This is a genomic window from Niallia sp. FSL R7-0648, assembly GCF_038007005.1.
In the GTDB taxonomy this organism is placed as follows: domain Bacteria; phylum Bacillota; class Bacilli; order Bacillales; family Cytobacillaceae; genus Niallia; species Niallia circulans.
Window position 1 is genome coordinate 2825442 of sequence record NZ_JBBOWE010000001.1, and the last position, 115343, is coordinate 2940784.

Below are 115343 nucleotides of genomic sequence, written 5' to 3' on the forward strand. Positions count from 1 at the left end.
GGATTCTTCTATTCCTTTTGTATTCACATGCCATTTCTTTGTATCAGCATCAAATAACACATCGTCTGTCCCGTAGAGCAGCATTTCAAAAGTCTGCATCGATACGGATTCCCCGTTTGCTTTAGCTACTCCCATAGAAAGAGGAATAACATCCTTAGCTGAATCTTTTATTTTTTCAGCAGCTTCTATAATCTCATCCCAGTTTTTAGGCTGCCAGTCTTCCGGCAGACCAGCTTTTTTGAAAACATTTTTGTTATACCATAACCCGCGAGAATCAGATGTTCCTGGAATGGCATATAATTTCCCATCTTCTCCAATCGAACCTGACTTTAAATTTTCTGTATAATATTGCCATTGATCCCAATCACGCACATAATCATCAAGTGGTAAGAGATAGCCTGCATTCGCATCTGAATTTAACATAAAGGAGTCTTCTGCAACCACATCAGGTGCTGTACTTTCTGATTGCATCGATAAAGCCACTTTAGAAAAATAATCCCCCTCACTAGCTGTAATCGGCGATAAAACTATTTTTATATCTGGGTTTTCTTTTTCAAATTCTGGGATAAACGTGTTTGTTAAATATTTTTTTAATTTATCATGCTCTCCTACATCTCTCCATGTAATTTTAATCTGGGTTTTTCCATCAACCTTCCCATCATCAGATGTTGAATTACTTTCGCTTGAACAACCAATTAATAAAAACGGAATACATAAAAGAAGCAAAAATACTTTTTTAATCGACTTTTTCATTTTTTCAACCCCTTGTTTTTAATTATTCGTTAGTGAAATAACCGCTCACTAAAATGTAAGCACTTTCAATTTAATCTTTAGACGCCTCTTTTTCAATCTATAAAATAAAGGAAAGTCAGTATTTTTCTTAGATAATTGAAAAAATGAAGATTATAACAAAAAATATAGATTGGCGGAAACGATATTTATCTGCCATCTCTTAAAAATGTTTGTTTAGAAATTTTAAAAAAACCTTAAAAAAGAAGCCTAGTTAAATGACTGCCTTACCATTCGTGCGTGTCATTTAACTAGACTCCATTATATAAGTCTATGCTTATTTATTTTTTTTAAATCCTTTAAGCTTATCATATATTGCCCCCAGCTTCTTCTCCTCACCAGCTTCAGTTGGATGATAATACTGAGTTCCTTTAAGTTTTTCCGGGAAATATTCTTGATCAACCCATCCACCAAACGTTCCAATTGGATAGTCATGCGGATAAATATACCCAACATGTCCTAACTTCTTGCTTCCTTCATAATGACCATCCCTTAAATGCATAGGGATATCCCCGACTCTGCCATTGCGGACATCTGCTATGGCGGCATCTAATGCTTTATAGGCTGCGTTCGATTTAGAGGATAAACACATTTCCACTACCGCTACAGATAAAGGAATTCGCGCTTCTGGTAAACCAAGTCGCTCACTCGCCGTCACTGCTGCTAAAACATTATTGCCGACAGATGTATTGGCAAGGCCAACATCTTCATAGGCAATGACTAACAATCTCCTATTTACGGCAACTAAATCTCCTGTTTCTAATAAATGAGCGAGATAATATAAGGCGGCATCTACATCACTACCTCGGATACTTTTCTGCAGACTAGATAATAAATTATAGAAATGCGAGCCTTTTTTATCCCCAAAAACACCGACCTTTTCAATCATTTGGTCAATGGTATCATCCTTGATAATAAAAACGTCGTCCTCTTTATCAGATGAATAGACAATAGACTCTAGAAGAGTTAATGATTTTCTTGCATCTCCATTAGTGCCTTTTGCAATTTTTGCAATTTGTTCCTTTGAAATTTGAATGGACAGATTCGCAAGCCCTTTTTCATCTTGTAATGCTCGATGCAATAATTCTTCAATATCATCATCCGTTAATCTTTTTAACTGCTTGATTTGTCCACATCTACTGCGAATCGCAGGATTTACATCATGGTAGGGATTTTCCGTCGTAGCACCTATTAAAACAATATCCCCTCTCTCCACATGAGGAAGTAAATAATCCTGCTGCGCTTTATTAAAACGATGAATTTCATCTAAAAAAAGAATGACTTTCCCTGTCAATCTTGCTTCATCCACTACCGCTTCCACATCCTTCTTTCCTGATGTAGTCGCATTTAGTGCAATAAAAGGTAATTTTGTTGTACCAGCAATAGCAAAGGCAATCGAGGTTTTCCCAATGCCAGGCTCTCCATACAATAACATCGATGGAACATGACCATTTTTAATCATTTTATATAAACTGGTTGTTTTTCCGATAATATCCTTTTGCCCGACTACTTCATCAAGATTCGTCGGGCGCATTCGATAAGCAAGTGGTTCCCCGTTCATTTATACACCTTCTTGTTTAACTTCTTACATCCATTATAACGTAAAGATAGGAAAGAAGAAAAATAGAATGAAGTCCATAAAAGACCTCATTCTATGATTACGCCGCAACATCTCTCTTCCTAAACACCCAAAAAGCTAAGCCGATGAATACGACAAAATAAATAACGAGCATAGTAATCGAGAAAGACAAAGTCATGCCGCTCACTAAAGGAGTTCCTTCCAAATATTGCGTTAAATCAGTGTTGGCAAATAATAAATATTTCGCCCAATCAAACCAGTTCGCTAATAATAAAGTGACTGTATTACCCATAAACATTAAGAAAATCGATATCCCAATTGCGAGTGAACTATTCCGAAAAACGGAAGAAATCATAAATGCCATTGTAGTGAGCATAAATAAACTGATCGAATTTAATCCATAATAGCTTATTAAATGCATGAGAATGCTTTGTTCCTTCACTACCCCATTGGAATAAAATAAATATGGATACACTTCTTTCGGCAGTCCAAACAGAATGGCACCTAATATAAAAGAAAAGGCAAAGATGATAAAAATAGTTAAAAACCCGAAAAGTAATACCGTTAAATATTTTGATAATAGAATCTTTATTCTGCTTAATGGACGAATAAGGAGAAGTTTTATCGTTCCCCAATTAAACTCGTTTGCTACGATTCCAGCTGCAATAATAATTGTAAATAAGCCTGCAAGACTAAGAAGTTGGATACTATCAGCAACAAAATCCCATGCAGAGTATTCTACATTTGTACTAAAATTATGTGTAATTCTATACTCGTTTATAGCTATTTCTTTTGTATAATAATTCCTTGTTTCTTCAGGAAGGTGTTCATCTTCCAGCTGTTCATTATAGCGCTTATTTTCTAATTCAAGTCCATGTTTCCAGTTCTCATTATCAGGGACAGAAAATCCACTTGATTGATATTTATTAAAAGCACCAAGCAATAAAACAGCAATTAATAAGAGCACGATCATTACTAATGTTGCTGGACGTTTCCATATCTTCATCCATTCATTTCTTATTAGCTGCATTAATTCAGATCCTCCCTGTGGTTAGTCAATTCTAAAAATCGATCTTCTAATGTTTTCGATACTTCTTTTATGCCAAAAATCTGAACGTCCTGTAAAGCAAGTGCTTTTATTATTCCAGGTATTTGTTCTTTTGTTACCGTAATATGAATTCCCTGCTCTTTTGGCATAACTTGCACTTCCGGCATCATTCCATGTATATGACTTATGGCTTTATCAACAGGATGAAGCTCCATTTCAAATACTTGCTCTACTGCTACAAAGTCCTTTACTAACTGGACATCGACCAGTTTACCTTCTTGAATAATGCCGATGCGATCACACATCATTTCCATCTCTGATAACAAGTGACTAGAAACAATAACTGCCATGTTTCTCTCTCTAGCTAGCATTCTTAAATGGTCTCTTATCTCTCTTATCCCTGCAGGATCTAATCCATTCGTTGGCTCATCTAAGATTAATACTTTAGGATCATGCAAAAGGCTTTGCGCAAGGCCTAAACGTTGTCGCATTCCAAGTGAATAAGTGCGAACTTTATCATGAATTCGATCTTTTAAACCAACTAATTCAACTGTCTCCATTATTTTTTGCTTTGATATACCTTTCACCATTCGAGCATAGTGCAGAAGATTTTCATACCCACTCAAAAATTTGTACATTTCCGGGTTCTCTACAATGGCTCCAACATGCTGGATTGCTTTCTCAAACTGATCGCGAACACTCTCCTTGCAAATTATGATATCCCCATCACTCATATTAATGAGACCAACAATCATCCGGATCGTTGTTGTTTTCCCTGCACCATTTGGACCAAGAAAACCAAATACTTCTCCTGCTTCTACTTGGAAACTCAACGAATCAATTATTTTTCTTCCTTTGATTATTTTTGAGACATTTTTTAATTCCACTACGGATGTCACTATTTTTTACCAGCCTTTCATTTGTTTATATTTGCCTTCATCCACTCGATAATGGATTGACCTTTTTCTTCCCTTAAATCCTCTACTGAAAGATTGGCGATTACATTCCCATTATTTAAAACAACTATATTATCTAAAATGGATTCAACCTCTACTATCTCATGTGTTGCTATCACAACGGTCTGTTTTTCAAAATCAATATAGTTTAATAATCCTTTAACGATTGATTCCCGCACCAGTGGATCTAAACCTGAAAAAGGTTCATCGAGTAATAAAATTGGCGCTGACCGAGCTAAACAAAGAACAAGCTTCAGTCTTCCTCTGTTTCCCTTCGAAAGATTCTTTATTTTTTTATGTTGCTCTAACTGCATAAATTCTAGTAATTCTTGCGCTTTGCCAAGCTGAAAATCATGAAACTGCGAGGCTGTAAATCGTATCATTTCTTGAATAGTAAAAGATTCATAAAAACGGTCTAGCTCCGTTAAATATGAAACATCCTCTGCAATTCTACGCGTAGCATTTTTTCCATTGACTAACACCTTGCCATTAGTCGGCTGGACAAGACCAGCAATCATTTTCAACGTGGTTGATTTTCCACTTCCATTTGTACCAAGAAGACCATAAATTTTTCCCTCTTCTAAGGTTAAATTTACATTTTCCACTGCATACTCTCTACCATATCTTTTGGTTACATTGCGAAATTGTATCATTTACTTTTCACCCTTCTTCTCTTGAAGATAGATTTCTAATAACTGAACCATTTCTTCTTTTTTGATTCCTAGCTCTTGCATATTACGAATAAACTGTTCCAGTAAATCATGTTGAAGCTTTGTTCTTAGCTCCTCTATAATATCTTCTGATTCGGTTATAAATGTACCCTGACCTCTTCTCGTTTCCACAATCTTCATCCTTTCCAATTCACCGTACGTCCGTTGAATCGTATTTGGATTTACTCCAGATGCAATAGCCATTTCTCGAACAGATGGCAACTTATCTCCTGGCATCCGTTCATAGCGTGCAATTTGCTGTGTAATTTTTTCTACGATCTGCATGTAAATTGGTCTGGATGATTCAAATTCATCTGCCATGGTAATCTACACCTCCACTTTCTTTTCCAATAACCAAGAAGCTATTAGAAATAAGAAGAAGAGTGTTAGAATATATCCGCATAATGAAAAAATAGATATCTCTGTTGTTTCTATAGAAGCCTTAAAAAAATCCCGACGTGCTTCAAAAGCAAGTGTATTGTCTACAGAAATAACTGATTTCCTTTTAAGAGCATCAATAACCGGGATTCTATTAAACCAGTAGACAGCAATATTCCAAATATTCCAAAGAAGGATTAAAACGACCCAGCGTATTTTATTCAACCATACGATTTTTTTCATGCTGTGATAAAGTGTCCATGAGAAAAAGACCCAGCTGCTGAGGTATATGGATATTCCTAATAGGATTAAACACATAAAAAATAAATTTGTTTGATTGAAAGCTAGTTTCAATTCTCCAACATACATACTAATCACTGCCACACTAAACATTAAAAACAATGATATTATCGAATACAGGATTCCTGTAATCCATTTTGATAAAAGAAGTTTTATGCTGCTGTTTGGATTATGAAGCCATAATTGTGTTTTCCCTTCTATATTCAAAGAAGTTAATAAAAAAGATGGAAGATAAAACACATGCGCAAAACAGAAAGTGATGGCAAAAATTGCGACCAACATAATTGTTTTGTAATAACTAGATAGTACAATAGACGTTATCAATCCCAAACTGACAATAATAATACTCGTGTACAGAAAAGGAAGACCAAGCTTTAAATCTTTTTTTAATAGCCCATTAAACGAATTCACTTAAACCACCTCATTGTATTAGTGTATTATCTACATAGTACACTAATACTCCGATACTAGTCAATAGGCTTCGGCTCTTTTTCTCACCATTTAGATGAACGAAAAGTCACCATAATCTCCATGTAAAAAACCAAAACAATTATACGTAGCTTTTCATAGCATTTTCGTATAATTGTTTTGGTTTAAAGGAAGCTAGACACTTATGTTCCAATCTCTTTTCAATCAAGAAACATTTACCGCCATTTTATGGTATTATTTCTCATCTTTTACACGTGTGATTTTTATCTCTTTTAGCAACTCTTTTACGACATGGCTAGCCATTATTAACCCAGCCACTGAAGGAACAAACGCATTAGAAGAAGGAGGCATTTTCGCCTTTCGAATTGGCGCATTATCTTTTCCGACCACTTTACGAACATCTTCACGAATTACAATGGGACTTTCATCTGAAAATACGACGTTAATCCCTTTTCTAATTCCTTCTTTACGAAGTCTTGTACGAATAACTTTTGCAATTGGATCTGTGTGTGTTTTACTAATATCTGCAATTTGGAAACGAGTAGGATCCATTTTATTTGCAGCGCCCATGCTTGAAATGATTGGAATATTTCGGTTTAAACACTCTTTCATTAAGTGAATTTTATAAGCAATCGTATCAGATGCATCTATGACAAAATCTAAGCCATAAGCAAAAATTTCTTCATACGTTTCTTCGGTATAGAACATTTTCAATGCAATTACTTCACAGTCTGGATTAATATCTGCAATACGTTCTTTCATAATATCTACTTTAGGACGGCCAACTGTAGATAATAATGCAATTACCTGTCTATTGACATTCGTAATATCCACATCATCCTTATCAATTAAGATTAATTTTCCTACGCCTGAACGAGCTAACGCTTCTGCAGCAAAGGAACCAACGCCTCCGATTCCTAGAACAGCAACCGTACTGTTTTTCATTGTCTCTAGCCCTTCTTTGCCAATGGCTAGCTCATTTCTCGAAAATTGATGCAACATCTGTTTTCAACTCCATTTAATTTTTCCTACCAGCTAATTATGTTTACATATTCCCTTATCAGGAATTCTCATTCTGAAAGAATAAAATTATTACTTAAGAAATATAACATAAATTTTTATCAGCTACCACTACCCTTTCCTTGTTTCCCGATAAGAATTAAGTTTTTTCTATTGAATGATAGGTATAAATTTTGCAAGTACTAAAAGAGAGAGTTGGAACAAAATATGTAATAAGTAAAGAGAATCAATCTCATAGCTAAACCTCATGGGCTAGCCAGTTGGAAAGCGATGCGTATTTAGCTCCAGAAAAAAATCACAAAACGTCTTTTTCGACATAAAAAAACGAACAATCATACGAAATATTGTTGATATCTCCGCATAATTGTTCGGGTCTATATTTGGTGGAATACTTCTATTCCAGTCTCTTAATCATTATTTATTCAGTTTCAAAGATAAATGTAAATCTGTTAATTGGTTTTCACTTACTTCACTTGGAGCATTTGTCAAAAGACAGCTTGCACTTGCTGTTTTAGGAAATGCAATCGTATCACGAAGATTCGTGCGCCCAGATAGCAGCATAATTAAGCGATCTAAACCAATTGCAATTCCTCCATGTGGTGGAGTTCCATATTCAAACGCTTCTAATAAGAAACCAAATTGAGCATAAGCCTCTTCCTTAGTAAATCCTAATAAGCTAAACATTTTTTCTTGGATTTCTTTTTCAAATATACGTAGAGAACCACCGCCTAGCTCATAACCATTTAACACAATGTCATAAGCTTGTGCTTTCACTGCTTCAGGATTCGTATCCAATAATTCTAAATCCGCTCTTTGAGGCATTGTGAATGGATGATGTGCTGCATAAAAACGGCCTTCTTCTTCGTCATATTCAAATAACGGCCAATCTGTCACCCATAAGAAATTGAATTTACTTTGATCAATTAAATCTAGCTCTTTTGCTAATTTTAAACGCAGTGCTCCTAATGCATCGGCAACGACATTCTTTTTATCAGCTACGAATAAAAGCAGGTCTCCTGCTTCAATATTTAACGCTTGCTCAAAGTCTTTTTGCTCTGTCTCGGAAATAAACTTAGAAATAGGCCCTTTTAAGCCGTCTTCTTCAGCTTTTAACCAAGCAAGACCTTTTGCTCCATACACTTTTACAAACTCTGTCAATGCATCAATATCTTTACGAGAATAGTTTCCACTTGCATTCTTTACATTTATTGCTTTTACTTGACCGCCTGTTTCAACTGCTGAAGCAAATACTTTAAAGCTAGATTCTTTCACTATTTCAGAAAGGTCAACTAATTCCATCTCAAAACGAGTATCTGGTTTGTCTGATCCATATCTACTCATTGCTTCATCATAAGGCATTCTTGGAAATGGGAGCGTCACATCGATATTCTTAACTTCTTTCATGATTTTTGCCATCATTGCTTCCATCATGTTCATAATATCTTCCTGACTCATAAAGCTTGTTTCCAAATCAAGCTGTGTGAATTCTGGCTGTCGATCTGCACGTAAATCTTCATCACGGAAACAACGAGCAATCTGATAGTATCTCTCTACTCCACCGACCATTAATAATTGCTTGAAAATTTGTGGTGACTGAGGCAATGCATAGAATTCACCTGGATGAACTCGGCTAGGTACTAAATAATCTCTTGCCCCTTCTGGCGTACTTTTTGTTAAGATTGGTGTTTCAATATCCAAAAACCCTTCACTATCAAGAAAATCTCTCATCACTTTTGTGACTTGATGACGCATTTTTAAGGTTTCAAACATAACAGGTCTTCTAACATCTAAATAGCGATATTTTAAACGTACATCTTCTGTAACATCCGTTTGATCAGAAATAACGAATGGAGGAGTTTTTGCTTCATTAATGATTTTAATTTCATCGGCGATTATTTCAATTTTTCCTGTTTTAAGGTTTTCATTGACTGTACCTTCTTGGCGCGCAACTACTTTTCCTTTTATATCTAATACAAATTCATTTCTTACCTTATCAGCGATTTCGATGGCCTCTTTATTTATCTCTGGATTAAATACTACCTGAACGATACCTGTACGGTCACGTAAATCAATGAAAATCAGCCCGCCTAGATCACGTCTTTTTTGCACCCATCCTTTTAAAACAATACTCTCACCAATCGATTTTTCTGTTACTTCACCACAAAAATATGTTCTTCCAAACATGAAGTATCCTCCCTATAATCAACATTTGTGTATTCACATTTTTATCTTCCTAACGACTCATTCAGATGCTTTCTTTGCTTTCCTATTAAAAACAAAGAAAACATCCTTGCTTAGAATGAGCCAAAGTCTTTTAGCGCACTTACAAGCTCTGTAAGCGGAATTTCTTTTTGTTCTCCTGTTTCTAACTGTTTTAAATTAATTTTGTTGTTTTGCAATTCATTTTCTCCTAAAACAGCGACATATTTAGCGTGAAGACGATCAGCTGCTTTAAATTGGGCCTTTACTTTGCGATCAAGATAATCTCTTTCAGCAGAGAAACCAGCCTGTCTAAGTTCATTTACTAATCCTACCGTGTAATCCTTTGCTTCTTCTCCTAATGAAACTAAATAGCAATCCACCTTCTTTTCAATAGGTAGTTCGATTTTTTCCGCTTCAAGGGCAGAAAGTAATCGTTCTAAACTCATAGCAAAGCCGATTCCAGGAGCTTCAGGGCCGCCTAATTCTTCTGTTAAGCCATTGTATCTGCCTCCACCACATAATGTAGTAATGGCGCCAAATCCTTCAGCTTCACTCATTATTTCAAAAGCTGTGTGGTTATAGTAATCCAAACCTCTAACTAAATTAGAGTCAACAACAAAGGGAATGTTTAAAGCCGTTAAATATTTTTGTACCTTTTCAAAGTATGCTTTTGACTCTTCGTTTAAGTACTCTAGGATGGATGGTGCAGACTTCATTAATGGATGTTCATGATCCTTTTTGCAATCTAAGATTCTCATTGGGTTTTTCTCTAATCTTGTTTGGCAATCATGACAAAATTCCCCGATGCTCGGTTTAAAGTGTGCAATTAGCGCTTCACGATGAGCTTGTCTACTTTCTTTATCACCTAAACTGTTAACAACTACCTTTAACTTTGATAATCCCATTGTTTGATAAACGGAATAAGCAAGTGCAATCACTTCCGCATCAATAGCAGGATCTTTACTCCCAATTGCTTCCACACCAAACTGGACAAATTGACGAAAACGTCCAGCTTGTGGTCTCTCATACCGGAACATTTGCCCTAAATAAAAGAGCTTAATTGGCTGAGATGCATATCCATGCATTTTATTCTCCACAAATGAACGAACAACCGCCGCTGTTCCCTCTGGTCTTAATGTTAAGCTTCTTTTTCCTCGATCCTCAAAAGTATACATTTCCTTTGTAACAATATCCGTTGTGTCCCCAACACTTCGTAAAAATAGTTCTGTATGTTCAAATATAGGAGTGCGGATTTCGCTATATTGATATCGATCACAAAGTTGTTTAATTTTCCCTTCAATATACTGCCACTTTTCTACAGTCCCTGGCAAAATATCTTGGGTTCCTCTTGGAATATTAATATGCATTTTATGTATCCTCCCTGCTATTAGAAAAGCGTCTGATATCCGCGCTTTATTTGTAATATTTCAAATAAAAAAATCTCGTCCCTTGCATCCATCTGAATACAAGGGACGAGATTTTTCCCGTGGTACCACCCTAATTGAAGATTTTCTTAAATCTTCCACTTTGCAGTTAACGCCTGCGCACGTTTCTACCTACTAATGAAGAATATTTTCAGAAGAAAGCCTCCCTGAGTGTTCTTTCTCTAAGTCATCATGTAGAAATGCTTGCAGCCTTTATGACATTTCCTCTCTGTTCATGTGTCTCTTAGATACTCTTCTCGATCAATGGCTTTACTAGATTATTTATTATTATTTAATTAATAATAAATAGGAAAGATTGTATTGTCAATAGGATATGAAAATGATTTCCCGCTCTATTATAATTTTCCTAGTTGTTTCTTTAGCTTTTTTACTTCCCCTAATGAAAGTCCGAATTCAGAAGCTAGCTCAATCGCATTTGAATTTCCTTCTCTTTGAATAAAATCGTGAAAATCGACGCCTAGTAATTTGGAATCAATTTCACTAGTTGATGAACTTTTTTCACCAAATCTCATGCATTTCACCCTTTTTTCTGTTATTTTTTTATAGTATTACCATGAGAGGCTAAAAAATTTCATCAAAAAATAGTTTCTTGTCTAAATTTGATTACAAAAAATAAGAATAGCATAAAGGAATATACCTTCAAAAAGTAGAATCTTATTGTATGTGAAATTATACTAGTCAGCTTTAGACAATTACGGAAGGAGTGCAGCTTGTTTGAAGAATATAAGATGGATGCTATTACTTTTAGTCAGCATCTTCTTCATTCCTACACAGTATCAACTTGTATCAGCAGAAAATCAATCAACTGTTCAAGCTAATATGGTCATAAACGTTAGAGAAAATCCAGGGCTTGATCAAAATGTTATTGGGAAAATGGAGATAGGAAAAGCATATCCTTTAATAAAGGAAGAAAATGATTGGATTGAAATTCAATATACTCCCTCTTCTACTGGATGGGTAGCCGCCTATTTAGTAACAAAAAACGGACAAAGTACAAATGAAGGCCCAATGGAAAAAGAAGAAGAAACAATTACTTCCCATTCAAACAAAGCCACGATTACAGAGAATGGTCTTCGCTTAAGAAAAGGACCAGGTACAAATTATCAAGTGATTACCACTTTAGGTGAAGGAATTGAAGTCACCATCCTTTCCACAAATAACGATTGGTATCAAATCAGTACAGATTTAGGGTCTGGATGGGTTCACAATGATTATCTCCTGTTTGAAGATTCTTCTATTCATACAGAAACAGGAGTACAAGAAAAGCCTAAACAGGAAATAGCTACTGTTACAGAAGATCAGATTAATCTTCGCAGTAATCCATCTACTAGTGCAGAAATCATCGGAAAAATCAGCATTGGCACTGTAATTACTATAATAGCAGAAGAATCTAATTGGGCAAAAATTCAATACTCTGGTAATATCGGCTGGGTTCATAAAGATCTTTTAAAGAGCAGCGATATAGAAAGCAGAAAAGGAAAAACAATCGATAAGAAAGTTAAACTTCTCTACGATAGAACAAATATTAGAAGCGATGCAACCGTCAATTCAAAAATCTTGCTTGTCGCAGATAGCGGCGAAACCTTTCAAGCAGTAGAAATAATTGATGATTGGTATAAAATTAAACTTGCAGACGGCGAATTTGGATATATTGCGGAATGGCTAGTTGAAGATTCAGCATCAAATGATCCCCAAATTACCAATACTACAGCTACAAATGATTTAAAGGGAAAAACAATCGTTTTGGATCCTGGGCACGGCGGAAAGGATAGTGGCACAATAGGCTTTGTCGGAACACTTGAAAAGACATTAAATCTTCGTACCGCTAAGTTACTTGCTAATAAACTAGAAGCCTCTGGAGCAAAGGTAATCCTAACTAGAAAAAACGATCTATTTATTCCGTTACAAACAAGGGTCGATATAAGCCATTTCTATCATGCAGATGCTTTTATCAGCCTCCATTATGACAGCATCAGTGATCGTTCCGTAAATGGTGTTACAAGCTATTACTACACATCAAATCAGAAAAAATTAGCTACCAGCATACATAAAAGTATCATTGAAGCAACAGATCGAAAGGATAGAGGCGTTAGACAAAATTCATATGTCGTCCTTAAACAAAATAGACAACCTGCCTCTCTGTTAGAATTGGGATATCTAAGTAGTCCTGCTGAAGAACAAACGTTACTTTCTAACAAGTATCAAGAGACCATTACTACAGCTATCTATAATGGCTTAGAGAATTATTTTAGTTATTAAGCCTGTTCATTGAATGGTCATATAAGAAGCAAATAAAAGCCAAACAATCATCTGAGCTTTCGTGATTGTTTGGCTTTATTTCTATCCAGATTACTTATGGTCTAACCTTTTTTAATTGTATAGGAAGCATTCATTTAACATTATTTACTATCTAATATCAATGTTACCGGTCCATCGTTTATTAGCTGGACATCCATCATCGCACCAAAAATACCTGTTTCAACAGTTAGACCATGGCTGCGTAAAAGTGTATTGAATTGATCATATAACACCTTTGCCTGCTCTGGTTTAGCGGCATCCATAAAGTTAGGTCTTCTTCCTTTACGTGTATCTCCATATAGGGTAAACTGGGAAATCGATAAAACGGCTCCCTCCCTATCTAAAATACTTTGATTCATTTTCCCATTCTCGTCTTCAAAAACACGAAGATGGGCAATTTTATCTGCAAGGTATTTAGCCTCTTCCAATGTATCGCTATGTGTAATACCTACAAGAAGAACGAATCCTTTCTCAATAGCGCCAACTATCTCTCCGTCTACTTCTACTTTTGCTTCTCTTGATCTTTGTAATACTACACGCACATTTAAGACTCCTTAGTTCATTATTCTTCGTACAGAATAGACATCTGGAATTTGTTTGATTCGATCAACAACTTTTTGAAGATGATTGACATTTAGAATCATAATACTCATGTTAATCGTCGCAACTTTATTACGGTCAGACTTACCAGATACGGCCGATATATTTGTTTTCGATTCATTAACTGCCTGGAGAACCTCATTTAATAAACCTCTTCTGTCATAGCCGCTTATTTCAATTTCAACATTATATTCTTTGCGGTTATTTAAATTCGTTTCCCATTCAACAGGAATTAGTCGTGCCTTCGCATCATCTGTGTCAATATTTGTACAGTCTGCCCGATGAACGGAAACGCCTCTTCCTTTTGTAATAAAGCCAACTATGTCATCACCTGGAACAGGATTACAGCAGCGAGATAAACGGATTAATAGGTTATCAATTCCCGTTACTCGAACACCAGAAGCGCTCCTTTTATTATTGGAAAAAGACTTTAATTCCGCAACTGCATTTGAAATAGTTGAAATCTGTTCTGCATCTCTTTTCTTCCGCCATTTTTCTGTTAACCTATTGGCCACTTGGAGTGCTGTAATTCCATTGTAGCCTACAGCCGCATACATATCTTCTTCTGTCATAAAATTAAATTTTTCAATTACTGCCTTCACATTTTCGGGTGTAAGAATTTCTTTCAAATCAAATTCCATATTACGAATTTCTTTTTCAACTAATTCTTTCCCTTTTTCGACATTTTCTTCTCTACGTTGTTTTTTGAAAAATTGTCTAATTTTATTTTTTGCTTGGGATGTTTGAGCTATTTTTAACCAATCTTGACTTGGTCCATACGAATGTTTACTCGTATGAATTTCAACAATATCGCCTGTTTTTAACTTGTAATCAAGGGTGACCATCTTGCCATTCACTTTTGCTCCAATCGTTTTGTTTCCGATTTCTGAATGGATACGATAAGCAAAATCAATTGGTACAGAGCCAGAAGGTAACTCAAACACATCTCCCTTTGGTGTAAAAACAAAAACCATATCTGAAAATAAATCAATTTTCAGACTTTCCATAAACTCTTCGGCATTCACGATATCATCTTGGAATTCTAATATTTCTCTAAACCATGTTAATTTTTCTTCCAATGAGGATCCTTCATTTACAGATTTTCCTTCTTTGTATGCCCAATGAGCTGCAATCCCGTATTCAGCAATTCGATGCATGTCTTGTGTACGAATTTGCACTTCTAAAGGATCACCCTTAGGACCGATAACAGTTGTATGGAGAGACTGATACATATTAGCCTTTGGCATCGCAATATAGTCTTTAAAGCGCCCAGGCATTGGTTTCCATCTTGTGTGTATAATCCCTAGTATGGCATAGCAATCTTTAATACTGTTGACGACAATTCTTACTGCTAATAAGTCATATATTTCATTAAACTGTTTATTCTGTAAAACCATTTTGCGATATATGCTGTATATATGCTTTGGTCTTCCGGAAATATCTGCTTGAATTTTTACTTCTGCCGTTCCTTCACGAATTTCAGTAACTACTTCATCTAGGTATTGTTCTCTTTCTGCTCTTTTCTTTTTCATTAAATTTACGATACGATAATATTGCTGTGGATTCATATAGCGTAATGCAGTATCTTCTAGTTCCCATTTAATAGTAGAGATTCCTAGACGATGAGCAAGTGGGGCAAAAATCTCCAATGTTTCATTTGAAATACGACGCTGCTTTTCTGCAGGTAAATGCTTCAATGTTCTCATATTATGAAGTCTGTCTGCTAATTTAATTAGGATAACACGAATGTCCTGCGCCATCGCTACAAACATTTTACGATGATTTTCTGCTTGTTGTTCTTCATGTGATTTATATTTAATTTTACCGAGCTTCGTTACACCGTCAACGAGCATGGCCACTTCACTGTTAAATGCTTTACTTATATCTTGTAAAGTAATTTCCGTGTCTTCAACAACGTCATGGAGAAAACCTGCTGCTACTGTTGCTGGATCCATTTCTAAATCAGCCAAAATTCCTGCTACTTGGATTGGATGAATAATATATGGTTCCCCAGATTTTCTATATTGTTCACGATGAGCCTCTCTTGCATAGTCATAAGCTTTTTCAATAAAAGCTACGTGCTCTTCGTTTAAATATCCTCTAGTCTTATCGATGACTTGTTCGGCGGTTAATACTTGATCGTTCGCCATGTAATCACCTTTCATATTACAATTATATTATTAAAATTTAGCATATTTTAGACATTCTTTCTATCCTACTACTTTTATGCAAGATTACAAAAAAGAATAAAATTTATTTTAGAATGATTATTACTATTATCGAAAAAAAAAGGGAGATTGTAAAGGGATTGGAAGTAAATTTTATACGGAAAGAAAGAAAAATGTCGAATGAAGGCGATTTCTACCTATTCCTAGTAATTTTTTCTTTCTTTTCTTTTCGATTATGAAAAAGAGCGCTTAATCAGCGCCCTTTTTTCATGTATGTGGATTAATATTCCATTAAAGTTAAAATATCATATCCGTCTAAATTTTTACGTCCTTCAAGATAAGACAATTCAATTAAAAATGCAATACCAGCAACAATCCCGCCAAGTTCTTCGACTAATTTAATTGTCGCCTCAATTGTACCGCCTGTCGCTAATAAATCATCTGTGATTAAAACACGTTGACCTGGTTTAATCGCATCTTTATGGATTGTTAATACGTCTTTTCCATATTCCAATCCATATTCTACTTTAATCGTTTCTCTCGGTAATTTTCCTTCTTTACGAACTGGAGCAAAGCCAACTCCAAGCGAATAAGCAACAGGACAGCCAATGATAAAGCCTCTTGCTTCTGGTCCTACAACAAGATCAATTTCTTTTTCTTTTGCATACGTTACAATTTGATCTGTTGCATATCTATATGCATCACCATTATCCATTAATGTTGTTATATCCTTGAATCTGATCCCTTCTTTTGGCCAATCTTCAACGATCGTAACATATTGTTTTAAATCCATTCTTTTACTTCCTCCTCATTATTGACGGATTTCTTTAGAATAAGATCAAACCAATTTTTAAGTTGTTCATAAGATGAATAAATTAATTCATTTTCCAGCTCAAATTGCGCTTGTTTTTGTTGAAAAGAGATAGATTCTGTTAAATCTCTTTTTGGAACATTCTTATTCAGTGAAATAAATCCATCCTTCATTGTAACAAAATTTAATTCAAAAAACACCTTTGACATAAAATCTACCGTTTCTTTACTCCAGCCTTTTCTTCTAGCAAGCTCTCCACCGAATTTTTGGAGGTGAAAATTCCCCTGTTTTGCTAAAAAAGCATAGAACCATTTAAAGTGATCACGAGTTGGCATTGTACTAAAGAAGTCACTTTGTTGTTTATAAAAAACAGCATATATTCTTTCAGGGGCATTGTTAGTTAACAATGTTTTTAGCATATCCAAACTAGGGGGATAATCTGCCAGTACCATAGCATTATTCATTGATTCTAGGAATGCTGCTTGCTCTATTGATTCAATTACCTGATAAGAGACTTGTTCATCCATATCCTTAGGAACAGAATCTTGATGAAAAAAAATCCACTGGGCATTTTTAGGCACTACTTCGTATAATTGATTTACTTTTCTTAAACTGCGATAGTCAAACAGCTGCCAATGAGCAACCTCCATATCTTGAATAAAGATTTGCGGTTTTTTACGATTATTCCATTCGTTTATCGAAAGCTCCCCTAATACAGAAACTTTTGCACTTGGAGAGATATGATCACATAGGTCTCCAATTCCAAATCCTATTCCATCTAATTCAAAATCATTATCTTTTAATATAATCTTTAAATGGTTTTGATTGGAACCTATTTTCCGCATATTGTCGATTTCTAGATCACAGAAGGTTAATTTTGGCTTGGGATTGTCGACTCCAAATGGGGCGAGCATTTGCATTTCCTCTATTGATTTAATAGATATATCACTAATTGAAAAACTGCCATCCACCTTTGTTAATGGAATGAGATTTTCTTCTGTTAATTGTTCAAATGCTAATCTATTTAAACTATCTCTAAGAACTTCTACATCTTCTATTTTTAAAGACATTCCTGCAGCCATTGGATGCCCACCAAAATGAGGTAGAATATCTCTACACGTCGATAGATTTTTATATAAATCAAATCCCTCAATACTGCGAGCAGATCCTTTTGCTATTCCCTTTTCCTTGTCATAACTTAATACAATCGTTGGTCGATAGTACTTTTCTACCAATCTAGAAGCAACTATCCCAACTACGCCGGGGTTCCAGCCTTCTTTCCCTACAATTAGAACACGATTTTCATTTAATGGATAGAGCTCGTCCACTTGTTCCATCGCTTCCAATGTTATCTGATTTACAATCGCTTGTCTTTCCTTATTCGTTTCTTCCATTTCTAATGCTAGTTCTTTTGCAATCTCTGAATCATCCGTTAATAATAAGTCAACAGCCGGATCCGCATTTCCTAATCTGCCAATAGCATTAATTCGCGGAGCAAGCATAAACCCGATTGTTTCTTCATTAATCGTATTTTTGTCGATATTCATTTGACGATATAATGCATTTAAACCGATATTATCCGTTTCTTGCAGTGCCTTAATTCCTTTTTTCGCAAGAAGGCGATTTTCTCCTGTTAAAGAGACAAGATCAGCGATTGTTCCAATTGCCGCAAATGGCAATAAATGATGGGGAACTTTTCCGTAAAGAGCGTGAGATAACTTGAAAGAAACGCCTACCCCTGCTAACTCACGGAATGGATATCCGCTGCCTTCTATCTTCGGATGAATAATCGCAAGTGCCTCTGGCAATATTGGTCCAGGCTCATGGTGATCGGTAATGATTAAGTCTATTTCTAATTCCTTTGCCACTTCCGCTTCATGAACAGCAGCAATACCCGTATCGACTGTAATAATCAATTGAACACCAATGCTTTTAGCATAGCGAAAAGCCCTCTCATTAGGGCCATATCCTTCGGTAAATCGGTTTGGAATATAAAATTGTACATTGGCTCCAAGATCCTCTAATGTTTTCATCATAACGGTTGTGCTAGTTACTCCATCGGCATCATAATCTCCGAATATAAGAATTAATTCCTTGTTAGTAATTGCCTTTTGTATTCGATCTACGGCTATATCCATTCCTAAAAGCAGGAAAGGATCATGAAAATCATTATTATCATCAAATAAAAAAGCTTTTGCTTCCTCTGGTGTATGGTAACCTCTTTTCAATAAAAGTGAGGCAACAATTGGTGCTAGTTTTAACTCTTCTGCTAATAGTAAAATATTTTCTTTATTTGAAGTTTCTTCTTGTATCCATCTTTTTTTGGAACGTAACATTCAATCACCTCAATCTAACTATTATACAAGTTAAAAGAAGTCCTTTCAATGCAAGAAGAATGGAAAAACATGTGGTTGTTTTTATAATTACTTTTTAATATTAAAAAAATTGTTCAATTATCATTCCAAATAACTAAATAGACAAAAAAGATGTCTGAGAAGAAATTAATCGAAGTAAACACTCCCAACGAATTTCTCCTTGCAGACATCCCTTTTTATTTTAGATCTGTTAGAACCTTTTCCTTCTCTTTTTTATCATCCGATTTTTGTTCTAATGCCTTTTTTTCTTTTTCCAATGTTTTAATTTTACGCTGCAATGAATAAATACGAATAATTCCAGCAGAGCCAATGATTAATCCACCAAGAAGAACAGAAATTAATATAACTAAAATAAGCGGCCATTCCCCTTCTCCAAATAAGTAATTAACGGAAACCGGTTCGACATTAATAACTGCAAAGACCGCAACGATTAAAGCAAAAATAATTCCCCAAAGCATATTCCATTGAAATTTCATTTACTTCCCTCCCTTTGTATTTTTTGGTTCTATTATTTCCTATTTTCCATCTTTCCACTATCATAAACAAGGATTTTTTTAGCAAATATACAAAAACCCGCTCCTTTAGGAGACAGGCTTTTGTTTTGTCTTATACTTGTGGCTCGTCTGAAATTGGACGTTTTTCTTTATACGTAATTAAGACACCTTTTCTCTTTAATTCTCTCTTCTTCCAGACATACCAAAGCTGGGATGCAATAAAGATAGAAGAATAGGCACCGCCAATTAAACCAATTAGTAACGCTAAAGAGAAGTTTGTGATTGCACTGCTTCCAAATATTAATAAAGCCACTACACAAATCACAACCGTTATTACAGTGTTTATCGAACGTGCAAATGTCTGTCTAATACTTCTGTTGATAATATCTTTAATTTCTTGTGGTGTTTTGATTCGCTTCTTCTTCGCTAAATTTTCTCTTATACGATCAAAGGTAACAATCGTATCATTAATCGAGTAACCGACAATCGTCAACACGGCAGCGATAAAGGTAATATCTACTTCTAGTCGTGTGAGACTGAAAATCACGACAATAAAGAAAGCATCATGCAGTAATGCTAATACAGCTGCAAGACCCATATATACTTCAAAGCGAATTGCCACATAAATAATGATTCCGATGGAGGCAAAAATTATCGCTTTAAAGGCATTTTTAGCTAGTTCTTTCCCAACAGTTGGTGATACACTGCTGACGTTCGGATCATGCCCATACGTCTTATTAAACTCTGACTTTATCGTATTAATTTTAGCTCGACTTAAATCACCCTTAATACGAATAGCAGCAGTATCTTGCTTGTCACCTGAAATTACGATATCGTCTGCTTTTACATTCAGCTTATCTAAGTGATCTTCAATTTCAGCAGTTGTTAATGCTTTATCTGCCATAACTTCTATACGAGATCCACTTGCAAAATCAATTCCAAGATTAAGCTTGAATATAAACATAATCACAATTCCCGCCACAATTAAAACACTAGAAATTGTGAAAAATACATTTTTATATTTTACAAAATCAAGACGATCAAATTTGGTTGGCAATGTTAAAGTATCGTAATTTTCGCTAATATGTTTAATGTCTTTACGATTGACTCCAAACCACGTAATTTTTTTATCAAACAATTTACTTTTCACTAGTAAACCGAGTAATAATCTAGAACCATATACAGCAGTAATAAAACTTACTAATATACTAACAATTAAGAGTGTAGCAAACCCTTTTACTGAACTTGTCCCATAAATAAATAGAACAATCGAAGCTATAATGGTAGTTAAATTTGCATCAAAAATGGTTCCGATGGAGTTTTTATTACCTGCTTGAAAAGCAGCTCGCAGCGACTTTCCTACCCTCAGTTCATCCTTAATTCTTTCATAGGTAATGATATTAGCATCTACGGCCATTCCAACACCGAGAATAAGTGCCGCAATTCCTGGAAGTGTTAATACCCCTTTCATTAAATCAAGAACCAACAGATTTAAATAAACATAGATGGACAATGTAATGATAGCAACTAATCCAGGCAGACGGTAATAGAGAAGCATAAATAAAAATACTAGGCCTACACCAATGATACCCGCATATACTGTATCTTTTAACGCTTGATCTCCAAACTGTGCGCCAACACTTGTCGAATATTCTTCCGTCAATTTAACCGGCAATGCACCAGCATTTAATAATTCAGCTAATCTGGTCGCCTCATCTACTGTAAAATTACCAGTTATAGATACAGTATCCGAGTTAATCACTTCACTTACCATCGGTGCAGATAAGAATTTTGGTTCTTCTTTCGCTGCTTCCGCATTATAAGAATCCCCTTCTTCAAAGTCTAACCAGATGACTAACGGACTACCTAAAACTGATTGTGTTATTTCTTTAAACTTATTTGCATCTTTTAGTTTTAATGAAACACTAGGTTTTCCATACTGGTCAAATTCTTGACTTGCTCCTCCCTGCACTAAATCAGAGCCATCTAGTAATTTCTTATCTTGAATATCTCTGAATGTTAGGTTAGCTTCAGTTGAAAGCATTTCTCTTGCTTCATTTTGATCTGTTATACCAGCAAGCTGCACTCTTATTCGGTCTTTTCCCTCTATTTGAATAACAGGCTCGCTTACTCCTAAAACATTTATCCTTTTATCTAAAGCTTGAGCTGTGCTTTTTAAAGCGGCTTCATCAATTTTCGCTTTCCCCTTTTCCAGTGGTTCTACTTTATAAAGAACTTCAAATCCACCTTGAAGGTCTAATCCAAGCTTAATATTGTCCAAAATTTTATTTGTTGTTCCTCCCATTAATCCTGCCGCCAAGACAATGATTAACAAAAAAGCAACAATTCTACTGCGTTTAACCATTATGTATTAATCCTCCTCATGAAATACAAAGCAGAAACTTCCTCAACTAATACTAGCCATATTCATTGTTATTTATCAAAAATGATGTCCTCTTTTAATATGAACCTTGCAATCAGCTGTTATTCTATTTCTGCGGCTCACTTCTTTCCAGTAATTAAACTAACAATTTCTTCTATAACTTAGAATAAACTCATTATGGAACAGTTTATCATGACTGTCAATTTGTATAGAAAAATATACTAGTAAAGTTATTCTAATTGTCACATAAAGTTAACGACTTGTCTTTTATTACCACCATCTCCAAACCATCATCAACTATAAAAAAAGAATAATGGAAGAATTTCTGATTAATAAAACTCCTTTACTTCAGTAATTCTTTTTTTTCTTCTTCTGATAAGACAGAGAATAGATCTGCCGTTTTATATGCCTCGATAGTGGCAAAGTTCATATAGTCTACTACCTTAACATTCAGTATATCCTGTACAAGCTCCGAAATTCTGATATCTTGAGCGGGCTTTCTCCATTTTTTATTCGTTAAAAATGCCCATAGCTCGTCTTCCTTAATAGTCTCATAGCCAAGTAAATGAAACTCTTCTAACTTGCTGTTTAATACAGGTTTAACTTGTGAACGATATTGGTCATATATGTGTGTTGATGTTGACGACATTCCTATTCACTCCATTACAGTCATTTTATCTTACTTTTAAACATGGGAGCTATCTCCTTTTACTTCTATACCTCCATAATGCTAAGCAAACCATTTTACCTAGAAAAAAATATGATTCCTTTTTCATACTAACAATAAAATATCGTCTCTTCCTTACAACAAACTTACTTTTATAAAAAACCTTGTCATGCTTTGTCCACTCTGTTGCATATAGATAATTGTATAGTATTATTCGCTATTTGAGAAGGCAGGTAATAGAATGTCTAAGTTTTTAAAAGGAACAATGATTTTACTTATAGCAGGATTTATTACTAGAGTTCTTGGATTTATAAATCGAATTGTTATCGCACGATTTATCGGAGATGATGGTGTTGGACTCTACATGATGGTTTACCCGACAATGATATTAGTTGTAACCATCACTCAGCTTGGACTGCCTGTAGCAATCTCTAAGAATGTAGCCGAAGCCGAAGCAGCAGGGAATTTACGAAAAGTAAAGAGCATCTTAATCGTTTCCTTAAGTACAACTTTAGGTCTAACAGTGATCTTTACTCCAGCTTTATTTCTTTTAGCACCCTATCTTTCTCAAACCCTATTTACAGATGAAAGAACTCTTTTACCACTTCTTGCGATTACGCCAATTATCCCAATAATCGCTGTTTCATCTGTTTTGAGAGGGTATTTTCAAGGCAGACAAAATATGAAGCCAGCTGCAATTTCTCAAGTGATTGAACAAATCGTTCGGATTGCGTTAATTGCGACTTTAACAAAAGCCTTTCTGCCTCTTGGAGTCGAATATGCTGCTGCAGGGGCAATGCTCGCTTCTGTTCTTGGAGAACTAGCGTCTTTATTCTATTTACTAGCATCATTTAAATGGAAAAAAAAATTTCATTTACGGAAAAAATTCTTCCAATATGTACATAATGGAAAAAATACTTTCCAAGAACTAATGACAATTGCTTTACCAACAACAGGAAGCCGAATGATTGGCAGCATCGCTTGGTTTATTGAACCCATTGTTGTAGCACATAGCTTATCATTAGCTGGTCTTACTGCTATCAATGCAACAAAACAATATGGAGTATTAACTGGTTTTGCACTCCCACTCTTAATGCTGCCATCCTTCTTTACTCAATCATTATCAACATCTCTTGTGCCTGCTATTAGTGAAGCAAAAGCTAATAATCAACTAAAGCTAATCGAACATTTATTACAGCAAGCACTTAAATTCACCTTTATGACAGGTGGACTTGCCATTGTAGTCCTATATGTGTTGGCTGAGCCTTTAATGACCGTTATGTACGGAAGCACGCGAGGCACTTCCTTTATTCAGCTAATGGCACCGTTCTTTATTCTTAATTATTACCAAGGTCCACTTCAGGCTACTTTGCAAGCCTTAAATTTTGCTAGAGCAGCAATGATTAACAGCTTTATCGGAGCAGCCGTTAAAACAGCATTAATTTTTATTCTTGCAAGTCGACCAGAGTTTGGAATTTTCGGAGTAGCTATTGCCTTAATTGTTGGGTTTGTTTTAGTAACGATCCTTCATTTTGCTACAATATTAAAAACAATTAGTTTCTCGATTATTGTGAAAGATTATATAAAAATGCTGCTTGTTATTTTGCTGACTGCTTATCTTGGCTCTCTTTTAGTCAAAACAATAACGTTCCCTTCCATTCTGATACAAATCATCAGTATTACTAGTATAATCTGTATCTTTTATATCATATTGCTTTTTCTTTTCCGTTTAATGAACAAAAAAGATTTAGCAAAAATCCCTTGGATTGGTCCATTTTTTTCTTAAAACTTTTTCAACTGTAGCAACCAATGAGAATTCCGCTTCTCACTGGTTGCTTTTTTACTGAAAGATTTCACTGTTGTTCTTTCTTTAATGATCAATCACATCAATATAAAATTCACCGTCTTGATAACTGCAAAAGGAGATGTTTTTTATATTAACATATCCTTTATCTTTTAATTGCTGTCTTAACCATAGATTAGTTTTTCCTATTCTCTCTAGGTTGCTCTCTTGAATAATTCCATCCATAATTAATGGAATAGTAATAGATGACTTATTTTCTTCTTTTTCAAATACAGAAAGTTTACCTGATGTTTCTAATATGGCAAACTCTACATCTGCAATATTGCGGATATTTTTTTCTCTAAGCTGAATTAATAAGTCATCATAATTATAGCGCTGGCTTCTCATTGCTTTTTCGTCAATTTTACCATTTTTGATAATTAATGTTGGTTCTCCCTCAATAAAATCACGCATTTTTTTGCTTTTTAAAGAAAAGAACGCAAGAAGCACTTGAATGGCTAGTAGGATAAACATTGGAAATAGCGTTGGTAAAATGGGATCCTTATAATCTTCTATAGCAACAACAGCAATTTCTGCGATCATAATGAATACAACAAGATCTAGTATGCTTAATTCCCCTATTTCCCTTTTTCCCATCATTCGAAAAATAAGAACGATTAAGAAGTAGATCAAAATCGTTCTAAACAAAATGATCAAATACTGGTCCACATTATCTCCTCCGATCAAATATGTTCTCTTTTAATCTGCTCCATACGATAAAAATAATACAGAAAAGTAGCAGTATAAGGATGAGAGAAAAATGTGTTTTTAAATATTTTTTAATTCTATTTTCTTCCTTCCCGAATATGCTTGTACTAGAGAACTTTTATAGAAAACTTTAAATGTTTTGGAAAGGAGAGGTTTACAATCGGAGAGAGTAAACATGTTGGCAGTTCTGTTTTATACGGTCTAATTGCCATTTTCATTATGTTAATAGCAAGCAGTTTGTTCTTTTCCCTATTATTAAGATTTACATCTATTCAAGAATCATCCCTGCGATATATTATTACAGCCGTATCCTTTATAACTTTATTTGCAGGTGGTTTTATTTCCGGCGGGAAAGGTAAGGAAAGAGGTTGGTTTCTTGGGGGACTCACGGGGTTCATCTATTCCATCATCATTTTTTTATTTTCCTTTCTAGGCTCTGACCAACTATTTACGATAGAACAAACCATTTATCATGTATGTTATACCCTTATTTGTATGATGGGAGGTATTTTGGGGGTAAATCTTTCCAAAAAATAAACAACTAAAAATCCTTCGATAAAATACAAAAGTGCAATCTTATTTTTTAAGACTGCACTTTTTTTTACTTATTGTTCTGTTTTTTCTAATGTTGGACTAGCTACTGCAGCAGAGGATTCTACTACTTCACGAATTGCATTACGATCAAATGTCAGGCGTGAGCCATCTTTTGATTTTAATACAACCGTTCCTTCATCAATTGCATCGATTGTAGCATGCATGCCGCCAATCGTGACAATCTTGTCCCCTTTTTTTAAGCTACTTTGCATATCACGCACAGCTCTTTGACGCTTTTGCTGTGGACGAATTAGCAAGAAATAGAATAGTACAAACATTAAAATAAACGGTAGTAAACCAGCTAAATTTCCCATCTATATTTCCCCTCCTTTCAAATTCTCTATTAAAAGTTTTTAGCGTTTGGTTTATTAAAACCATAACGTTCGAAAAACTCTTCTTTAAAATCTCCTAAACGGTCGTTTCTGATTGCGTCTCGGACATTCTCCATTAAGTTTAACAGAAAATATAGATTATGGTAAGATGTAAGCCTTATTCCGAATGTTTCGTCACATCGAATAAGGTGACGAATATATGCCCGGCTATAATTTTTACAAGTATAGCAATCACACTCAGGATCCAATGGTCCAAAATCTCTAGCATATTTAGCGTTTTTCACAACAAGACGGCCTTCACTTGTCATCACCGTACCATTTCTTGCTATTCTGGTTGGTAACACACAGTCAAACATATCAATCCCACGAATTGCACCATCGATTAATGAATCTGGTGAACCTACTCCCATTAAATAACGCGGTTTATTATCTGGCAGTAATGGCGTTGTAAATTCAAGGACACGATTCATCACATCCTTAGGTTCCCCAACTGATAATCCACCGACTGCATAGCCAGGTAAATCTAAAGAAACTAAGTCTCTTGCACTTTGTTTGCGAAGCTCTTCGTATTCTCCACCTTGAATAATACCAAATAAACCTTGATCCTCTGGACGTTTATGTGCCTTTAGGCAGCGTTCTGCCCAACGAGAAGTTCGTTCCACTGATTTCTTCATATAATCGTATTCTGCTGGGTAGGGCGGACACTCGTCAAATGCCATCATAATATCTGACCCTAGGGCATTTTGTATTTCCATTGCTTTTTCTGGGGAAAGGAATAATTTATCCCCATTTAAGTGGTTGCGAAAATGTACGCCTTCTTCTTCGATTTTGCGGAAATCACTTAAACTAAAGACTTGAAATCCGCCCGAGTCCGTCAATATCGCTTTATCCCAATTCATGAATTTATGAAGCCCGCCTGCTTCTTTCACAATGTCATGACCTGGTCTTAACCATAAATGATAGGTATTACTTAAAATGATATTTGCTCCCATCGTTTTTAAATCTTCTGGTGCCATTGTTTTTACTGTTGCTAACGTTCCAACTGGCATAAAAGCCGGCGTTTCAAAAGATCCATGGGGTGTATGGACAATCCCCAATCTGGCGCCTGTTTGCTTACAAGTTTTTATGAATTCATAACGTATTGCTGTCAAATTTATTTTCTCCTTCATATAAAGTGAATCTTTCTCAGATTCATGATTAATTTTCCGTTTTTAATGAAAAAATATCTAGTAACTAAAAAACAGTAGAATCGACTATATTATTCTAAAGAATATTACTGCGAAACTCAAGCAATTGATAACCTATCATGATGATCGATTACTTATTGTATAAACATTGCATCGCCAAAACTAAAGAAGCGGTATCTTTCTTTGACTGCTGTTTCATACGCATGAAGAATGTTCTCTCTTCCTGCCAGTGCGCTTACTAGCATAATTAACGTCGATTTAGGCAAATGGAAATTCGTAATCATGCCATCAATTCCTTTAAATTCATATCCAGGGTAAATAAAGATACTTGTCCATCCACTGCTTTCTACAAATTCACCATTATTGGCAGAGGCAATTGTTTCAAGCGTTCTAGTTGAGGTTGTACCTACAGAAATTATTCGTCCGCCTTGACCTCTTACACTATTTAATAAGGCAGCTGTTTCCTTATTAAGCTGATAAAACTCCGCATGCATTTCATGTTTATCTACATCCTCAACGTTTACTGGTCGGAAGGTGCCAAGACCAACATGCAGAGTAATAAAGGCAATATGTACACCCTTTTTCTTTAGTGCATCTAACAATTCTGTTGTAAAATGGAGCCCAGCTGTTGGAGCTGCCGCAGACCCCCTTTCCTTCGCGTAAACAGTTTGATAACGATCTTGGTCGTCTAGTTTTTCTTTAATATAGGGAGGCAGCGGCATCTCGCCAAGCTGATCCAAGATTTCGTAAAAAATGCCCTCATATTGAAAATCAAGAATACGCCCACCGTGTTCCAACTCTTTTACACAAACTGCTTTTAGTGTTCCATCTCCAAAGGAAATAACGGTACCTTCTTTGACTCTTTTGGCTGGCTTGACAAGTGTTTCCCACTTGTCATCTTTTTGCTGCTTCAGCAATAAAACTTCAATATGTGCTCCAGTATCTTCTTTTTCACCATGTAATCTAGCTGGCAATACTCTTGTATCATTTAATACTAAACAATCTCCAGGATTAATATACTCATATATATCTTTAAACTTGCGATGTTCTAAATCGCCAGTTTCTTTATTAACGATCATGAGTCTGCTGCTTGTACGATCCTCTAAAGGCGTCTGCGCAATTAATTCTTCTGGTAAATAAAAATCAAATAAATCTACTTTCATATCTGTCCACCTATTCTCTTTTATACAATCTTTTTTAGCGAAATTTCCCGATAAAATAAAAAACTAAAGATAAAATGATACTAATCACAATACAAGTTGTAATTGGAAAATAAAAAGTTGAATGCTCTTTTTTAATCAAAATGTCACCAGGAAGTTTTCCAATCGGCACAAACTGCATTACTAATCCAATAAGAAATACAATCACACCAATAGTCATTATATACTTAGGAATATCATTCATTATTTTCGTCCTTCATACCGCTTATTCTTTTCTATTATTTAAATGTTTCCATCAATCCAATTTTATATTTAAATGTTCATAAACAAGATGTGTGACGCTTCTCCCTCTAGGAGTGCGCTGCAAGAAACCAATCTGCAGTAAATATGGTTCATAGACATCTTCAATCGTATGTGCTTCTTCCCCAATTGTTGCAGCAATGGTTTCTAATCCTACTGGTCCACCTTTAAATTTATAAATCATTCCTAGTAATAATTTATGGTCAATATGATCTAACCCTAAACGGTCCACTTGCAAAAGTTCAAGGGAATGGTCTGCCAATTCTTTCGTAATCATTCCATCACCCTTTACTTGTGCAAAATCCCGCACTCTTCGTAAAAGGCGATTCGCAATTCGAGGTGTACCTCTTGATCGTCTAGCAATTTCCCATGCTGCAAGGTCCTCTATTCCAATTTGAAGTACATCTGCTGTTCGGGAAACAATATCTTTGAGTTGATCTACCTCATAATATTCCAATCTAGACAGAACCCCAAAACGATCTCTTAACGGTGCAGAAACGGAACCCGCTCTAGTAGTCGCACCAACAAGAGTGAATGGAGGTAAATCTAGGCGAACTGATCGAGCACTGGGACCTTTGCCTATTACAATGTCTAAACAGTAATCTTCCATGGCAGGATATAAGACCTCTTCTATAGCTCGCGGCAAACGATGTATTTCATCAATAAATAACACATCCCCAGGCTCTAAGGCAGTTAAAATTGCTGCTAAATCACCTGGCCTTTCGATTGCTGGACCAGCAGTTGTACGAATATTAACTCCCATTTCATTCGCAATAATCGTTGCAAGTGTTGTTTTCCCTAAACCAGGGGGACCATATAATAATACGTGATCAAGAGCCTCTTCTCTATATTTAGCCGCTTCGATAAACACTTTTAAATTTTCTTTTACTTTATCTTGCCCAATATATTCCTGTAATTGAATGGGTCGAAGACTTTTTTCAAATGATAAATCTTGTGTATCTGCTTCACTTGAAATAATTCGATCATCCATAACATTCACTCCTTTCTTCTAGATAATCGTTTATCCACATTTATCTTTTTAAAAGAAGCTTCAATGCCAATTTGATATAACCATCTGTTGATAACTGTTCCTTCTTTAAATGTGGGATAATTTTTTTGACTTCTTTCTCCGAATATCCAAGTGCAGTTAAAGCAAGCATCGCTTCATCCATTGCTGAATCACTTTCTGCTTTCGCTACATGCCTTTCTACTGTAAATAAATTCGGGGAGAAATCTGGCATAAACTCTGCTAATTTCCCTTTCAAATCCAAAATCATTTGTCTTGCTGTTTTCTTGCCAACACCAGGGAACTTCACAAGGAATGCTTCATCTTCCGCTTCAATAGCGGATATTACTTGGCTCGGTTCTCCAGATGCAAGGATAGCCAATGCTCCCTTAGGTCCGATTCCTGAAACGTTAAGGAGCTTGGTAAATAAAGCTTTTTCATCTTGCGAACGAAAACCGTATAAGCTAATATTATCTTCTCTAACATAATGGTATGTATATACAGTAATCTTACTACCAGAAAAGGCAGAAAACGAAAATGGATTAGGTGTTTTAATCTGATAACCAATCTCATTATTTTCCACTACGATGTATTCTGGTCCAACAAATTCTACATTCCCTTTTATATATTCGTACAAATTATATTCTCTCCCTTATAAAGAAAACTTCCAAAAGTAGGGCTCCGTGCCCCTTAAGTGTGGGATAAATCCTAGCCCTTATTTTATCATACTATTTTGTAGAACTGCTATTATAGATGATTTTCATAATATTCTTGCAAAAAAAAAGTGAGCAGATTCGACACGTTTACTGTGTTTCCTCTGTTCACTGATAATTCCTTAATTAGTAGTTTCAATTGTTGTTAAGTTTTTAAAGGTTTCAAGTACTTTTACATAACGATCTCTTGATTTAATCGGAATACCTTTTTGTAAATCTTCATGTTGTTTCGACTCCAGCTTCTTTAAATCAAGCTGGAAAAAGGACTGGATAATGTTCTCTTCAGCCGGTTTTCCATTATAAATGGTTAAAATCCCTTCTTCATTAATGCCAAAATAACCATTTGTTTTCAACAATGGAGATATATCATCAACTTCTTGTTTAAAAACAAGCTCTCTGCTTGTCATATCTACCAGCTGCCATTTATCATACTTTGACCAGAAATCTTCCATCGACCATACTGTCTCTTCTATTGTTTCTTCACTCACTTCTCCGTCTAAATAAATCCTTTGCAATACGACTTGCAATTTTTTAGGATTCTCATTTTGAGAGACACCGCTTCCAGTCTTTCCATATACTTGTCCGTTTGATAAAAAGACAGTAAGAATACTGACAAGAAGAACAGTTGAAAATAAAAGGAATCTGGTTTTCATTATAACCACCTCTTCACATTACTCACAACAGCAGCTTTATTTCCAAGGAAATAAGGTACTGTCAATCTAAAGTTTGGTTTTAAACAACCTTACTCTCTATTATTCTCACCATAAAAAATAATTTCATTCCTAATTTTTAGCAATCTTATATTGGAGGGTTCTCTCATAGCGTATCGTAGTAACTCTCTCCAGGTGGAATCATAATGAATCCTATTTCAATAGTTCGTTTTTCTGTTTTAGGGCATGTTTTATATTAACCATCGCTAATCTAATCCCCTCTATAAACGACACTTGAGCATGCCATCCAAGATGGACTTGTGCCTTCTTTGTTGAAATTCTACTTTTCTCTCCTTTTTTCAAACCCACGCGAGGAAGAGAATCTTCATTTATCAATGACTGAATAATAGAGACAACTTCTTTCATTGAATATTTTTCCATCGGACAAATATTAAAAATTTCATTCGTGCCTTTATTTAAACTAGAAATAAAGGCTTTAACAGCATCACTAATATGTAAAAAATGTTTCTTATCTTCTCCGTCTTTAAAACAAATAGACGGACGATTTTCCAACACATTTTTGATTGTTGTTTCCACTATACTTTCGTTCTGCTTCTAGAAGGAATATTCTCCATATAAAATAGGAAATCGTAAAATCGTATAAGAAAGACCATATAATGTATGATAATGTTGTATATATTTCTCCACTATCTTTTTCGATAATCCTTCAAATAGCACTGGTTGTAAAACCATATCCTCTGTGATCACATCTTCCAAGTCCCCATAAACTGCTATGGTAGACGGAAAAATAATTTTTCCTACTTTAGCTTCCACACATGCCTCCAGTACTTCAAGCGTACGAGCAATATTCTTCTCTGAATGTTCAAAGGAATCTTTCATTTTGTTAGACATAATTGGCTCATTTGATAAGTCAATTACACAATCGATTTGATACTTTTCCATTAAATCTGCTAATTCCATCTTGTTCAAGAAAGTGTTTACTTGATGATGAACTAGAGAGGACAGGATGCTATTTTCTTTTTTCCGATCAGCTACTATGTAACAAACTTGCTTGTTTGAAAGTTCTTGCATTAGAGCATGTCTAATTTTATTCTCTTGTCCACCTACGATTAGCACTCTCACTATATATCCCTCCGCCATTTTCGGCTTTTAACTAACATTTTATAAGTTCTTTATAACGAATGTATTTTTCATTATAAAGTATATCTCTTTTCTCTTGTAATTTCAATAACTAATTCATTATATAGAACGATCCTTTTTCTATTATAATCATGCTTTTCTTCTTGTATATTTGGGGGAATATCGTCTATCACTTTTAAAACGTTTCTAATAAAGAACGAATGGGCTAAAAACTAACCCCAAGTGGTTATACCACTCAAAGTTAGTTTTTTTATTATCTATTGTCCCTAGCTGGATTTAAATCCTGAAAAATATTTTCAATATTATGGTTAATCGTTTGCCGCGGCTGACCATTTCGAATCGAACGATTTATATCTTCTATACTGTTAAATATTCCTCTATCTGTGATGATTGAAATGTCTCTTCCGTTTAGTGAATCATTTAGTTTGTCTTTTACCTGCGCTTTTGTTTTGGCCACATTCTTTGTATTTTCCACTTCCAATGCAACTAAAACGTTCTCTCCATAAACAAGCGTACGTGCATTTTTTACATTATCCATTTTAGTAACTCGATCGGATATTTTTTCAGCTAATTCTGTGTCATAAGATACTCTTTCATTCTGATCATTTATATTTACGTTATCACGATTGTTGTGATTATTTACATTTCTTACGTTTGTTCTGTTTCTATTGTTTACATTCCGAACATTGGATCCATTTGTATTTCCTTCATCCCCAAAAGTATGGTCCATCATTTCTGTAATTGGTCCATCATTATCGGCATTCCCAACGCCATTGTTTCCTTCATGCTGTTCATTTGAATAATATCCAATTGGCCTAGTATTATTAAGGCGATTTCGATCAGCAGTTTGATCCTCATTTACACCACAACCTGTTAATCCAAAAGACAATGTCAACAGAACTGGAGCAACTAGTTTAACTTTACGCATAGTAGAATTCTCCCCTTCATGTAAAACTTGAGCAATTTCCTTGCTCTCTTTTATCTTCTACTGTTCGGAAAGAAACATACTGTAAAGTCTAGCCAGTCTTTTTTTATGTCTTATGTTCCTACAAGTTGTTGCAGTTTTTGATAAAATTTCTTCCTTTTGTGAAACTGATTGGTTGTTAATAATTGTACTTGTTCTAACAAGTAGGCATTATCTACATCTTTATTTCTGATTATTCTATTCCATTCCCTCAGAATATCTGTCGGATATATTAAAGCCATTAAAAACCATTTATCTTTAAAAAGATCGGCGTAGCCTTGCATACTTTGTAAATCTTGTATAGACCATCCTATATCAGGAAGAATGCGATTAGCAAATTGTAAATAGTCTGCAATTCGTGGACCAATACTAATTAAATCAAAATCAATTAAGTATAATTCATTATTCCTAACACGTAAGAAATTATGATGAGCAACATCCCCATGCAGGATTACGTTTGGGTTTGTATCCAAATAGTCTATTTTGTTTTTTATTGAACCAAATGAATAATCAGCCCATTCCATTATTTCCTTTACTATGTCTTTTTTTACATATTGCTCAATAATTGGTATATTCATTCGATATTCTTCTAGTCTGTGTTCAAATTTTTTCATTAAATGAAAAGTTGGCAAGATATACTTATATATTTCTACCAGTCGCTCTGTAACTGAATAATAATGTTCCAATAATTGAAGTGCTTCCCGTCTATTCCGCTTACTATGATATGAAAAAGAATCTTTATGTGGGGGAAGATATTCAATCAGCCCATACACTTTATTATCGATAACAATTGGCTCCTCATCGAACTCATAAAATTGATATGTCTGTGTAAAACCTTCTTGTTTAAGCGCTCTTGTAAAAGCAACTTGAACTTTGAGTTTTTGATAACTAGTAAAACCTTTTAAAATTATCCAATATTGCTTCGTTTTTATTAGATATACATCATTTCTAATCCTGCTTAATTCGATGATTTGGAACGGTATTTTTTTTTCTAATAAAGAAAGGAGACGATAATAAAAAGTATCGTCCCCTCTATGAAAAAAATCATAGATCACTGCTTTCATCCTCTTGGTATCTTGGCATTCCAAATGGAGTACCTTGATTCATGCCATATGGATTCATAAATGGCGGCTGCCCAATAGTAGGATTATAAGGAGGTGTGAATACTGGAGCATTCCCTCCCGGTCCATAAGCAGGTGATGCCACTTCTGAAGTAATCGCCCCTTCATAAGATGGCGCCTCTTGAACTGGACCATTATTTTCCGTTGAATAGGAGTTTGGCGTATTTCCAACAGCATCTTGAGGATAAGGAGATTGATTTATTGAAGATTGATTATATCCGGTCGGATAGCTTCCCATTTCCATTCCTGGATTGAACATCCCCGCCATTGGATGACCTCCTAATTCCGGGCTAAATCCTTGCGGTATTCCTCTCATATCCATTCCTGGATAGAATCCCCCCGTCATTGGATAGCCTCCCATTTCCGGACCAAATCCTTGCGGCATTCCTCCCATTCCTGGATTAAATCCTCCGCCCATTGGATGGCCTCCCATTTCTGGTCCAAATCCTTGCGGCATTCCTCCCATTCCTGGATTAAATCCTCCGCCCATTGGATGGCCTCCCATTTCTGGTCCAAATCCTTGCGGCATTCCTCCCATTCCTGGATCGAATCCTCCGCCCATTGGATGGCCTCCCATTTCTGGTCTCCTTGCGGCATTCCTCCCATTCCTGGATTAAATCCTCCGCCCATTGGATAGCCTCCCATTTCCGGATACCAAATCCTTGCGGCATTCCTCCCATTCCTGGATTAAATCCTCCGCCCATTGGATGGCCTCCCATTTCCGGACCGAGTCCTTGCGGCATTCCTCCCATTCCTGGATTAAATCCTCCGCCCATTGGATGGCCTCCCATTTCCGGACTAAATCCTTGCGGCATTCCTCCTTTTCCAGAAACGGCTCCTTGCATCATTCCCTCTACTTGAAAATTGCTTGCTGGAGGGAATGATGGACCACCACAACCACAATCCTCTTTAACAGGAAGTGTAATGGTCGGATGAACTGCTGTGTGGGTAGGGGCATTTGCTTTATGCGCTGCACCTGCTACATGGGAAAAAGGTTCTTCTATTTTATGATGAAGATTCTCCTTAGGCAGCTGACTATACTGAACCCATGGTTTTTGATTATTTTGCTGTGGTGCATGATTAACATGGGAAGGTGTCTGATTGATAAAAGCAGAATAGGACGAAGAAGACTCTTCCCAATGGTGTTTTTCTGTATATTCTACTCCAGGAAATGTTGGATAAACTTGGGATGCTATTTGTTCAACCGGAACTCCTTCTGGCGGGCAAACCCCTGGAGGAAAACCGCTTCCTGGCATCATTGGCGATACTTCATAACAATAAGGCTGATAAGGGACAATTGGTGGACATACATCTTTTTGAATTGGTTCTTGATTTGGCAAAACTGGTGCAAGTTTTGGTGGTACAGGTTTTGTCGGTGCTGGTTTTACTGGTGCCGGTTTCACTGGTGCTGGTTTTACTGGTGCTGGTTTTTCTTTCATTTCGACATCAATATCTACATCAACATTAGTCATATTCATGGAATAATAATTCGTAACATCAATTTCCGGAATGATTGGAGTAGGCATTTTTGGTGTAAAAGGTTTCTCCTTTGGTACTTCTTTTTTAGGTATTTCTTTTTTTGGTGTTTCTTTTACTGGCATTTCTTTTTTCGGTGCTTCTTTCACAATTGGTTCCATTGTAATCGGCATTTCTTTTTTTGTTCCCATTTGAGGAGCTTCTTTCTTTATACTTCCTCCTAAAGTAGGAACTTTAATTTTCATGCCAGGCATAATCATATCTGTATTAGTCAATTGGGAATTTAACGACTTTAACTCTTCGAAATTCACCCCATATTTTTTGGCAATTTCCCAAAGAGTATCCCCTTTCTGAACAATATGGATCTTCACTATAGATTCCCTCCTATGCATATGTCCATATAGTCTATGTTCACACGGCAAAATGGTTATCATTCTATTCAAAAATCTATGCGTTTTTTTTAAAAATATGTGTTCTAGTCGTACAAAGATTGCTCAGATCTTTGTCCTTCTTTTCGGCAATTAATTATATTCGTTTCCTATGAAAAATAATTTGGTTTATTCATTTAGATATTCTTTTGGTAAAATAGAATGAAGGAAAAATAAATACTGAGTTCTGCCTTTCAAGCAAAACAGGGAGCTGCCACTATTTTCCAAATAAATACCAATAAATTTGTGTTAGTGACTTTTCCGAAGATAGCAGATAAAAAAAGGTAATTTTTTAATCAGAGTAACTGCAACAAAAGGAGAGATTGGATGACTGAATCAAAAAAAATGCTTGGTGAAGAAAGAAGGGCTTATATTCTTACTTTACTAAAAGAGAAAAATCGACCTTATACTGGCAGTGAACTTTCAAAATTGACAAATGTTAGTAGACAAATAATTGTTGGAGATATTACACTGCTAAAGGCGAAAAACGAACCAATTTTGGCAACTAGTCAAGGCTATTTATATTTACAAGAATCAAAACCGATGCTCTACGAAAGAATTATTGCGTGTAATCATCCACCAGAAAAAACGGAGGAAGAGTTAAATATCCTTGTTGATAATGGAGTAACGGTTAAGGATGTCACAATTGAACATCCAGTATACGGCGATTTGACGGCTTCTATCCTCGTCTCTAATCGAAAAGAAGTGAAACAATTTATGAAGAAAATTAAGCATACAAATGCTGCTTATTTATCTGAATTAACGGCAGGTATTCATCTGCATACCATTACCGCACCATCCCTTGATACATTACTAGAGGCAGAAGAAGCTTTACGAAAGGCAGATTTTTTAATGGAAGAAGAAGCTTAAGGTAAATCACAAAAATCACTAAGACTTTAATCGTCATTAGTGATTTTTTTGCATTCTTCGTATAGTGGTTCTATCTATTCCGTCATGTAATAAGGATAACTCCCCAGTATCTTTACTTCACAGCCTATTGCCTCTAATTCTGCAATAGCGCCTGGTATTAATACGTCATCCATTTTTCTATCTAAGTCAATAAGAAAGAAATAATTCCCTAATCCAGTTTTTGTTGGCCTTGATTCAATTTTCACTAAGTTTAGTTTTCTCCATGCAAAGGCAGACAATACTTGATGGAGAGCACCAGAACGATCGGCAGGCAAAGTGACCATAAGACTTGTTTTATGACCAACCAGATGACTTGTTGCTGCTGAATAATGTACAGGATTTTTCGATAAAATGAGAAAACGGGTATGATTATTCATTGAATCATGAATATTATGTTTTACAATCTTCAGACCATATTCTTCAGCTGTTAGCAAATTTCCAATAGCTGCCCCGTTGATATGCGGATTTTCTTTAACAAACTGTGCTGCTGCTGCTGTTGACGTCATATACTCACAAGCAATCCCGTTTAATTCTGTATGTAGAAACTTATGGCATTGAGCAATTGCATGGGAATGACTATAGACTACTTCAATTTCTCTCCATTTGTCTTCCCGGAATGGATGAACCATTATATGTTGTTTTATCGGAACCGTCACTTCCCCATGAATAGGTAAAAATACTTCATGGATTAAATAATCTAATGTAATGTTGACCGATCCTTCTAATGTGTTCTCAACCGGAACTAAAGCAACATCCACTTTATCTTCCATCACAGCATCGAGGCAATTGGGAATGGTTAGAAAAGGAACGGATTCCACCCCAGGAAATTGCTGATTTACCGCCATATTTGTAAATGTTGCTTTTGGACCTAAGTAGCCTACTTTCACTTCTTTCTCCTCCAAAAAAATTATTTATTCTGAATTTAACCTTTATAAAAAGAAGATTGACTGAAAAAGCCATCTTCCTAATAACAACAGGATCTCCTTATAAATAAATGACTTTTTATGCGCCCGTACTCAGAACGTCCACTTTCTCCACAAATTCAAGCATACGCAATCGCTCTAACAACATATCAATGGATATTTCCATTTCTGCGGTATTTAACGACAGTGTTACATTGGCTCTTCCTTGCAGTGGAATCGTTTGATGAATTGTCAGTACATTGCATCCAGCAGAAGCAACAACACTTAGCAATTTAGATAAGGTTCCCGATCGATCTTCAATATAAAAGAATAACGTAATCAATCTTTCTTTCACTATTGTGTGGAAAGGAAAGATGGTATCACGATATTTATAAAATGCACTTCGGCTTAAATCTACCTTTTTTACTGCCTCATGGACAGACTCTGCTTTTCCTCTTTCTAAGAGCTCTTTGGCATCTAAGGTTTTGCGCATTGCCTCTGACAGTACATCTTCTCTTACTATAAAAAATTTATGATCTATTTTACTTTGTTTCATCTGCTCACCCCTATAAGGTAACGGATACTAATTATGTATATAGAAATAACTCTGGTTTAACAACTAGACTTTTTCGAATTAGTCATTATTTTCTATTTCGTATGAAAAACTGCCCTCTCGTATTATTCAGCTTTGACGAGAGGGAAGATCTTTCATCTTTTTTTAAACCATGTTTTCTTAGTCAATGAATTCAAATTCATATTCCATTAACTTTACAGTATCTCCATCTTTAGCGCCTCGCTGACGTAATGCTTCATCGATGCCCATGCCGCGCATTTGACGAGAGAATCTGCGAACAGACTCATCACGGGAGAAATCTGTCATCTTAAATAGTTTTTCAATACCTTCACCTGAAAGAACAAAGCTGCCATCTGGATCTCTTGTAATATAGAATTGACGCTCATCTACTTCATGTTTATAAACAACGCGGTGAATACCTGCTTCCTCTTCTACTTCCTCTAATGGGAACTCAGGAGTATTCTCTAATTTATCCGCAATCGCAAAAAGAAGTTCACGCAGACCTGATCTAGTTAAAGCGGACACTGGGAAAATTGGATAGTCCTCCTCCAATTTTTCTTTAAATACTTTTAGGTTTTCTTCTGCATCTGGCATGTCCATTTTATTAGCAACAATAATTTGCGGTCTTTCTAATAAACGCATATTGTATTCCTGCAGCTCGTTATTAATCGTAACATAGTCCTCATATGGGTCTCTGCCTTCAATAGCAGCCATATCAATCACATGGACAATAACTCTTGTACGTTCAATGTGACGAAGAAACTGATGACCTAATCCGATACCCGAATGTGCTCCTTCAATTAGCCCTGGCAAATCAGCCATAACAAAACTTCTATTATCTTCCGTTTCCACCATTCCTAAATTAGGGGCGATTGTTGTAAAATGATAGTCAGCTATTTTAGGTTTCGCAGCAGATACAACAGACAGTAAGGTAGATTTACCAACACTCGGAAATCCTACTAAACCAACATCTGCTAATACCTTTAACTCCAGAGTAACATCTCTTTCCTGACCTGGTTCCCCATTTTCCGATAATTCTGGGGCAGGGTTAGATGGACTTGCAAAACGAGAATTTCCTCTTCCTCCACGGCCGCCACGTGCAATTACAGCTTGTTGGCCATGCTCAGTTAAATCTGCAATAACTTCCTTTGTATTCGCATCGGCAACGATTGTACCCGGCGGAACCTTGACAATCATATCTTTTGCATTGCGACCGTGCTGATTTTTTGACATCCCATGCTCTCCACGTGGTGCTTTGAAATGACGTTGATATCGGAAATCCATTAAAGTACGCAGACCTTCTTCTACTTGGAATATTACATCTGCACCTTTTCCTCCATCTCCACCAGCTGGGCCACCTTTTGGGACAAACTTTTCTCGGCGAAAAGCTACCATACCATTTCCGCCATCTCCGCCCTTCACATAAATCTTAACCTGATCCACAAACATAAATTTATTTCCTCCTATTAAGAAAAACATAAGCAGCTTATTTGTCTAATAGTGAACAAGGATTAATCCTTATGAAAGGAGGGTTGCTCTCCTCACTAGAAGGACCAATTATTTTATTCCTACAAACATTTGCAGCTATTTTTTCTAAAAATCACAATTTCCTTTTATGCTATTCAAACAAGTCCTTCTTATTATTTACCTGTTTGCTCTCTATCCATCCAAACTTCAAATAGGAGCTCGTCCTTGCTCATTTCAATATTTTCCAATTTCAAATAAGAAAAAGGTTGATGAAGAAATTGAAACATGGATTCACTATCTAGCAGCTCTCCGTTAAAATCAACATACAAACGAAATCCTTCCACCATTGAATGAATGGAAATGTATAGATGATTATCTGCAAAGGGTTTGCTATATTGATTTAACGTTTGGAAAAATAAGGTTGTCCATTCGGTAAGTATTTCATCTTCTGTCCCGCGACATTTTTCTTCGGCCAACACTTCATATTCCAATCGAAAATAATAATTTTCCCAGTTTGCAATTAATAATTTTGTAGCAAATTGTGGAATATTTAGATTAGATAACTTAGCTTCTTGTTTTGTCTCTGTAATAATATCATTAATAATTTCTTTTACTCGATCCGGTTTATTTAAATCCAAATTTCCTTTTATCAATTGAATTTTATTTAGCCAATCATGGCGAACATGTCTTAAAAACTCTATCGTATTCCAGTCTTTATTCATTCTTGTACTCCTACAAAGGTTATTAAGTCTTAGAAGACTGTTTTAAGTAAGTATAACAAAAAATGAATCATCAATGAACAAAAACGATATCTCCATCACGGTAGCCACTAAATTATATCCACTTGAACTTTAGGTTTTCATAATGAATAAGGACAAAAAATTCCCGTTTCCTAAAAGGTCTATCCAATTTATACACCAAGTTATTTTGGATTGATTTGATAAAGAAATGTTGAAAGCGAAGTGTATGAAGACTGTGGTCATAACAAACTATATACATAAGAGGCAACCTTTATTCTTGATTGCATACGAAAAAGCAATTGATTTCTCTCTTTTTTCAACACTTAGACAAAAAGCCCCTCCTGCTTTTTGTCTAAGTGTTGAAATCATCCTTCACCTAATCTGGTCACAACATACATCTTAATCAAAAAATTTATCCCTTAACAAACAGATAGGCTGACCCTAAACGAGCCAGCCTATCTGATCATTATCTTATGCTTCTTGTGCTACTGGGTATACGCTAACTTGTTTGCGATCACGACCAAGACGCTCAAATTTAACGATTCCGTCAACTTTTGCGAATAGTGTATCATCGCCACCACGACCAACGTTTACTCCTGGATAGATTTTTGTACCGCGTTGACGGTAAAGAATGCTTCCACCAGTTACTAATTGACCATCTGCACGTTTAGCTCCTAAACGTTTAGAAATGGAGTCACGTCCGTTTTTAGTAGAACCTACCCCTTTTTTAGATGCAAAAAACTGAAGATCTAATCTTAACATTTCGTTCCACCTCCTATTTAATTATAAGTGATAGTTACGTATTTTCCATAGTCTCGTTCAATTGTTTCTAAAGAAACAATCATTCCCTCTAAAAGAAGTTGAATTTTATCTCTTGTCTCTCCCGGAACATTTCCAGGAATCGTACAAGAAATAAAACCTCCATCTTTTCCTTGCTTTATAATGGGTGTAATACCAGTAAGAGAAATAACAGCATTAATGCTTCCAAAAGAAACAGCTGATACTCCAGCACACACTATATCATCCCCACTATTCGCAAAAAGAGCATGACCACTTATCGTAAAGGAATGAATGAGACCATCATTCGATTTGTTAATCGTAATTTCGATCATACAAATTCAACCTTAAGCGTTGATCTTTTCGATAACAACTTTAGTGTAAGGTTGACGATGACCTTGTTTTTTATGATAATTTTTCTTCGCTTTGTATTTGAAAACGATGATTTTCTTTTGACGGCCTTGTTTTTCAACTTTAGCTGTAACAGTAGCTCCTTCGACAACTGGACTTCCTACTTTTACATTTTCTCCGCCAACGAAAAGAACTTTATCAAAAGTAACAGTGTCACCAGCTTCACCGTTTAATTTCTCGATGTAGATAGCTTGACCTTCTTCAACTTTGATTTGTTTTCCGCCTGTTTCAATAATTGCGTACATTAAACTGCACCTCCTTAATAGACTAAGACTCGCCAATGACAGGCGTTTTGCAAAAGCAAAAGCTTCATTACCTGCTATGTGCGGTTGTAGAGCACGGGTGCTACAAACAACATTAAAATACTAACATGTTTAAAAGATACTGTCAATCATATTCTATTATTAGCTTTATGGTGAATCATTTAACCATTCGAATAAAATAGTCTGGCTTTGGAAACTCAGCTATTTCCATTTTAATCATAAAGCCTAATACTTCCTCTAATCGTTTTTTATGATTATTTCCTCCACCCATAAATAGAGCATAGACATCTTGTGAGACGATAACTTCCACAAGTTCCATATCCTTATTGCGATATTCCCATAGCTCTCTTTCTAATTGAAAGGCCATACTACTTGCGCTTTTCACCAAGCCTGTGCCTTCGCAAATTACACACTTACTTTGCAGTGTTTCGGATAAGGATTTCATTGTTTTCTTTCGAGTGAGCTGTAATATCCCTAGTGAAGTAAATCCAATTACTTTCGATTGTCTATTATCTGACTGCAATTCCTTCTCTAGGATATCCATCACTTTCTTTTCTTCCTCGCTCTTCATATCAATAAAATCAATTAATATAATACCAGAAAGGTCTCTTAATTTAATTTGCCTTGCAGCTTCCTTTGCAGCAAACATATTTGTTTGAAAGACCGTTTGCTCTAACTGATGTTTCCCTTCATATTTACCTGTATTTACGTCAATAATAGTTGCAGCCTCTGCCTGATCGACTATCAGATAGCTGCCATTTGGGAGCCAGACAACTCTTTTCAAAGCTTTATCTATTTCCCTTTCAACATGGTAATAAGAAAATAAATCTTCACTACCTTGATAAAACGAAACAGTTAAATGGGGGTACATTGCTTGCCAATTTTTCCGCTCTTCTAGACTATCGACAATGATTTCTCCCTCTTTCATTTGCTTAAAGAGAATATTCAACTGTTTAGTAAATTCATCATTTTCATGGACAAGCATTATTTTCTTTTGTCTAGCTTTTTGTTCCAATCCTTTATATTCCTGCCGTAATGCTTCGAGCTCCAACCTTAATGTTTCTTCTGAACAATTAGCTGCCGTTGTGCGAAAGATTATGCCTTCGTTGTCTGTTTTTATATGACTCCCTATATTTCTTAACTCTTTTTGCGCAGTATGAGAATGAATCTTTTTAGAGACCGCCACATATCGACCATAAGGCATATACACTAAATGCTCTCCGCTAATTTCAATTATCCCCGTTATTTTAGCACCCTTTGGCCCCGCAGCATCTTTTATTACTTGAACTAATATTCGTTCTCCTTGTTTTATATAAGAGGAGACACTTATCTTTTTTTTCTCTTCTAAAGTTCCCTCACTCCGCACAAATGAAATCATTTTCTCTCTCGGCAAATAGGCTCCTTTGCCTTCCCCAATTTCTACAAATGCAGCATTCATTCCGGGAATTACCTTTGTCACTTGTCCCAAATAAATATTTCCAACAGTTGTTTTATATTGCGGCTGCTGGACATATATTTTTTCTACTTTCCCATCTATTAGATAAGCAAATCTATTTTCTCTAGTTTTTATATTAACGATTACTTGATTCAATATCATACATCCTCTTTTTCTGGTTATCTTATTATTGTAGCTTAGATGAAATGTTTTAGTAAACTTAAGGACCTATTCTTGGACAAATTTCAAGTATGCTCTAACTAAAGAGCTATCGTCAGTAATCACCGTTTTCTCTATGTATCCTATAAGACGCAAAGTATTTCTTTTATTTTCGCCGTTACGTTCTTTTCTTTAAAATAAACATGTAATAGCTCATTCTCATCCAGAATCGCATTGTCTTTCCGCGTGGATCTTACAATAATTGGATGTTTACACCCTCGATGAAATCGTTCTAATACATCCAATACCGAATCGTCTTCTTGGACTTCTAGGGGAAGTAACTTTCTTAATTCATTCGATTTTCCATAATATCGTTCCAGTAAAAATCGCATAAACAAAAACCTTCTTTGCTTCCATTCATAATAAATAGAAAAAACTAAAAAACTAATAATAATCCATGCATTTACATTCTGCGGCATCATAATAAGAACCATTAACAGAAAGATTAAGGTTCCAATAATAGAAAAATAAAGTGTATATTTATGAGATTTTGGAAAGGGATTTTTCAAGGAAAATAAAAGAAACATTAATTTGCCACCGTCCAATGGCCAAATTGGAAGTAAATTAAAGAAAAGAATCATAAAATTATATTGGATAAAGGTTTGATACAAAGATTCTGTGAAAATCCCCCACTGCCATAAAAGAAATCCTAATCCAACCAGCCAAATATGCTGGATCGGTCCAGATATAATAACGATTGCCTCTTCTCGCAAAGGGCGATTTCCGTGTTCATCCATTTCCGCTACTCCGCCAAAGGGTAATAAAGATATTTTCTTTATTCTCCACGAAAAAAATGCGGCAGCAAACGCATGACCTAATTCATGAATAAAAATAATCATAAACAATAGGCATAATTCATAAAAATGGGCAGTCATTACCCCAATAGCAATGACAACCCATAATAGTGGATGAATATGAAGATACTTAAAAACACTAAAAAACCTATTCAATTTCCATCACCTGTAGAGGATCGATAAAATCATCATTTTGCTTAATCGCAAAAAAGAATAGACCTAATGTTTCATCTCCTTCATATCTTGAAGCGTTTCCTACTTTTGTTCCTTTTTTTATATTTTCATATAACTTTACATCCACTTCTTCTAAGTTGCCATACCATGATTCACTCTGATCACTATGCTTTATAACGACTGTTTTTCCAAAGCCTTCTTTCTCGCCAATAAAGGTAATTTGTCCCTCATTAAAAGATTGTACTGTTGTATCTACTCCAGTTTCTATCGCAATCCGTTGTCCGTTTTTCTGAAATTCTTCTAATACCTTACCAGAAGCAGATAAAGCGTATTGCTGCAATCGCTCTGTATCTTGTTCTTTTCCTTTTTGTTCTGGTAAAAAAGCTAATGGTTTTCCGAATTTCTCTTCATACCAATCTGCAACAACCATAAAATTAAATTCTGTCGACATTGCTTGTCTAATCGTATTTTCGACTTTTCCTAATCTTGTGGACGGATGGTCTACAATGATGGCAACAGCAAGAAAAAGAATAGCCGCTCCTAAAATTTTCAACATAAATAAATCTTTTCGAAATAAAGGGTGAATTTTAGGAGGGTAATTTTCCTCTTTTGATGAAAATGTATAGTCGAAGGTATCTTCTTCATCAGACCAAAGTACTCGGTTATCAATATTCTTTTCTATTCTCGCTCGTTCTTTTCTTCTTCTTTCGATTTTTTTTCTAACCTCATCATTTCTTGACCCCATATACTCCTCTCCCCTTACATACTTGTCCTCTTTACCCTATATTTATGTTAAGGAGCTATAAGTTATGCCACTAATAAAAGGGGAATAAAAGAATGGTACTGATTTAAAAAACCCTGTAAAGAAATAAATTGATTACGCATGAATCAATTTATCTCTTTACAGGGCCAGCTATTACGATTATCGCTTATCAACAGATAGTTGTTTCGCAACCGACTTATTTATACATATATAAATTTACTATCTTTATATTTATTTAGCACCAAAGAATGTCTTAATTTTTGCAAACACGCCTTTGGATTCTTCTTCTAATTGCTGCAAAGGAACCGTTTCTCCTAAAATTCTTCTTGCGATATTTCGGTAGGCAATCGCAGATTTACTATTTGGGTTTAAAGCAATCGGCTCCCCGTTGTTAGAAGCTCTTATAACCGCATCATCATCTGCAACAATTCCTAATAAATCAATGGAGAGATGGCTGGTTACTTCATCAATATCTAACATATCGCCATTTTTCACCATATGATTTCTAATTCTATTGATAACAAGCATTGGAGGTTCCATCTGCTCTTCTTTTTCCAATAATCCAATTACTCTATCAGCATCTCTAACAGAAGATACTTCAGGAGTCGTAACCACAATGGCTTTATCCGCGCCAGCGACTGCATTTTGATACCCCTGTTCAATTCCTGCAGGACAATCAATGATGATATAATCATAATCTTGCTTTAAGCGGAGAACTAATTCTCTCATTTGATTTGGTCGTACAGCCGTTTTATCACTTGTTTGCGCAGCAGGTAATAAATATAATAGATCATCAAAACGTTTATCTTTCACAAGCGCTTGATGAATTTTACATCTTTCCTCCACCACATCTACTAAATCATAAATGATACGATTTTCTAATCCCATCACGACATCAAGATTTCGCAAGCCAATATCTGTATCTATTAAACAAACTTTTTTCCCTTGTAACGCAAGTGCTGTTCCAATGTTTGCAGAAGTGGTCGTTTTTCCAACTCCACCTTTACCTGATGTTATAACAATTGCCTCTCCCATCTTAATATCCTCCTTCCAATTTCAGCAAATTCGGTCTTAAATGTGGTAGTACTTGTAATCTATCAATCTTAATGACATTGTCATTCACATACGCACATTCCATTTCTCTTGTTTTTTCAGATAAGGTATTTCCAACCTCTCTCTCAATAAAACGACTAATCCGAATTTGTGTCGGTTTCATAACGGATGCAGCAATGACCGCGTCATCCTTCCCATTATATCCAGCATGAGCTATTCCTTTTAACTGTCCCATAATATAGATGTTGCCGCCGGCGATTACCTTTCCACCTGGATTCACATCTCCAATTAATAATAAATCACCGGGCACCTCTAAAACTTGACCAGAGCGCACAATACTGGTTATCGATTTCAATTCATTTTGTTTTAGCCAGTTCTCCGCTTCTTTCTTTGTCACTAAATTACTATTAATCGATTGAACAGTTAGGTTTTGTTTTTCCTGAATGAGATGAACAATGGTTTCTTTTTGTTCATCTGTTACATATCTATTTCCAAGCTCTACTGTCACTTTTATGTCTCGATTTTCATTATGTAGACTGGAGCTCTCATTCAATTTATACTGTAATTCCTTTAGTAAATCCTCGTACGAACAATTATCATATAGATGCAAACCCAGCCCATTTTTTGTTCCTTTAATTGTTACTAGTTGCCTTTTTTTCATTTCAAGTTGTTCACCTCTGTAAGAAAAGCGTAAGCGTCTCTTTATCCTGCACGGACCTATGGACATAATACATCTATTTTATCAAACAATACTAATAGTCTATCGTTCCTTAGATATAAGACGCAAATGCTCGGATATCGTTATACTTATAAATCTCACTTTGCATAAAAAAGCGCAAACATCCTTATCAAATAAAGAAGGGTTATCGATTCTAAATAAGTATCATGCTGCCTATTAGATGATACTTGTCTCCTAATCGATCCAACAATTTCATTTGATAGATGGTTGGCACTTTAACTTAAAGCACTTACTGCTTTTCATAAATGCTGTTTCAACATGCAAAAATAATGTTTTACTTCTCCGTTCACTTTTTAAACAAGTGTCTTTCATCAACACTATGATATAAGAGTAAGGACTTTAGACCTTTATTTCTAATTCCTTTTTATATCATTCGACAAACGCTTTTAAAATTCCTTTTCGAGCTAAATATATTTCTTCTCAAAAAGAACAAAAGACAAATAGTCACTAATCAAATAAATTTCAGATTGTTGACAACTTAATGTCCAATCTGAAATTTATTATCATGCATTCTAACTATATCATTCTTTTAACTCTGCTGCATACTTCTCAAATAAACGTTTATAAGGATAAGCGACAATGATGATAAAAATAAGATTTAATCCTAAAGACGGCAGAAGCCGTAAATGAAGGAAACTCGCAAAATCAATCGTTGTCAAATTTATCACTTTTATCATTTGATACACAATCATTTCCAGTGCCGAAACAGCGAGTAAATTCATTACAGATACAACAACAATATTACTATGAAAAATTTTCATCAATTTATTAAAAATATAAATGATAAAAGGGAAAGTAAAAAAATAGATACCTAAAATTTCTGTATAAACAATATCAAAAAGCAGCCCAAAAACAAAGCCATATATGACACCAACATTTCTATTACCATAAACAGAAAAGAAAAGGATAGTAATGAGCAAAAAGTATGGGACGAAAATCCAATTTTTACCAAAAGGATCTGTAGGGAGCAACTCAAGAAAAACACTCTCAAAAATAAACATAAAGGAAATTAAACAGCCAATTAAAACTTTTCTCATTGGTCTTCCTCTTTAGGAGATAATGCTGCCCTGTCTACCACCATCACATGCTCAATATCATAGAAGTCCGCTGCCGGCTTAATATATACTTTTTTCTGCAGTCCATTTTCATCTGGCTCTACTTTATCTACTGTACCAATAGCTAACCCTTTTGGAAAGACCCCACCCATTCCTGAGGTTGTAACAAGCTGACCTTTTTTCACTTTCAACCCATTAGGAGCTTCTTCCCAAGTCATAATTAATTGCTTTGTTTCTTTATCATAATCAGCAATAATCCCAAAAACTTCGGATTTTTCTTTCTTCTTTTTATCATCCTCTTTTGACTGAATAAAAGCAGAAATGCGATTAGCTGGATCTTCAGAACTAAGCAGCTGTACAGTTGCAGTATTAGGTGCTACTGACTTTATTTTCCCTATTAATCCAGCAGAAGTGATAACAGCCATATTTTTCTCTACGCCGTCATTTTCTCCTCGATTGATGGTAACTAGTTCTGTCCATTGAGAAGGATTTCTCCGAATTACCGTTGCTTTCATAATTGTATAGTCACTTAATGACTCTTTTTCTTCCAACGTTTCCTGTAATGACTGTACATCTTTTTTGAGACCTTGAACCTGATATTTAAGCTGAGCATTTTCCTCTAGCTTTGCCTTTAATTCTTTATTCTCTTTATATGTATCTTGCAAGGATTGGACATTATCAACAAAACCCACCACATATTGGGCAGGTCTAGATACAAGGGTTTGAACCCAGCCGGTAGTGTCCTTTACGAATTGTTCCGGCCAGGTTAGTTTATTTCGATTACTTAATGAAAACCCTATTAATGCCACGAGAATAATGATGCTAACAAGCAAAATAATCAAGCGTTTATTCATAAAAAACTGTGGCATGCTTCTACACCTCTACTAAAATTATCGTGAATCTTTTGCTTTATTTTTGAATAAATGAATATGGTCTAAAGCTTTACCAGTTCCGATAGCTACACAATCCAATGGATCTTCTGCTATAACAACAGGCATTTTTGTCTCTTCACTGATAACTTTATCAAGATTACGAAGCAATGCTCCACCACCTGTTAGAACAATTCCACGATCCATAATATCTGCAGCTAGTTCTGGAGGCGTTTTTTCTAATGTTACTTTGACTGCATCAACAATTGCAGCAACTGTATCTTTTAACGCTTTTGAAATTTCATCTGCAGTAATTTTGATTGTTTTTGGAAGACCAGTTAATAAGTCTCTTCCGCGAATATCCATGTTTTCAATTTGATCTGGATTTCCAGCACTGCCAATTTCCACTTTAATGCTTTCAGAAGTTCTTTCTCCAATCATCAAATTATACGTTTTACGAATATAATTAACAATTGCGTCATCCATCTCATCACCAGCAATCCGAATAGATTGACTAGTAACAATTCCACCAAGGGAAATAATAGCTACCTCTGTTGTACCACCACCGATATCAACAACCATACTACCAGTTGGCTCCCATACAGGAAGATTAGCACCAATAGCAGCAGCAAACGGCTCTTCAATCGTATAGGCATCTCTCGCACCAGCTTGACGTGTTGCATCAATTACCGCTCTTTCTTCTACAGCTGTAATGCCTGATGGTACACAAACCATTACATACGGTTTGCCAGAAAAATAGCCCTTATTCTTTGTTGCTTGCTTAATGTAGTATTTCATCATCGTTGCTGTTGTTTCATAATCTGCAATTACACCATCCTTCATCGGACGAAGTGCAACAACATTTCCTGGTGTTCTACCAATCATATTCTTCGCATCGTTACCAACCGCTACAATGCTCTTTGTATCAGTTTGTAGTGCGACAACTGACGGTTCTCTTAGTACTATTCCTTTGCCTTTTACATAAACTAGCGTATTCGCTGTTCCTAAATCAATTCCAAGATCTCTTGTTCCAAAACCTAACATAAATGTATCTCCCTTTCTGAAACTAATGCAATATTATAAAGTAGGTAGATGTTCTCCTCTTTGTAATTTCCTTTAATTGTTACTTATCTATATTTTGTCATGTTTAGACATAAATAGCCAAAAAATCATAAATTATATTATAGCTTATTTCTACAAAAAAGAACAGTATCATACATACCCTTTTTCTTTTAAGCTGATAAATTTATTTTCCCCAATTATGATATGATCTAGCAGATCAATCCCAATTATTTTTCCGCATTCCACTAATCTTTTTGTCACTTCAATATCCTCTCTGCTGGGGGAAGGGTCTTATCAATAGTAAACGTCAAAAAAACGGATAATATCAGCACCCCTACTTCGAAGACATATATTTAAAGAAAAAATATCATCTAGTTTTGATTTTCGTACCAGGCTAATTTAGGTCTAGATTTAGGGTATCCATTTTGTTGTCGATACACCTTTCTTTCATTTGTAAAATTAAACCATTGTTTTTCGCTATCAGGATGATTGGCATAATGAATAATGCATATGATTTGGTCTTCTACACATGGATCTGTCCAACACCCCATCTTTAGTTCTAAACAATTAACTACTTCCGCCCATTGTTTATCCTTTAACTGTTCTAAACTGTGATAGCCAAGGTGATGAACAATTTTATAAGCCAATTCGTATCCAATTGAAGGGATTTGCTGAAATGTTGCTAACCCTTTTAGAATCTCTGCCCGATCTTTTGAAACATTTAAAATGTTTATAATATCTTGCACCTCAAATTTGTGAATATCACTTTTTTTAATTTTCCACTTTCTAAGGAGGCTTTTTTCCTCTTGTGTTAGAGGCAACTTGGGGCTTTTTGAAATTGACATTTACATTGTCCTCCCGATTAACCTAACGGTTTCTCCATATCTAACATTGATTTAAAGCCAAGACTTTCATATATTTTTCTTGCACTAGAACTAGACCATAATCTAGCTCGCTTTGCCCCATTGTCTTTTAGCCATAAACACACTTCATCTACCAGTTTATAAGCTAAACCTTTATTCCTATGTTGCTTTAATGTATAGACAGCGATTATCCAACCAAATGGAGTTTGCTCTTCACTTAAAGGAAAGAAATACTCTTTTCTAATAAGGCCACCTGCACAAGCTACGATTTCTTTTTTTTCATTTTCTGCTATCTTAAACATAAGGTTTCCTTTTTCACTTTCCTCAAAAAATAAACGTTCAACTTTATTAACCTTCTGGGAGTTAGGCAAAGGTATGCCATCTATTTCACCCATTTCACATGCCATTCTAAACCAATATTCTGCTATTAACGGAAGTTCATTTTTAGTGGCCCAGCGTGTTTCATACATCTGTAATTCTCCCATCCCCACAATTTTATTTAATTCTCACTATCTATTTAGAATAAAGTTCACCATATAATTTTTGAACTTGGATTTTCAAATGAGAATTTTCCTCTTCAAGTTCCCTTACACGTTCTTTTAATGTCTTAATTAAAACTTCCTCGGAACGTAAACTTTTTTTACTTTGCTTAGAGGGTTTTATTAAGCTGATTTGTTGACGATTTCGAAGATCTTCAATTCGCTTTCTAATGTTATACTCTTTATAAAGCCAAGATTTAGAAACATTTGCTTCTAATGCAACAGTATTAAAGTTTATCGTTTTACCTTCTAAAGACATTTTTGAAATTACCTTCTCAACGTTTCCCCTGGTTCTATCGCTCTTTTCCTTTGCTAACTGAACAATTTTATCAGTGTTACGTAATTGCTTGGCCATTTAGTCTTCCTCCTTTAGAGTGCCTATTATCTGTTCTAATCGCTCTTGAACACGAGTGTTAGTTTCGATTTGTCGCTGCCACTGTCTCTCTTTTGCGATTGACAATAACTCCTTTGTATGGGCTAAATGTTCTTCATGTTGAACTAAGAACTTTTTACTTGTACAAAAGTGTGTGCAGTCTAAACAAGCGTTGGCATGAGGACAAGGACCTGCAATAACCGGAAGTCTACAGTAGCCATTAGGTAATACTTGAGCGTTAATATTCTTCTTAAACCACTGTAAATCTGTTTCATTTGCTTCATTGAACTCTTGAACCTCGATAATACTTCCTTGATTAGTCACGAGTGTTTCTTGGAATTTCGAAAACTCCGACTTTAGAGTTTCGTCAAAAATATGGGCATATCTACTTGTCATTTCAGGACTTTCATGTCCTAAAAATTTTTGAACAATATGTTGAGGTACACCATTATTAATCATTCTAGTCCCTACGGTATGCCTAAAGGCATGGGCATGGAATCTAAATATATTTCCTGACTTGTCAACGATATTTTTTTCGTAAGCCAATACATTTAATTCTCTCCTGAAAGTCTCCTGCTTTAAAGGAGAACCATCCTTCCGAGGGAATAAGTATTCACACTCACTTCCAAATTCGTCTGAAATATGTTTTTCTTGTACCTTTATGAGTGAAGCTACTTCTCTTGAAACAGGGATAATATGTTCCTTTTTCATTTTCCACTGGTAATACTTTAAGAAGTAATCTCCTTCTTTGTCTTCTAGTAGACATCCCTTTTTTAAAGTACAAAGCTCACTGATCCTCATTCCACACTCTTGAATAATCATGACCATTGTTGCTATATAAGCTGGTAATTCGTCCAAATGGCTGTTCAATTGCTCCAACACATATTCATCAATAAAACGAGGTTTTGCTTTCGGAACCTTTGGATAATCCTCCTGAAAAATCAGAATCTTAGACGGAGTATCCTGCCATTCATACCTCTGAATAGTAGTGAAAAATAGATCCAATGTTGATATTTTTCCCATTAAAGTACTTGGGCTATATCCTGTTTGATTTAATGCATTTAAATAATCTTCTATTACCTCTCTAGTGAGTTGGTTTAGTCTAGTAATATGCTCGTAATTCGCGTCCAAGAAAGTAAAGAAATCCTTGAGTCTACCTGCAATATCATTGACATGAGCGAAGCTTGAAGTATTTAGTTTCAGTTTGCAGTACCGTTTCGTTAACTCTCTAAAATATGGATTGGAAATTCCTTTGAAAGAAACGAGATACTCATATTGAGTAGGATTTACCTTGTCAGCTGGAAGGTTCAGCTTGCGTCTATCCCAAACGTCCTTCTCCAGTTCATCACCATCAAAATAACAGTCCTCATAAAACTCCATGAATTGTTTCAAATTGGTTACGTAATATGAGTTAGCTTGTACTGCAATCTTTTCTTGATCGCCATTTAATTTATAGTTAGTCGTCGTTATTCTGACCCCTTGCTGCACTAAATATGTCCTGTACTCAGTCATAGCTTTTTCAATAGGAACTTCCGTTATAGAGTTGATATTAGGATATTTTAGATTTAAGAATCCCAACATTCGATTTATAACGGTTCCCTTTCTTATCCAAACGGTTTTTGCGTTCCACACTCCACTTGTTAAGTGATAATAAAAGAAGTATTTTAATTCAGTTCTTAGCCAAATGTTTTCTACACGATCAAAATTAACCCAGCGATTTCGCAAAGAAGGATTCTTAGCTAATTCAATCGCTGAAGGATGTGGGCATTTTCGAATATCCCATCTATCGTCAGCCCAATAGTCCACTAATTCACTATTCATTTCTGCAATCTTTTTACTAATAGCTACAGGACTTAAAATCTTTCTTTCTGAGGTAGTAATCATCTCTTCTGTTCTCTCCCTTCAAGATACTTTTTAAATTCCTTTTTCATATCTTGATCTGAGAGATGAACATATGTATTTAATGTAGTCTGGACATGGGCATGACCTAATCTTTTTTGAACATACGTTACATCCCAGCCGTTTCTAATTAATTCAGTCGCATGAGTGTGACGTAACATATGTGGTGTAAAGGAAATACCTGTCCTCTTATTTAATCGCCTAATAAGGTCAAGTACACTTTGGTACTTCAATGGTTGCCCAAAATGGGTTTCCTTTAACGTGATGAAAACATAGTCATGATCTATTTCCTCACAATACTCATGGACAAGGTAATCAGTATAAAGAGCCATCAATTCTTTACTTACATGGATAACTCTTTCTTTTCTTAGCTTTATATATGCTCCATTTAGACTTTCTTCTCTAGGGGTTATGTTAATCTGGTTATCCCATGTCGCAATGTCCTCCAATCGAAGTGATAGTACCTCCCCAATTCGAAGACCACCCTCATACATAAGCATGATAATTAACTTGTCTCGAAAGGTATGGCAAGCTTCTGTGATTCTCTTTACTTCCGAGTACTCTAAAGTCCTAAGCCTTTTCTTCTTAACTCTTAATTTCAAAATATTCTTCTTAAAAGGTTTTCCTTTACTGATATGGTGGAGGAAACCTTTAAAGTTTTTTCCCCTTGCTTCCTTGAATATATTGATTGTCTTAATTTCACCTGAACGACTCAAGTATTCTAAAAAGCTTATTGCTGCATTTAGAATGGCATTAACTGTGGATTCCTCTCGCTTAGCTTCCTTTGGATGGATATCAATGACGTTTAAATTACCTGTAGGATTTCTTAACCAGCCAACAAAACTAGCTAATTCCTCAAAGTTAATATCCTGCAATGTAATTTTTCTCTGTGCCATAAATACATAGAAATGTTTTAGATGATAACAGTATGTTTTAACAGTATTAGGAGACTTTCCGGTACTATCTAAATATTTGATAAACTTCATAACTGGCTTAACTATCTCATATTGATCATCTAGTAATAAAAAAAGTGGATAATCTTTTCTGTCCACAATTATCTTTTGTACTCTCATTTCTTCTCCCCACTTTGAACACTTTATCTACTTTATATTTTCACTATAAATAATAAGTACTCAAAGTAGGATATCACATAGCATCATGCTCCTTAAATACTTTAAGTACTAAAGATTATGATACTATGCTTAACGGATCGCCGGATGGATGATTGTGGAGACAAATGATAGAAGCTGCAGATCTTCTAAATGCTTCTTTGTATACTTCTCTTGGGTGGACGATACTAGCATTTAAACTACCAATAAAAACGACTTGCTTATGCATAACTTGATTCTTGGTGTTTAAATATAAACAGACGAAATGCTCCTGAGTTAGAAATCTCATTTCATTCATCATATATTTGGCAGCATCCTCTGGTGACCGAATACAATATCGATCGGTAAATTCTAAATTGGAAACGCGCCGCCCCAATTCAATTGCTGCCATCAATTGAATTGCTTTTGCCGTTCCAATTCCTTTCATTTCTTTTAACTCATCAAGACTTGCATCCTTCAACAAGCGAAGCCCATCAAAATGGACTAAAAGTTTGTTCGCTAATGTTAATACGGATTCATTTTTGGAACCTGTTTGAATCAAGAGAGCAAGCAGCTCATGATTTGCTAAACTTTCTGGTCCCTGTTTCACAAAACGTTCTCTTGGTCGTTCATCATTCGGAAAATCTCTTATTAATAGCGAATCCATTCTTTCTAAGTTCCTCCCTATCATTGGTTTTTGGGAAGAAAAGAATAAGGGACCTTTGATTTATTTAGGCATATTGAAGCCTTTCGCCTTCAATTCGCGTACCGTTCGAGAAATCGGAAGACCGACTACGGTGAAATAATCTCCTTTTATTTCTTTTACGAGCGTTCTGCCTACTCCTTGAATTCCATACGCACCTGCTTTATCAAATGGTTCCCCGGTGTCTAAGTAATCGTGTATTTCATCATCTGTTAATTCCCAAAATAACACGTCTGTTTTTTCATAAAAAGTGGAACATATTCCATTTGCCATAATGGCGACACCAGTGTAGACAGAATGCGTTTTGCCAGAAAGTTCCCTTAACATGCGAAACGCCTCTTCAGGCGAAGCAGGCTTGCCTAATATCGCACCATTAAGATATACTACCGTATCAGCACCTAATATAAATGGATACTGTTCATCGGCATAAATTGCTTCAACCTTTCGTCTCGCTAATTCCATGACAATTTCATTAGGAGAAATAGAAGGATTGAAACTTTCATCTACATTACTACTGGATATTACAAATGGTATTTGGAGTTCTTCAAGGAGCTCTTTTCGTCGAGGAGAAGAAGAGGCCAATATGAGGGTTTGCTTTAACATGATAACACCTACCTACTATTTCAAATTGTGAGATACAGATTAATCCTATCAAAGAATTCGCCGATACACAATTTTGAAACGGAAATTTTTATATAATAGTAAATAAAATGTAATATGACGAAATTTGTAGAAATATTTATACAATTAATATAAAAGATATTTTTTGCCTTTTAAGTTGTATTTAGACAGATAATCTTTGCTCTAGTTAATAGTTCGAAGCTGTATGGGTGTGGTAGCATTCCCCCATAAACTCCTCTACAAAAAGAAAGGAGCCACCGCTTAATAGACGATGTGCTCCCCTACTCCCTTATAGTGAGACATATACAGCTAAGTAGTCTAGCAATTTCTGGTGAATTTCCGCTATTTCGTTCTCGCTGCTCTTTTCTTTTAATTTTATGGTAAGCTCACCACCTTCGGAAAGATAGGCTGCCATTTTTTTAACTTTTTCATTGGCCAACTTGGCTGTTTTTTTCTCTTCTACAAGAGAGAGTGCCTTCTCTAACTTATTTTTATCCTCCGTTGCAATAGAGTGATTAAATTGAACACTTGTTACCATTTCCAGAATGGCAGAATAGATAGCGGACGATCCTTCAATAACCTCCTTCTCTTCTTTCGATACATTTTTCACTTCATTTCCACTAAATACCATCTCTTTTGCATAAGTATCTTTTACTTGTTTCTGCCATGCTTTCGCATCCTCCAAATTACTCACAACACCAACTAGTAGAAACTGCTGCTTATCTATGGGAAGAATTTGACTCTTCTTCCCTGCATCTGTCAGCTTCTGCTGCTCGCTTTTCGCACGCTCTTCATTAGAGAAAACTCCCTTTTGAAGGACATATGTAGTAATATCCGGTTTGGTTGCACTTTCTGTTATCGACACGGCTTGTCCACCTTTAGTTGTATTGGAAGAATCATTGGCCGAAGCTGTTATTTTTCCATTTGTAGTGCTGCTTTGATCATTGTTTACCATGTTTAATAAAATAAATCCAAAGCTAGTGCCTAAGATGACAGCAAAAAAAACAGCAAAGAAAATAGAGGCAATTACTTCCTTTGGCAACCGCTTTTTCTTTCCCTCTTTCTCCTTTTTGCCTTTTGTTAATGGCTGCTTGTCCTTTTTATTTACAGACGATTGAAAGCTAAACATACTTTTTTCTTTATTTTTTGCTGGAATTTCCTCTGGTGCGGGCAAAATCCAATCAAAACTTTCCTCAAATTCAGCTTCTTGTCCAGCCGCAGACTCTTCTCTAATAATATCCTGTTTTTTCCCTTCGCTCTTTTGGTCCTTATAAAAAACAGAAGGTTCACTCCGCTCTACTGTGTCCTCATTGTCCTTATTTTGGAATGGACGGTCTTTTCCGTTGATCTTAATCGTTATCGTTTTGCGATTCTCCGGTTTTTCATTCACTCGTCCTACCCCCATTTCCATTTATTTCGTTTATCCTATCATACAAGCAAAAAAAAATAACAAGACTTTTGTCGTCTTGTTATAGAATGATTTCGTCAAATTCAGTTGTTGTTAGACACAATCTGACTTGGAGAAAGATCCTTATATTGTATTGCTTGGTCTACTCCCTCTTCTTCTGTACAAAGCTTTCGATGTTCCCCTTTTAAACAAACAGCAATCGCTATGTTATTTTGAAGGGTTACATAGCTTTTATCTGATGGAACTAACTCTCGGTCTGTATCTGGATCATTAAACGTTCCCATATACCCATTTTCAACAAGTTCAAAGTAAGTGATTCTTTCCTTTGCACCTGCTCCACTAGTTGTCGCTTCTTTAATATAAAAATCAGCAGCTTCCTTCATATTCCATGCGTTTGCGATAAAAGCTCGATCGCGCATTTCTCCTATTACTTTTAAGACAGAGGGAATCGCTATTGCGGCTATTATTCCGAGTACGACAATTACAGCAAGCAATTCCATTAAGGTAAATCCCTTATTATTTAGTCTAGTTATTAGCATCGCTAGACCCACCTTCTTTTTTCACTTCCTCTATTGATCTTTACTATTTTCTAATGTTCCAGTATCAAAAGGGTTCTTTCGTTCAGATACCTTTGGTGTATCCAATTGTGGAAGATCCTCTATTAAATCATTTAATGTAGGATAATAATATACAGACACCGTTAGTTCAAAATCTATTTGTTGATCACTTTCTTCAACGGCGATGATTTCTTTTGGTCCAGTAATATTTAAAGAATCAACGGTCATAATACGCTGAGAGGATTCTATTTTTTCTAAAAATTTTTCTAGTTCAAAATAAGTAGATGCTTCTCCTAGCATATTGATTGTTGTTTGATGGATTCCATTTGGGAGGACGATTTCTTCTGTATTTTTCTTTTCATCTGCTTCCCTATTTTCTTCCTTATTTGCATCATCGATTGCATTATCTGCTGTAGTAACTTCTCCATTTGCAACCTCTTCATCAGCGTTGGATCCATTCACACTTATTTCTAATATATTCGTATCAGAAATAATTTCTGCTTTTTCTATTTCAAGGAGTGCCTGTTCCAATAACCGTTTAACCGGTATCTTTTTCTGCAACTCGATAGTATTCGAACTTGTTTCTGAACCAGTCGACTTTAGTTTGGATTGCAAAATATCCGCTTGCTGCTCGGTCATTTGCAGCTCCATTTTTTTCATGTTCAGCTCATTGGTTAAAGGCATTAAATAGCAATAATAACTATATATCGCTCCTAAGGCTAGGAGAATAATGCTAAATGCAAACCATACCATTTGCTTATGATCGCTTAATCTCATGGGGAATCCTCCCCTTTTTCATTTTCGTCTTTTTGCTTTTCGGTTTCATCTCGCAGCTTTGCTTTATTTAGGACAAATTCGTAACTTGCAAAATAGCGAGGTTCCACTTCTGATTGCTTTAAATTATCAATCACTTGATCTACTTGATCGCTAATTTTATTTTCAAGTGCATCGGTTGATTTTCCTTCCGTTAAAAGCGCATCGTCTATCCAGCTAATTTCAAGCAAAGAATTTAAATAATAGGCTGCATCACTTTTAGTATCAAACTGGACAATCATGTTTGTCTTATAATCATCAGATACCTTTAATTCCTGAATAAAGCCTCTTTCCGGCAAATTCTTTGTTAATTCCTGCAGAAATAGAACATAATCCACTGATTGATTATTCGCCCACTTGATTGCTGATTCAAGGCTTTGGACAGACTCTGAACTTTTGTAGCTCTCTAACCTCTGATTGTATGTATCAACCAGATTGGTTGTCATTTTTAACGAATTTTCTGTTGCCGCTAATTCAGCTTTTTTAGTCATATACTGCCAGATAAATAAGCCTATTAATAAAAAAGTAATCAAGAAAGCTAGGATCACCCAAAGCAATTGCGACTTTCTCTTTCGTTCTTTTTTAGGAAGGAGGTTAATTTCTACTAACATTTTTACACCTCTTTTAATCCTAAACCAATGTTTAAAAGGAAACTTGATGGTATAGGCTTATTAGAATCTGATTGGTTCACTTTTAATTCAAGAACAGGAATCTCAAAACGATTCACCATATTTTCAATAATGGCAGAAAGCCATGGATGATCTCCTGTTACTACTAATTTTGTTACTAGTTTGTCGCCCTTATTTAAAGTATATCGATAGAAGCTCATCACTTTTTCTAATTCTTTATAAACATCCTCAAGACCATTCCAAACTTCAGCATGATCACCTGTAAATGTCAGCTTTTCTTGCTGTGATGACTTCTCTGTCGTAACGGTCCAGTGGTCTTCCTCCATTTCTTGTAATAAATGTCTCATCAATAAAGGATAATGTTCTTCAAAAATACTTGCGTTCACTGTTTTAATATCAATTTCAACTAACATGATAATATCATTGTCTTCGACTTTTTCAGAGCGATAGAAATAGCGATACAGAGCTAATGCGGATACATCTGCAGATTGCGGCGATAATTTCGCCTCTTCTAGTAAATCTGCATATTGGGCAACACTTTCTTCTGGTGAAGCAAATAATATAATTTGCTGCTTATTCTTTTCTTTTCCTTTCAATAGATAATAATCAAATACAGGATCCTCGAATGGCAAATGAATCGATGTTCCGAGTTCCATATACAAGTACCCTTTAATTTCATCTTCGCTTACATCTTCAGGAATAGGGAGCTTTCGAATGACAACAGAGGAGTCAGGAACTAGAAAACGAACTTGTTTTTTTGATAGTTTCCATTCATCCACACATTCTTCTAGAATCCATAAAAAATTCTCGACATCCTGAATCACTCCATCATGAATTAATCCAGGCGGCAAATAGCGTTCTCCAAAATTTTGCACTACAACATCTTGGGAATTCTTTATTTCCACAAATCGAATTACATGATCCTTTATGGTTAAGTTAACTACTTTATTTTTTCCAAAATTAAAATTTAATGCCATATTGAAAACTCCTTATTGTTACTAGATGGAGGAAGAAAGATTGCTCCCCAAAAAAGGCATCAGCCATTTAAAGAAAAATACTTAAATACCATTGAATAATTTGATTACCAAAATAATAGGTTATTAGAGTTCCTAAGGCTATGTACGGACCGAAAGGAATTGGTTGTTTCTTTTTTGATTTACCAATAGCCATTCCGACAATGCCTCCAATTGTCCCCAGAAAGGTAGAAAGAAAAAAGGAGACAAGAACTAGCTTAGCCCCTAAAACCAAGCCAATTACTGCAAAAAGCTTAATATCTCCTCCCCCCATTCCTCCTTTTGATACAATCGCAATAACTAGAAGAAGCGTAAAACCAACCGCTGCCCCCAGCAAGGAACTCCACCATGGATGCAAAGGGAGAAAGAATCGTTCGATTATAAAAACAATCGAAAAAAACAGCAGTACTTTATCTGGGATAATCATATATTTCAAATCAGAAACAGTAATAATGATAAATAAAGAAATCAGTGTCCAGGATACAAACAGCTCAGAACTCCAGCCAAGCAGAAGCGGACTAACGACAAAGAGAAGACCAGTCAAAAGCTCGAATATAGGATAGAAGGGGGAAATCGATGCTTTACAGCATTTTGATTTCCCCCTTAATAATACATAGCTTAAAACTGGTACAAGTTCCATCACTGATAACATGCGCCCGCAGCTTGAACAATGAGATCTCGGCCTAACAATCGATTCATTTAATGGCACCCTTAAACCTACTACGTTATAGAATGAGCCAAGGGTTATGCCGTATAGGAAGATTAGTAGGTAGATCATGATATAAACTCCTATCTTTTAGAAAAATACATCAACTACCTGTGGTGCTAGGTATTGTTTTTTGCCCTTTTTTTGATTTATTAATTTGGTCAATTGTAGCATTGGTAAATGTGATATTTATTTTTCCTGCCTCAACATTAGTAGCGTTCAAACCAAAAGTTGTCCCGCCTTCTCCTACAGTAACAGTATAATCACCAAATTTATCCAAATTCACACCACTAACATAACTTGAGAGCTCCTCATCAGTAATAGTACCGCCTTTTGCCATATCATTACCCGCAACATAGTTTTTAGCTGCATTAAGGATTGTAATCGCATCAGCCTTAACCGCATCTTCTTTTGATTTTTGAATTATTCCTGAAATACTAGGAATCGCAATCGCTGCAATAATCCCCAAAATAACAATAACTGCTAATAACTCGATAAGTGTTAACCCTTTTTCATTTTTGATTCGTTGCTTAATTAATTGACGCATATATCTTTCTCCTTAAAATTGGTATATTTTGTTTTAAATCCATTACTATTATACTAGATTATGTGTTTTTATTATATCTTTTTTTAATAGAATCGGCTAAAAATTATTGGACATGGTTAAAAATCTCAAACATTGGTATTAGGATAGATGACACGATTGTCCCAACAATGCTTGCAAGAAAAACAATCATAATAGGTTCAATCAAGGACTTTAGTCGATCAGTTGCTGTATCGACTTCTTTTTCATAGAAGTCAGCTACCTTTGCAAGCATTTCATCTAATGATCCTGTTTCTTCCCCTATTGCTATCATCTGCGTCACAAGTGGCGGAAACACCCAATGGGCTTTCATTGGCACAGTTAATGACTGACCTTGTTCAAGCGCACCTCTTGATTGAACAAGGACTTTGGCCATTACTTCATTTTCAATAACTCTTTCGACTATCGAAATAGCCTGTAAAATGGGAACAGAGCTTGAAAATAGTGAACTAAGTGTGCGTGTCATTCTCGCAATCGCTGCTTTCTGCAGAATTTTTCCGAAAATCGGCACTCTTAATAGAAAATAATCGAGATAAAACTTCGCTGCTTTATTATTTCGTATAACCATGATAGCAATAATAAATGCAATCAACAGCAAAGATACAAGCCACCAAAATTTTTGCATAAAGCTGCTTGCCGATAGAACAAATTGTGTAATGGCGGGTAACTCACTATCAAAATCAGCAAACATATCCACAAACGTTGGTACAACACTCACCAATAAAAATATAACAACTATAAAAGCAATAATCGCAATCGCTATAGGATAAGTTAGGGCTGAAATAATTTTTTGCTTTGTGTAATGTTGTTTTTCAAAATGATTAGCTAATCTTTCTAAAGTCTCATCCATACTCCCTGTAGCTTCTCCAGCACGAATCATATTTACAAACATACTGGAGAAAACCTTTCTATGCTTCGCTGCTGCTGAAGATAAAGGATTCCCATCCTTTAAATCTTGTTCTACCACTAGTAAAGCCTTACGCAATGCCTTACTTTCTGTTTGCTCAGCAAGTATCGCAGTTGCATCCACTACTGATATCCCTGCTTTTATCAGGGTAGCGAACTGGCGTAAATAAATGACAAAGTCTTGTAGCTTTACAGGACTGCCAAATGTGATTTCCTTTGTTAAAAGAGTTTCAGGAACTTCATTTATTTCTGTTATCTTAATCCCTTTCTCTTTTAACTGCACCATCGCTTCTCTTTTGGATGAAGCTGTTACTATCCCTTTTTTTGTTCCTTTTCGGTCTCTTCCCGTATATTTATAGCGAGCCATATTTATTGCTCCTTTTCTTGTAGATAAGGAAGTGCAGCCTCTCTTAAAACAGCACCAGCATGAACTAATTCTTTTACATTGCTTTCCAATGTATGCATTCCAGCTGCTTTGGAGGTTTGCATAATATTTAAAATCTGATGGATTTTTTCATTACGAATCAAATTGGCTACAGCTGAATTGTTCACAAGAATCTCTGTTGCTGAAACCCTTCCCGATTTATCTGGGGTTGGGAATAGTCGTTGGGCTACAATGCCTACTAAAACAGAAGCCAGCTGGATTCGAATTTGATCCTGCTGTGCGGGCGGAAAAACGTCAATAATTCGGTTAATGGTTGCTGGAGCGCTTGATGTATGTAGTGTTCCTAGTACTAAATGACCTGTTTCCGCTGCTGTAATGGCTGTTTGAATTGTTTCTAAATCACGCATTTCCCCAACAAGAATCACATCCGGATCTTGGCGCAAAGATGCTCGCAAGCCATTAGCAAAATTATTGGTATCAAATCCAACCTCCCGCTGATCAATAATACACTTTCCATGCTTATGCAAATACTCAATCGGATCCTCCAATGTGATAATATGCTTGCGCATAGTTTCGTTCATATAGGCAATCATCGCCGCTAAGGTCGTTGACTTGCCACTGCCTGTTGGTCCTGTAATTAAAATAAGACCCTGAGGCCTTTCAGCAAATTTCTTTATAATAGCAGGAAGCTTTAAATCATCTAGACTAGGGATCGATGTTGGTACAACTCGAATAGCTAATGCAATGCATGCTCTTTGCTTATATACATTAACCCTAAATCTGGATACTCCTTTTAAACTGTATGAGAAATCAAGTTCACCACGAGCTTGGAATACTTCCCATAACTTCTCAGGAATCATTGTTCTTGCCATTATCTCAGTATCATTTGGTTCTAAATTATTTTTCCCATACCGCTTTAAATCTCCATTTATTCTCATAACAGGAGGAACACCAACTGTAAGATGAATATCAGAAGCTTTTAATTCAAAGCCTACTCTCAATAAGTAATCAATACTATGGTTCAATAATGTCCCTCCTAATCAGGGATAGCTACTCTTAATACTTCTTCTGTAGTCGTAATTCCTTGCTTCACCTTTAATAATCCATCATCAATTAGGAAGATAGTTTTTGCTTTCATTGCAAGATCTCGTAATCTAGAAAAAGATTCACCATTCATAATGACTTTTCTCATTTCATCATTGATAACTAGCACTTCATGAATAGCTACCCTTCCTTTATAACCCGTCATATTACAGGAAGCACACCCTTTTCCTCTAACAACTTTATCGATTGTTAGCCCCCGTTTTGCGAAGATTTCTTTTTCTCTTACTGTTGCAGCATGAACTTGTCCACAGTCTCTACAAACTTTACGAACAAGACGCTGCGCTACAATTCCTGTTACAGATGAAGCCACTAAAAATGGTTCTACGCCCATGTCTAACAATCTTGTAACAGAGCCTAGTGAATCATTTGTATGCAAGGTGCTAAAAACAAGGTGACCAGTTAAAGAAGCACGCACGGCTATCTCTGCTGTTTCTTTATCTCGTATCTCACCAACCATAATTACATTAGGATCCTGACGCAATATTGCTCGTAATCCTTTTGCAAATGTCATCCCTACATTCGTATTTACCTGAATTTGGTTAATTCCTTCTAATTGATACTCTACCGGATCTTCTACTGTAATAATATTGACTTCTTCACTGTTTAAACGGTTTAGTGCTGCATAGAGTGTGGAGGATTTACCAGATCCTGTAGGACCTGTAATAAGTATGATCCCGGTTGGTTTCTCAATAAGATTTGTAAATCTAGCCAAATTTACTTTATTAAAACCAAGTTTATCTAAATCATTTAGTGTACTTCCAAGATCCAAAATCCGCATAACTATCTTTTCTCCATAAATAGTCGGAAGTGTAGAAACACGGAGATCAATGGGATGAAAGTCCAAATTAAACTTCATTCTTCCATCCTGCGGGATGCGGTGCTCTGTAATATCCAAGTTTGCCATAATTTTCAACCGTGCTATCAATACACTCTGCATATGTTTTGGCAAAACTCTTTCTATACGCAATACGCCATCAATCCGATAACGGATTACCACTTTTGTTTCTTGAGGGTCCACATGAATATCGCTTGCCTTTAGGGCCGCAGCATTCGATAATATCTGATTTACTAAGCGGACAATCGGCGTATCTTGTTGTTCATCCATACTATCGCTCACATCTTCGCCAACTGCTCCATTATCAGACAGCAACTCTTCAAACCCTTCGTCCATATCATAATATTTATTGATTGCACGCAAAATATCATCTTTTGTCGCAATAGCTGTCTCAATTTGAAAACCAGTAGATAAGCGCAAATCATCTATTGTATAAAAATCCATTGGATCAGCCATTGCCACATATAACTTTTCTCCTTCTTTTTTTAGCGGAATAATTAATTGTCTTTTCGCTGTTTCCTTTGAAACGATCGTAAATAACTTTGGGTCAAAAGGGTAGCGATACAAACTAACATGTGGAATACCTAATTGAAATTCTAATACCTCGATCAATTGTTGTTCTGTAATATAACCCTTTTGAAGCAGACTATCTCCAAGCCTTTGATCTGGATGCTTGTCTTTAAGTGCTTGCTGCAATTGATCTTCTGTCAACAAGCCAGCCTCCACCAACAAATCTCCTAACCGCTTTCTTATTTGTTTCATTGCTTTAGCTCCCGATTTCTATACTTATTATTTTTCTATTACTGCTTGTGGAGTCTCTTCCTTGTCCTCATCTTCTTTTACATGCTGATTATCCGATTCTGTCTGTGGAGGATTATCTGTCGTTGGATTATCGGTATCCGTCTCTTCCTCCTTGATGTTTTCTTCAGAATCAGAAGGATCATTTAAATCGAGTGAATCTTCGACATTATCTGTATCAATCACTGTTTCCTGTTCTTTTATTAATCCAGAAGCAACTACTTTATTGATTGGAGGATAAAAGTCTTCGCTCATTAAATCTTTTTTCACTTCTACTCCATCGTCATTTTTGGCTAAACGATAAACTTTAATTAAAAGCCCATCTGTTCCTTCTGAAACGGTCCTATATTCATTAAACCCTAATAAAGAATCAAATCGGATAACCGTTTTAGGCTTAAATGCTTGCTGATCGGAGAGAACGACATCATATTTAAATAAAAACGGAACTCCCACTATCGACGCATATAATTTATTGCCAGACATTTTGAATTGAAGCTGATAAGCAGCAGCATTAGGATTATAAAACCGGTAATCCATTTTTTTAGATTGATTGATTTTCGCTTCATAGCCTAATTGGGCATAGTTGGGCAATTGATTACTTATAAACCGCTCTGTAATAGTAAAGTTAGTTGTTAAAACTAGTTGATGAAGAGCTGTCGCAACCATACTTAATGTAGTATCCGAATAAGAATCTGTCTGTTTTCCCATTATATCTAGCAACGAGACCGTTTCTTCTTGACCCACTTTAATACTCGGAAATTGCTTTACCCATTTAGCGACATTTTTCTTATTTTCCTTAACTTCTAATGTAGTATCTGTTAAGATTACTTCTTCTTCCTTTTGGCTGACTAGATATTCTTGAAGCGCAAGTTCGTGATTTCCTTTGTCTAACTGGGAAGCTATCGCTATTAAAGAATCATTCCATTTATTCACAGAAAAAACATCTTCTTCTATGAGATAGGGAGATATCGAATAAAGTAATCCGATTAAATCATCTTGATTTAACGATACAATCAATGAATTGTCTGTGCCCTGATGTATCTTTTCTAAACTTTCTTGGAATTGGAATGTAAATAAATCAGTAGCAAAATCTACTGTTTTTTCTTTATATTTTAATTTTATGGAGGTTGATTGAAGCCATTCTTTTTGAGAATCCTTCAATACTTTTAAAGCTTCTTCTAGTGACATTCCAGAAATATCTACTCCACCTACAGTTGTTCCCTCCGCATAACCTTCCTTGGTCGAAAAAATCCTTTCATATGCATTTACACCAAAATGCGAAAAACTAAAAATAAATGCAGTTGTAACTACCATAGCTACAAATAGCTTTACACTTTGAACGTTTTTCATGAAGTAATGACTCCTTTTGTTATGCATTAACACTCATGGATAGATCAATTACTACACTTGGCCCCGCATTTTGCGCTTTCTCAATATCCTCTAGTGTTAATATAGAACCCTCCGCAGCAATCAATTCACCATCTGCTGCATAAATATCTTTTGTTACTTGTTTATTGAGCAATAATTCTCTTTGTTTTTCTTTTAACCCATTAAGACTAGCTTCATCTTCTCGCTCCACTACTTCCAACCCTTGGAATAAGTGGTCATTTGAAGATACAGCTTCTTCTTGAACAGAATAAGGTACAGCTACTTCTTCTTTCACAATAATAATATCTTTACCATAGGTGATAACAGTATCGGATGAAATGACTGATTCTCGATCCTCCAGAACAAGTCCAATGATTTCACCTGTCTCTTCGTCAATTTGATACTCTGTCACTTTACCTACAAGATCTCCTTTTCTAGTAATAACATTTGTATCAATAATCGCGATTTTTTTGCTTGCCAGCTCACTAGCAATAGGAATCTGTGTTAAATCAATGATAGAGTTTGCACTTTCGATTGTTACAGCATATTCCCCTACACCGATCACCTTTTTAAAAGGGATTGCTTGAATACTCTCTTGCCATTCTTCTTGCTCTAGTGTTAAAAAATCCACAAAACCTTTTTCTGGATTAATGATTAAAGACTGTACATTTCCTTCTTGTTGTCCGTTAGAGATGCTGATAATCGGTAAACCTTTTAACTGTGTGCTAATTTTCATAATCTATCTCCCCTATACTTTCAGATACTTTTCTTCCATAAATTTAATTTGTTCTAATACAATCGGTTGTTCCATAAATTTTTCTCTAAGCGAATATAATAAATTTTCTAATTTACCCTCTTCCTTATTTTGAACATATACATCAATTAACAAAGCAGAATAAGCAAAATATTCATTTAAAGGAATAGGCTTCTTCAAACACTGAGTTAATACAGTCTCGAATTCTTCCATATCCATGGCATTCTGCAACAGTTCTAATTGTGCTAAAGTATTGTTGATAATCTTATGAGCTAAGCCACTTACCACATTTTCGTGTTTATCACCATCTAATCCAATTTGATTTTCTTGTCTTTGTTCCAGTGAAAGTTCTGCTTGTTCATCCATCATTTCAACAGCAGAATCCTCCTGCACTTCCTCTATATGTTCACTTATAGCAGTCATTTCTTCTGATAGGATTGTTTTCTCCTCTTCCGTTATGGCATTATCCGCTAGATCATTCCAGAGCTGTTCCTGTTCCATCTTTTCCACTGACACTGCAACTTCAGCATCCTCACCAATAGAAAAAAAGATTTCCTCTATTTGATCTTCTTCGTCAATTCCCTCGCTTGTTTTAATAGCAGTGGAAGGATCGTTTTCTTCCAGCATTTTTTCAATTTCAGCTAGATAGTTCGTCTCTACTGGTTCTTTATCTATTTCTTTATCTATTTCTTTATCTATTTCTTTATCTATTTCTCTATCGATAACTTCTTCCTCTATGGAAAGTAAAAATTCTTCTTCCTGTTTAACAACTTCTAAATGTTTCATCACATCAAGATTCATGCCTATGCTTTCGACTGTTTCCTCTTGAATGATAGCTGCTTCATTTGTTAAAATGTCTTCTTGATTTACCTCTGGAACAAAGGGAATAATATCCTCTTCTAGTTCTACGTCATTCTGAGTAGTTTTTAAATCCTTTGTTTCTCGTGGTTCTTGTCTTTTCTCTATAACAGAATCTTCTACGTCTTCTGGCATGACAAAAAGTATTGTTGACCAATTTTTCAACAAAAGATAGCTTGCACTAATAAGGAATAATAGCATAATTAAAATACTTTGCCAGAAAGAAAATAGCTCCCTTGAAAGTAATCCGATCGCAGAAATACAAAACGCTAATCCAATAATAGTAAATTTCCCTCGATTCGAAAGTCCTAATGGCAAGAAATACAAAACAGGCACAACAAAAATTAAGGACATAAGCGCCAAAATGTATACAGTCATTCATACACCTCCTCTTTTCGAACCATTTATCTAATCATACGACAATTTTTGTAAATTATCTAAAACTTTTGTATTATTTTTTGATACTTTTCATCATATAATAGCTATTTAGTATTGTATAATAAGAATAGCATTTTTGAAAGCAGGGAAAAAATATGAAAATTCCAAAGCTGATATCTAGTTCTAAAGGATTAACATTAATAGAAGTTTTATTGTCTCTTACTATCCTTAGTATAATCATTTTAGGTATAATGAACTTTTTTACTCAAGCTTATTCTTATACGAATCTTAATCAGAAAAAAACTGCTGGTATAAATGTTGCTAGAAATGCTTTGACATACATGGAACAAACTACCCAAGAAGACTCCTTTATCAGCATAAAAAATAGAATAGATCATAATAAGGAGACAACAGGTGAATTATTCATCTGCAATAATGAGTATAAAGTAATCTGGGACAAAGATAATCAAGCATCCTGTACACCTATTAAAATTAATAATATTGATTATCATGTAATTATTAAGCCTATTTTAGATAAAAATTACAGCAATTTTTTCATTCCTTTAACAGTAACTGTCACATGGAGTGTAAACAAAAAAGAGTACAATACTTCCATGGAGGGAGCCATCAAAAGTGAGGATCTTCGATGAAAAAGGAATAACACTATATGAACTATTGGCAGCCATCACCATTCTTGCAATCGTATTGCCAGTCATCTATGGAGTCTTTCAGTCTGGTTTATCCTTATATAATAAAATTCAGATAGAAGGACAAATCCGAGATGATGCTGATTATGCCGTTTCTATGATGATGAACTCCTTTAATAGCATCCCTTTTGACTATGTAACGATAGAAGGAGATTCAAAAATCAGCTTATATGATACAGAAAAGACTGTATTTGAGAAGAATACTAAAGAGAATTCCTTTTTTTATACTTATGATAAAGAAAAAATAAAACCAGAGAATGCAAAAGTAAGTAGTATTGCATTTGTTGACCACCAGCTTAAAAACGAAACGATTACTTCTGTTTCGATCAATAATCAAATTCTAGAGGGAAGCGGGGATTTTACCGGTTCTAAAGTAAGGCTTTCCTGTAGTAAAACAGACCCAGAAAATAAAAATCGTTGCCTTCATGGGTTAATCCATATCACTTTTATCATCGATCAAGCACGATTAAATCGACCTTTAACTTTAGAAAGTCAATTTGGCTTTTAAGGAGAATACCATTTATGTTCAATTGGAATCAAAAAGGGAACGCCCTAATTACCGTATTATTAATTTCATTAGTTTTTACAACAATAGGTCTGGCAATTGTAGCATCTAGTATAAGCAGTACAAAAAGGGTAGAAACGAGAGAAACGGACATCAATATTACGTATGAGAGCAAAAAAGTACTCGAAGAAATAACCTATGAAATGGCTAATGCCTTACAATCTTTACCTTTAGATTATCGGCAGATCGATAACCAATATATCGTAAGTGATTCTTTTGATACACAGCTTGCATCCATGGTTATTATGCCAACGTTAAATAAAATTTTAACAAATCAAACGTATAATGAATCGATTAGTTGTCTAAGTGTAGTGGATTTAAGCGATGCTACTAAAGTAGAGATTCCTTCTAATAAAGCGTGTTCTAAAAAAACCTACGATTTGGATAGTACTTATACGATCGATCGAGAATTAGATTTCACCAGAGTGCTAGAAATTATTCTTGTAACCAATAATCCTAACGAAACAGAAGGAAGTATTACAAGAACCTTAAAGAAGCGAGTAATTTTATCTCCCCTTCCTAGCTTTTTAAAGTATGCGCTAGGAGCTTACTCTAAACAGAATGAAGAAGGACTATTTATTAATGGATCACCTAATGTAAATGGCAATATTTATGCAAATCAGCTTCAAATTAGTGATCGGGCGAAATACCAGCTAAAAAATGGTACTAGAGAAGAGAAATCATCTCTTCCCCCTTCTATTACCGGTAATATTTATAGTAGTTCTGCAAACTTAATACCGGTGCTGAAAGATAAGAATTTCTATAAAGGAGAAGTACCTTCTTTAAATCATGATAGTCAATTTATTAATATTGATTATAATCGTACTTTTATCCAACGAATGGATACTTTGTTAAGAACAGATGATAATTTGAACAATATAACAATTAGAGATATAAGCGAAACAGCTAATTTTACAAGTCTTCTTCAGAACAAAGTAGCTAGTATCGTAAACGGTCAATCAAACAGTGCTCCCTTGATTGAAAATGTCCCAGAGCAAGAAGCACCTTCTTCTGTATTAGGAGATTCTCTCAAACGTCTCTCCAATAGTTTTCAGATTAAGAGTGACAATAATCCATTAGATTTCAAGGAAAAAGTAAGCATCAACGGAGATACTGTTATTAACAGCAGCAATTATCCTATTACATTCGATAAGGACTTAGTTGTTAACGGTGATTTATATTTAGTAAGCAACAGCCAATTAAAGTTAGCAAATAATATTTATGTATCTGGTGATTTACATCTAATCAATTTTGATGGTGAAATGAATTTACAAGGAAATCTCTTTGTTGCAGGTGATTTAAATATCGAGTCTGCTGCTGACAATAAAAGTAATCCTCATAACGGTGTCAGCATCAACGGAGATATTCTTACAGGGAAGTCTATCCATATCCGTCCTTTAAATACAACCATTTCTTTAAATAGCAATATGATCAGTCTAGATTCATTTACTATAAACGGAGATGAAAAAGGAGAAGAGTCTGGAGAAAATGATATAGTCAAAATTAACTCTGTTGTTTACACATTAAATGAGACCTTTGTTTCCAATATTAATATTCTTGGCTTGCCATATATTGATAAAAGAACGAATGCCCAAAAAGTGGGACAGCTCATTTTATTAGCTAAGGAAAAACTTACGATTACAAGAATGAATGAGTTTAATCATTTCCATCCAATGAAAGAAACTGGTTTTCCTTATCTTCCAGATGAGGAGACAATCATCCAACCTTTAAAAGCTTTCTTTTACACAGAAAAAAAAGCTGAATTATATGGTGTTGGTTCCCTGTTCTATATTAAGGGTGGCGTTTTTGCAAAAGATTCTCTCGAAATAAATGCAATTCGCGCCAACAGAGAGTTCTCTTCCATTTCTGATATCCCAAATTCAAGGGAAGGAATGCTTTCACGATTTATCGTTGATTATGACCAAGATGTTTTATTAAGAGGAATAGATGCACTTCCTATAGTAGATCGACTACAAATTATACCAGATGATTTTGTGATTGAATAATTTGTAGTTAGTTTGAAAGTGATAACCACAAACACCTTTCCTATAAATCATAAAAAACCCGAACAATTACACGAGAGGCTATTTTGATATGCTCCCCTTTAGGTAGACAGATTAAAAAATAAAAATCTGGTTACTTGTAGGGGAGCATATCATTTACCTCTCCGTAATCATTCGGGTTTTACTTGTGGGATACTTGTGTCCCAATCTTTGGTTCCGCTAGGGTACAAACAATTTACCAACGTCCATTTCCGTCTTCTCCATTGCCATTATTTCCTTCCTTTTCTTTTACTACTTTGAAAAGGGTAGAATCTTTAGGCTGGGTACCATCTTTTTGCTTTTCTGCAATAGCGGTTATTTCTGCATAACCAACATCTGCTGCTTTCAAATAATATTGTCCATCCTGCCTAATTACTTCCACTGTATCAGGAGCATTAGACAGAACTTGTTCTATATCTTTATCTGTCGCATTAGAAGGATTAAAGATTAAGAGATCATCTACCGCTATAAGCTTGTCATTTGTTCCAGCACTACGTTCGATTGTATAAACTGGTTTCGTAAATGAAATATTCTCTAGTTTTACATAGGGATCTCTAACATGCACCGGAATCCGCTGTATAAGGTTGGATCCATCTGTCGTCTTCACAATTAATTCAGTCGTTCCTGCTGTATTTCCTATTAGTGTATTTTGTCCAGGAATTAAGCTTGAGATAGATGGATTAGCCACAGCTATATCTAAAGTCTTATTCGTAGCATTATTCGGCTCGATTGTTATCGTAAAACTCTTTGTGCCATCAACGTTTATTTCTATCGGATTAGGCTCGATTGTTATGGAAGTTATCGGCCATGCTATTTTAATCGTTTTTACGATCACTGTATTATTCGCAAACCCACCAGCTGCTTTAATCGATATTGTATTTTCTCCTGATGTTTCAATGCTGATTTTATCTTTTGGCTTGAACGTTTTCCATCCAGTACTATCAGAACCGTTATCGATTTTATAAGCATAAGTCACATCTTGTCCTGGTATTTTCTGGGTTAATACAGTATCAATAAACTCTGTTGAAGTAGAACCACTCTTATAATGTTTTTTTGTATCCTGTCCAATTAATTCAAAGTCAGGTAAAAAGTGCAAATATGCTTTACTGTTATCCGAATACGTAATTTCAATAGTTTGATTTTTAGATTCTTGTTCAAATACCATATCTTTTACAGACTTATTGGCAAGATTATAATCATTTGGATATTCGGTATTAGCTAATTTCTTATTTGTTTCTTGTTCCCTTTTTTCGATTATCCCTGCTGCATCTCCAGTATATTTAATCATCGTAAACTCTTTTAATTGTACTTTCATATTCATTGTTTGCGCAGATGGAGATATAGTTGTGGCATTTATAAACTGGAAACGAGAATCCTTAAAATATAAGTCTGCTCTTGGCATACTTAAATTATTTACAGCATAATTGATCTTATATTCAACTGTTCTATTGATTGTCGAAGGATTAAAGCTTCCATTCGAGTAATGAATCTCATTCGGTAAAGTAATAACGGCATATCGACTACCATTTTTTGTAATTTCTTTAACACTATCTGTGGTGACTATGGATACACTATCTGGTAGTGGTTGTTCGATAATTAAATTAGCTAGCGTGCCACTTACTGTATTATTCACAAGACCAATTGGATTCAACGTGTATTTGACATTAAAATGATTCGTTTTATCTGATGAATTGCTTGTCTTGATTAAATCATTTAGTTCATTTACTACTTTTTCTAACGTCATGGTCGAAGAAAAACTAGCTGGCGCATCCTCTTTTACTTGGATTGTTGTACTTGTTTTCTTTGTTTGCGTATTTCCGTCTAAATCTTTATACTGCAAAGTTATATCATCAAATACATACGTTCCCGTTTCACTAAAAGTCAACGGCAAAGATATATCAATAGAACCTGATGGATCTTGATTGACAGGGAAAAGAATGTCTTTCTTAATAATGATATCTCCCACACTATCTGTTGTTACGTTTGCATTATTACTTAATTTGACCTTGTCACCAAACTTCGAAATATTTATTTTTATCGCAGCAGAAATAGTAGGTGTATTTACTTTTTCCGAAATCGTCTCAAATATTTTTGCAATAGATTGTTCAGATGCTTGTTGGGCTGTTACGCCTGTTGTTTCGGACAATTTATTCAAATAACTCATATCTACTTCCTTGTTTGTTCCAAAACCGATGGAATAGAGTTTATAGTTATTGGCGGCAAGATTGTTTACTTCTGTTTCGATATGAGATTTTATTGCTTTTTCCACATAACTTAAACTTGTTGAAACGATAGTTCCATTGGATCTAACAGCTCTAGCAGTGTTATTTGTATAAATAGTATACGTAACCGTATCCTTAACCTGCTTATTTGAACATGTTTGCCAGAAATAATAATTTGTGCAAACTTTATCTGTAAATGTTTCCTCCATAATAGAAGAAGTTGGTTCGCCATCTGTTAAAAATACAATATATTTATTAGCATTATTATTGCCGCTTGCCAGCATAGATCCCGCTGTTTGAAAGGACTGAGTATAATTTGTTCCCCCAGTTGCAACGAGACGATTCGCTACATTATTAATAGTCTTTAAATTATCTCTAACATTATCCGCTGAATTATATGCATAAATAGGAAAATAAACCATTTTTTCTTTTTCTACATCCGTTGAAAAGGGAATAAATGCGAATCTATCATATATATTCGGATCTTCACTAAAGTAATCAACAGCCTGTGTAATTGCATTTTTTGCACTTTTAAATTTATATGGATTATAACCAAGCTCGTCCATCGATCCTGATTTATCGAATACAAATGCTAATTCAATAGGAGAACGATTGCTGCTGGTCACTTTCCCTTTTGGAGTCAAACGAACATCTAAATTTCCTTGTGCTACTCCACCACTAGGTTTTACAATAATATTTTGGGATGGGGTAACAGAAAAGCCTACAGATGGAGTAGTGGCAGATGCATTAGTCTCTGTAGTAGGTAAGATGAATAATAATATCAATAACACGATGAAAAATTTACTAGCTAATTTCGTTCTCCTCATAAAATCGCACCCCTATTTATTACCCTTTTACTAGTTTTATTTTATAAACACAATATTACCATCATTATATCAAGTACTTTTGAACTAGTATAGCCTTTTTATAGGGGGAATAAGTTGCATTCTCTAATCGTTCACGATAAATTCTCCAAAAAAATGAACTTCACCTAGGAAGTTCAAAGAGCTTTTAATTCATTGTCTTTTCATCCAACTATCCATCAGTTAGATAAAAAACTTTCAGGTTATTCGATCCTTTTTGCAAGAAGCCTTTATTTTACATAACCTGCGACACGATTACGTCCTGCTCGTTTAGCGCCCACATATAATGCGCGATCCGCATGACGAATCAAAGCTAACGGCTCATCCGCATCTACTGGCGCATAAGCTAATCCAAGGGAAGCAGTTATATTTACATTCTTTATTTGTTGACGATCGTCGATATTTTGTTTAATGACAAATGGCCTAGAGGCAATCCTCTTGCGGATAAACTCAGCTAAATCAAATGCTTCTTTATTCTCTATATTGCTTAATAGGATGACAAATTCTTCTCCACCATACCTAGCAACCAATCCGTGGTCACCAATAAGATTTTGAATTCTTTTGGCGAAACCTATTAAAATCTCATTTCCAGCTTGATGACCATATTGATCATTAATCGCTTTAAAATGGTCAATATCCAACATGATCAGCGCAAGATTGTCCAAATTCTTTTCATTCAATTTAGTAAACTGCTCACTTAATATTTTTTCAAAATAGCGGTAGTTATAAAGCTTCGTCAGAGCACACCTCTCACTATTTTCCTTTGTTTTTTCAAAATATTTAGCGTTCTCAAGCGCAATGGCAAATTGGCTGCATAAAAGGTCTAAAACCATTAACTTGATGTTTGCAAATGCCTTCTTTTGTCTGCTTCCCAGCAATAATACACCAATTACTTTATTATTTTTATTTAGCGGCATACAGAGTACACTTTGAACGCCCTCCGGCATATATCCCTTGTTTACGATCTGCCATTCCTGCTTAGAATGGTATACTTCTGCTTTTTTCGACGCCAGCACTTTCCCACAAATCCCCTCATTTTCTTTCATTATTTCAGGTAATAGAGGTAATCTCTCTTGCTGCTCCACACGTGATATCATTTCTAAATCTTCATTCGTATTAACTTGATGAATAAACACGAAATCAACTTTAAATAATTCATAAAGCTTTTCGATAAAAAAATCGATTGTTTCATTTACATACAAATTTTGAGATAGCTGATGGCCAATCTCTGCTGTTTTCCGTAAATAATCATTCGCCGTTTGACTAGAATGATATAGTTTTAAAATAAGTGATAACGTGATAAATGGAACACCGATTAAGATTAAGGCAGCTAGCCCGATATATTCATACATAAGATATAAAGCGATGCCTACCGGATATGTGATAATCGTTGTGAATATTTCCCACACCAAATCCTTGGTGATAAATCGTTGCTTTCGCTTATAGATAAAGCGAACAATAAAAAATATCCCCAAAGTATTGAGTAAGAGATAGGAAATGAGATATACACTAATTAAAGCAAATGATTTAAAATTTAAGGCAATATCAAATCCATGTCCGCCTCCGAAACTATAGTAAATAATCCCACTAATAAAGGAAACAAGGAAAAACATAATAGAATTCATCGGTAAGCGGAATAGCGACTTCCTATCTAATTTAGCTTGATAGAGTACAGCTAATAATGCGATTTGAACAAGAATGATTTCCATAACTAATCCAAAGATTAAGAAAACAGATAAAGTTGCCCATTGCAGAAAAAACACTGGAATGCCATTTATAATCATCGGCATACTAGCGACAATTGTCATAAATAGTAAAAAAGCAACTAACTCCCAACCCTTATCATAAATTTGCGGAGGATACAATGTATAAGAAAACCACAAACCAAAAGGAAGGAGGAGTGTCCAAACTGTCCATATTAATTTTTTGTAGACTGGGTTAATCATACACATCTCCCCCTTCCTTTTATATCCATTCATCTATCAATTAAGTTTGTATTTCATCATTTTTATTTACTATATGAAAAGTGAAAACCCCATCATATTCTTAAAATTCCCACATTTTCAGCCTAATAAATATATACTACCTTTTTCTATTCTAATAATCTATATTTTTTTAAGCGATGTAGTTATTTCTGATAATTTTTCCAAAATTCCTTCACTTCCGAAATAAAGTACAAAGATCCCGTTATGAGGAATAGGTCATCTGCTGTAAGCTTTTCCAATTGATTGAGAATAGCTTTCTTCCAATCACTGTTCTGATCCTTTAATGGATGATTACTTTCTTCATATAATGTCTTGCTGCTTGCAGCTCGTGGAAAATCAAATGTAACAAAAGTAATTGTTGTTGCCACTTGATCCAATTTAGCAATCATTTTGTCCGTTTTTTTATCAGAAAGTGCTGCAAAGATAATATGCTTTTTCTTATCTTTATAGCGATTAATTAATACATCTACCAGTGCATCGATTCCTTCTTCATTATGTGCCCCATCTACTACGACAAAAGGATGTTCTGACAGAATTTCCAATCTGCCAGGCCATTTGGATTGAAATAATCCCTTTCGAATACTATCTTCATTTATGGATTCAAAGGTATCCTGCAATAGATGGGCACCCATTACAGCTAGTGATGCATTTTCCACTTGGTGCTTACCAAACATGGTAATCTGTAAATCTTCCCATTTAAAAAATATGGACTTTAATCCAAATGATTCACTAGTAGGTGTTGAATGGTATTTATCTATCATAAAATCTTTATCTAATAGATAGATAGGCGCTTTCCTTTCATTTGCCTGATTTACGATTACTTTTTGAGCACCCTTTTGTTTCACTGCTGCAATAATCGGTGTATCTGTTTTAATAATGCCAGCTTTTTCAAAGGCGATTTTTTCATAGGTGTCTCCTAAAATCGCTGTATGGTCTAATCCTATACTTGTAATAATAGAAAGCAAAGGGGAGATGATATTTGTTGAGTCAAAACGACCACCTAATCCTACCTCATAAATGACAATATCTATTTTATTGATATAAGCAAAATAGTAGAAAGACATCGCTGTAATAATTTCAAATTCAGTTGGTCCGCCAATCTCCATCTGATCCATTTCTTCGACAATTGGTAATAATTTATTTGCTAATACTAAAATTTCTTCGTCGCTAATTGCTATTCCGTTTACACTAATTCTCTCATTAAATTGTTCGATGTATGGAGAGGTAAAGGTTCCAACTGTTAATCCTGCTTGTTGCAGAATATTTCTTAAGTAAGTTACAGTAGATCCCTTTCCATTTGTTCCACCTATATGAACTGTCTTTATCTGTTTTTCCGGATGGTTTAGCTTTTCCATCATCATTTCCATTCTTGTTAACCCAGGCTTTATTCCAAAACGCAAACGAGAATGAATCCAATTTAATGCTTCTTCATAATTATGAAACATTGCTACACCCTCTTATAAGATTAATGATTGCCAGTATATGCTCTAATTAACTTTAGCTAGTATTATGAAAAGTAAATGCTTCCTCCATAGAAGAAGGGTGCCTCAAAGGTTTGATAGCGGAGACACCCTTCGTTCTACTATGAAATTAACCTTTTAATTCATTAATACGCGCTTCCACTGCAGCACGTTTTTCTAAATAATCTTTTTCTTTTGCCTTTTCCTCGTTAATTACTTTTTCTGGCGCTTTTTTTACAAAGCCTTCATTGCTTAATTTCTTTTGAACACGTTCTACTTCTTTATTCCATTTCTCTAACTCTTTATTTAATCGAGCTATTTCTTCCTCCATATTAATTAAACCTTCTAAAGGAAGAATAATTTCAGCACCTGTTACTACAGCCGTCATAGCTTTATCCGGAACAGCAATATCTGTATCAATACTTAATGTTTCCGGGTTGCAGAAACGCTCAATAAAAGATTTATTTTCAAGAAGGGTAGCTTTTACCTCTTCATCTTTAGCTTTTAATAAAATGCTGATTTTCTTGCTCATTGGTGTGTTTACTTCTGCACGGCTGTTACGAACAGAGCGAATAATCTCAACAAGCAGTTTCATATCATTTGCAGCTTTCTCATCTGTGAATGCCTGATTTACTTCTGGCCAGTCCGCAACGGTAATCGATTCGCCAGCATGCGGAAGGTTTTGCCAGATTTCTTCTGTGATAAATGGCATAAATGGATGTAATAAACGCATTGTATTATCAAGCACGTACGCTAAAATAGAGCGAGTTGTTAGTTTTGCCGCTTCATCATCACCGTATAATGGAAGCTTCGCCATCTCAATATACCAGTCACAGAAATCATCCCAGATAAAGTTATAAAGGACTCTTCCTACTTCTCCAAACTCATAGCGTTCAGATAGACGTGTCACTGTTTCAATTGTTTCGTTCAATCTCGTTAAGATCCACTTATCCGCAACTGATTTTTCACCTGATAAATCAATCTCATCATACGTTAAACCATCCATGTTCATTAACGCAAAACGGGAAGCATTCCAAATCTTATTCGCAAAGTTCCAAGTAGACTCTACTTTTTCAATACTGAAACGTAAATCCTGACCTGGTGAACTTCCTGTTGATAAGAAATAACGTAAGGAGTCTGCACCATACTTAGCAATTACATCCATAGGATCGACACCGTTTCCTAAAGACTTACTCATTTTGCGACCTTGTTCATCCCGAACAAGTCCATGAATTAATACATCTTTAAATGGTCTTTCCCCAGTAAACTCAAGACCTTGGAAAATCATGCGAGATACCCAGAAGAAAATAATATCATATCCAGTTACTAAAGCAGCAGTAGGATAATAGCGCTTATAGTCTTCTGCCTCTGTATTTGGCCAGTTCAATGTAGAGAATGGCCATAACGCTGAACTGAACCATGTATCTAATACGTCTGTCTCTTGTGTCCAATTTTCTATATCTGCTGGTGCTTCATGATTTACATAAACTTCACCTGTTTCTTTATGATACCAAGCAGGAATACGATGTCCCCACCAAAGCTGACGAGAAATACACCAATCACGAATATTTTCCATCCAGCGCATATATGTGTTTTCAAAGCGATTTGGAACAAAGTTAACTTTTTGATCCTCTTTATCTTGCAAGGCGATTGCCTCATCAGCCAATGGCTGCATTTTAACGAACCATTGGGTAGATAGATATGGCTCTACTACTGCCCCACTTCGCTCAGAATGACCAACAGAATGCATATGCTCTTCGATTTTGAATAAAACACCCATTTCTTGTAAATCTTTGACGATTTGTTTACGACACTCGAAACGGTCCATTCCTTCATATTTACCAGCACGCTCATTCATTGTACCGTCTTCGTTCATTACCAGGATTCTTTCTAAATTATGACGGTTTCCAACTTCAAAATCATTAGGATCATGGGCTGGAGTCATTTTAACAGCGCCTGAACCAAAGTCCATTTCCACATAATCATCCGCAACAATCGGAATTTCTCTTCCTACAATCGGTAAAACTACTTTCTTACCAATTAAATGCTGGTATCTTTCATCTTTAGGATGAACAGCAACACCTGAATCGCCTAACATTGTTTCTGGACGAGTTGTCGCTACTTCAATATAACCAGATCCATCTGCTAAAGGATATTTCATATGATAAAAGGCACCTTGTACATCCTTATAGATTACCTCAATATCAGAGAGCGCTGTTTTGGTAGCTGGGTCCCAGTTGATAATGTATTCTCCGCGGTAGATAAGCCCTTTATTATATAAAGAAACGAATACTTCACGAACTGCTTTGGATAGCCCTTCATCTAATGTGAATCTTTCACGAGAATAATCTAATCCTAGACCTAATTTAGACCATTGGGCACGAATGTGACTTGCATATTCCTCTTTCCATTTCCATGTTTCTTCTACAAATTTTTCACGGCCAAGATCATATCTGCTAATATTTTGGGCGCGCAGCTTTTCTTCTACTTTTGCTTGGGTAGCAATACCGGCGTGGTCCATTCCAGGTAACCATAGTACATCATAGCCTTGCATTCTTTTCATTCTTGTCAATATATCTTGTAATGTTGTATCCCATGCATGCCCTAAATGCAGTTTACCTGTTACATTTGGAGGCGGGATTACGATTGTATAAGGCTTTTTTCCTTCATCTGGCTTTGCCTCAAAAAATTTGCCTTCTAACCACCAATCATAGCGACCCTTTTCAATACTTGCTGGATCATACTTTGTCGGCATGGAGATTTCTTTCATTTCCATCCTAATTTCCTCCTTATCCTGTTCCTTTGTACTTTTTTTAAAAGCAAATAAAAAAACTCCACTCGTCTTAAAAGGACGAATGGAGTTTGTTCGCGGTACCACCTTTTTTCCAATACAAAATAGGTATTGGCTCTTTAAAAGATGATATCGGATACTGTCCGTCTTTTACTAATAAGCACACCGTTCGCAAAAGAAGCTCGAGGGCTACCTTCCAATGGGTTGAATAGAAATCTCACAGCAAATGATTTCCTCTCTTTGAAACAACTTACACTGTACTACTCCCTGTCATTGCTTTAATAATTTATTTTATATATGCTATACTACCGAAAATAACTTAATCTCGTCAATAAGGATTGCCTAAATTTTTTAATTTTATTCATTTCCTTTTTTTGTTTGTCTTTACTTTATGAACACGAGAAAAAATGGTGACAATTATAGTACCCAATAATAATAGACCCAAGTTTTTTAATCCTGGGTCTCTGCTTGTTCCGCAGCATCCTGCTGTGCTTTTTTTTGTCTTTCTATCTCATCCACCCGCATGACAACATATTCGGTATTTTTTAAAAGCCAATATTGTTTAAGCAGCTTTTGAACATATTTCCGTTCATTAATGTCTTTCTTATTTGCTTTCATATACTTCTCACAAACTCGAATAACGGGGCCAGGATGAGCTAAATAACTTAAAAATAATAGCATTTCATCGTATTTTAACGGATTATGCTTAAAGTACGTATATAGCCACTCAATGCATTCATCATTCTGCTTCGGTCCTGTTTTTAAGGAGCGTGAGAGAAATGGAAGTAAATCATGACTTGCCGTTCCATACCTAGCTTTTTCAAAATTAGTAAAGTAACCATATCCTCTATCATCATAAAGAAAATGCTCTGATGACAGTTTCCCATGAATAATGGAGACTCTTGCCTTTTCATCTTCTTTCGTTTCCTCATACCATTCTTTTAGCTTTGTTTCCGAATAGATCAACGCCTGCCGAATGTCATGGTAATACAGACAGAACATTAATTCAAATGGTGACATATACTCTTTATTTTCACATAGCTCAATAAAACCATTTAAAAACTCTTGTTCTTTTTCAATATCTAACTGTGTATTTTCAAAATGCTCCTGTCGATCTTCCTTCTCAATTTTCACTTCTTTCGAAGATAAGATATGAAGTCGTGCAAGCTCGCGAAACATTTGCTGATGCTTCCTGGAATAATTCTCTCTTTCCTCATTTGGTAACCATGGCATTAAGTAAAACAGCTTATTGTCATAAAAAATAGCGTATCTTCCATCCACAGCTGGATAGATCGGGACAATCCGATTATATCCTTTTTGATATAGCATTCGAATATGACGGGTGAAATCTGCACCTTGATGAGGATCCATTCGTTTCAAAGCAAAAGTTCCTTTACTACTGTAAATCTTCGCTACTTTTCCGAACTCCTCTACAAAATTCGGTTCGACTGCATATGGCTTCAAAATTGGTGTATACTTCTTTAATATATTTTGTTCATTCATATCCGCCCACACTTTCTCATAAAGTGAAACTGCCATCTTCTCCGTTTCTATCGATGGTTAGTTGACGATTCGGGCATTTACCATATATTCGATTAACAATCGACTCTATTTTGTTTTCCTCCCCAATTCCTTTCACTCTCTTACTGTTTAAACTTCAAGAGCAAAAGACGGTTGAAAAGCCAAGAAAAACAGTCAAGCAGGATTTTCTCCTGCCTGCTGTTTGTGCCCTATTTCTCTACAAAATTCCTGGGAATATACAAAACTTGCCCCTCATAGATATCTTGATTTGCTTCCATGCGATTTTCTTTTAACAATGCATGGATATTTACATTATATCGGTCACTTAATTTTTCTAATGTATCGCCTTGCTGTACAATACAAACTTTCACTTTTGTATGCTTCTCTTCTTCTTTTCTAGCAAAAAATTCTGTAAAAGTAAGAGACTTTGTTTTATTAAAGAAGCCTTTCTTCTTTTTAGGCTCCTCATTAGGAGAAGAAGATGATTCTTCTAGTTCCTCTTCTTCCAAAACAACCTCTTCTTGCTTTACTTCAGTGGAGGATTCGTGATCTGGTTTTTGAAAGACTTCTTCTGCAGAAAATACTTTTTCTTCACTCCGTAATATGGAAACTTTCATCTCTGGCTCTGCAGGAGTAGTCTCATCCTCCTTTCTAACTGCCTCAGAAAAATAAGGGATCTTTGTATGTTCGTTTGTGCTCCATTCATCCTCCTCTTCTGGAGTCTTTCTAACCTCTAACTCGAAGGAAGAGTATAAGTCATCCTCTGTTTCCTTCTCTTCACGCAATTCTTCTAGTAAGGGACTAACAATTTGAAATGGACTAACCGCAATTTCAACAGGTTCTTCTATGGAATCAGTTAAAACGTCCTCCTCCTCTTCCTTCGAATGATCCCGTACTAGTTCCACTTCTTCTGCCTTCTCTTCCACTATTTCTGCCTCTTTTTCCGTATGCCGTGCTACTTCCAACTCTTCTTCTATTTCCTCCGCTATATCTTCCTCCACTTCTTCAGCAGCCAAGCCAGAAATAGTTAAATCAGCCGTTAAATTTAAGCAGCTTCTTTCGGGAAAAACATAATCAAAAGTGTCAATCTCGATTTCCACATCATCAAGACTTGTCACTCTTTCAAGAGGAATCGTAATATCAACAGGGAAATGGTGTAAAAATTCACATACCCCTTCCTCTCTCTCCATTACAGAATGAACTAATTTAGGAGCCTTAAAAACCTCCTCCTCTTCTTGTTCCCCTTCATTGTAGCGCTTGTATTCACCACTAAGCTCTAAAGAGCCTTGAATGATAATATACTGATCGTTCTCTTGGATCGTTATATTGGGATCAAGTGAAATGGAAAGCAGATCTGCTACTTCCTGTCCTTTTTGAAACCAGACGGACTCTTCCAATGAAAACCGTAAAATAGACGAATTTTCTTGAGACAAAGCGACTCCTCCTCTCATTCCTTTCACGTGTATATCACTATTGTCTTTAAAAACTTATGATTATCTGTAACACTTTATGAATATTTCTTTTATTTGTTTGGCTAAGAAAGAATCGAATCTCAACAAAAAATCTTATTTTTCTGAATTTATACACCAAATTGTTAAAACTATTTATACTTCTAGCCGTTTTTTCCCATTATGGTCCGATATAATAAAAGAAGATTTTGTAAGTTAACAAAATTACTTAAATTGGAAATGCAGGAATTCTGCATTTTATTAAAGAGGAGGTTTTATGATGGCTTTTTCTGTGTTAATGTACCACGAAATAAGAAAAGAGGAAGATTTTCAAGCAGCAGAACTACATCCAATTGATGTCAAACAAGCATATAAGGATTTCTTGCCCTCTCCCCTTTTCATTACACTAGAAAAATTTGAACAACAAATGGAGTATTTATTTAACAATGGTTTCCACACTTTATCTTTAGAGGAAGTAAAGGCATATTATGAAGGAGGCAATTCCTTACCCGAAAAATCAATATTACTTACTTTTGATGACTGCTTTCAATCCATCAAAGAATATGCTTACCCGATTCTAAAAAAATATCAATTTCACGCAACAGCATTTGTGGTAACAGGTTGGCTGCATGATAACAAACGCATATTTGAAAAAGATAAATCTGTCTGTTTATCTACAAGTGACCTAGAGGAAATGAAAGACGTATTTGAATATGCCAATCACACACATCAAATGCATATACGTACAAGTGAGTCAGAAAGTCTATTAATGACTTCTAGTAAAGAAACTTTTGCCAAAGATCTAGACGAATGCAACGAACATATTCTAATCAACCATAAAAATGTATTTGCCTATCCATTTGGCCTATTCAATGAATCCAATATACTCACTTTAAAAGAAAAAGAATTTAAACTTGCATTCACTTGTGAAAATGGTCACAATGATATGCGGAGTAATCCCCTTTTACTAAAAAGAAATGCCATTCCTTATTTAATAGACTTAGAGGCATTTAAGAAAATTGTAACCATTTAGGAGGAAGATGATGAAAAAAATATGGACACTATCCTTCATACTCGTTTTCGTTTTAATTACTGCTGCTTGTGAAAAGACAGCCACAACTAAAACAGATAATCCAGAAAATAACACGTCTGAAAAACCATCCAGTGAAGAACTAACTATCGGCATTTTGCCAGCAGAATCAGCAATACCAATTATTTTAGCAAAGGAAAATGGCTACTTTGATAAAGAAGGAATAAAGGTTTCCATCAAATCCTTCTCTGCTCCAACTGATCGAAATGTTGCCATCCAAGCGAATGAAGTAGACGGAACAATCGCAGATGTCATGACAGCAGCAGCTTTTATGGAAAATGGCATAAAGATGAAGATTACTTCTGATATAAGTGAAGATTTTAAAATACTATCCTCTCCAAACTCAGGAGTGACAGAGATGAAAGAGTTAGATGGAAAAAATGTTTCCCTTGTGCCGAATTTTATCTTGGAATATATTATGGATGATTTTGCAGCGAAAGAAGACTTCACTTATAATATCGTGGAAATCCCTTCTTTTTCTGGTCGTGCAGAAGCACTTATGGCAGACAAAGTGGATGGAGTTGTCTTTACAGAACCACAGGCTAGCATGCTAGTCAGCCAAGGTGCTCACCTTTTAGGAAGCTCAACAGATGCAGGAATTAAAGGAGGATCCATTCTATTTTCAGATGAACTAATATCCTCTAAACCAGCAGATATCAAAGCGTTTTATAAAGCTTATAATGAAGCTATTGACTATATGAACAATACAAAAGCAAAGGAATATGCTGATATATTAACTAAATACCAATTTCCTGAAGCTATGAGCAACTATTTAACAACAAAAGAGAGCTTTCCTTATGCAAGTGTAGTGCCAAAAAATTCCTTTGATTCCATTGTTCAATGGACAAAAGAGAAAGGGCAAATTAAAGAAAGCTATTCCTATGAAGATTTAACCGACTTTACTTTGTTGCCAAATTAAAAGGGACAATTTTTAGGAAAACAGAGCAGACTGAATACAAGTATACTTGATTTATTTTGATTACGGTTATTATCATAGTAGATTCTCCTTACTGCGTATTGATTGCATTGATACATGCAGCATATAGGAGAATCTTTTTATTTATACAAGCCCTAAAACGCTCCTATAAGAGTTGTGAGAAAACCAAGCCAAATGTATTCAATCTGCGGGTGATTTCCCCAGCCTACTTTCTTAAATTTAAATGGGGCAAATTATCCCCTTCCCCCTAAACTATATTTATCTCTTTTTACTTATAATTCCAAGGTGTCGTTTTTAATTCTAGTTTATCTAATAAAATAAATAGCAATGAACCAATACATCCTAAGGCTACAATTCCTGCGAACATTTCTTCATAATTCATTTTTGTCCAAGCGCTGATAATATAGTAGCCAATTCCATATGTCGTTGCATAGTTTTCGGCAAAAAATAAGGTTGCTAAACTAATCCCTATGCTGATTCTTATCCCCGTAAATATCGCTGGTAGTATTACTGGAAAAATTAAATAGATAAATTGCTGGAAAATAGATGCCCGATAGCCGTTCATCACTTTGAAATAGCTTGCTGGTATTTGTAAGACACCATCTCTGACAGACAAAATGATTTGAAAAATAATAATCCAAATAATTAACATGATTTTAGACTGGTTTCCTAGACCATACAAAATCATAAATATCGGTAAAAATGCTACTTTGGGAATTGGATATATATAATATAAAAATGGGGATAGCCAGGTATTAACTCGCTTATTTTTCCCTAAAATAATTCCCACTGGAATACCTATTACCAAAGAAATGAATAAAGCAATGAAAATTCTTAACAAACTAGCTCCTGAATGAAGAAGCAATATATATTTTTCTTGCCACATATAAGTAACTGTTAAAAGCGGGGAGGGGATAGTGTGAGACTGGAGGAGAAAATAGACAGTATACCAAAATAAACCGACACTTATAAAACCTAAGAATAGTTGATTCACGATGATTTTTTTCATAATTTTGTTCATACATGTACCGCCGCTAATCTTTTTCGTACTTCAATACAAGCCTTATAGAAGGATAAATTGTCCTTTGCTCTCTCTACTCTAAATAGCGGATTTTCAATCGTCTCGATATCCCCATTATCTTGTAGCAATAAAATAAACTCCCCCAGAAGGACTGCCTCTTCAATATTATGCGTAACAAACAGTAACGTGGTCTGCCGTTTTTCCACCTGCTCAGCAATTAACTGTTGAATTTGTTCTTTTGTCATTTCATCTAATGTAGATGTTGGCTCATCCATTAACAACAAATCAGGTTTATTAATAAGTGTTCTTGCTAAAGCTACCCTTTGCTGCTGCCCTCCACTTAACTCCGTTGGATATTTACTCTCCATCCCACTTAACCCAACTTCTCTTATTAACGCTGTTACCCTATCCTTTATTTCCTGTTTCGCTTTTCTATTATCTAATTTTAAAGGCATTGAAATAGCATCAAATACATTTAACCAAGGAAAAAGGCCTAAATCTTGAAACATAAAGCCAATATCCTTTTGTGGATGCTGGATTCTCTTCCCATCCATTAATATTTCTCCTTCCGTTGGGTTTAAGAAACCAGCGAGAAGATGGAGAAGTGTACTTTTCCCCACTCCAGACTTACCAATTAAAGCATATGATTTGCCCTTTTCTAAATTCAAATTGATTTTATTTAAGATAGTAGTATGATCATACGTAAAACTAACGTCCTGCATCTTTACAAATGAATCCATGAAAAAATCCCTTCTTGTCCTATTAATAGTTGCATCATAACATACTATTTCCCTTCATAAAGTGGCAAAAAATCGACAGTTCTAGGTAATTTGAACGCATAGAAAGATGGGAACAACTAAAACAGCCTAAAATCCCGATAAATTGCCATGGGGATTTTAGGCTGTTTTATTTTGCTATAACTAATAAGTTATTTTACAGTTTTAATTTAAGCTTTCAACGTAGAAAAAGCTTGTTCAGCAGCAAGAATCGTATGCTCAATATCCTCATCCGATAATGCCGTAGATAAGAACATCCCTTCAAATTGAGAAGGAGGAAGAAATACGCCTTGTTCTAACATACTATTATAAAAGGCTGCAAAGTAATCTAGATTAGATGTTTTTGCACTTTCATAATCTTTTACATCTTCATTAGTAAAGAAGAAACCAATCATAGAGCCAGCACGATTTACTGTAAACGGAATTTCATATTTTGCAGCTGCTGCTTTTAAGCCTTCTTCTAAACGATCCGCTTTTCGGATAAACTCTTTATACGTATCTTTTGTTAATTGCGATATTGTTTCAAAACCTGCTGTCATTGCAAGTGGATTACCAGATAATGTACCAGCTTGGTATATCGGTCCGCTTGGCGCAATTTGGTTCATAATTTCTGCTTTTCCACCATATGCACCAACAGGTAATCCTCCTCCAATTACTTTTCCGAGACAAGTTATATCAGGGGTAATGCCAAAGTAACCCTGCGCGCATCCGTAGTCCACACGGAATCCTGTCATGACTTCATCAAAAATAAGTAATGCACCATATTCTGTTGTCACATCACGCAGTCCTTGCAGAAATCCTGGCTTTGGAGGAACAACTCCCATATTTCCCGCAACCGGCTCCGCAATAATAGCTGCAATGTCTTCCCCATACATAGAAAAGGCATATTTTACACTCTCTAAATCATTATAAGCAACTGTAATCGTATTTGCTGCAACACTTTCGGGCACTCCAGGACTATCTGGTAAACCAAGTGTGGCTACCCCAGATCCTGCTTTAATAAGCAAAGAATCGCCATGTCCATGATAACAGCCTTCAAATTTCAGAATTTTATTTCTACCCGTATAGCCGCGAGCTAAACGGATTGCACTCATTGTAGCCTCTGTGCCGGAGGAAACCATCCGAACGATTTCGATACTCGGCACACGTTCTTTTACAAGAGCAGCAAGCTCGTTTTCAATTAACGTTGGTGCTCCAAAACTAGTTCCTTTTTCAGCAACCTTTTTAATTCCCTCGACTACTCGATCATCAGCATGTCCTAAAATAAGCGGCCCCCATGATAAAACATAGTCAATATATTCATTGCCATCAATATCAAAGATTTTCGAGCCTTTCCCTGCCTCCATAAACACCGGGTTTCTTTTAACAGATTTAAAAGCACGGACCGGGCTATTTACCCCTCCTGGCATTAACTCTACTGCTTCTTTATATGCAGCTTCTGATTTTTGATAGGAACGCATTTAACTTTCCTCCTTTATTGTTCTTTTAACATACGTGCAACATCTTTAGCAAAATAGGTGATAATTAAATCTGCTCCAGCACGTTTCATACTAGTCATAGTTTCCATTATAATTCTATCTTCCTCAATCCAGCCATTTTGTGCCGCAGCTTTTACCATGCTGTATTCTCCACTTACATTATAGGTAACAATCGGCAAATTCCATTCATTTTTCATATCACGAACAATATCTAAATAAGGAAGACCTGGCTTAACAATAAGAAAATCTGCTCCTTCTGCCACATCACTTTCTGCTTCTCTAAATGCTTCCAGACGATTAGCGGGATCCATTTGATAGGCTTTGCGATCGCCAAATTGTGGGGTACTATCAGCAGCTTCACGGAATGGACCGTAAAAAGCAGAAGCATATTTTACAGCATAACTCATAATTGGTATATCAATGAATCCAGCTTCATCTAAACCTTTTCTAATAGCTGCTACAAAGCCATCCATCATATTAGAAGGAGCAATAATATCCGCTCCAGCTTCCGCTTGGCTGACCGCAGCCTTCACAAGCAATTCTAATGATTCATCATTAAGCACTCTTCCAGCTTCAATTACACCACAATGTCCGTGGCTAGTATATTCACATAAGCATGTATCTGCAATGACAATCATGTCCGGATAGTTGGCTTTAATATATTTGATACCTTCCTGAACAATACCATGATCGTGGAATGCTTGTGTTCCACATTCGTCTTTTTCCTTTGGAATACCGAATAATAACACAGATTTGATTCCCAGCGCCTGAACTTCATCCATTTCTTCCTTCAACCGATCAATTGAAAACTGATAAATGCCAGGCATAGAAGAAATTTCAGTCTTGCTATTTTCTTCTTCTGTAATAAAAATCGGATAAATTAAATCATCCAAATGTACATATGTTTCTTTCACTAATGCTCTCATATTAGCAGATTGTCTTAATCTGCGATGACGTTTAAATTCAACCATGGTCTTACCTCCAAATTATTTTGTTAAATACTGCACTAAATGTTCCAGAATACTATCAGTTGTATATGGTTTTGCTGTAATCGTTACATGCATCCCATAGCTGTGCAAAGTTTCTGTTGTGATTGGCCCAATGCTAATCACAATACACCTTTCCACCCTATCAATCAATTGATGTTTTTTGATGATTTGCATAAAATGATGGGCGGTGGAGGAACTGGTAAAAAGCAATACCTCTATATCATTCTTCTTTATTTCATCAACAAGCAGCTCTTCACTCTCTAGTGGGAAATACGTTTCATACAATATAGCTTCATCTACTTGTAAACATATTTTCTTTAATTGCTCTGCTAGAAATTCTCTTGATCTGTTTCCTTTTATAATTAAAACTCTCTGTTTTTTTTCCAGCACTGCTGCAAACTCTGTTGCAAACTGTTCAGCAACAAAATATGTCGGCATAAAATCTGCTTGATACCCATATTCCGCAATAGCAGCTGTCGTCTTTTCACCGATAACGGCTATTTGAGCAACAATGGTTAATTCTAATCTGTGCATTTCTTTAAAAAAAGCATCGACTCCATTACGGCTCGTAAAGACAAGCCAATCATATGCTTTATTTTTTAAAGAAGCAATTACTTCATCTGGAAGTTGCTTTTCTCGAAACGCGATTAATGGTACTTCAACTGGAATACCGCCTAAATCAATAATCTGCTTTGACAAGACACTCGCTTGTTTTTTTGATCGTGGGACGAGAATTTTTTTTCCAAGAAGCTGATTAGCCATCGATAATATTCTCCTCTTTCAATCGATCAATCAAGCCCTTTGCACCTTTGTCTGTTAAAATGGCTGCTGCTTGCTCCCCTACTTCTACTGGATTTTCCCCTGATACTTCTTCCTTATATATCTGTTTCCCATCAGGTGAAATAACTAATGCTGTTAATGACACTTCATTTTCTTTCACTTGTGCAAATCCTGCGATCGGAACTTGGCAGCCGCCTTCCATACGCTGTAAAAAGGCTCTTTCTGCATAAACAGTACGCGTCGTATCTTGGTTGGACAGCTTGCTTAGAAGTTCTAATACCTCTTTATCATCTTCACGGCATTCAATAGCAAGGGCACCTTGACCAACTGCCGGCAAGCAGACTTCAGGCTCTAAAAACTCTGTCACTACATCACTTGTCCATCCCATTCTCGCTAACCCAGCAGCAGCTAATATGATGGCATCATATTCTTCTGTTTCTAGCTTATTTAGACGGGTATCTATATTTCCGCGTATCCATTTGATTTCAAGGTCAGGACGAACTGCAAGTAATTGAGCACCTCTTCGCAAGCTGCTTGTCCCAATGACTGCCCCTTCTCTTAAATCTTTTAAAGAGATATGATTTTTACTAATCAAAGCATCTCGATAATCCTCACGCTCAGGAATACAGCCAATGGTTAATCCTTTTGGAAGCTCAGCCGGCATATCTTTCATACTGTGAACAGCAATATCAATTTCCTTATCCAGCATACTTTGCTCGATTTCTTTTACAAATAGCCCCTTTCCTCCAACCTTGGATAAAGTGACATCGAGCACAACATCTCCCTTTGTAACCACTTCCTTCACTTCAAATTCAAAAGAAGAATCTAATTTCTTCAGCTGATTAATTACCCAATTCGTCTGAGTAATGGCAAGCTTACTTTTCCTCGAACCAACAATTATTTTACGCATAAAAGTACCTCCAACATTTCCGTTATGTAGTCTTCCTTTTAATAATGAAAGGTGGAAAAATTACCTACTAACAAGAAATTAATTAACATAATTAAAAAACTAGCAATATTTAAGAGGGCAATATTTTTCCCCCTCATTTTTTGGGAAACTCGTAAATACAAAAAGCTGCTATAGACGAGTAACACAATAAAGGAGCTGATTATTTTCGGATCATACCAGAGAAAATCTGGTTTTTGAATAATGGCCCATTGCACCCCAAGAATTAAACCAATTAATAATAATGGTACACCAAACACACTTAATAAGTAAGATATATGTTCTAGTTTGGCTAAATCAGCGATCCGCATAACTCTCCTTCCCCATTTTTTCTGTTTCAATAAATCATATTGTATACAATAAAGAACAGAAAGAATAAAAGAGATCGTAAACATACCATAGGCTAAAAGGGCTGCTGTTACATGAATGAACAGTAACTCAGAAACAACCTGTTCCGCATGAGTTATCGCAGAATCGCGTGCAGGCGCAAAAGTATGTATTGCCATAACAATAAATCCGACAACATTAGTAAAAAACACAATAAAATCAATTTCCAACCACTTATTTATTACCAAAGAAAAGGTTACCAATACCCAAGAATAAAAGTATAGTCCTTCCATAATTGTGAGAATCGGAAACCTATTCATCTCCATTATATAGATAATTAGGAAAGATGATTGTAATATCCAGACAAATAAAAGTAACCAGAAAGCGACTCGATTTGCTCTCTGGTTATTATGCATAAAATCAAAAAAATATAATAGCACAGATAACGCATAAAGAATAATCGTGAATTCATGGAGCCTAGTCATAAAAATATCCTGCATCAACTCTTCCCCTTCGAACATAAAAGATCATAATACCAAGTTTTTTAACTTAATATAACTCTTATTTCTGTAACCCCATCTATATTTTAACCTAGGAAAAGGAAAGTGAAACTCTGCCCCGACAAAGTTTATTATCGGCTGATTAAAGGAAAGGAATCAAGTGCTTCATTCACACACAGGATAAGCCCTCCAATCATTATCACCATCACACTTGAATAGATGGCTGTGCAATTGGAGAAAATGCTTCTTTTTCTTCTTTCCTTCCTATATCGTTCACTTCTTTCGGTGCATCGGCTTCTAAATTAAAGATTTTCATAAATAGCTGCATCGATTGATCTGCATCAGGTTGAGCCGCTAATTCCTTCGCTTGAAGAATTGGATCTTTTAGCATTTGATTCACAATGCTCTTCGTATGCTTATTTAAAATCTTTCTTTCTCTTTCAGTAAGGTTAGGCAGTTTTCTATCTAGACTTTTCATTGTTTCACTTTGAATAGCAAGTGCCTTCTCACGAAGAGCAGAAATGACCGGCACCACCCCTAATAAGTGAAGCCATTGATTAAACTCGATAATTTCTGCCTCTATCATGATCATAATCTTTTCTGCTACTTTTTGTCGTTCTTGCAGATTTGCTTCTACAATTCCTTCCAAATCGTCAATATCATAAAGGAATACGCTATCTAACTCCGCGATTTCCGGATCTAAATCTCTTGGCACAGCAATATCAACCATGAATAGAGGATTTCCTTTACGAATTTTCTCCACAGCCTTCATCATTGCCTTTGTAATAACAAATGTATTGGATCCAGTTGAACTAATCACAATATCTGCATCTATTAATGCACATTGAAGTTCATTCATTGGTTTGGCCTGACCTTCGAAACGATGAGCAAGAACTTCCGCCTTCTCAAATGTGCGATTTATCACAGTTACGTTTTTTGCTCCATTGCTATACAGATTCTGAATAGCAAGCTCGCCCATCTTTCCTGCACCTAATATAAGGACATTCTTATTTAGCAAGGTCCCAAATATTTTTTTCGCCAATTCTACCGCAGCATAACTTACAGAGACAGCGTTCGCACCAATGTCTGTTTCTGTATGTGCTTTTTTCGCAAAGGTAATAGCTTGCTTAAATAACTGATTAAATACCGATCCAGTCGATTTAATGGATTGCGCTGTTAAGAAGCTAGTTCGTATCTGCCCTAAAATCTGTGTTTCTCCAACAACCATGGAATTTAAGCCACATGTCACTTGGAATAAATGGTTTAATGCACCATCTTGTTCATACACAAATAAATAAGGAACAAACTCTTCTTGTTCCAATTGAAACCACTCTGCTAAAAATTGTTTGATATAATAGCGACCAGTATGAAGCTGATCTACTACTGCATATATTTCCGTACGATTACATGTTGATATAATCACATTTTCTAAAATGCTTTTTTTATTTTGTAATTGATTCATAGCTTCCCCTATTTGCTCTGAATCAAATGTTAAACGTTCACGAATTTCTACTGGGGCCGTTTTAAAATTTAGTCCGACAGCTACTATATGCATTTCTTTATGACACCCCCAAAGTAAGTTAGTACCTAATTTTTCCTATCGAATATTTTTAAACCCTTTATATAAATGGATTAAATTATAATAATTATTAACATGTAGTTATTATAACAAAATCATTTCAAAAATGGGTAACAATTTGCCTATTAATTGTGAACAAATTGTGAATTCATATGGTAAGATATAGTATTGATAATAGAAAAAGAATTATACTTACGTTATTTACTATAATAGTTTGTACTTCTTTTGCAAAATTATCGTTATTTTATTCGTTTTTTTGTACAATATAGCACTTTACTCATTGTACAGTAACAAAAATCTTCTATGTATTCAAGCTTAGTTTTTTGGAAGTGGAGGAAATAATGAAAACACAAAAATGGTTCTCTGGTATCGTATTAATCGGTTTTGGAATTTATTTTATCTTAAAGGAATTTGATATTACTATTCTACCCAATCTGTATACTTGGCCAACCCTGTTAATTATCATTGGAATTGCTTTTCTTTTTCAAGGTTATGGGGGAAAGGATTATGGCGTCATTTTGCCAGGTGTGATTTTAACTGGCTTTGGTTTACACTTTCACTTAGTGAATAAACTTGCTATTTGGCCTGATCATACGGGCACTTTTATTCTGATTATCGCCCTTGGCTTTATTCTTCAAAATCATAAAACAGGTCATGGCTTATTAAATGGTCTTCTTTTTCTTTTGTTAGCTGTTCTTTTGCTCTTCTATCAAGAAATTCTTGGTTCGCTAACATTCTTAAAGATAAGTCCTCACACGTTAAATAATTTAATACCTATTTTATTCATTATCCTGGGGGGATATTATTTAGTTTCGAAAAAGGGGAAATAAAGATGTTCATACATAGTGCAGGGTGTCTTTCAGGAAAACTCACTGCCTGATTTCCTCTTCGCTTTCCGCGGGTCGGAAGTTCTATAGGCTGGCTAATCAGGAAAATATTTCATTTATACACAAATAAAAAAAGCGACTCACTTTTCAACCTTACTAGCTGATGTGAGTCGCTTTTTTTATTTATTAGCTAAATGCTCTAGTAATGACCAAACTTTATCTTTTCCTTCTCCAGTTTCAGAAGAAAATAGGATAAGGTAATCATCTGCACTTAGTCCTAATGTTTCTTTTGTTACCTTTAAATGTTTTTGCCATTGAGATTTTGATATTTTATCGGCTTTTGTCGCAATTACCACACATGGAATCCCATAATGCTTTAAAAAGTCGTACATTAAAATATCATCAGCAGTTGGCGGATGGCGAAGATCCGTAATTAAAACTACTGCTTTTAATTGTTCTCTTGAGGTGAAATACGTTTCCAGCATTTTTCCCCATGCTTCTCGTTCCTTTTTCGAAACTTTTGCATATCCATAACCAGGTACATCTACAAAGTGCATGATTTCATTAATTAAGTAAAAATTTAATGTTTGTGTTTTCCCTGGTTTCGAGGAAATGCGAGCTAACGCTTTTCGCCCAAGCATGCGATTAATGAAAGAAGATTTACCAACATTCGATCTACCCGCTAAAGCAAACTCTGGCAGATTTCCTTCCGGATATTGATTGGGTTTTACGGCACTAATTACTATTTCTGCTTGATTTACTTTCAAAGATTTACACTTCCGTTCAACGCGTGTTTTAATACTTCATCTACATGTGAAACAAGGATAAAGTCTAGTTCTTCTCTTACACTTTCAGGAACATCATCGATATCCTTCGCATTATCTTTCGGGATAATAATTGTCTTTAATCCAGCACGATGAGCACCAAGAGATTTTTCCTTTAATCCTCCAATTGGAAGAACACGGCCTCTCAATGTTACCTCTCCCGTCATTCCAACCTCTTTCTTGATTGGCTTTCCAGAAAGAGCAGAAACAAGTGCGGTTACCATGGTGATTCCTGCAGATGGACCATCCTTTGGAACAGCACCTTCTGGAACATGAATATGAATATCATATTTCTCATGGAAATTCGCATCAATGCCCAGTTCTTCCGATTTAGAACGTATATAGCTGAATGCCGCTTGGGCAGATTCCTTCATTACATCCCCTAATTTTCCCGTCAAGACTAATTTACCTTTTCCCGGTGCCAAGGATACTTCAATTTGCAAAGTATCACCGCCAACTGTAGTATAGGCAAGGCCAGTTGCTACGCCAACTTGATCCTCTTCCTCTGCTTGACCATAATGAAAAATTGGCTTACCTAGGAAATCCTCCACATTTTTAGCTGTAATAACGACTTTTTTCTTCTCAGCTGTTACAATCATTCTTGCTGTTTTGCGGCAAATTGTAGCTAATTGTCTTTCTAAAGTACGTACTCCCGCTTCTCTAGTATAGAGACGAACAATTTTCTGGAATCCATCTTCTCTAATTTGAAGCTGTGCTTTCGATAATCCATGATCTTTAATTTGTTTAGGCAATAGATGATCTTTCGCAATATGAATTTTCTCGATTTCTGTATATCCAGCTATCGAGATAATTTCCATTCTATCACGTAATGGACCAGGAATGGTAGCTAAATTATTAGCTGTTGCGATAAACATAACTTTCGATAAATCATAAGTTTCTTCAATATAATGATCACTGAAGTTATGGTTTTGTTCTGGATCTAGTACTTCTAGCATGGCCGAAGAAGGATCACCGCGGAAATCATTAGACATTTTATCAATCTCATCTAATAAAAATACTGGATTAATGGTTTCTGCTTTTTTCATTCCTTGAATGATTCTTCCTGGCATCGCTCCAACGTAAGTTCGTCTATGCCCTCTAATTTCTGATTCATCACGCACACCACCTAAAGAGATGCGGACAAAGTTACGATTTAAAGAACGAGCTATCGAACGAGCAAGACTTGTTTTCCCCACTCCAGGAGGTCCTGCAAGACAAAGAATGGGTCCTTTCAAAGAATTTGTCAGCTTTTGTACAGCTAAATACTCCAATACCCTTTCTTTTACCTTTTCTAAGCCATGGTGATCGTCATTAAGGATTTTTTCTGCCTTAATAAGATCCAAGTCATCCTCTGTTGCATTGGTCCATGGTAATGCCAAGAGCCAGTCAATATAATTGCGGATGACAGAACTTTCTGCAGAGGTGGAAGGAATTTTTTCATAGCGATCTAATTCTTTTAATGCTGTTACCTTTACATGGTCTGGCATACCAGCCTCTTCAATTTTTTCAAGCAGTGTACTGACTTCGCCAGTTTTGCCATCTTTGTCGCCTAATTCTTTTTGAATGGCTTTCATTTGTTCGCGTAAATAGTATTCCTTTTGTGTTCTTTCCATTGATTTCTTTACGCGCTGACCTATTTTCTTCTCGAGGTTTAACACCTCTTTTTCGTTTTGAATAATGTCGATAACATAATTCATTCTCTGCTTATTATTTAAAGTTTCTAAAATTTGCTGTTTTTCTTTTAATTTAATCGGTAGATGGGAAGCAATGATATCAGCCATTCTTCCAGGCTCTTCCATATCGGAAACAGCTGCATATGTTTCATGCGATATTTTTTTAGAAATTTTTATGTATTGCTCAAAATATTGAAGCATTGTTCTCATTAATGCTTCATCTTCTACGTCTTTGGTAGTTTCTTCTTCAAACAAACGTAGACTTGCAGCAAAATAACCATCTTCCTCTATCAATTCTTCTAATTCTGCTCTTTGTACCCCTTCAACAAGAACTCTAATTGTTCCATTTGGCAGCTTTAACATTTGCTTTACCTTTGTTAAAGTTCCCATTTTATATAGATCCTCTTCTTCAGGTTCATCTATATCCATATCTTTTTGCATTGTAAGAAAAATTAAATGGTCTTCTACCATTGCTTTTTCGAGAGCTTGCACTGACTTATCACGACCAACATCTAAATGAAGCACCATCGTTGGATAAACCAGCAAACCTCGAAGCGGCAGGAGGGGGACTACTGTTTTTTTATTTTCCTCCATCACGTTGCACCTCCAGCTTTAAAAATCTCTTTCCTTATATCGCCTATTTCTAATCATTATTTACCACATAGGCTCCCTTTGCATTCTAATGCTTTGTACAATTCTATCTTATTTATGAAAATGTGTCTATTAACTAGGGTTATTAGACAAGCCGTAAAAATAGAACTACTTTTCTCCCTCGATTTTTTTGCTGATCCTTATGGATATGGCTCCTTAAAGAAAGCAGAAAGATAAAAAGAGAAGATTGCAATTAAAAACAAGCCTTCCTTATTTAAAATGGCTTATTTAGACGATTTCCATTCAAGAAAAAAGACTGTTTTTATGCTTATACATATATATTCAATTATATAATAATAATTGGATTTATGAAAATATAGCCTTCATTTAGAGGGATCTTTCTGCACGAAATACATATAAAGCTCGTTTAGATTATTTTCCGCAAAAAAAAACGCCGACTAACTCTCCCTATACCGAATTAGCCGACCATGACAATGCTTTATTTAAGTAGCATTTTAGCTTAAAATTAGATACTATCTTTCTTTGATAATGCAATGGTGGAAGCTGGGATTGCTTCTTCTTTCCATTCTTCTTTAAGGAGCGCATTCTCCAACACTTCATTTAATGTTTGCACAGGTATAATGGTGATATCCTTTATTTCCTCTAATATCGCCTGCATATTTTCCTGCGGGATAATAACTTTTTGAACGCCCGCAGCTTTAGCAGCTTTCACCTTTGCAACAACTCCGCCAATAGGCTTCACTTTTCCGTGAATACTGATCTCACCAGTCATCGCTACTTGGCGATCAACAGGTTGCTTGTAGATCGCTGAATAAATCCCTGTAGCCATTGAAATGCCCGCAGAGGGTCCATCAATTGGTATACCGCCTGGAAAGTTTACATGGATATCAAATTGATCAGCGGGAACATCCATAGAACGTAAAACAGTAATGACATTTTCAATGGAACCCTTCGCCATACTTTTCCGTCTAATAGACTTGCCTTGTCCACCAATACTCTCTTCCTCGACAATTCCCGTAATATTTATGCTTCCTTTTCCATCTTTTGCTGGAATTACCGTTACTTCAATTTCCAACAGTGCCCCGATATTAGCACCATATACTGCTAGTCCATTAACCGCTCCAATAACGGAATGGTTATTAATTTTCCTTTCCATTCTTGGAGAAAGTTGACTAGAATGAATCACCCATTCTACTTCATCATCTTTTATAAAATCACGATTTTCTCCAATTGCTAGTCCAGCAGATATCTGGACCATATTAACAGCCTCTCTTCCATTTCTTGCATATTCAGAAAGTGTATCAAGGGCTTTCTCACTTATCCGTATCTTCACCTTATCAGCAGCTTTTTTGCCAATCTGAATCACTTCTTCTTTCGTTAATTCTCGAAAAAATACTTCCATACATCTTGAGCGAATTGCTGGAGGTATTTCGTTTGGCGTTCTTGTCGTTGCCCCTATTAACCGAAAATCAGCCGGAAGTCCATTTTTAAAAATATCATGTATATGAGAAGGAATTTGCGTATTCTCTTCATTGTAATAAGCACTTTCCAAAAAAACTTTTCTGTCTTCTAACACTTTTAGAAGCTTATTCATTTGTGTAGAATGTAATTCTCCGATTTCATCAATAAATAGAACACCACCATGTGCATTTGTAACAGCACCTTGTTTTGGCTGTGGGATTCCAGCTTGTCCCATGGCTCCAGCCCCTTGATAAATCGGATCGTGTACAGAACCGATTAATGGATCCGCTATCCCTCTTTCATCAAATCTAGCTGTCGTAGCATCTAATTCTACAAATACAGAGTTTGGTTTAAAGGGTGTCTTCTGATTTTTCTTCGCTTCTTCTAATACAAGCCTAGCTGCCGCTGTTTTTCCAACCCCTGGTGGTCCATAAATAATGACATGTTGGGGATTGGGTCCACAGAGAGCGGCTCTTAAAGCTTTGATTCCATCTTCTTGTCCCACAATATCTGAGAAGCTTGTTGGACGTACTTTTTCAGAAAGAGGTTCCGTTAATGATATGGCGCGCATCTTTCTTAATTGATCCATTTCTTTTTTTGATTCCCGATCAATCGAAACTTTTTGGGTTCTCTGGCTTTTTAATAAATTCCAGAAATATAGTCCGATGATAATTCCAAAGAATAGTTGTACAAATAAAGCAATCTCCGCCCAACTCATAAAAAAATTACCTCCTGAAATCTTGTTGTTTTAAAACTTCGCACATGTATTAGCTCAAGTTTCCTTCAATGGTTAGCGATATGTATCTATCCCTACAGCTTGGATGGGAAGGAATTTTTTTTAGACTGAATGCCTGCAATTAATTCGGCAGTCATATCAGTCTATAAATAAATTCTTCCATAAATACTATATACAAATTGTGCCTTGTCTATAAAAAATAGTATCTCCTTCCCTTTGTTGGAATAAACAAGATTTCATGGAAAAAATATATAGGAACGATAAGATAATTGATGATTAGAAATTGAGTATGATCTTGGAGGAATTGTTGCATCCTTCTACTTTCACCAAAAAAAAGAACCAATGATAGATATCATTGATTCTTTCTTGTAACTGTTGTTAAGCTGAAGTTTTTGTTTCTTTATCCACCACTGTTCCATCTTCTAGAACAAGCTTAGGTGAAGCATTATCCGTTACTGTTTCTTTCGTAATGACGCATTTAACAATGTCTTCTCTTGAAGGCAGGTCAAACATTACATCCAACATAATGCCTTCGATAATAGAACGTAATCCGCGTGCACCTGTTTTTCTTTCAATTGCTTTTTTTGCAATTTCTTTCAGTGCTTCTTCTTCAAATTCTAATTCGACATCATCTAATTCCATCATTTTCTTAAATTGTTTTACTAATGCATTTTTTGGTTTTGTTAATATTTCCATTAATGCTTCTTCGTCTAATTGACCAAGACTAGCAATAACTGGAAGACGCCCAATAAATTCAGGTATTAACCCAAAACGTAATAAATCTTCTGGAAGTACTTTAGATAATAAATCTTTATCTTCTATTTCAGCTTGTTTACCATCAGAACCAAATCCAATTACTTTTTGACCTAGGCGTCTTTTAATGATTGGTTCAATGCCATCAAATGCTCCACCACAAATAAAGAGAATATTCGTTGTGTCAATTTGAATGAATTCTTGATGAGGATGCTTTCTGCCACCTTGGGGTGGAACACTTGCTACGGTACCCTCTAGAATTTTTAATAATGCTTGCTGAACCCCTTCACCGGAAACATCACGTGTAATAGAAGGATTTTCAGATTTACGTGCTACTTTATCAATTTCGTCGATATAAATAATACCCTTTTCTGCTTTTTCTACATCATAATCTGCAGACTGGATTAATTTCAAAAGAATATTCTCGACATCTTCTCCTACATATCCAGCTTCTGTTAGACTAGTTGCATCTGCAATAGCAAATGGTACATTTAATATTCTTGCCAATGTTTGGGCAAGAAGTGTTTTACCGCTACCAGTTGGTCCGATTAACGCAATATTACTTTTTGATAATTCTACATCATCAATTTTACTATTTGAGTTAATACGTTTGTAATGATTATACACTGCAACAGAAAGAGCCTTTTTCGCTTGATCCTGTCCAATTACATATTCGTTAAGAATATCGCGAATTTCTGCTGGCTTTGGTACATCTTTAAATTCTACTTCTTCTTCTGTCCCTAATTCTTCTTCTACGATTTCTGTACATAGTTCTATACATTCGTCACAAATGTATACACCAGGTCCAGCAACTAATTTACGAACTTGATCCTGTGTCTTTCCGCAGAATGAACATTTTAGCTGGCCCTTTTCGTCATTAAATTTAAACATGCCTTCACCCCTTAAAACTTCTTTTTGTATATTTTTACCGTTACGGATTATTATTTGTTCAGAAACAAATTTTACTTTTTTCAACAGTTATGTATTGAATTGTATCACATGATAGTAATGTACAGGAAATAATACAACTCGGATTTGCAGTTCTCTATCATCCAATAACGGTAAAATGGATATACTTCTTTAATCATAACCAGATTTCGCTTCTTTAAATCTGGAAAATTATCTCTTATTTGATTGTATTCTCCTGTACGGTTAGAGTAACTTATTTTATAGTTACCCATATTATATGTTATTTAACACTAATATAAAACTAAGGCACGAAATAGTCGCGCCTTAGTTTTTTTACTTACTTCTATTATGCAACAGTTTTACTGTTTTCTACAAGGAAATCGATTGCTTTTCTCATTTTTATGTCCATTTGTAAGTTTTCAACGCCGCCTAGTGCTTGTTTAATTGCATCTACTGGCATATTGTACATTTGAGACATATTTTCAAGTTCAGCATTCACTTCTTCTTCTGTTACTTCGATGTTTTCTGCAGCAACGATTGCTTCAAGTGTTAAGTTTGAACGAACACGCTTCTCAGCGTCTTCTTTCATTTGATCTTTAAGTGCTGCTTCATCTTGTCCTGAGAATTGGAAGTATAGCTCAAGATTCATCCCTTGCATTTGTAAACGTTGTTCAAATTCACTCATCATGCGGTCAATTTCTGTATCAATCATTGCTGATGGAATATCCATTTTCGCATTTTCAGAAGCTTTTTCTACAACTGTATCACGAACTGTGTGCTCTGCTTGATGTTTTTTATCATTTTCTAAACGAGTTTTAATTTTTTCTTTTAATTCAGCTAATGTTTCTGCTTCTTCATCTACATCTTTAGCAAATTCATCATCTAATTCAGGAAGTTCTTTCCCTTTGATTTCGTGAACCGTTACTTTAAATGTAGCAGGCTTACCAGCTAAATCTTCAGCATGGTATTCTTCAGGGAATGTAACTTCAACTTCAGTTGATTCACCAGTTGCAACTCCCACTAATTTTTCTTCAAATCCAGGGATAAATTGACCTGAACCAAGTTCTAATGAGAAGTTCTCAGCAGTTCCACCTTCAAAAGCAACTCCATCTTGGAATCCTTCGAAGTCGATAACAACTGTATCTCCTAATTCAGCAGTTCCTTCTTCTTTTACTACTAATTCAGCTTGTTTTTCTTGCAATGCTTTAATTTCTGCTTCTACTTCTTCATCTGTAACTGTTGTTTCTACAGCAGGTACTTCTAACCCTTTGTATTCACCTAATGTTACTTCAGGTTTAACAGTAACAGTTGCTTTGAAAATTAAAGATTTTCCTTTTTCGATTTGTTCTACATCGATTTCAGGACGATCAACTGGCTCGATTCCAGTTTCATCAATTGCATTTGCATAAGCTTCTGGTAAAAGAATATCAATTGCATCTTGGTATAAAGACTCCACACCAAAGCGTTGTTCAAACATTCCACGTGGAATTCTACCTTTACGGAAACCTGGAATGTTTACTTGCTTAACTACTTTTTTAAATGCTAAATCTAAACCTTCGTTTAGTTTTTCTGCATCTAATTCAATTGTAAGAACACCGCGGTTCCCTTCTAAAACTTCCCATTTAGCTGACATACTATAAATTCCCTCCAACAATCTATTCTACTTTTTCATTACTTCTACTAATGTATAGATTAACTTCTTTATTCTTGTTTGGCTACTATTTCTATCGAAACAGAAAGAACCTCCTAATGGGAAAAAAGTTATCTAGTAAGAAATATGCATCTTCGCATTTTCTAAATGCAACCATTACATTATATCATAGGTTCTAGTTGTTTCAACATCCTTGCCTAAATATTAGGATAAGAAATTTGCTCCAACTGATAAATAAACGTTTTTGCTTGTTCAAATTCAGTCTCATCTAGTTCATATAATACAAATATTTCTTCCTCATCCTCTTGGCCAAAATATTGATTTACAACTGCATGATAAGCCGCAGCCCATGTTTCATCCTTGTATTCTTCTAGTGCAAATGGGTAAAGCAAAAACATTTGTCGATCAATTAACATTTTAATATTTTCAAATAAAATAGGGTTATTACTTTCCACATAATCAACAAGAATAGTAATAATTTTCTTATATTGTTCCTGTTCCTTCATATCCTTTAGTGCTGTTGGTTGTATGACAATCTTTCGGTCAAACTTCTGAATTTCTATTTCTTTTTCATATTCTTGCTCTCTTAAAATATTGATTAGCATCGTTTTTAAAAAAGGATTTTTCTCCATATCAAGAAGATACTGCTTTACTTCTTCTATATATGCACGAATATTTTGGCTGGACATTTTAGCTATTTGCAGCATTTCTTCCTGTGGATCACTTAAGTTCATTAAGCTATTATTTATGTCTTCAGATTCCTCTTCTCGATAATCATCTGTTTGCGACTGGGATGCAGACTCAGCCATTTTTCTACTAAATAAAAGCATTTTAGAGAAATGCTCTATTTTATTTGCTGGGATTTGGTGTTCTTCTAACAAACCTTCAATCGTAGTAACTATTTCTTCATATTCATGTAACTGGACCAGAATCATAATATACAATTCAAGTACATGAATATAGTCCCCGTCATCTTGTTTCAGTGTTTCTTTCGCTAGATGTTTTGCCTGTTCCAACAATCCTAATTCATAGTAAGCGAGAATGAGTCCAATGTTTATGTCACGATGAAATGGATTTCGCTCTTTTGCTTCTTCTAAAAATAAAATAGCCTCTTTGAATTGCTTTTCTTGAATTGCATCTAGTCCTTTTTGCAATAACCGTTTTTCTAAATCGGGAAAAAAAACAACGTTATCCTTTTTTTCCTGCTCCCGTTTCTTCATTCTTTTAACCGCCTATACATATTCTATTTGTTGCTAGTGTAGCTTTTTTTTCTCTCAGATGCAACTTGACTCTTCCATAATGTGGTTGCAGTAATTTTTTCAATCTACAAATAACCATAAAGCAAAAGGAAAGACCCTTAGAAAATAATAATGTGATCTCCTAAGGGTCCTATCTATTTCATTCGATTACTTTGAAATGGTTTTATTTTCGTATTCTGCTATTTTATCACTATATTGAAGGGTGATTTCGATTTCATCCCAGCCGTTAATCAACATTTTTTTCCAATATGGATGAATAGAAAATGATGTGGAGAACCCTTGGTCATCCTCTACCGTTTCATCTTCAAGATTTATATCAAGAAAATAGGGTTGACTTTGGGCAGCTTTTAAAAGATATTCTACTTCGTCTGTCTGCAATTGAATAGGAAGCATCCCATTTTTCAAACAGTTTTGATAAAAGATATCTGCAAAAGAGGGAGCAATAACAACGGAAAAGCCAAAATCCTGCAATGCCCATGGTGCATGCTCTCTTGACGATCCACATCCAAAGTTTTTATTCGCAATTAAAATAGAGGCTCCTTGATTTTCAGGTTGATTCAGTTCAAATTCAGGATTCGGTTCGCCATTTTTCAAATAGCGCCAATCAAAAAACGCAAATCTACCAAATCCAGTCTTTTCGATACGCTTCAAAAATTGTTTAGGGATAATTTGATCTGTATCCACATTTACTCGATCCATTGCTACTGCTTTATCATAAAGCTTCTTAAAACCACTCATAAGAGACTCCTCCTTTACACTGTTGCTTGTAATTCTGCATTCATTTTGCGAATATCAACAAATCGCCCATTTAACGCTGCTACTGCTGCCATTGCAGGACTGACTAAATGGGTTCTAGCACCAGCTCCTTGCCTTCCCTCAAAATTACGATTAGAAGTGGAAGCACAATGCTCACCGCTTGGAACTACATCGTTATTCATGCTTAAGCACATACTGCATCCTGCATCCCGCCACTCAAACCCTGCTTCAACAAACAGTTTATCTAGGCCTTCTGCTTCTGCCTGTTTTTTAACTTGCTGTGAACCTGGTACAACTAGTGCTCTTACTCCTGGAAAAACTTTTTGTCCTTTAATCACCGATGCAGCTTGTCTTAAATCTTCTATTCTTGAATTCGTACAAGAACCAATAAACACATGCTGTATCTCGATATCGGTGATCGCCATTCCTTCTTTTAGACCCATATATTGAAGGGCACTATGTAAAGCGCGGCGATCCGTTTCCTCTTGGTAAGAATCTGCTGTTGGAATCTTTTCGTCTACTTTAGCAGTCATAGATGGATTGGTACCCCAGCTTACCATTGGCGCAATATCATTGCCATCAATCGTGATAACTTTATCATAAATAGCATCCTCATCTGAAGCTAAATTACGCCATTCATGTACTGCTTCCTCCCAATTTTTTGGCGCGTGTTTTCTACCTTTTAAATAGGCAAAAGTCGTTTCATCTGGACAAATTAAGCCTGCACGCGCTCCGCCCTCAATAGACATATTACATATAGTCATTCTTTCTTCCATCGATAAATTGCGAATTACTTCCCCTGTATATTCAATAACGTGACCAGTTCCAAAGTTGACTCCATGCTTAGAAAGCACATAAAGAATAACATCTTTCGCATTTACACCAAATGCTAGCTTTCCATTGACCTCTACTTTTAATGTTTTTGGTCTTGTCTGCCATAATGTTTGCGTGGCGAGTACATGTTCTACCTCACTTGTGCCTATTCCAAATGCTAGCGCCCCAAACGCACCATGTGTTGATGTATGACTATCCCCACAGACGATTGTTTTACCTGGCTGTGTTAATCCAAGTTCCGGACCAATCACATGAACAATCCCTTGCTCCGGACTTTGCAGACCAGCTAATGGGATATCAAATTCTAAACAGTTCTTTTCTAATGTCGTCATTTGATTTAAGGCAACTTCGTCATCTATCTTAAAACGGTTAATCGTTGGCACATTATGATCCATTGTGGCAAACGTTCGGTCTGGCCTTCTCACTTTGCGATTTTTCATTCTTAATCCGGAAAATGCTTGTGGTGAGGTTACTTCATGGACAAGATGCAAATCAATATATAATAAATCCGGTTTTCCCTCTTCTCTATGTACTACATGTTTTTCCCAAATTTTATCGATAATGGATTTTCCCATTACTTTACCCTCCAATCCATATTTTTTCCCTGTTGTTGATTAAAGGGCTGTCAAAGTATTCTTTTGACAAGCCCTTTAACATTCTATTTCTCTCTAATATTAGTCCCTTATCCAATCACTGCCACTTTTGACGAACTGTGTTTTTTTATATGCCTGTTGTGCAGTTTTCACATAAATATGAGCTGTTCTCAAGGTGGTTTTCTATTTTTTTCAGCTAACTTGTTATCAGCCAAACTCATAATCCCACAGCATAACAGCAGCCTTTTTATATAACTTGTGTCACTTTAACAAGCTGATGAATTTCTTTCTCTACTGCTTCCACCATCGCAGTTGTCGAAACAATTTTACAATTCGGTGAAAGTATATCTCTTGTTCTATAACCTTGATTTAGAACATTATTTACCGCCTCTTCTATAATCGCAGCTTCTTTCTCCATTTGAAAAGATAATCGCAGCATCATACTTACAGATAAAATTGTCGCAAGGGGATTAGCGATATTTTCTCCGGCAATATCTGGAGCAGATCCGTGGATCGGTTCATAAAGATATGGTCCATCTGCTGACATGCTGCTAGATGCCAGCATTCCTAATGACCCTGTTAAAACAGATGCTTCATCGCTTAAGATATCGCCAAACATATTTTCTGTGACAATCACATCAAATTGTTTTGGATTTCGAACAAGCTGCATTGCTGCATTATCTACAAGCATATGTTCAAGCATAACATCTGGATATTTTTCCGCTATTTTGCTTGCGATTTCCCGCCATACTCTACTAGTCTCTAAAACATTTGCTTTATCAACAGATGTAACTTTTTTTGAACGCGTTTTAGCAATTTCAAATGCTTTCTCGATAACTCGCTCGATTTCTTCATTTTTGTATAATAGTGTATCTACAGCACCAGGTTTCCCATCGATAGTCGTTCGTTCGCTTGGCTTTCCAAAATAGATGCCGCCTGTCAATTCGCGGACAACAACCAAATCTACTCCTTCAATAATATCTGCTTTAAGGGGAGATGCTTCCGCCAAGCTTTCATAACAGGTTGTTGGACGAATATTTGCAAATAAGTTCAATTCTTTTCTTATTTTTAATAGCCCTTGCTCTGGACGTTTTTCAACAGGAAGCGCATCCCATTTCGGTCCCCCTACTGCCCCTAAAAGAATTGCATCACTATTTTTACAAATGGCAATCGTCTCATTAGGCAATGGCGTACCTGTTTTATCTGTCGCGCATCCACCAATATCTGCGAATGTAATTTCATACTGATGACTAAATAATGTCTCTATTGTTTGCAATATCTTTATAGCGCCTGCTACTATTTCAGGTCCAATTCCATCACCTGGCAATACGGCGATTCTTTTTTTCATTTCTACTCGCTCCCTATATCAAAGCTTGATGTTTTAGCCACGGAATCCTACACCTTTTCAAGAAATTGTTCTTTGGCAAGAATCCCTCTATTAATCGCATTTATATAGGCCTTTGCAGATGCTATTAATACATCTTGGTCTAAACCTCTTCCAGTACTTTCTTTTTCGTCATATTGAACTCTGACAAATACTTGAGCTAACGCATCTCTGCCAGCACCCAGTGACTGAATACGATAATCTTCCAATTGCACTTGGCCAGATATAGACATTTCCAATGTGTTATATAATGCTTCAACACTTCCAGAACCAGTGCCATGTTGAATAATCAGTTCATTTTTCGGACCGGAAATTTTCACTGTTGCATCTGCTTCATTATCATTTTTATGTTGAACCTTTACGTCCACTAACTCATAATATTTCTCTTCTTTAGCCAGCTTTTTCTCTAATACAATAGCAATAATGTCTTCATCAGAAATTTCTTTTTTATGGTCTGCTAAATCCTTGAATGCCATAAAAAGATCTTTCACATCTTCCTCATTCACTCCCAGCCCTAGTTCATTCAGCTTTGTTTTGAATGCATGGCTGCCTGAATGTTTCCCAAGAACCATATTATTGTTATTTACATTGCCTACAAGCTCCGGAGAAATAATTTCATAAGTCGTTTTCTCCTTAAGAACACCATCCTGATGAATACCAGATTCGTGAGCAAAAGCATTGCGACCAACAATTGCTTTATTTCCAGGAACTAGCATACCGGTTAATTCACTAACAAGTCCGCTTGTTCTACTAATTTCTTTTAAATTAATTCTTGTCTTTTCTTGATAATGATCATTTCTAATATGAAGCGCTACCACAATTTCCTCCATAGAAGCATTGCCAGCACGCTCTCCGATACCATTAATCGTACATTCTACTTGTGTTGCCCCATTTTCGATAGCTGCCAATGAGTTTGCTGTTGCCATCCCTAAATCATCATGACAATGAGTAGAGAGAGAAACTTTGTCAATAGACGGCACATTATTTTTTAAATATTGAAAAACTTCTCCATATTCGTTGGGTGTTATATAGCCTACTGTGTCTGGAATATTAATAATCCGCGCTCCTGCTTGAATAACTTCTTCTATTATTTCTGCTAAAAAAGGCAATTCTGTCCGACATGCATCCTCTGCACTCCATTGAATAACTGGGAATCTTTCGGCTGCATACTTTACAGCTGAAACCGCTCTTTCAATCACTTGCTCTTTCGAAAGTTTTAGCTTATATTCCCGATGGATGGGACTTGTTGCTAAAAATATATGAATTCTCGGTTCTGCTCCGTCTTTTAATGCTTCCCAAGCAGCATCGATATCGGATGTTACTGCTCTTGCTAGACCAGTAACAGAGCTATTTTTAATAGTGCGTGAAATTTGTTGAACAGATTGAAAATCACCTTTAGAGGCAGCAGGAAAGCCTGCCTCTATAATATCTACATTCAATTTTTCTAACTGTTCAGCAATAACTAGCTTCTCAGCCAAATTTAAATTTACGCCGGGAGATTGTTCCCCATCTCTCAATGTCGTATCAAATATCTTAATTTTTGCCACTACCAACCACTTCTTTCTTTCGCGAGCTTTTAACAAATGGCATCATTGCACGCAATTCTTTCCCAACCTTCTCGATTAGATGCTCGCTCTCTCTATCATTAATTGCGTTGAATACTGGTCTATTCGCTTGATTTTCAAGAATCCATCCTTTTGCAAATTTTCCTTCTTGAATATCTGTAAGGACAGCTTTCATTTCTTTTTTCACCTCATCTGTAACAATACGTGGTCCTGTTACAAAATCGCCCCACTGTGCTGTATCGGATATAGAATATCTCATTCCCGCCATTCCATCTTCATACATCAAGTCAACAATTAATTTCAACTCATGTAAACATTCAAAATATGCTAATTCTGGTTGATATCCAGCTTCTACTAATGTTTCAAAGCCTGCTTTTACTAGTGCTGTCAGCCCTCCACATAAAACCGCTTGTTCACCAAAAAGATCTGTTTCTGTTTCTTCTTTGAACGTTGTTTCCAGCGCACCTGCACGTAATGCCCCAATCGCTTTTGCGTAAGCAAGTGCAAGCTCTCTCGCCTCACCAGTTACATCTTGATAGATTGCAAATAATGCTGGAACTCCTGCTTCTTGTTCATATGTTCTTCTTACTAGGTGACCTGGACCTTTAGGAGCAACTAATAGTACATCACTCTCACTTGGTGGGACAATTTGATTAAAATGAATATTAAATCCATGGGCAAACATTAAAGCTTGATTTGTTAAGTTAGGTTTAATTTCTTCATTATATACTTTTGTTTGTAATTCATCTGGAAGCAAAATCATCACAATATCAGCCTTAGCTGTTGCTTCTCCAACTGGGAATACGTCAAATCCGTCTTCCACTGCTTTATTCCATGAATTCCCTTTTCTTAACCCGATGATTACTGAAACACCACTATCCTTCATATTTAGAGCATGTGCGTGGCCTTGTGATCCATAACCAATCACTGCAACTGTTTTCCCGTTAAAATATCCTAAATTTGCGTCTCCGTTATAATACATTTTTGCCATAATTAATCTCCCTTTCGTCTGTAAAATTAGATTTATTTAATATTAGAATTAAACGATAGAATAGTTACTTTTATGAGCTGCTATTTTTTGAGAGCCACGAGGGAAGGCGGTTGTGCCTGTTCTAGCCAATTCTTTAATCCCATATGGTCTAAGCAGTTCAATAAAAGCTTCAATTTTAGATGATTCTCCTGTAATTTGAATAACGAGACTTTCTTTACTTACATCGATTACAGAAGCTCTAAATGGTTCAATTACAGAATATAATTCATGCCTTGTCTGCGGTGTTGCAAGTACTTTAATTAAAGCTAGCTCTCTTTGGACAATTGCTTGATCGGTGATATCCACCACTTTCAAAATATCAATCTGCTTATTTAGCTGTTTTGTGATTTGTTCAATGATGCCATCACTCTCAACATGCACCACACAAGTAATCCTTGAAATTCCTTCATGCTCCGTATGCCCTACCGATATACTTTCAATGTTGTAGTTTCGTTTTGAAAAAAGATTAGTAATTCGGTTTAACACACCAGATTTATTCATAACAGTTAGGCTAATTATTTTCTTCATGGCTTCATCCCTACCATTTCGTGTAATCCTTTACCTGGTGCAATCATTGGATAGACATTCTCATCTGGATCAATACGGAAATCCAATAATACGGGTTCTCTTATCGCTAACACTTCATCTAGAATATTAGCAGCTTCATCAACTGATGAGATCTGATATCCCTTTATTCCATATGCTTCTGCTAAAGCAACGAACGACGGTTGATAAGATTCTTTACTATGTGAAAAACGAGATTCATAGAAAATTTCTTGCCACTGTCTTACCATACCCAACGCCCGATTATTAAAGATAATAATCTTGATTGGTAAATTCAATTCTCTTATTAAGGCAAGCTCTTGACTGCACATTTGGAAGCCGCCATCCCCGCTGATTGCAAGCACTGTTGCTTTTGGATCGGCTAATTGCGCTCCAATACTGGATGGAAGACCAAATCCCATTGTTCCTAAACCTCCAGATGTTACCCATCGATTGGATTCTTTAAAATGATAGTATTGCGCTGCCCACATCTGATGCTGTCCAACATCTGTTGTAACAATCGCTTCCCCTTTTGTTTTTTCAAAGAGCATCTCCAATACTTGCTGCGGTTTTAGAAGATCGGATTCTTTGTAATAATATGGATACTCATTTTTCCAATTTTCAATCTTTTCTAACCATTCTTTATGGTCTGATTGCAAGCCTTTTTGCTTTATTAACATAGTTAATGCTTCTTTCGCATCTGCAACAATTGGAATTTTCGTTGGGATAATTTTGCCGATTTCTGCTGGATCAATATCAATATGGGCTTTAATAGCATTTGGTGCAAAATGGACTAGATTTCCTGTTAATCGATCATCAAATCTTGCTCCGACATTGATTAACAAATCTGCCTCATATAAGGCCATATTAGCGGCATAACACCCATGCATTCCTCCCATCCCAACAAACAACTTATTATCAGCTGGAAAACCGCCTAATCCAAGAAGCGTGTGTACAACTGGAATTTGTTGTTGTTCTGCGTATTCCAGTAATTCTGCACTCGCTTTTGCAAAATTGACACCAGCACCTGCCAAAATTACTGGTTTTTTTGCAGCACTTACAGCTTCTGTTAATTTTCGAATCTGCAAGTAATTCGGCTGTGTCTTTGGCTGATAACCAGGAAGCTCAATATCCTGTTCAGCAGGAACATCCGAAATGGTTGCAGCAATATCCTTTGGAATATCAATTAATACAGGACCAGGTCTTCCACTTGTCGCTATATAGAACGCCTCTTTAATGATTCGTGGAATATCTTCAAGGTTACGAACCTGACAATTATATTTTGTTATTGGGGTAGTGATCCCTAAAATGTCTGCTTCTTGAAAAGCATCTGTACCAATCACCCCTGTTGCTACCTGGCCTGTAAAGACAACTAGCGGTAATGAATCCATCATCGCATCGGCAAGCCCTGTTACAATATTAGTTGCCCCTGGACCTGATGTCGCAATGACTACTCCTGGTTTACCGGAAATTCTCGCATACCCTTCTGCTGCATGAATACCGCCTTGCTCATGTCTAGGTAGAACATGAAATATTTTCGAATCGTAGATCCTATCATAAATTGGTAAGACAGCTCCCCCTGGGTATCCGAAAATAAATTCTACATTTTCTTTCTCCAAAGCCTGCAATAAGAGATCAGCACCAGTTAACGGTTTCACTTGGGCCTTTGTATTTTCAAAGGCAGTCTCCTGTAACATTTGTATAACCTCCCTAAAATACTTTCCTTTTACTTCTTACTACTTTACATAAATACTACCAAGAAAGGCTTTGCTAATAAAAAAACCTTCCCACCTCCAATGATTACTAATGGTTTTTTAGTAAACAAAGGGGTGAAAAGGCATTTCCTTTCCACGGTACCACCCTCATTCATACACTAACGGATAAGTGTATGCACTTTATGAACGGTTCGTTCTCTTTTGATAACGAGTGGAAACACTCGGTTAGCTCTAATAGGGAGACCTTTCAAGCTAACACTCTGAGGTGAGTTCATTAACTATTGGTTCACCGATTTACACCAACCACCGGCTCTCTTTGGAATCCAAATAGAAAACTACTTATCCTCTTCATCGAATTACTATATTTACTATGTTAAACAAAGTCAGTTTGTCATGTTGTCTTTTGGATGTTTTTACAAGTTAAACATCTTGTGTTTTTCATTTATTGAGGTTATCTTACGCTGAATTTAAACAAGAGTCAACACCATTTTTGAGAATTATTTGATTAT

At 35.7% G+C, this 115343-nt stretch carries 101 protein-coding genes, 3 pseudogenes and 4 other annotated features (1 of these 108 only partly in view); of the genes and pseudogenes, 10 read left to right on the top strand and 94 right to left on the bottom strand.

Annotation, left to right across the window (positions count from 1 at the left end; genetic code table 11):
* From NSQ89_RS13920 to NSQ89_RS13970, 11 genes are all read right to left on the bottom strand, one after another.
* A protein-coding gene (locus NSQ89_RS13920) for an extracellular solute-binding protein (RefSeq protein ID WP_061800795.1) crosses the window boundary here: on the bottom strand, window positions 1-753 show its 5' portion. Its footprint begins 621 nt before the window's first position; 753 of the gene's 1374 nt are visible here — the first part of the coding sequence; it begins with the start codon at window positions 751-753; its stop codon lies beyond the left edge, outside the window.
* Window positions 754-1066: 313 nt separating this feature from the next.
* Window positions 1067-2350, bottom strand: a complete 1284-nt coding sequence (locus NSQ89_RS13925; RefSeq protein ID WP_061800797.1) for a replication-associated recombination protein A — start codon at window positions 2348-2350, stop codon at window positions 1067-1069.
* A gap of 97 nt (window positions 2351-2447) precedes the next feature.
* Complete coding sequence (locus NSQ89_RS13930) at window positions 2448-3398, bottom strand: ABC transporter permease (protein ID WP_047944320.1); 951 nt, start codon at window positions 3396-3398, stop codon at window positions 2448-2450.
* On the bottom strand, window positions 3398-4315 hold the full coding sequence (locus NSQ89_RS13935; RefSeq protein ID WP_047944319.1) for an ABC transporter ATP-binding protein: 918 nt from the start codon (window positions 4313-4315) through the stop codon (window positions 3398-3400). Before NSQ89_RS13935 ends, NSQ89_RS13930 begins: the two co-directional genes overlap by 1 nt.
* 17 nt (window positions 4316-4332) lie before the next feature.
* Entirely contained in the window at window positions 4333-5025 is a 693-nt protein-coding gene (locus tag NSQ89_RS13940; RefSeq protein ID WP_047944318.1) for an ABC transporter ATP-binding protein, read from the bottom strand.
* Entirely contained in the window at window positions 5026-5403 is a 378-nt protein-coding gene (locus NSQ89_RS13945) for a GntR family transcriptional regulator (protein WP_047944317.1), read from the bottom strand.
* 6 nt (window positions 5404-5409) lie between these two features.
* The gene (locus tag NSQ89_RS13950; protein WP_095258106.1) at window positions 5410-6171 is read right to left on the bottom strand and encodes a hypothetical protein; all 762 of its coding nucleotides are present in this window, start codon (window positions 6169-6171) and stop codon (window positions 5410-5412) included.
* 252 nt (window positions 6172-6423) lie between these two features.
* Window positions 6424-7191, bottom strand: a complete 768-nt coding sequence (locus tag NSQ89_RS13955) for a tRNA threonylcarbamoyladenosine dehydratase (RefSeq protein WP_047944315.1) — start codon at window positions 7189-7191, stop codon at window positions 6424-6426.
* A gap of 432 nt (window positions 7192-7623) precedes the next feature.
* The gene (gene aspS / locus NSQ89_RS13960; protein ID WP_061800799.1) at window positions 7624-9393 is read right to left on the bottom strand and encodes an aspartate--tRNA ligase; all 1770 of its coding nucleotides are present in this window, start codon (window positions 9391-9393) and stop codon (window positions 7624-7626) included.
* Between the two features lie 110 nt (window positions 9394-9503).
* Window positions 9504-10778: a histidine--tRNA ligase gene (hisS, locus tag NSQ89_RS13965; RefSeq protein WP_047944313.1), complete on the bottom strand. Its 1275-nt coding sequence runs from the start codon at window positions 10776-10778 to the stop codon at window positions 9504-9506.
* Between the two features lie 98 nt (window positions 10779-10876).
* Window positions 10877-11109, bottom strand: a binding site (T-box leader).
* Window positions 11110-11191: 82 nt separating this feature from the next.
* Window positions 11192-11368: a hypothetical protein gene (locus NSQ89_RS13970; protein ID WP_047944312.1), complete on the bottom strand. Its 177-nt coding sequence runs from the start codon at window positions 11366-11368 to the stop codon at window positions 11192-11194.
* Between the two features lie 202 nt (window positions 11369-11570).
* Between NSQ89_RS13970 and NSQ89_RS13975 the strand changes: the two genes are divergently transcribed.
* On the top strand, window positions 11571-13115 hold the full coding sequence (locus tag NSQ89_RS13975) for an N-acetylmuramoyl-L-alanine amidase (RefSeq protein ID WP_341132788.1): 1545 nt from the start codon (window positions 11571-11573) through the stop codon (window positions 13113-13115).
* A gap of 140 nt (window positions 13116-13255) precedes the next feature.
* Here NSQ89_RS13975 and dtd read toward each other — a convergent pair whose 3' ends face one another.
* From dtd to NSQ89_RS14010, 7 genes are all read right to left on the bottom strand, one after another.
* Complete coding sequence (gene dtd / locus NSQ89_RS13980) at window positions 13256-13696, bottom strand: D-aminoacyl-tRNA deacylase (protein WP_095258103.1); 441 nt, start codon at window positions 13694-13696, stop codon at window positions 13256-13258.
* 12 nt (window positions 13697-13708) lie between these two features.
* Complete coding sequence (locus NSQ89_RS13985) at window positions 13709-15904, bottom strand: RelA/SpoT family protein (protein ID WP_095322630.1); 2196 nt, start codon at window positions 15902-15904, stop codon at window positions 13709-13711.
* Between the two features lie 298 nt (window positions 15905-16202).
* Window positions 16203-16715 (bottom strand): adenine phosphoribosyltransferase, encoded by a 513-nt coding sequence (locus NSQ89_RS13990; protein WP_047944308.1) that lies wholly within the window; start codon window positions 16713-16715, stop codon window positions 16203-16205.
* On the bottom strand, window positions 16706-19069 hold the full coding sequence (recJ, locus tag NSQ89_RS13995) for a single-stranded-DNA-specific exonuclease RecJ (RefSeq protein ID WP_061800801.1): 2364 nt from the start codon (window positions 19067-19069) through the stop codon (window positions 16706-16708). Before recJ ends, NSQ89_RS13990 begins: the two co-directional genes overlap by 10 nt.
* A gap of 215 nt (window positions 19070-19284) precedes the next feature.
* Window positions 19285-19584 (bottom strand): LapA family protein, encoded by a 300-nt coding sequence (locus tag NSQ89_RS14000; RefSeq protein ID WP_047944306.1) that lies wholly within the window; start codon window positions 19582-19584, stop codon window positions 19285-19287.
* Window positions 19585-19714: 130 nt separating this feature from the next.
* The gene (secDF, locus tag NSQ89_RS14005; protein ID WP_047944305.1) at window positions 19715-21967 is read right to left on the bottom strand and encodes a protein translocase subunit SecDF; all 2253 of its coding nucleotides are present in this window, start codon (window positions 21965-21967) and stop codon (window positions 19715-19717) included.
* A 361-nt stretch (window positions 21968-22328) separates the two neighbouring features.
* Window positions 22329-22634, bottom strand: coding sequence for a post-transcriptional regulator (locus NSQ89_RS14010; protein ID WP_047944304.1), 306 nt, complete (start codon window positions 22632-22634; stop codon window positions 22329-22331).
* Between the two features lie 259 nt (window positions 22635-22893).
* Here NSQ89_RS14010 and spoVB point away from each other — a divergent pair, with 259 nt between their 5' ends.
* A complete protein-coding gene (gene spoVB / locus NSQ89_RS14015; protein ID WP_047944303.1) occupies window positions 22894-24438 on the top strand; it encodes a stage V sporulation protein B in 1545 nt (514 codons plus the stop codon).
* 84 nt (window positions 24439-24522) lie between these two features.
* Here spoVB and NSQ89_RS14020 read toward each other — a convergent pair whose 3' ends face one another.
* Complete coding sequence (locus NSQ89_RS14020; protein ID WP_047944302.1) at window positions 24523-25164, bottom strand: DUF421 domain-containing protein; 642 nt, start codon at window positions 25162-25164, stop codon at window positions 24523-24525.
* Between the two features lie 198 nt (window positions 25165-25362).
* Between NSQ89_RS14020 and NSQ89_RS14025 the strand changes: the two genes are divergently transcribed.
* On the top strand, window positions 25363-25740 hold the full coding sequence (locus NSQ89_RS14025; protein ID WP_341133164.1) for a TIGR04086 family membrane protein: 378 nt from the start codon (window positions 25363-25365) through the stop codon (window positions 25738-25740).
* A 68-nt stretch (window positions 25741-25808) separates the two neighbouring features.
* Here NSQ89_RS14025 and yajC read toward each other — a convergent pair whose 3' ends face one another.
* From yajC to safA, 12 genes and pseudogenes are all read right to left on the bottom strand, one after another.
* Window positions 25809-26111 carry a preprotein translocase subunit YajC gene (gene yajC / locus NSQ89_RS14030; protein ID WP_047944300.1) on the bottom strand — a complete coding sequence of 101 codons (303 nt, stop codon included), beginning with the start codon at window positions 26109-26111 and terminating at the stop codon, window positions 25809-25811.
* 29 nt (window positions 26112-26140) lie between these two features.
* Window positions 26141-27280, bottom strand: coding sequence for a tRNA guanosine(34) transglycosylase Tgt (gene tgt, locus NSQ89_RS14035; RefSeq protein ID WP_341132789.1), 1140 nt, complete (start codon window positions 27278-27280; stop codon window positions 26141-26143).
* Between the two features lie 170 nt (window positions 27281-27450).
* The gene (queA, locus tag NSQ89_RS14040) at window positions 27451-28479 is read right to left on the bottom strand and encodes a tRNA preQ1(34) S-adenosylmethionine ribosyltransferase-isomerase QueA (protein ID WP_061800803.1); all 1029 of its coding nucleotides are present in this window, start codon (window positions 28477-28479) and stop codon (window positions 27451-27453) included.
* Window positions 28480-28513: 34 nt separating this feature from the next.
* Entirely contained in the window at window positions 28514-28720 is a 207-nt protein-coding gene (locus tag NSQ89_RS14045) for a DUF2905 domain-containing protein (RefSeq protein ID WP_047944297.1), read from the bottom strand.
* 51 nt (window positions 28721-28771) lie between these two features.
* Window positions 28772-29767, bottom strand: coding sequence for a Holliday junction branch migration DNA helicase RuvB (gene ruvB, locus NSQ89_RS14050; RefSeq protein WP_047944296.1), 996 nt, complete (start codon window positions 29765-29767; stop codon window positions 28772-28774).
* 40 nt (window positions 29768-29807) lie between these two features.
* A complete protein-coding gene (ruvA, locus tag NSQ89_RS14055) occupies window positions 29808-30419 on the bottom strand; it encodes a Holliday junction branch migration protein RuvA (RefSeq protein ID WP_341132790.1) in 612 nt (203 codons plus the stop codon).
* 198 nt (window positions 30420-30617) lie between these two features.
* Entirely contained in the window at window positions 30618-31148 is a 531-nt protein-coding gene (locus NSQ89_RS14060) for an intercompartmental signaling factor BofC (protein WP_061800804.1), read from the bottom strand.
* A 210-nt stretch (window positions 31149-31358) separates the two neighbouring features.
* Window positions 31359-32306, bottom strand: a pseudogene (locus NSQ89_RS14065) (NAD-dependent epimerase/dehydratase family protein).
* 253 nt (window positions 32307-32559) lie between these two features.
* Window positions 32560-33234, bottom strand: coding sequence for a YhcN/YlaJ family sporulation lipoprotein (locus NSQ89_RS14070; protein ID WP_047944292.1), 675 nt, complete (start codon window positions 33232-33234; stop codon window positions 32560-32562).
* A gap of 110 nt (window positions 33235-33344) precedes the next feature.
* Window positions 33345-34325, bottom strand: coding sequence for a phosphotransferase (locus tag NSQ89_RS14075; RefSeq protein WP_061800806.1), 981 nt, complete (start codon window positions 34323-34325; stop codon window positions 33345-33347).
* Window positions 34315-34953: a hypothetical protein gene (locus NSQ89_RS14080; protein WP_341132791.1), complete on the bottom strand. Its 639-nt coding sequence runs from the start codon at window positions 34951-34953 to the stop codon at window positions 34315-34317. The genes NSQ89_RS14075 and NSQ89_RS14080 overlap by 11 nt, the downstream gene beginning before the upstream one ends.
* Window positions 34865-36238 carry a SafA/ExsA family spore coat assembly protein gene (gene safA / locus NSQ89_RS14085; RefSeq protein WP_341132792.1) on the bottom strand — a complete coding sequence of 458 codons (1374 nt, stop codon included), beginning with the start codon at window positions 36236-36238 and terminating at the stop codon, window positions 34865-34867. Before safA ends, NSQ89_RS14080 begins: the two co-directional genes overlap by 89 nt.
* Window positions 36239-36622: 384 nt before the next feature.
* Here safA and NSQ89_RS14090 point away from each other — a divergent pair, with 384 nt between their 5' ends.
* Window positions 36623-37165, top strand: coding sequence for a transcription repressor NadR (locus NSQ89_RS14090; RefSeq protein WP_047943611.1), 543 nt, complete (start codon window positions 36623-36625; stop codon window positions 37163-37165).
* Between the two features lie 74 nt (window positions 37166-37239).
* Here the strand turns inward: NSQ89_RS14090 and pheA are convergent, their stop codons facing one another.
* The 36 genes and pseudogenes from pheA to NSQ89_RS14270 form a co-directional block, all read right to left on the bottom strand.
* Window positions 37240-38091 carry a prephenate dehydratase gene (gene pheA, locus NSQ89_RS14095; RefSeq protein WP_061801222.1) on the bottom strand — a complete coding sequence of 284 codons (852 nt, stop codon included), beginning with the start codon at window positions 38089-38091 and terminating at the stop codon, window positions 37240-37242.
* A gap of 115 nt (window positions 38092-38206) precedes the next feature.
* Window positions 38207-38662: an ACT domain-containing protein gene (locus NSQ89_RS14100; RefSeq protein WP_047943609.1), complete on the bottom strand. Its 456-nt coding sequence runs from the start codon at window positions 38660-38662 to the stop codon at window positions 38207-38209.
* A 177-nt stretch (window positions 38663-38839) separates the two neighbouring features.
* On the bottom strand, window positions 38840-40129 hold the full coding sequence (gene obgE / locus NSQ89_RS14105; RefSeq protein ID WP_047943608.1) for a GTPase ObgE: 1290 nt from the start codon (window positions 40127-40129) through the stop codon (window positions 38840-38842).
* Between the two features lie 191 nt (window positions 40130-40320).
* On the bottom strand, window positions 40321-40869 hold the full coding sequence (locus NSQ89_RS14110; protein WP_061801224.1) for a Spo0B C-terminal domain-containing protein: 549 nt from the start codon (window positions 40867-40869) through the stop codon (window positions 40321-40323).
* Between the two features lie 489 nt (window positions 40870-41358).
* Window positions 41359-41649 carry a 50S ribosomal protein L27 gene (rpmA, locus tag NSQ89_RS14115; RefSeq protein WP_016201696.1) on the bottom strand — a complete coding sequence of 97 codons (291 nt, stop codon included), beginning with the start codon at window positions 41647-41649 and terminating at the stop codon, window positions 41359-41361.
* 17 nt (window positions 41650-41666) lie between these two features.
* Complete coding sequence (locus NSQ89_RS14120; protein ID WP_061801225.1) at window positions 41667-41999, bottom strand: ribosomal-processing cysteine protease Prp; 333 nt, start codon at window positions 41997-41999, stop codon at window positions 41667-41669.
* A 12-nt stretch (window positions 42000-42011) separates the two neighbouring features.
* Entirely contained in the window at window positions 42012-42320 is a 309-nt protein-coding gene (rplU, locus tag NSQ89_RS14125; protein ID WP_016201698.1) for a 50S ribosomal protein L21, read from the bottom strand.
* A 15-nt stretch (window positions 42321-42335) separates the two neighbouring features.
* Window positions 42336-42416 (bottom strand) — a sequence feature (ribosomal protein L21 leader region).
* A 79-nt stretch (window positions 42417-42495) separates the two neighbouring features.
* Window positions 42496-43929 carry an Rne/Rng family ribonuclease gene (locus tag NSQ89_RS14130; RefSeq protein WP_341132793.1) on the bottom strand — a complete coding sequence of 478 codons (1434 nt, stop codon included), beginning with the start codon at window positions 43927-43929 and terminating at the stop codon, window positions 42496-42498.
* Window positions 43930-44075: 146 nt separating this feature from the next.
* The gene (locus tag NSQ89_RS14135; RefSeq protein WP_095258092.1) at window positions 44076-44942 is read right to left on the bottom strand and encodes a M50 family metallopeptidase; all 867 of its coding nucleotides are present in this window, start codon (window positions 44940-44942) and stop codon (window positions 44076-44078) included.
* A complete protein-coding gene (locus NSQ89_RS14140) occupies window positions 44935-45705 on the bottom strand; it encodes a M23 family metallopeptidase (RefSeq protein WP_047943603.1) in 771 nt (256 codons plus the stop codon). Before NSQ89_RS14140 ends, NSQ89_RS14135 begins: the two co-directional genes overlap by 8 nt.
* Before the next feature lie 249 nt (window positions 45706-45954).
* Window positions 45955-46758, bottom strand: a complete 804-nt coding sequence (gene minD, locus NSQ89_RS14145; protein ID WP_095258091.1) for a septum site-determining protein MinD — start codon at window positions 46756-46758, stop codon at window positions 45955-45957.
* Window position 46759: 1 nt separating this feature from the next.
* Window positions 46760-47437, bottom strand: coding sequence for a septum site-determining protein MinC (minC, locus tag NSQ89_RS14150; RefSeq protein ID WP_047943601.1), 678 nt, complete (start codon window positions 47435-47437; stop codon window positions 46760-46762).
* Between the two features lie 599 nt (window positions 47438-48036).
* Window positions 48037-48552: a rod shape-determining protein MreD gene (gene mreD, locus NSQ89_RS14155; RefSeq protein ID WP_047943600.1), complete on the bottom strand. Its 516-nt coding sequence runs from the start codon at window positions 48550-48552 to the stop codon at window positions 48037-48039.
* A complete protein-coding gene (mreC, locus tag NSQ89_RS14160) occupies window positions 48549-49439 on the bottom strand; it encodes a rod shape-determining protein MreC (RefSeq protein ID WP_047943599.1) in 891 nt (296 codons plus the stop codon). The genes mreD and mreC overlap by 4 nt, the downstream gene beginning before the upstream one ends.
* A 21-nt stretch (window positions 49440-49460) precedes the next feature.
* Complete coding sequence (locus NSQ89_RS14165; protein WP_047943598.1) at window positions 49461-50483, bottom strand: rod shape-determining protein; 1023 nt, start codon at window positions 50481-50483, stop codon at window positions 49461-49463.
* A gap of 168 nt (window positions 50484-50651) precedes the next feature.
* Window positions 50652-50792 (bottom strand): annotated as a pseudogene (locus NSQ89_RS14170) (JAB domain-containing protein); the annotation flags it as partial.
* 80 nt (window positions 50793-50872) lie between these two features.
* A complete protein-coding gene (locus NSQ89_RS14175) occupies window positions 50873-51346 on the bottom strand; it encodes a helix-hairpin-helix domain-containing protein (RefSeq protein WP_341132794.1) in 474 nt (157 codons plus the stop codon).
* 17 nt (window positions 51347-51363) lie between these two features.
* Complete coding sequence (locus NSQ89_RS14180; RefSeq protein ID WP_341132795.1) at window positions 51364-51834, bottom strand: GNAT family N-acetyltransferase; 471 nt, start codon at window positions 51832-51834, stop codon at window positions 51364-51366.
* 43 nt (window positions 51835-51877) lie between these two features.
* Window positions 51878-52258, bottom strand: a complete 381-nt coding sequence (locus NSQ89_RS14185; protein ID WP_341132796.1) for a DUF6262 family protein — start codon at window positions 52256-52258, stop codon at window positions 51878-51880.
* Window positions 52259-54160: a tyrosine-type recombinase/integrase gene (locus NSQ89_RS14190; protein ID WP_341132797.1), complete on the bottom strand. Its 1902-nt coding sequence runs from the start codon at window positions 54158-54160 to the stop codon at window positions 52259-52261.
* A complete protein-coding gene (locus tag NSQ89_RS14195; RefSeq protein ID WP_341132798.1) occupies window positions 54157-55248 on the bottom strand; it encodes a tyrosine-type recombinase/integrase in 1092 nt (363 codons plus the stop codon). The genes NSQ89_RS14190 and NSQ89_RS14195 overlap by 4 nt, the downstream gene beginning before the upstream one ends.
* A 133-nt stretch (window positions 55249-55381) precedes the next feature.
* A pseudogene (gene radC / locus NSQ89_RS14200) lies at window positions 55382-55930 on the bottom strand (RadC family protein); the annotation flags it as partial.
* A gap of 60 nt (window positions 55931-55990) precedes the next feature.
* Window positions 55991-56569: a Maf family protein gene (locus NSQ89_RS14205; RefSeq protein WP_061801229.1), complete on the bottom strand. Its 579-nt coding sequence runs from the start codon at window positions 56567-56569 to the stop codon at window positions 55991-55993.
* Window positions 56570-56876: 307 nt separating this feature from the next.
* Complete coding sequence (locus NSQ89_RS14210; protein WP_341132799.1) at window positions 56877-57977, bottom strand: SPOR domain-containing protein; 1101 nt, start codon at window positions 57975-57977, stop codon at window positions 56877-56879.
* A 101-nt stretch (window positions 57978-58078) separates the two neighbouring features.
* Complete coding sequence (locus NSQ89_RS14215) at window positions 58079-58534, bottom strand: type II secretion system protein (RefSeq protein WP_061801231.1); 456 nt, start codon at window positions 58532-58534, stop codon at window positions 58079-58081.
* A 30-nt stretch (window positions 58535-58564) separates the two neighbouring features.
* Entirely contained in the window at window positions 58565-59329 is a 765-nt protein-coding gene (locus tag NSQ89_RS14220) for a pilus assembly protein PilO (protein ID WP_095258087.1), read from the bottom strand.
* Window positions 59326-59976: a PilN domain-containing protein gene (locus NSQ89_RS14225; RefSeq protein WP_341132800.1), complete on the bottom strand. Its 651-nt coding sequence runs from the start codon at window positions 59974-59976 to the stop codon at window positions 59326-59328. Before NSQ89_RS14225 ends, NSQ89_RS14220 begins: the two co-directional genes overlap by 4 nt.
* Before the next feature lie 2 nt (window positions 59977-59978).
* Complete coding sequence (gene pilM, locus NSQ89_RS14230; RefSeq protein WP_047943592.1) at window positions 59979-60971, bottom strand: type IV pilus biogenesis protein PilM; 993 nt, start codon at window positions 60969-60971, stop codon at window positions 59979-59981.
* A 67-nt stretch (window positions 60972-61038) separates the two neighbouring features.
* Window positions 61039-61785, bottom strand: coding sequence for a prepilin peptidase (locus NSQ89_RS14235; protein WP_047943591.1), 747 nt, complete (start codon window positions 61783-61785; stop codon window positions 61039-61041).
* A 31-nt stretch (window positions 61786-61816) separates the two neighbouring features.
* Window positions 61817-62260, bottom strand: coding sequence for a prepilin-type N-terminal cleavage/methylation domain-containing protein (locus NSQ89_RS14240; RefSeq protein ID WP_251687513.1), 444 nt, complete (start codon window positions 62258-62260; stop codon window positions 61817-61819).
* 103 nt (window positions 62261-62363) lie between these two features.
* Window positions 62364-63569, bottom strand: a complete 1206-nt coding sequence (locus NSQ89_RS14245) for a type II secretion system F family protein (RefSeq protein ID WP_047943589.1) — start codon at window positions 63567-63569, stop codon at window positions 62364-62366.
* Between the two features lie 2 nt (window positions 63570-63571).
* On the bottom strand, window positions 63572-64612 hold the full coding sequence (locus NSQ89_RS14250; protein ID WP_095258083.1) for a type IV pilus twitching motility protein PilT: 1041 nt from the start codon (window positions 64610-64612) through the stop codon (window positions 63572-63574).
* Between the two features lie 11 nt (window positions 64613-64623).
* The gene (locus NSQ89_RS14255) at window positions 64624-66288 is read right to left on the bottom strand and encodes a GspE/PulE family protein (RefSeq protein WP_095258082.1); all 1665 of its coding nucleotides are present in this window, start codon (window positions 66286-66288) and stop codon (window positions 64624-64626) included.
* Between the two features lie 27 nt (window positions 66289-66315).
* Complete coding sequence (locus NSQ89_RS14260) at window positions 66316-67674, bottom strand: VanW family protein (protein WP_172865360.1); 1359 nt, start codon at window positions 67672-67674, stop codon at window positions 66316-66318.
* A gap of 19 nt (window positions 67675-67693) precedes the next feature.
* Window positions 67694-68428 (bottom strand): PRC-barrel domain-containing protein, encoded by a 735-nt coding sequence (locus NSQ89_RS14265; RefSeq protein WP_047943585.1) that lies wholly within the window; start codon window positions 68426-68428, stop codon window positions 67694-67696.
* A gap of 12 nt (window positions 68429-68440) precedes the next feature.
* Window positions 68441-69682 (bottom strand): hypothetical protein, encoded by a 1242-nt coding sequence (locus NSQ89_RS14270; protein WP_341132801.1) that lies wholly within the window; start codon window positions 69680-69682, stop codon window positions 68441-68443.
* A 155-nt stretch (window positions 69683-69837) separates the two neighbouring features.
* Between NSQ89_RS14270 and NSQ89_RS14275 the strand changes: the two genes are divergently transcribed.
* The 3 genes from NSQ89_RS14275 to NSQ89_RS14285 are packed head-to-tail and all read left to right on the top strand — an operon-like array spanning window position 69838 to window position 72960.
* Window positions 69838-70332, top strand: coding sequence for a type IV pilus modification PilV family protein (locus NSQ89_RS14275; RefSeq protein ID WP_061801238.1), 495 nt, complete (start codon window positions 69838-69840; stop codon window positions 70330-70332).
* Window positions 70316-70897, top strand: a complete 582-nt coding sequence (locus NSQ89_RS14280; protein ID WP_341132802.1) for a type II secretion system protein — start codon at window positions 70316-70318, stop codon at window positions 70895-70897. The genes NSQ89_RS14275 and NSQ89_RS14280 overlap by 17 nt, the downstream gene beginning before the upstream one ends.
* Window positions 70898-70911: 14 nt before the next feature.
* Window positions 70912-72960: a hypothetical protein gene (locus NSQ89_RS14285; protein ID WP_341132803.1), complete on the top strand. Its 2049-nt coding sequence runs from the start codon at window positions 70912-70914 to the stop codon at window positions 72958-72960.
* 232 nt (window positions 72961-73192) lie between these two features.
* On the opposite strand, the gene NSQ89_RS14290 is transcribed toward NSQ89_RS14285, so the two are convergent.
* The 6 genes from NSQ89_RS14290 to spoVID form a co-directional block, all read right to left on the bottom strand.
* The gene (locus NSQ89_RS14290) at window positions 73193-76045 is read right to left on the bottom strand and encodes a vWA domain-containing protein (protein ID WP_341132804.1); all 2853 of its coding nucleotides are present in this window, start codon (window positions 76043-76045) and stop codon (window positions 73193-73195) included.
* Between the two features lie 266 nt (window positions 76046-76311).
* The gene (locus NSQ89_RS14295) at window positions 76312-78027 is read right to left on the bottom strand and encodes a sensor domain-containing diguanylate cyclase (protein ID WP_053215746.1); all 1716 of its coding nucleotides are present in this window, start codon (window positions 78025-78027) and stop codon (window positions 76312-76314) included.
* A 182-nt stretch (window positions 78028-78209) separates the two neighbouring features.
* A complete protein-coding gene (locus tag NSQ89_RS14300) occupies window positions 78210-79511 on the bottom strand; it encodes a bifunctional folylpolyglutamate synthase/dihydrofolate synthase (RefSeq protein ID WP_047943579.1) in 1302 nt (433 codons plus the stop codon).
* A 145-nt stretch (window positions 79512-79656) separates the two neighbouring features.
* Complete coding sequence (locus NSQ89_RS14305) at window positions 79657-82302, bottom strand: valine--tRNA ligase (RefSeq protein ID WP_095322606.1); 2646 nt, start codon at window positions 82300-82302, stop codon at window positions 79657-79659.
* Window positions 82303-82370: 68 nt separating this feature from the next.
* Window positions 82371-82600, bottom strand: a binding site (T-box leader).
* 167 nt (window positions 82601-82767) lie between these two features.
* Window positions 82768-83856, bottom strand: a complete 1089-nt coding sequence (ysxE, locus tag NSQ89_RS14310; RefSeq protein ID WP_235844482.1) for a spore coat protein YsxE — start codon at window positions 83854-83856, stop codon at window positions 82768-82770.
* A gap of 191 nt (window positions 83857-84047) precedes the next feature.
* The gene (gene spoVID / locus NSQ89_RS14315) at window positions 84048-85271 is read right to left on the bottom strand and encodes a stage VI sporulation protein D (protein ID WP_047943577.1); all 1224 of its coding nucleotides are present in this window, start codon (window positions 85269-85271) and stop codon (window positions 84048-84050) included.
* Between the two features lie 292 nt (window positions 85272-85563).
* Here spoVID and NSQ89_RS14320 point away from each other — a divergent pair, with 292 nt between their 5' ends.
* Both NSQ89_RS14320 and NSQ89_RS14325 read left to right on the top strand, forming a co-directional pair.
* Window positions 85564-86319 (top strand): polysaccharide deacetylase family protein, encoded by a 756-nt coding sequence (locus NSQ89_RS14320; RefSeq protein ID WP_341132805.1) that lies wholly within the window; start codon window positions 85564-85566, stop codon window positions 86317-86319.
* A gap of 10 nt (window positions 86320-86329) precedes the next feature.
* Entirely contained in the window at window positions 86330-87295 is a 966-nt protein-coding gene (locus NSQ89_RS14325; protein WP_251687502.1) for an ABC transporter substrate-binding protein, read from the top strand.
* A 286-nt stretch (window positions 87296-87581) separates the two neighbouring features.
* On the opposite strand, the gene NSQ89_RS14330 is transcribed toward NSQ89_RS14325, so the two are convergent.
* From NSQ89_RS14330 to hemA, 8 genes are all read right to left on the bottom strand, one after another.
* Window positions 87582-88334, bottom strand: coding sequence for an ABC transporter permease (locus tag NSQ89_RS14330; RefSeq protein ID WP_341132806.1), 753 nt, complete (start codon window positions 88332-88334; stop codon window positions 87582-87584).
* On the bottom strand, window positions 88331-89074 hold the full coding sequence (locus NSQ89_RS14335; RefSeq protein WP_061798666.1) for an ABC transporter ATP-binding protein: 744 nt from the start codon (window positions 89072-89074) through the stop codon (window positions 88331-88333). The genes NSQ89_RS14330 and NSQ89_RS14335 overlap by 4 nt, the downstream gene beginning before the upstream one ends.
* A 206-nt stretch (window positions 89075-89280) precedes the next feature.
* Complete coding sequence (gene hemL, locus NSQ89_RS14340; RefSeq protein ID WP_047943573.1) at window positions 89281-90570, bottom strand: glutamate-1-semialdehyde 2,1-aminomutase; 1290 nt, start codon at window positions 90568-90570, stop codon at window positions 89281-89283.
* Between the two features lie 14 nt (window positions 90571-90584).
* Window positions 90585-91559 carry a porphobilinogen synthase gene (gene hemB, locus NSQ89_RS14345; protein WP_251687500.1) on the bottom strand — a complete coding sequence of 325 codons (975 nt, stop codon included), beginning with the start codon at window positions 91557-91559 and terminating at the stop codon, window positions 90585-90587.
* 15 nt (window positions 91560-91574) lie between these two features.
* Window positions 91575-92339, bottom strand: coding sequence for a uroporphyrinogen-III synthase (locus NSQ89_RS14350; RefSeq protein WP_061798672.1), 765 nt, complete (start codon window positions 92337-92339; stop codon window positions 91575-91577).
* Window positions 92332-93267, bottom strand: coding sequence for a hydroxymethylbilane synthase (gene hemC / locus NSQ89_RS14355; RefSeq protein ID WP_061798674.1), 936 nt, complete (start codon window positions 93265-93267; stop codon window positions 92332-92334). Before hemC ends, NSQ89_RS14350 begins: the two co-directional genes overlap by 8 nt.
* A 38-nt stretch (window positions 93268-93305) precedes the next feature.
* Window positions 93306-94130, bottom strand: a complete 825-nt coding sequence (locus NSQ89_RS14360) for a cytochrome C assembly family protein (protein WP_047943569.1) — start codon at window positions 94128-94130, stop codon at window positions 93306-93308.
* A 205-nt stretch (window positions 94131-94335) separates the two neighbouring features.
* A complete protein-coding gene (gene hemA, locus NSQ89_RS14365; protein WP_047943568.1) occupies window positions 94336-95685 on the bottom strand; it encodes a glutamyl-tRNA reductase in 1350 nt (449 codons plus the stop codon).
* Between the two features lie 365 nt (window positions 95686-96050).
* On the opposite strand from hemA, the gene NSQ89_RS14370 reads away from it, so the two are divergent.
* A complete protein-coding gene (locus NSQ89_RS14370) occupies window positions 96051-96539 on the top strand; it encodes a LiaI-LiaF-like domain-containing protein (RefSeq protein WP_047943567.1) in 489 nt (162 codons plus the stop codon).
* A gap of 176 nt (window positions 96540-96715) precedes the next feature.
* On the opposite strand, the gene yihA is transcribed toward NSQ89_RS14370, so the two are convergent.
* The 13 genes from yihA to ilvB all read right to left on the bottom strand — a co-directional run bounded on the left by yihA (window position 96716) and on the right by ilvB (window position 114816).
* Window positions 96716-97303, bottom strand: a complete 588-nt coding sequence (gene yihA, locus NSQ89_RS14375; protein WP_047943566.1) for a ribosome biogenesis GTP-binding protein YihA/YsxC — start codon at window positions 97301-97303, stop codon at window positions 96716-96718.
* Window positions 97300-99627, bottom strand: a complete 2328-nt coding sequence (gene lon / locus NSQ89_RS14380) for an endopeptidase La (protein ID WP_047943565.1) — start codon at window positions 99625-99627, stop codon at window positions 97300-97302. The genes yihA and lon overlap by 4 nt, the downstream gene beginning before the upstream one ends.
* A 523-nt stretch (window positions 99628-100150) precedes the next feature.
* Window positions 100151-101824, bottom strand: a complete 1674-nt coding sequence (lonB, locus tag NSQ89_RS14385; protein ID WP_341132807.1) for an ATP-dependent protease LonB — start codon at window positions 101822-101824, stop codon at window positions 100151-100153.
* A gap of 396 nt (window positions 101825-102220) precedes the next feature.
* Window positions 102221-103486 carry an ATP-dependent protease ATP-binding subunit ClpX gene (clpX, locus tag NSQ89_RS14390; RefSeq protein WP_047943563.1) on the bottom strand — a complete coding sequence of 422 codons (1266 nt, stop codon included), beginning with the start codon at window positions 103484-103486 and terminating at the stop codon, window positions 102221-102223.
* A gap of 364 nt (window positions 103487-103850) precedes the next feature.
* A complete protein-coding gene (tig, locus tag NSQ89_RS14395) occupies window positions 103851-105137 on the bottom strand; it encodes a trigger factor (protein WP_047943562.1) in 1287 nt (428 codons plus the stop codon).
* Between the two features lie 215 nt (window positions 105138-105352).
* Window positions 105353-106375, bottom strand: coding sequence for a tetratricopeptide repeat protein (locus NSQ89_RS14400; protein WP_341132808.1), 1023 nt, complete (start codon window positions 106373-106375; stop codon window positions 105353-105355).
* Window positions 106376-106561: 186 nt separating this feature from the next.
* The gene (gene leuD / locus NSQ89_RS14405) at window positions 106562-107152 is read right to left on the bottom strand and encodes a 3-isopropylmalate dehydratase small subunit (RefSeq protein ID WP_047943560.1); all 591 of its coding nucleotides are present in this window, start codon (window positions 107150-107152) and stop codon (window positions 106562-106564) included.
* 14 nt (window positions 107153-107166) lie between these two features.
* Entirely contained in the window at window positions 107167-108579 is a 1413-nt protein-coding gene (gene leuC, locus NSQ89_RS14410; protein WP_341132809.1) for a 3-isopropylmalate dehydratase large subunit, read from the bottom strand.
* Between the two features lie 265 nt (window positions 108580-108844).
* Window positions 108845-109945, bottom strand: coding sequence for a 3-isopropylmalate dehydrogenase (leuB, locus tag NSQ89_RS14415; protein WP_341132810.1), 1101 nt, complete (start codon window positions 109943-109945; stop codon window positions 108845-108847).
* A gap of 47 nt (window positions 109946-109992) precedes the next feature.
* Entirely contained in the window at window positions 109993-111528 is a 1536-nt protein-coding gene (locus NSQ89_RS14420; RefSeq protein WP_047943557.1) for a 2-isopropylmalate synthase, read from the bottom strand.
* Entirely contained in the window at window positions 111515-112537 is a 1023-nt protein-coding gene (gene ilvC, locus NSQ89_RS14425) for a ketol-acid reductoisomerase (protein WP_061798688.1), read from the bottom strand. The genes NSQ89_RS14420 and ilvC overlap by 14 nt, the downstream gene beginning before the upstream one ends.
* A gap of 48 nt (window positions 112538-112585) precedes the next feature.
* Window positions 112586-113104: an acetolactate synthase small subunit gene (gene ilvN / locus NSQ89_RS14430; RefSeq protein WP_047943555.1), complete on the bottom strand. Its 519-nt coding sequence runs from the start codon at window positions 113102-113104 to the stop codon at window positions 112586-112588.
* Window positions 113101-114816: an acetolactate synthase large subunit gene (ilvB, locus tag NSQ89_RS14435; protein ID WP_095258065.1), complete on the bottom strand. Its 1716-nt coding sequence runs from the start codon at window positions 114814-114816 to the stop codon at window positions 113101-113103. Before ilvB ends, ilvN begins: the two co-directional genes overlap by 4 nt.
* Before the next feature lie 125 nt (window positions 114817-114941).
* Window positions 114942-115195: a binding site (T-box leader), on the bottom strand.
* Between the last annotated feature and the right edge of the window lie 148 nt (window positions 115196-115343).

Bases quoted from the DNA above. Each gene is read 5' to 3' on its own strand.
- NSQ89_RS13925 (WP_061800797.1), bottom strand. From the start codon at position 2,350: ATGAACGGGGAACCACTTGCTTATCGAATGCGCCCGACGAATCTTGAT.
- NSQ89_RS13930 (WP_047944320.1), bottom strand. From the start codon at position 3,398: ATGCAGCTAATAAGAAATGAATGGATGAAGATATGGAAACGTCCAGCA.
- NSQ89_RS13940 (WP_047944318.1), bottom strand. From the start codon at position 5,025: ATGATACAATTTCGCAATGTAACCAAAAGATATGGTAGAGAGTATGCA.
- NSQ89_RS13945 (WP_047944317.1), bottom strand. From the start codon at position 5,403: ATGGCAGATGAATTTGAATCATCCAGACCAATTTACATGCAGATCGTA.
- NSQ89_RS13955 (WP_047944315.1), bottom strand. From the start codon at position 7,191: ATGTTGCATCAATTTTCGAGAAATGAGCTAGCCATTGGCAAAGAAGGG.
- aspS (WP_061800799.1), bottom strand. From the start codon at position 9,393: ATGTTTGGAAGAACATATTTTTGTGGTGAAGTAACAGAAAAATCGATT.
- hisS (WP_047944313.1), bottom strand. From the start codon at position 10,778: ATGCATATTAATATTCCAAGAGGAACCCAAGATATTTTGCCAGGGACT.
- NSQ89_RS13970 (WP_047944312.1), bottom strand. From the start codon at position 11,368: ATGAGATTTGGTGAAAAAAGTTCATCAACTAGTGAAATTGATTCCAAA.
- NSQ89_RS13985 (WP_095322630.1), bottom strand. From the start codon at position 15,904: ATGGCGAACGATCAAGTATTAACCGCCGAACAAGTCATCGATAAGACT.
- NSQ89_RS13990 (WP_047944308.1), bottom strand. From the start codon at position 16,715: ATGGATTTAAAACAATATGTTACGATCGTTGAAGATTGGCCAAAAGAA.
- recJ (WP_061800801.1), bottom strand. From the start codon at position 19,069: ATGTTACGTTCCAAAAAAAGATGGATACAAGAAGAAACTTCAAATAAA.
- NSQ89_RS14000 (WP_047944306.1), bottom strand. From the start codon at position 19,584: ATGAAATTTCAATGGAATATGCTTTGGGGAATTATTTTTGCTTTAATC.
- secDF (WP_047944305.1), bottom strand. From the start codon at position 21,967: ATGGTTAAACGCAGTAGAATTGTTGCTTTTTTGTTAATCATTGTCTTG.
- NSQ89_RS14010 (WP_047944304.1), bottom strand. From the start codon at position 22,634: ATGTCGTCAACATCAACACACATATATGACCAATATCGTTCACAAGTT.
- spoVB (WP_047944303.1), top strand. From the start codon at position 22,894: ATGTCTAAGTTTTTAAAAGGAACAATGATTTTACTTATAGCAGGATTT.
- yajC (WP_047944300.1), bottom strand. From the start codon at position 26,111: ATGGGAAATTTAGCTGGTTTACTACCGTTTATTTTAATGTTTGTACTA.
- queA (WP_061800803.1), bottom strand. From the start codon at position 28,479: ATGAAAGTAGATTTATTTGATTTTTATTTACCAGAAGAATTAATTGCG.
- NSQ89_RS14045 (WP_047944297.1), bottom strand. From the start codon at position 28,720: ATGAATGATATTCCTAAGTATATAATGACTATTGGTGTGATTGTATTT.
- ruvB (WP_047944296.1), bottom strand. From the start codon at position 29,767: ATGGATGATCGAATTATTTCAAGTGAAGCAGATACACAAGATTTATCA.
- NSQ89_RS14060 (WP_061800804.1), bottom strand. From the start codon at position 31,148: ATGAAAACCAGATTCCTTTTATTTTCAACTGTTCTTCTTGTCAGTATT.
- NSQ89_RS14070 (WP_047944292.1), bottom strand. From the start codon at position 33,234: ATGCGTAAAGTTAAACTAGTTGCTCCAGTTCTGTTGACATTGTCTTTT.
- NSQ89_RS14080 (WP_341132791.1), bottom strand. From the start codon at position 34,953: ATGGGCGGAGGATTCGATCCAGGAATGGGAGGAATGCCGCAAGGATTT.
- NSQ89_RS14090 (WP_047943611.1), top strand. From the start codon at position 36,623: ATGACTGAATCAAAAAAAATGCTTGGTGAAGAAAGAAGGGCTTATATT.
- NSQ89_RS14100 (WP_047943609.1), bottom strand. From the start codon at position 38,662: ATGAAACAAAGTAAAATAGATCATAAATTTTTTATAGTAAGAGAAGAT.
- obgE (WP_047943608.1), bottom strand. From the start codon at position 40,129: ATGTTTGTGGATCAGGTTAAGATTTATGTGAAGGGCGGAGATGGCGGA.
- NSQ89_RS14110 (WP_061801224.1), bottom strand. From the start codon at position 40,869: ATGAATAAAGACTGGAATACGATAGAGTTTTTAAGACATGTTCGCCAT.
- rpmA (WP_016201696.1), bottom strand. From the start codon at position 41,649: ATGTTAAGATTAGATCTTCAGTTTTTTGCATCTAAAAAAGGGGTAGGT.
- NSQ89_RS14120 (WP_061801225.1), bottom strand. From the start codon at position 41,999: ATGATCGAAATTACGATTAACAAATCGAATGATGGTCTCATTCATTCC.
- rplU (WP_016201698.1), bottom strand. From the start codon at position 42,320: ATGTACGCAATTATTGAAACAGGCGGAAAACAAATCAAAGTTGAAGAA.
- NSQ89_RS14140 (WP_047943603.1), bottom strand. From the start codon at position 45,705: ATGGGGTCAAGAAATGATGAGGTTAGAAAAAAAATCGAAAGAAGAAGA.
- minD (WP_095258091.1), bottom strand. From the start codon at position 46,758: ATGGGAGAGGCAATTGTTATAACATCAGGTAAAGGTGGAGTTGGAAAA.
- minC (WP_047943601.1), bottom strand. From the start codon at position 47,437: ATGAAAAAAAGGCAACTAGTAACAATTAAAGGAACAAAAAATGGGCTG.
- mreD (WP_047943600.1), bottom strand. From the start codon at position 48,552: ATGAGAAAAGTTTTAATTGGCTGTTTAATTTCCTTTATGTTTATTTTT.
- mreC (WP_047943599.1), bottom strand. From the start codon at position 49,439: ATGCCACAGTTTTTTATGAATAAACGCTTGATTATTTTGCTTGTTAGC.
- NSQ89_RS14165 (WP_047943598.1), bottom strand. From the start codon at position 50,483: ATGTTAGGTTTTGGAACAAGAGATCTTGGAATTGATTTAGGAACAGCG.
- NSQ89_RS14175 (WP_341132794.1), bottom strand. From the start codon at position 51,346: ATGTCAATTTCAAAAAGCCCCAAGTTGCCTCTAACACAAGAGGAAAAA.
- NSQ89_RS14180 (WP_341132795.1), bottom strand. From the start codon at position 51,834: ATGTATGAAACACGCTGGGCCACTAAAAATGAACTTCCGTTAATAGCA.
- NSQ89_RS14185 (WP_341132796.1), bottom strand. From the start codon at position 52,258: ATGGCCAAGCAATTACGTAACACTGATAAAATTGTTCAGTTAGCAAAG.
- NSQ89_RS14190 (WP_341132797.1), bottom strand. From the start codon at position 54,160: ATGATTACTACCTCAGAAAGAAAGATTTTAAGTCCTGTAGCTATTAGT.
- NSQ89_RS14195 (WP_341132798.1), bottom strand. From the start codon at position 55,248: ATGAGAGTACAAAAGATAATTGTGGACAGAAAAGATTATCCACTTTTT.
- NSQ89_RS14205 (WP_061801229.1), bottom strand. From the start codon at position 56,569: ATGTTAAAGCAAACCCTCATATTGGCCTCTTCTTCTCCTCGACGAAAA.
- NSQ89_RS14215 (WP_061801231.1), bottom strand. From the start codon at position 58,534: ATGCTAATAACTAGACTAAATAATAAGGGATTTACCTTAATGGAATTG.
- NSQ89_RS14220 (WP_095258087.1), bottom strand. From the start codon at position 59,329: ATGAGATTAAGCGATCATAAGCAAATGGTATGGTTTGCATTTAGCATT.
- NSQ89_RS14225 (WP_341132800.1), bottom strand. From the start codon at position 59,976: ATGTTAGTAGAAATTAACCTCCTTCCTAAAAAAGAACGAAAGAGAAAG.
- pilM (WP_047943592.1), bottom strand. From the start codon at position 60,971: ATGGCATTAAATTTTAATTTTGGAAAAAATAAAGTAGTTAACTTAACC.
- NSQ89_RS14235 (WP_047943591.1), bottom strand. From the start codon at position 61,785: ATGATCTACCTACTAATCTTCCTATACGGCATAACCCTTGGCTCATTC.
- NSQ89_RS14240 (WP_251687513.1), bottom strand. From the start codon at position 62,260: ATGCGTCAATTAATTAAGCAACGAATCAAAAATGAAAAAGGGTTAACA.
- NSQ89_RS14245 (WP_047943589.1), bottom strand. From the start codon at position 63,569: ATGGCTCGCTATAAATATACGGGAAGAGACCGAAAAGGAACAAAAAAA.
- NSQ89_RS14255 (WP_095258082.1), bottom strand. From the start codon at position 66,288: ATGAAACAAATAAGAAAGCGGTTAGGAGATTTGTTGGTGGAGGCTGGC.
- NSQ89_RS14260 (WP_172865360.1), bottom strand. From the start codon at position 67,674: ATGAAAAACGTTCAAAGTGTAAAGCTATTTGTAGCTATGGTAGTTACA.
- NSQ89_RS14265 (WP_047943585.1), bottom strand. From the start codon at position 68,428: ATGAAAATTAGCACACAGTTAAAAGGTTTACCGATTATCAGCATCTCT.
- NSQ89_RS14270 (WP_341132801.1), bottom strand. From the start codon at position 69,682: ATGACTGTATACATTTTGGCGCTTATGTCCTTAATTTTTGTTGTGCCT.
- NSQ89_RS14275 (WP_061801238.1), top strand. From the start codon at position 69,838: ATGAAAATTCCAAAGCTGATATCTAGTTCTAAAGGATTAACATTAATA.
- NSQ89_RS14285 (WP_341132803.1), top strand. From the start codon at position 70,912: ATGTTCAATTGGAATCAAAAAGGGAACGCCCTAATTACCGTATTATTA.
- NSQ89_RS14290 (WP_341132804.1), bottom strand. From the start codon at position 76,045: ATGAGGAGAACGAAATTAGCTAGTAAATTTTTCATCGTGTTATTGATA.
- NSQ89_RS14295 (WP_053215746.1), bottom strand. From the start codon at position 78,027: ATGATTAACCCAGTCTACAAAAAATTAATATGGACAGTTTGGACACTC.
- NSQ89_RS14300 (WP_047943579.1), bottom strand. From the start codon at position 79,511: ATGTTTCATAATTATGAAGAAGCATTAAATTGGATTCATTCTCGTTTG.
- NSQ89_RS14305 (WP_095322606.1), bottom strand. From the start codon at position 82,302: ATGGAAATGAAAGAAATCTCCATGCCGACAAAGTATGATCCAGCAAGT.
- ysxE (WP_235844482.1), bottom strand. From the start codon at position 83,856: ATGGCAGTTTCACTTTATGAGAAAGTGTGGGCGGATATGAATGAACAA.
- NSQ89_RS14320 (WP_341132805.1), top strand. From the start codon at position 85,564: ATGATGGCTTTTTCTGTGTTAATGTACCACGAAATAAGAAAAGAGGAA.
- NSQ89_RS14325 (WP_251687502.1), top strand. From the start codon at position 86,330: ATGAAAAAAATATGGACACTATCCTTCATACTCGTTTTCGTTTTAATT.
- NSQ89_RS14330 (WP_341132806.1), bottom strand. From the start codon at position 88,334: ATGAACAAAATTATGAAAAAAATCATCGTGAATCAACTATTCTTAGGT.
- NSQ89_RS14335 (WP_061798666.1), bottom strand. From the start codon at position 89,074: ATGGATTCATTTGTAAAGATGCAGGACGTTAGTTTTACGTATGATCAT.
- hemL (WP_047943573.1), bottom strand. From the start codon at position 90,570: ATGCGTTCCTATCAAAAATCAGAAGCTGCATATAAAGAAGCAGTAGAG.
- hemB (WP_251687500.1), bottom strand. From the start codon at position 91,559: ATGGTTGAATTTAAACGTCATCGCAGATTAAGACAATCTGCTAATATG.
- NSQ89_RS14350 (WP_061798672.1), bottom strand. From the start codon at position 92,339: ATGGCTAATCAGCTTCTTGGAAAAAAAATTCTCGTCCCACGATCAAAA.
- hemC (WP_061798674.1), bottom strand. From the start codon at position 93,267: ATGCGTAAAATAATTGTTGGTTCGAGGAAAAGTAAGCTTGCCATTACT.
- NSQ89_RS14360 (WP_047943569.1), bottom strand. From the start codon at position 94,130: ATGCAGGATATTTTTATGACTAGGCTCCATGAATTCACGATTATTCTT.
- hemA (WP_047943568.1), bottom strand. From the start codon at position 95,685: ATGCATATAGTAGCTGTCGGACTAAATTTTAAAACGGCCCCAGTAGAA.
- NSQ89_RS14370 (WP_047943567.1), top strand. From the start codon at position 96,051: ATGAAAACACAAAAATGGTTCTCTGGTATCGTATTAATCGGTTTTGGA.
- lon (WP_047943565.1), bottom strand. From the start codon at position 99,627: ATGGAGGAAAATAAAAAAACAGTAGTCCCCCTCCTGCCGCTTCGAGGT.
- lonB (WP_341132807.1), bottom strand. From the start codon at position 101,824: ATGAGTTGGGCGGAGATTGCTTTATTTGTACAACTATTCTTTGGAATT.
- clpX (WP_047943563.1), bottom strand. From the start codon at position 103,486: ATGTTTAAATTTAATGACGAAAAGGGCCAGCTAAAATGTTCATTCTGC.
- tig (WP_047943562.1), bottom strand. From the start codon at position 105,137: ATGTCAGCTAAATGGGAAGTTTTAGAAGGGAACCGCGGTGTTCTTACA.
- NSQ89_RS14400 (WP_341132808.1), bottom strand. From the start codon at position 106,375: ATGAAGAAACGGGAGCAGGAAAAAAAGGATAACGTTGTTTTTTTTCCC.
- leuD (WP_047943560.1), bottom strand. From the start codon at position 107,152: ATGAGTGGTTTTAAGAAGCTTTATGATAAAGCAGTAGCAATGGATCGA.
- leuC (WP_341132809.1), bottom strand. From the start codon at position 108,579: ATGGGAAAATCCATTATCGATAAAATTTGGGAAAAACATGTAGTACAT.
- leuB (WP_341132810.1), bottom strand. From the start codon at position 109,945: ATGAAAAAAAGAATCGCCGTATTGCCAGGTGATGGAATTGGACCTGAA.
- ilvC (WP_061798688.1), bottom strand. From the start codon at position 112,537: ATGGCAAAAATGTATTATAACGGAGACGCAAATTTAGGATATTTTAAC.
- ilvN (WP_047943555.1), bottom strand. From the start codon at position 113,104: ATGAAGAAAATAATTAGCCTAACTGTTATGAATAAATCTGGTGTGTTA.
- ilvB (WP_095258065.1), bottom strand. From the start codon at position 114,816: ATGTTACAGGAGACTGCCTTTGAAAATACAAAGGCCCAAGTGAAACCG.